A 115,343-nucleotide genomic window follows, 5' to 3' on the forward strand; every position below is an offset into this window, starting at 1 on the left:
TGCGACAGCAAGGACTAAGTTTAGTCATGCAAAAAGACCAAGCTTAAAACCAAAATTAAGGCCGTGATTAACGCACTGAAATGAGCAAGAGCAATGATCGAAAATAAAATAGCGAGCACATAAGCTCAGTGAATGACTTTGTTAATTTTGTTCTGATGGTTTTCTCTATATCCATTCAGCTATTCTGTTATAGCTTCCCTTGTTTACTCCGGCTTTTTATTGATGAATATCCATCAATCCATACTTTATTCTTATAAAGATAAAATATAAACCAGACAGCAGTCCTCACATGAGCGGCTTAGTAATATTTGTTTGTAAAGGATGGGTGATGTTGGGGTGTAGTGAACAAGATTGAGGAGATGGGTACTTTTGGTCAAGCATTAAAAAAGCCACGAGAAGTGGCTTTTGTGTCAAATGTATCAGGAGTCTGGCAAGCTCTTATGAATTTGGACCATCCACACGTTCGATGTTTACTTTTGCAGTACCTGCATTGGTAATACCAAGTTGTTTTGCAGCACCATAAGATAAGTCTAGAACACGGTTACCATGGAATGGACCACGGTCGTTCACTTTTACCACTACGCTCTTACCATTGTTTTTATTGGTTACGCGAATATAGCAGTTCAATGGCAGGCTACGGTGAGCTGCAGTTAAACCATTCATATCGAAAGTTTCACCACTTGCAGTTTTACGGCCATGGAACTGACGACCGTACCAAGAAGCTGCACCAGTTTGGCTAAATTTACGTACTGTATTCGATGCAACAGTATTTAGCTTTTCAATCACTGAAGGCTCGTCTGCAGGGATTTCAATTTTTGCAGCAATCGTTTGACGACGAATTTTATCACCAGAACGTTCAGCGATTGAAAGACTATTTAAATTTGAAAAGTGGGAATTAAAATTTTGAGCATCTTTATTTAATACACGCGTGGCCAAGCGGGAGTTGTCACTATCGGTATTAAATGATGACTGCACCAATTCTGCTTGAGACTGACTCAGGGCAAAGGTGGTGGTTAAGGCTAAAATATACTTTATCGAGGAATGCATTATTAAACTCCTAAAGACTGCTCTTTTATCTCAATTAAGCGATTGAAATAAAAGCGATCAAGTCTGTTAATTCTCTTTTGCAACTACATTTGACGAGATGGATAATATTCATGCCAAGCTAAAGCTGTCTACTTTTTAATTAAAATAATTACAAAAAGCACAGAAAAGCATCGTTTTTAGATTAAAATTTAATCAATATTGTAACATAATATTTAAAATGTTCATTTTATGAACAATTTGGTAAAAATAAATCTTGACTTTATTATTGTTTGGTAAAAATCAGTCTTAACGACTGATGATTTCGTTACCTAATTGCCATACCGCTGTAGCATACATGCGACTCTTATTGTAGGTCGTAATGACCTGAAAATTTGGATAGGTAATATAATAAATCGGGCCATAACTATCTTGAAGTTGAATAATATTTACCATATCCAGATCATCAATTTGTACAATCGGATTGATCGGGGTGATGCCTTGATTTTTTAAAGCGCCATATGGTGTTGGCTGTTCCAAATCTTTTGCAATAATTGAGTCTGGATTATTCCCTGTATAGCGGGCAGCAAAGCCGATGGGTTGATTGCGTTGCCATCCATGTTGTGCCAAGTAGTTGGCAATAGAACCAATAGCATCTACGGCAGAATTTCTTAAGTCAATATGTCCATTGCCATCATAGTCCACGCCCATTTTGCTAATGTTGCTCGGCATGAATTGAGGATAACCAATCGCTCCAGCATAAGAGCCAACGACTGAGCTGGCAGGTACTCCATCTTTATAGGTCCATGCAATCAGTGCCGCGAGCTCATCCTGGAAATACTGGGCACGTCGCTCATAGCCGAAGCCTAAGGTTGCCAGGGCATCACGGGTAATGAAATTACCCTTATTGGCACCAAAACCGGTTTCTACCCCTAAAATCCCTAAAATGATCGATTGCGGTACACCAAACTGCTGTTCAGCGCGGTTTAAAGTGTCGGCATATTGAGTTTTGAAACGTACCCCACGCTGAATGGTGCTTTCCGCCATAAAATTGGTTTTATATTCATACCAGGGTTTACTTTCACCAGGGAGGTTCATGATATTGATGATATTAGGCAGGTTTTTTGAGCCATTCATGGCCCAATCGACCTGTTCTGCACTCAAGCTATAAGTTTGCATGGTCTTTTGTTTAAAGCTGTTATATGCGGGGTGATTATAAAAATCGTTAGCTTGACAGAAACTGGTGATGGAAAGTGCACCGAGAAGTAAAGGAAGACGTTTAATGCTGTTATAAAAGTTGATACTTAACATATTACTCAAAGTTCCAAAAACATAATCAGTGTGTGTAAATTGACATCACGACGCTAAAAGACGGTATTACAAATATAGTGACCAAAAATCCATTTCATGAAAGATAACGGAATTTTTCAAGTGGTTAAGATAGCATTGACCAGGGCTCTATCTACAAGTCCATATACAAAAAAAGACAAAGAACGTTATTTGTTGCATAAATCCATGTATTTGATGCCAGTTCTTTGAACTGTACTGTGTATACTCAGCAGAAGAACTGCAAATTAAAGTTCAGTCTGCTTGAGCTGATCCAGCCCGGTTCTTTATATTGTTTGCAATGATACGTTTTATATAAGCCCAGAATATGAAATTTAGTAGTGATTTTGCATTATCAGGAAGTGTTTGTCTGAAAAAACATCAGAACATTGTATCTGGTTGGATGGATGCTTAATTGTAATAAATCATCTAATATTTACCGGTGAGGTAAAAATATGTTCTGTTATGGCTTCTTTGTATCAGATCGCTAAAAAAGTCTATTTGAAAACAAAATTTAGAAGAATTCCTGCTTTTTTATCTCTTATTCAAGCATGCGAAAATCTGCTTGCTAGACAACCATCTTACAAGTTCATAAATTGAAATTTTTCTTGATGATTGTTGCTATAAAAAACGTGAGAGAGATAAAAATTTAAGCCCTAAAATAGTATAAAAAGTGAATTAATCAGGGTTTGATTTTGATCAACACTTTATATTGAAATTATTTGTATAAATGATTGAGGCAGAGATCATAAAGCCTTTTCTGAAATTTATATAATACCCAGTACATCTATAAATTTGATCAAGACAAATACCCACAAAGACAATAGTGCTACACTTATTTCTACGAATAAAATTTTGCAATAAAAAAACCTGGCGATTACCAGGTTTTAGATCATGTTAAATCTGCTCAAGCATGAAATAAGGTATCGTGATATTCAGCCAGCACTAACAGCTCACCTTTGGTTAGATGCGGAATGATTTTTTCCACAGCAATATGTACGGCTTTAATCACTGCAGCAGAACCCAGATCGGCAGCTTTACGCTTGATCATGCCCAAATCTAGGGTCTTATTAAAGTCATTCATGAAATGACGCACGGTCGCTTCAGCAAACTGCTTATAAAGTTCAGTTAAGACTGCTTTATTTACCTCATTGCCTGCTTTAATTTCCGCATAACTATTTTTAAGATTAGTCACCAGACTGGCATCTAATGGTTCACCTACACGGAAATTGCCATCTGCATCTTTAAACAGGCTTTTTTGTGAAAACTCAATTGACTGTTTTACTACATCATTGGAGGATTTGCTCAACAACTGTTTCAATAAAACTGCAACGGTTGATTTGACATAACCGGCCAGTTTTTCAGCGGTATTACGTTTATCACTGGCTGGGAAACGACGCACAAGCTCGGTCAAAATAGCATCAATGATTTCTTCATTAATCAGCAATGCAGTCTTGTCACGTAAAGGGTATAGCGGTTCGCTGGAATTTTTCTTTTCCTGACCTGTTTGAATACTTGTTAATAATTCTGCAGAAGGAATAAAACCAAAAAATGGCATGTTAAACAACCTCAATATTCTTCATTTTATTGTCGCGCCAAACGAATGGGGCGAGGCATCCATGTCGCATCGGATACACGGCAAGGGTTGATGTCTAATCCACCACGACGTGTATAAGTTGCATATACCATCAGTTTTTCCGGCGCAAGGTTTTGCCAGATGTCGGCAAACATCTGTTCCACGCATTGTTCGTGGAAACCGTTATGCTGACGGTAAGAAATAATATAAGCTAAAATGCTGCGATAACAAGGTTTTTTGCCCTGATAACGTATAAAAACTGTGCCCCAGTCCGGTTGGCCGGTGACTGGACAGTTACTGCGTAATAAATGTGAATAAAGTTGTACTTCAACTGCTTCACTATTTTCTGTGTCTAATTTTAATAAACTCGCATCTGGATGGTTTTCCAGGCGTTCAGGGCTTAAATCATCAATACAGGTTCCTTCAGGTTTGGAAATATCAAGATCATCTACCTGAAATAAAGTCAGCGTGACCGGTGCACCTGCTGCAGCAGATAAATCTTCTTCGACCGTCGCAATAAATGCTTCTTTTGAATCAAATTGGGTAAAGTTCATACTATTAAAGTAGAGCTTGAGCGATTTTGATTCGATCAGGTTAGGTGAAGATGCCGGTAGAGTTATACGGCCAATCGCGACTTGAGGAATGCCTGCAGCATTGAGCCAGGAAATTTCAAAAACATGCCACCAGTCTTGACCTTGCTGAATACCTTCAACATGGGCGTATTTTTCACGTGCAGTGGCACGTGAAATTGGAAACAGAATATCGGGTTGATATTCTGTTGGATAATTGGTGTCTTTACCTAATAGAGAATGTTCTACACTCATTATTCACGCATTCCTGAACCACGAGAAAGTAAATAGTACGCTATGCCATATAGCACAGCACAACATAAGGTAATCACAGTCAATGAAATGGAAACATTAACATCACTATGACCTAAAATGCCGAAACGAAAGGCATTGACCATATATACGATCGGGTTAATTAAAGAGAGATTTTGCCAAAATGGACTTAAAGCACTAATGGCATAGAATACACCACCTAAATAAGTCAGTGGAGTCAGTACAAAAGTGGGGATAATCGAAATATCATCAAATGATTTTGCATAAACAGCATTAATAAAACCGCCTAATGAAAATAAAAATGACGTAATCAGCACGGTATATATAGTGACGAACCAGTTGGTGATATATAAGTCGGTAAAAAACAGGCTCATTGCGGTCACAATAATACCGACCAAGGCACCACGGCAAACACCACCAATTACATAGCCCCACAAAATCATGTGCAGAGGCACAGGACTCATAATCAGTTCTTCAATGCTTTTTTGAAATTTAGCACTAAAGAAACTGGAGGAGACATTGGCATAACTGTTGGTGATCACCGCCATCATAATCAGGCCGGGTACAATAAACTGCATGTAGCTAAAGCCACCCATTGTGCCAATCCGTGAACCGACCAGATTACCAAAAATCACGAAATACAAACTCATGGTAATGGCGGGCGGCAATAAGGTTTGCGGCCAGATGCGCATGAAGCGACGCACTTCTTTATGTACCAGGGTATACAGCGCAACACTGAGTTGATTGAAGTTCATTGCGCGGCTCCTTCAAGATTTTTTTCCACCATTTTTACAAAGATTTCTTCCAGACGGTTCGACTTGTTACGCATACTGCGTACTTGAATGCCTTGTGCTTCCAGCAGTTGGAACAGTTCATTCAAGGTATGTGCCTTGTCCATGGTCACTTCTAAGGTCACTGGATCAATTAAATTAAAACGAACGCCGATAATTTCAAGATGCAGCGGTTGAATCGGTTCGACCAGATCAAAAATAAAGGATTCTTCACTGAGCTGGTTTAAGAAAGATTTCATGCTGGTATCTTCCTTAATCACGCCGCGGTCGATAATGGCAATGCGACGGCATAGCATTTCAGCTTCTTCTAGATAATGCGTAGTCAGAATAATTGATGTACCTTTTTCGTTCATTTCGGTGAGAAAATCCCACATTGAACGGCGTAATTCAATATCTACACCGGCAGTCGGTTCATCTAAAATGAGCAGCCTAGGTTGATGCATCATGGCACGGGCGATCATCAAACGGCGTTTCATTCCGCCAGAGAGCATGCGTGCCTGTATACCACGTTTTTCCCATAAGCCTAATTTTTCTAAATATTCTTCAGCCCGGCTTTCTGCAATTTTTTTAGGAATACCGTAATAGCCGGCTTGAGTCACCAAAATATCAAAGGTTTTTTCAAACTGACCAAAGTTGAATTCTTGCGGTACGACACCCAGGCATTGTTTGGCTTCTGAAGGGTGGGTATCCAGATTATGACCAAAAATTTCCACTGTACCGGAGGTTTTTTTTGTCAGTGAGCTAATGATGCTGATGGTGGTTGATTTACCCGCACCATTTGGACCAAGGAGGGCATAAAACTCACCTTCAGGTACCGTTAGGTTGATTCCTTTTAGTGCTTGAAAACCGTTACGATAGGTTTTGGATACGTCCCTCAAGGTCAATGCATCAGTCATGAAATTCTCACTTGGTGAATAGTATGAGTATTGTGAGTGATCTTGCTGAATAAACCAAGTAAATAAGCAGGAATTGTCTGTTGCAATAATGGAACATTGCTCAAAGTATAAGCACAAAAATTGATGACTTATATATAGTTGCTTTACCTTACGGTTTTTTTTGTTATGATGTGCATCGCGCGCTCATAGCTCAACTGGATAGAGTACAGGTCTCCGAAGCCTGTGGCGTGGGTTCGAGTCCCGCTGGGCGCACCAAATTCTCGAATGTATAAAGAAGATCAGTAGCAAGTAATTAATTGATTTTCAAAGGGAAGGCTTATAAATCCCTTATTTAATGATCACATTAATGTACGAGTGAATGACTGATTAATTCCCAACTCATTCCCATGAAAATGAAAAGAATCGAGTGAAAAACATATAAAACCCCTCATTTATAGAAATTAAAAAATATTTAGGGGCTATCGTTTTTTTGAAGTAATAAAGTAATATTTTTATATAATCATATTTAATACAATAACTTATAGAGTTTTTAAAAAGTAATTTAGAGGTAATATTTAAGTAATTTATTACTGTGAAAAAAGGTGATATTTATAAATATTTCACTTCAATAAAATCAATAACTTAAAAAATATTACTTCAAAAATTACAAAAAATTACCTTTAAAAGTAATGTATTTAATTATTTAAATTCAATCACTTAAAAACATTTATTACTTTATTACTTCAATCGATGTCCACTATCTATAAAAATACATTTTTATGTCCTTATAGGTTTTGAAAGTATCCATTGATGTGCTCGAAATAAGGTCGGTGAAATATTTGTTTTGTCTTTTCTGAAAGATCATATTTCGTAGTGAAATGCAGTATTAAAAAATTAGCCTAAGCCTTGAAAGATAGTAGTAACGGCCTGCCTTGACTTTGATTTCAACTTTGCTTGGCTCCGCAGTAAATCAGACACATTTAGAGCGGGCAGGTGGGGTGGGGCAACTGCGCGGGGCTAGGGTACGGTCAGTACAGTTGGGAATACTTCTCATTTATGCTTAAGATAATAAAAAAGCCTGCAATCGCAGGCTTCTATGGATGGTACCTTCACAAATGAAGGCACCATATTGTTGATAATAACGAAATGCTTGATGGTTGCTTGCTTAACTAGGAATGAATCTTTCTTAGTTCGACATAATTACTGACATGATTTCACTTAATTATTATGTAAGACATTGATAAGAGTATGAAATGCTTTGACATTGTGCCTGACATTTTTATTTATGATTTGCTTGATTTGAACTTGCTTAGCTCCACACATAGAGCTCCACATATAAGGATATTCATATGTTTGAACTATCCGGAATTTCCGAATAGCTCATCTAATGATAATCTCTCTCATATCCATATATGGGATTATTTAGATTGAATTAATCCATACTCTTTGAACTTAATCACTTCATCTCCGGCCCATTCATTGAACTGCAGCAAGCGTGATTGAAGCGGAACAATTTCATTATGATAAAAAACTTCAGTCGCAGATTTAATATCACCGAATCCACCGGCATTGCTCGGTACAATTCCCATCAGCTGCGGTGGGATCCGTAGTGCAGCAAGTGTGTCATCACGGGTAATGGATTTAATATTGGTGAAGTCATCCTTAGCAGCAATTTCTGAAGTCGGAATAACCTGGATACCATCCTTTTTACCATTCGGACTGTAATAGAAAAGATTACGGAAGTTCCCCGGACCTTTACTTTCTTTTAGTGCAGTTCGTAGGGCAGTGATGTCATTGGGATCACTGGCTGGATCATTCACATATAAGATAAAACCAGCATGAGATCCGTTGTTGTAATACTTGCGACGGAATAGTGTCGCTGATTCATTTAGCCAGGCACTTTGTAAGGCCGAAATATATTCTGGTGTACCATAAATTTCCTGATCAATATCTGTCTCTCGGATCTGACAAATACGGTCTTGAGGGAACTCATATTCTGTATACCCACGATGACCTTGATCTAAATAAAAGTATTGTCCTTTATGTTCTCCAGCACGAGTGTACTTTGCCAATGCCGGTTTAAATTCAATTGTATTCCCAAGTCGTGAACGTACATCTTCAACGTAAGTATTTCCACACCAGATAAAATCCAATGCGACTTGTTCAAATGACTGCCGGCTCATGCGGGGATGGGGCTTAAACAAATTGGCCAGGAAGTTACGCTTAAAAATGATTCCACTACTCAAATATGGCGTGGACTTCCAGCTTTTGGATAATCCTTCTAGGCTCACTTGCGGTTCATACCAACGGCCATTGAACCAGCATTCCATATAATTTGATAAATCATGGCCATCTAGAACTGGAACAGCATCACCAAATGAAAATGCTTCAGTCTTTTGTGGAATGGCTTGCTGCAAAGGTTGAGGTAAAAAGTTTAAGGCTGTGTTCATTAAACTTTTAGCTGTTGAAAAAGGGTTCATGAATAAATCTCCAATACGGAAGTATTTGTTTCTGTTATACCGGCCAGTGGTTCGTTATAAATTGCATGCATCAGTGCCCATGCGAGATCCGCATGACCAATTTCTTCTGAACGTCCGGCAGTGAAAGTGATTTGTGTTTGACTAGCTGTCATTGTTTTTTTTATGCTCATTAATGACTGGGTCAGGTCTTTATCGCCTGCATCATATTCAAGTCGTCCATTGCGGATGACATCTAAGGTTTTATAGACGAGCTGGGCCTTAACTTCTGGTGAATACTTAAAGGCATGAACTGCAGGGAAGAATTGTCGAACCAGCTCTGCAACACCAACCCCCATGCCTGTCGTATCAATCCCGATATATGTGACGTTGTAACGTTTAGTGATGCTGCGAATATGTTCAGCCTGTTGAGCAAAGTCATCGCCTTTAAACTGATGACGTTCCAGGACTCGGAACTTACCACCGGCAACGGCTGGCGGAGCAAGTACGACTAGCCCGGCATTGTCCCCACTTAAAGCCGGATCATATCCAACCCAGACAGGCTTGTTTGCAAATGGACGTGTATGCCATATTTTGAAATCTGACCAAAGTTCCAAACTGTCGACCATGCAATGCATCAGCATATTGAGTGGGAACATAGATTGGCCATCATCCACAAACTCGCACATCAATAAGTTCTGGAAGTCTTCTGCAGAGTATTCAAAACGAAGGTCATCAATATTAAATAAATCACATCCGCCTTCTTCAGCATCCAGGATAGTGACAATCTGACGCCAGATTTTGTCTTCGCAGATCCGGCCTTTTTTTAATGAATCATGCGATACATCAATTTTGACTTGTTTATCCTTTGGTCGACCTTTATTAAATCTCGCACCAGTCCAGAAACTGTATGCTTCATGGGTAATTGTAGAAGGAGTAGAAAAGTAGGTTTTACGCCACTTTTTATGCAGAGCCATTGCTGATGCAACTTTTTCCAGTTCATTGAATCCATGAGTCCAGAAAAATTCATCGAAATAGAAATTACCGTGATGCCCCTGGGCGGTACGATAGTTTGTTCCCAGGAATAAAAGTTCAGCACCATTCGGAAGAACAATCGGATCCCCAGTCAGTTCAACACCGCAAACATCTGCTGCAAAGGCTTTAATGTAATGTTTGAAAATATGTGCCTGGGCTTTTGAAGCAGATAGGAAAATCTGATTTCGTCCAGTTTTTAAGGCATCAATCAGAGCTTCCCTGGCAAAGTAATAAGTAGCACCAATCTGCCGGCTTTTTAAAATTACACGTGAACGTTGATCAATGGCTCGGTACCAATTCCATTGGTACTCAAATAGACCTTCTTCAAAGGCAATGACTAGATTTTCAATGTCTTCTTCAGTAAATGAATTGGGAACTTTTTTACGTGGTGCTGTATTGCGCTTGCGGATCTCGGGGTTCAGATCAGCTTCGGTACCATCGTTGCGATATTTTTCAATTCGGGCAAATTCTTTATAAGCCCGCATCAACACATCAATTTCTTTAATGTCGCCAGATGTCTTTTTATTTTTAAGAATTAGCATCATTAAACGTAGAGACAGGGCATTTTCGACACGATTTTCGGGTTTCTCTTTTTCCCAATCTTCACGTGTTTTCCATGCCTGAACTGTACGTTCATTTTCATTGAGTACTTCTGCAATATCGACAATCTTCCACCCAAGCCAATACAAGAACTTGGCTTTAAGTTTATTGTCCATAATCAGATGCAAATTTGCTATAGGGGATAGGTCATTCATTGCCATTTGCTGTTTGCTTTAATGTGCAAACATTGGCAGTACAAGGCTTAATTATCAGTCTGACCAAGTTGTAAAAAGCCTTAATACAACAGCTTCCAATTGCCTGTATTACTCATCATTGCCCATTCTGCACCTATTCAAAATCGTGATTTTTATCCGTTCATAATTAACGAATAGGTTTGCAAATGAGCAAAGACAACAAAGACAAGAAATACAAATCGAAATGGTTTCGTATTGCTGTAGCGGGTGACACGACCGACGGTCGTGAAATTCAAGCCGATTGGATTATCCAAATGGCGCAAAACTATAATCCAGACACCTATGGTGCTCGTATCAATATTGAGCATTTCCGTAGCGTTTTTCCTGACGGTATTTTTGGTGCTTATGGTGATGTCCTGGCATTGAAAACTGAAAAAGTCACTATCGATGGTGAAGAAAAAGATGCACTGTTTGCACAGATCGAACCGACGCAAAGTCTGATCGAACTGAATAAGAAAAAACAAAAAGTCTATACATCAATCGAAGTTGATGAAAATTTTGCCAATAAAGGTTCAGCATATCTTATTGGTCTTGCCGTAACTGACAGCCCGGCATCATTGGGTACCGAAATGCTTCAGTTCGCAGCCGGTGCAAAAGTAAATCCATTGGCTGACAAAAAACAGCGTCCAGAAAACCTGTTTACTGCTGCTCAAGAAGTCACTCTCGAATTTGAAGAAGTGAAAGAGTCGCAATCCTATTCCGCAGGCTTACTCGACAAAGTCAAAAAATTATTCTCAAAACAAGAACAAACTGAGAAAAAGTCTGCGGAATCTTTTTCTGAACAAGAACAAGCCATTGTTGAAATCGCTCAAGAAACAGCAAATCAAGGTCAAGCCGTTTCAAAACTTGAGACTGATTTTAATAACTTGAATACAGCACATGAACAGCTGCAAAACGACTTCAACGAATTAAAAACCAAACTCGATAGCGAACCTGATTCAGATCCGCGTCCTAAGTCTGGCAATTCGAATTTCACTGAAGTTGTCGATTGCTAACCCATTCCAGAATTAAAAAGAGTAAACATCATGCGTATCGAAACACGTTTTAAATATAACGCAGCCATGAAACAACTGGCTAAACTGAACAACGTTGAAAAAGTTTCTCAAAAGTTCAATGTTGAGCCATCAGTCCAACAAAAACTGGAAGATAAAATTCAGTTATCTTCTGCCTTCTTACAAAAAATTAATATTTTCTTGGTAGAAGAACAGTCAGGTGCTGCAGTAGGCCTTGGCATTAGCCGTCCAATTGCTTCACGTACCAATACAGGTACCACTGACCGTCAAGCAACAGATCCGTCATCAATGGATGAGCGTTTCTATTTCTGCCGTAAAACAGATTTCGATACAGCCATCAAATATGCAAAATTGGACCAATGGGCGAAGTTCAAAGACTTCTATGCGCGTTTTTCTGGTCAAATCCAAAAACGTCAAGGTCTTGACCGTATCATGATCGGCTTCAACGGTACTTCTATTGCAACCACAACAGATATTGTGGCCAATCCTAAATTGCAGGACGTCAACAAAGGCTGGCTGCAAAAAATGCGTGAAGAAAATGCTGCGCGTGTCATGTCATCTGGTGCAACAGTAGGAAAAATTACCATTGGCGCAACTGGTGACTATCACAATGTCGATGCCTTGGTCATGGATATGGTCAGTGAACTGATTGATGAAGTTCACCAGGACAATCCAGATCTGGTTGTACTGTGTAACCGTAAAACAGTTTCAGACAAGTACTTCCCACTGGTCAACAAAGAACAGGACAATTCTGAAAAACTGGCAGCGGATATGATTATCAGCCAGAAACGTATGGGTAACCTGCCTGTTTATGCAGTGCCATTCTTCCCTGAAGGTGCCATCCTTGTAACGACTTTCGACAATTTATCGATTTATGTTCAGGAAGGTGCTCGTCGTCGTACTGTCATCGACAACCCGAAACGTGACCAGATCGAAAACTATGAATCTTCAAATGAAGATTACTACATTGAAGATCTAGGCCTTGCTGCATTAGCAGAAAACATCGAATCGGTGTAAGCCTATGTCATTAGCACGTCAACATTTCATGAAACATAGTGCTAAAGCAGCAGCCGAAACGGCTGCTGAATTCGGCACCATGCAAGAGCAGTCATTTTATGAATTGCAACTTGCCCAGCTCAACAATGACCGCCATCGCTTAAAGCAGATTCAATCTACTGAAGCGAAAATCCAGCTTAAAAAAGCATTGGTACCAACATATTTACCGTATATAGACGGAATTATTGAAGCCAATAAATCTGTTCAAGACGTCGTGTTTATGACCGTTCTGGTCTGGTGTATCGATGTTGAAAATTATGGCAAAGCTATAGAAATGGCTGAGTTTGCACTTGTGCATAACATGATCATGCCGGACCGCTTTGAACGTAAAACTGCAACTTTGGTGACGGAAGAAATCGCCAATGCATTTTTGAAACAGCTCAAGACCAATGCAGAAGTTGATCTCGCAGTACTTCAGCAGCTCGAAAAAATTGTTATTCGAACGGATATCGATGCCAAAGTTTTGGATATGCCAGACCAGGTCAAAGCAAAACTTTTTGTCGCGCTGGGTAAAGCCAAAATTAAATTGATCAAAACTAAAGATGAACCTAGTCAGTCCGATCTTACATTCGCTCAAGATGCCCAGGCTTATCTTGAACGGGCAATTGAACTAGATGAAAAATGTGGTGGTAAACAGGATTTAAAAACAGTGGAAACATTGTTGAAAAAGTTTGTACCGCAGCAAGTCGAACAAACTGAATCATCAGCGAATGCTGATAGTTCACAACCCGCAAATGATCAAAACGAAACGGATCAAAAAGCGGATTAACCGAGTGCCCACGCACCGCATGGGCGAACAATGGTGATGTCATTACATTGTAATACTCATTAAAACCATTGTTCCCACCCGTGCACTAAATATTCAATAAAAACAACGGCAGGGGACATCATGGGGTTTGTCGCAAATGGCAATAACACACCAAGCCAGGTCATCATCAAGAGTGACCCGTTTTATCCGGATGTTGTTCTGGATCACATCCGTGAAGTCGTCAGAATCGATGGGGCAGTCACAGATGCCAGGCTCCAGCAAGTCATCATTGAAGAAGTCATCGACGTCAATCGACTGCTCAAAAGTTTAAAAGACCAGGCAGCTCAACTATCCGATTTATCAACGACTCAAATTAACGATCAACCAGAAACCGATTATCTGTATCTGTCTGCAGTGGCCAATGGTGTCGCAGCCAAAGTGAACGAGAACTACCGTAATTATGACAGTTCAAATTCAGGAGCAAAAAAGGCCGAACAGGCGGAATGCACAGTCGACGATTACAGACGAAATAAGCAATGGGCCATTCAGCAATTACTGGGTGAAAACCATACCGTGGTGGAATTGATATGAAAATGAAAATTTCATCGGTCGAGACTCATAAGTGTACGCATACCTACAGATTTGAACAACGTGAATTAGAGCGACTTGCACTTGAAAAAGTAGCAACAGAACTAGGTCTTGATCTGACCCACAGTTGCTTAAAAGCGGAATCTAGAATCGTACCAAATTCACAAGGTATTAATCCGACATTATATGAGTGCGAAATCAGAATTGAAGAAAGCTTGGATTGTAAGGAATAGATGACTTATGGCCAAAACTATCAATGCCCTGCAATACGACACCGTCGATGCGATCTGCTGGAGAGAATATGGCAGAAGTTCCGGAGTGGTGGAAAAAGTACTTGAAGCCAATCCAGAACTTGCTGCGCTTGGACCTTTTCTTCCAATGGGCACTGAAGTCTTTCTGCCAGATATCGAAACATCACAACAAATTAAACAAACCATCCAGCTATGGGATTAATAAAAATATGGCAGAACCAACTACAACAGCAACAGTTGCTGGATTAAGTGTAATCGCATTCCTCCCTTTTATTAATGGGGACGCGATGCTTGGGGCGGTGCTCGGAGCAGCTTTCATTGCTACTTATGAAAAAGACTTAAATGGCTGGCAGCGTCTTCGTACCATGCTCTTATCAACCGGGATTGGATATCTGCTTGCACCAGAAATTACCAGCCGAACCATGATTACCAGTGATGCAACGGCTGCCTTAATTACATCAACATTTTCACTTTTTATCTTGGTTAAAGCCGTGGACTGGGTGAAGAAAACCAAGCTTTCTGAAATGTGGAAAGCATTTAGAAATGGGGGATCCTCATGATTGAACATCTATTCCAGTTTATTGCCCTGATTGCATATCTTTTCTGTGCATTTCGTATCATTTGCTATAACCGCAACGGATCAGACTTTCACCGTGGCTATGCATGGCTTGCTGCCATGCTCATTGCTGCATGTATGGGGCAAACCGTACATATCCTGTTTTTTAAAGATCCGGTCACCATCTGGGACGCATTCTTTGCTGCTCTGCTGGCTGTACTTATCTATAAAACCAAAGGCAATGTGGCCAAACTGATCTGGAGTCCGGCATGATTATTAAATTTGGTGCCCGTGGTGATGCTGTCGTCAGTATACAAAAGCAACTCATCAGCCTGGGGTTCAACGCCAAAGATGGCAAGGCCTTAAAGCCGGATGGCGACTTTGGTACCAATACTGAATATGCAGTACTGCAGTTTCAGAAAAGTGTCGGAATTCTGGCCGACGGCAAAGTCGGGGATAAAACACGGACAGCACTGGCTGGCCAAAACGTTTCTAAATTTTTAAAAGACAGTGACTACACAGCAGCTGCAAAACGCCTAAACGTTTCTGAATTGGCCATCCGGGTATTTGGTGCAACTGAAGGTCGTGGTGTCGGTTTCCTGAAAAATGGCAAGGCCAAAATCCTGTTTGAACGCCACCGCATGTATCACTATCTGGTTCAGTTAAAAAGCAAAACCTTTGCCAATGCCCAAATGAAGCAATTCCCGAATCTGGTGAATACTGCAACAGGTGGCTATAAAGGCAATGAAGCTGAATACACACGTTTAAGTCTGGCAAAGAATATCTGTCCGGAAGCAGCTTTAATGTCATGCAGCTGGGGTCAATTCCAGATCATGGGCGAAAACTGGAAAGAACTCGGTTATAGCTCGGTATTTGAATTTGTAGAACAGATGCAGGCCAATGAATCCCTGCAGCTGGAAGCCTTTATTCGTTTTATTGAATGGAAAACAGGTACCGTAAATGGTAAAAAAGTTGCACTTCTTGATGCGCTGCGTGCAGAAAACTGGGAAGCAGTATTCACCCTGTACAACGGACCAAGCTATAAAAAACTAGGCTATCAGGCGAAGTTCCAGAAAGAATGGGATCATCTGGAACCGATTTATGGGGAGCAAAAAGCAGCATGAATGCCTTAGTTATCCTCAAACCATTTGTAAAGCCGATCTTAGCTTTGCTCTGTTTTTTATGTCTGTATTTCGCATTTCAGCATTATATCCACCTGCAGCAAAAAGTTGGCCAGTTAGAAACTACGCTAACTGAAAAGCAGGATATTATTGATGCTCAAAATAGGAACATTGCCGATATCAGGGAGCAGATCACTAGCCAGGCTCAAGCTATTTCCGACCTGCAAGAATTTCAGGATGAACTGCAGCTGAATTCAGAACAACGAAAAATCACGATTAAAGAGATTTTAAACCATGACCAGGATGCTAAAACTTGGGCTAGTCAGCCTGTGCCCGATGCTATTCGTAGCTTGTTCAACAACACCGGTACAACAAACGTGGTCCACTCCGCTTTATCCGGTTCTGACCAGGTGCAATAAGCCTTTATTAAATATTCAAACCAATGAAGACTTAATTTTTGCATTAGAAACCACAGAACTGGCCAGGGCACTTTGCGCTGCAAAAGTTGACTCAGTCATCAAGATTCAGGAACAACAAAATGAAAAAGCCCGATAGCCTTCGTAGTCATATCCTTGCTGCAGTCAAAGAACTGCAGCGGGATCCAGAACGTATGCTGATTTTTACCGACAAAGGCAATGTCCGTTGCACCGGTGCGAGCGGTCTTTCTTTCGAATATGTCTATGACCTTAATTTCATTTTGACTGAATATGCCGGAGATTTGGATGCTGTCATGATTCCGCTACTGGACTGGGTACGTGTCAACCAGTCTGAACTGCTCATGAACCTGGACAAAAACAAAGAAGCTTTCAAATTTGAAACGGTAATTTTAAACAATGATACCGTAGATCTATCGCTGACTTTTCCTGTGACTGAACGCGTCATTGTAAAACGCCAGCCTGATGGAACATTAAATGTCAGTTTCCCGGCTGAACCTAAGTATGAAACACCTTTGGATTCACAGCCGATGCAGCTTATCGACAACGCGACTGGTGAAGTACTAGCATCCTGGACTTCAGCTTCACCTGGCCCATAAAATTGGTGAAGCTATGGCAGATTTAGAATTACTGACAGAACACCTGGGCGCAATGTTACATCAGCTCAGTGATGCTGAACGACGTAAGCTGGAAATGTATATTGGTCGTAAACTTCGGGCATCACAAAAGTCGCGTATTACCAAACAGAAAAATCCGGATGGCAGTACATATGTGCCACGGAAAAACCGCCTGCGTGACAAAAAAAACAAAATCAAAAATAAAATGTTCAATGTCATCAAAAGTGCCAAATACATGCGTATGGAAAGAACAGCTCAGGGCATAGCCATTGGCTTTGCCGGTCGGGTGGCCTTTATTGCCCGGGTTCACCAGTTCGGTTTAAGGGACAAGGTCGACCGTGATGGTCCAACCATAAAATATGACAGCCGGGAACTGCTAGGTTTTACCGATGAAGAAATAAAAATGATTGAAAACGATGTCTTAGATTACCTGTCAGTCAAGCCATAAAATGAGTTGTAAAAAGCCTAAATACAACAGCAACCACATGCAATAACGAAATGACTGCAACACGATTGCAGCATGAGCGCAGAACTACATCGACGCCTTGAAAACCTGATTCGCTTCGGAACAATCAAGGCCATTTATTCGGCTAAACCATTTACGACAGTCACCGTCACCATTGGCGAGATTACGACTGCAAAACTTCGTTTTCTTTCTTTAAGGGCAGGGAAAACCAAAACATGGGATCCACCAAGTATTGGTGAGGAAGTCATGGTGCTGAGTCCATCCGGTGTGCTGGAAATGGGTGTAGCCATTGCCGGATTTAATAATGCAGATAATCCGTCTCCTTCAGATGACCTGAATCAAACTATCCGTATTTTTGAAGATGGCTGCATTTTTACTTATGACGTTTCCAGTCATGAGTTGACCGCAATCTTACCTGCAGGCGGTAAAGCCATTCTTACTGCACCAGGTGGTGTAACGGTAAACGGAGATACCACTATCAATGGCAATGTCCAGGTCAATGGCAGTATTGCAATGACCGGAAACAATACCGTTGGTGGCAGTCAACTTGTCCAGGGCAGCAGTCATTCAACAGATCATTTCAGCACTGAAGCCAATGTCACCGCTGGATCTATCAGCCTAAAAGAACATACACATTCTGGCGTTGAACCAGGTCCAAGTTCGACCGGAGGACCGCAGTAATGATGTCACGTCATAGTGGGAATGAACTGAGCGAATTAGACCACATTCGTCAGTCACTAGAAGACCTTATCGGTACGCCAATTGGCTCACGACTCATGCGTCGTGAGTATGGAACACAAGTCGCAAATTTACTGGATCAACCTACCAGTGAAGCACTGTATCTCAAATGTTACAGCACTATTTATTCAGCAATTTTGCGCTGGGAACCACGTATCCAGATCAGCCAGCTTTATATCAGCGAAGTAAATCAAGGGCAAACGGTCCTCAATCTTGAAGGAACAATCGTCCAATCCGGTCAAAGCTTAAATATGAACATACCTTTACTCGTTGGAGCTTTAACATGAGCATTAACTCATCTACAGCCATCGACCTATCCTTACTTGCACCACCCGATGTGGTGAAACAGATCGATTTCGAAATTATTTTAAGAGAAGGTCTGGAAGATTTTTATCAGAAAATGCGTGAAGTCGATCCAGAGTTTCCCGACCTGCTTGAGTCGGATCCAGCAATGAAGCTGGCACAAGCCTTTGCCTATCGTGAAATGTTGGTCCGCCAAGATGCCAATAACCAGGCGCGTGCAGTTTTGCTTGCTTATGCTGAAGGTGCAGATCTCGACCACAAAGCAGCTGAACGCAATCTTTCACGACGGATTATCAGTCCAGCTACAGATACTACACCGGAAGTTAAAGAATCAAATGAGTCCTTGCGTAGACGTGTCCAGCTGGCACCGGAAGGCCAAACCACAGCCGGCAGTGAAGGTTCATATATTTTTCACGGTCTCAATGCAGATCCACGGGTCAAAGATATTTATCCCTATGCTCCATTGGATGAAACTGGTAATCCAACAGGTATCTGCAATGTTTATGTGCTTTCAACAGAAGGTGATGGTACAGCATCAGAAGACCTTTTAAATATCGTGACTGCAGCATTGAATGCCAAATCCATTCGGCCTTTGACTGACCGGCCAATCATCTATTCGGCATCTATTTTGAATTACAGCATTGAAGCAGAAATCTTTATCGATGAAGGTCCAGATGAAAATATCGTTCTAAACAGTTGTTATAAAGCAGCCGATGAATACAGCAAAAAATCTCATGCATTTAATGGTGGAGTTTCCCTTTCAGGAATTTACCAGGCACTGCATCAACCAGGTGTTAGCCGAGTCAATTTAATTTCCCCTGCAGGGAATATTGATACTTCAATTGGTCAGGTTGCCTATTGCACCGGTATCAACATTTCGAGGGTTAGTGTATGAGTCAACTGCTGCCACCGAATGCCACAAAATTTGAAATGAAGTTTGAGAATGCTTTTGCGCGTGTCTCAAATGTAGAACTGAATATCCGTAGCTTTAACGATCCACTAAATGCACCAGCAGAAGTACTGCCATGGTTAGCCTGGGAACGCTCGGTCGATATCTGGAACAAAAACTGGACTGAAGCACAGAAACGCCAGGTAATTAAGACCTCACTCTATAACCACAGCATCAAGGGAACTGTGGGGGCACTTGAAGTTGCTCTTAATTCGCTGGGTTTTCCTGTCATTGTTCAGGAATGGTTCCAGATGGTGCCAATGGGAAAACCATATACCTTTAAAATTTTTATTCAAACCAGCCAGGACAGCGTATCTGTCACCGATTACAAAGAATTATTAAAAGTCGTCCATGCTTATAAAAATTTACGTTCTCATCTAATCGACACCACAGTTGTTCTAGAAAGCCCATCAAATTTGCAACTCAATGCAGCAACTCACGCTGGTCATGACACTGAATTTACGAAATGTGCCGGTGGTCTTCATCTGGATGGCACTTGGAAATTAGACGGTACCAAAAAATTAAATGGAGTAGATATGTAATGGCAAATTTAGAAGTACAACCAGGCTGGCCAGCTGTACGTCAGCTTGAAAATGAAGAGTTGGCATGGGGCGGTGTTAATGGGAACATGAATGAGCAAGCCAAAGCATTAGCTGCACGAACAGAACTTTTAAAAAGTGAAAAAGCATCTAATAAGAAAGTAATACGTGATAATGAAACTATTTATGATTATGGTGCGATTGGCGACGGTATATTTCACACTGTAGAAGAGTGGTATACAGCAGCATCAAATTATTACAATCCTAAATACAATGGATTGGCAGATGTACAAGCTGATTATCCGTTTGTAACCGATAAAGACTTTTCGATTGATCAAGCAGCAATTTTAAAACTTGCCAATAAAAGAGCTTCAACGGGAGGTGGCTCGGTAGATTTATCAATTGGAGAGTTTGTTATTAAACCAGTTAATGATGGACCATGCTTAAAAATGCCAGGGAAAGTGACTTTAGCTGGACGTGGTGATGACACTATCCTTCATGAAATAACCCCAATTGATGACCAACCTACAACATCTGTATGGTGGGATCTTGTGCAATTTTCTGGCACTGAAACAGTCGGAGGCGGGGTTAAAGATTTAACAGTTAAACATACAGGCGGTCGACGCAACAACACAGCATCACTCGCTACACGTGGTGGGGCAACTCGTCAAAAATATCGCAATATTAATTTTGAAAGTACTATTGGTTCTTCTATTGTTATTGAAGGTTTAGTAAGCAGTCCAAAACCAACTTTTTGTAAAGTTCACGGCATTACATCAAAACCGACTAGTCGACATTCTGTATATATTTCAGGTGCAACTAACAATGATATTAGGGGTAATACTATTTATTTGAGTGCACTAGAGGGCATTGCACAGAGGGGTACCGCACAAAACAATATTGATGATAATGATTTTATTGGGGTTGAGGGTGTACGCATACATGCAGTTGTTTTAGCTCAACCTCCATCTGGATCAGCTTATAAGTATAGAGGATTAAGACTCAAGGGGAATCGAGGACATAATTTATTTGGAGCTGGATTCTATGGTCAAGGAAATGGCTGTGAATTATATGATTCTGATGTGTCTGGAAATGATTGGGATTTGGCTGTAACAGATCCTTTGGTAACAGATCATCATATGATGTTTTATAGAACATACCGTACCAAAATTTCAAATAATACTTGTCGTGGCGGTCGCAATCGAGGGATTATGTTTTATGGCTGTGCGAAAAATGATGTTCACTCAAACACCGTTTATAATGTTATAGGATCTGGAACTGCATCAGTTGGTGCGATAGGGCTTTTCAGTTATAAAGATATTGATAATGTTACATATTATAGTACTGATAACAAATTAATTGGAAATAATATTATTGATGATCGATCAACACCATTAATGAAAATCGGTGTACAGATGGGAGCTGGGTGCATAAGAAATTTAGTTTCAAAAACTGAGTTCGAAGGTATTCAAACTAAAATTGATAGTGCTGATGGCTTGTCTAATCAATATGTAGGAGAAACTCTAAATAAACTCCTATTTAGTTTGCCTAGTATGACTACAGGAACCAATACCTCTACTGATATGAGTTTTGCTGGTGGAAATCTGCTGTCTTACGTTAATAGAGAAGTGTTCATTAAATCATTTAGATTAGCAGTTCAACAATTAACAATTTCAGGAACTGCTACAGCAAGGTTATATAAAAATGGTAGTCTATTAATGGCCAATGTTTTTACAGCGGATAATCTTTCTAAAACTAGAATAATACATTATCAACCTGGACAATATTTGTTAAACCCTGGCGATACAATAAATTTGAAAATAGAGACAGAATCACTAACATCTGGACAATCCTCGTTATCTTTCGCAGTAGAAATTGAATTAGCTCAATAATAAAAAAAGGGTCTCAAAAGAGACCCTTTTTTTCTAAAGGATGTATTTAAGTTTTTTATTTAGATGAACCAAGAGGACTCCAGCTATAGTAGCCAATCCCAATACTATAAAAGAAATTACCGTTTCATTTAGAGTTAAGTAGTATGCAAGAGCAATTAAAATCATAGGGTGAATTAGATAAATAGCTGTTGATAAATTAGCTAGATCTTTAGTTTTACCTTGTAAGTTTTTACTCTTAAAGTATAGAAATAAGGCCGGAGAAGCTATTATAAGTGAAAATATTTGATCTAGGTTTTCGGTGGAGCTTACCAGAATCCTATTTATATTTGACTCTAAAACAACTAGTGCTAAAAGCATCAAAAGTACAGTTAGACTAATTTTGATTTTATTGAAAATTTCATACTTATTTATCAAATATCCTAACAAGAAAAATGGAAGGCAGAAAAATAAGAAGTTTCTATGAATGGCATTGAAATTAAGAACTTTATCTATAATTCCATTGAAAACATGTAAATTTCCAACAAGCTGAATGATACAGCCGAGCGCAAACGAAAATAGTATTAGCAAAATATGAACGTTTCTTGATAAATTTCTAATGAAGTAAACAATTATTCCACTGAATAGAGCACCTATTAAGTACCATAAAACATAGTAGCCATTAAACAATGTAAATAATGTTTTTGGTAAGTTATTTAAACTAAACCACAATGGTGAATAAATTATCATCCATATTAGATAAAGAGAACCTAGTCTAACTACCCACTTCTTTAGATCCTTAAAATCTTTAATATGAAAAAAATAAAAACCACTAATAATCAAAAAAGTCGGAACAGCTAATCTAAAGATACCTTCTACTGTTGAATAATATCCAATAATAGAAATATCTTTGAGGAAGTGGCAGTGTAAAAATACAACTGATACAGCAAGTATTATTTTTAAAATATCAAGTGATTGATTGCGAGATTTTCCCATAAACATAAATCATATTTTGATGTTGTGTTAAATTATTGCACAAAAAAACTTGATGTAACAATCATTTATGTGTTGTGAGTAAATTAAACACACTTCTAAAATAGCTAGATACTTGGTAGAAAATTATATTAGTATTATAAGGATTAAAAAAATATTTCAGTTAATTACAGTAAATTCTAAGAGTTAAGAAATGTATAAAACAATCTACACAGCCACTGGACTTGCTCTCGTCTCCCAGGCAGTCAGCCAGCAACGTACCATCGAAATCACCCACTTTGCCGTGGGTGATGGTGGTGGTAATAAAATGACACCAACGGAGTCTATGACTCAGTTAATACGTGAAAAATACCGAGCTACAGTCAACCGTATCTATCAGGATCCAGAAAACCAAAATAAATACACCGCTGAAATGATCATTCCGGTCTCGGTTGAAGGCTTTGTAGTTCGCGAAATTGCTTTGTTTGACCGCAACGGTAATATGATCATCGTTGGAAGCACGCCAGAAGTGTATAAACCAACACTGGCGCAAGGTGTAGTGCAGGATTCGGTTTATCGAATTCCATTTGTGATTTCTAACCCTGAAGTCCTTTCACTGAATTTTGACCCGAACGTGATCATTGCAACGCATCAATGGATCATGAATACATTGACCCCTGCGACCATGTTCCCAGGCGGTACCATAGGCCAGGTATTAAAGAAAAAATCTAATGAAGATGGCGATACATTCTGGGATGAAGCTGGAACGGCAGATGTTTTCGTCAATACCATTGAAGAAGAACAGTCACTGGTGGCAGATCAGCTCATTGTCGATCTCAGCACTACTACCACCCACGGTGCAGCGGTTTATATTAATGGCGAACGCATTACTAAAAAAGCCGGTGCAGATGGATGGTTGGCAACGTCAGACACACGCATCACATTAGGCAAAGCCTATCCAGATGCAAAAATCCTGATTGTTCAAAATGAACCGCTTGGTGCTGCGCCTTACCCATTGGCGCAAAAAAATAATTTGTCCGATGTACCAGATAAACCCTTAGCACGTCAAAACCTGGGTGTCATGAGTTTTGATGAAGCTAAATACAATAGCTGTCCCCCAGGTACGATTATTGGGCTTGCATCACCGAATATTCCTCCAGGCTATCGCTTGTTAAAATGTAATGGGGCTGCATATTCACGTGCTGTTTATGCAGATCTTTTTGCAGCCATTGGCACGATTTATGGTGCTGGGGATGGAGTAAGCACGTTCAACGTTCCAGAAGCACGTGGTGAGTTTCCGCGCTATGCAGACGATGGTCGCGGTATTGATCCTGGACGACAAGTAGGTTCAAAACAAGGTCAAGACATACAATCACACAATCATGCAATTGAAACAGCATTTGATGCGACAAACTACAATGGTTCTATGTATAGAGTCGCAGGAGGTGATGGTGCTTGGAATGGAATTATTCAAGATGCATACACTAAAAATAGTTATGGATCAGAAACACGGCCACGTAACATTGCTGAACTTGCCTGCATTCGCTACTAAGGAGTAAACCATGAATCAGATTACAGTGTATCAAACCAATTATTCTGGGCTGTTTGTCGGTGAAACAGTGGCAGACGAATCACCGCTTGAACCAGGTGTTTTTCCATTGCCGGCTGGCTGTGTCGAAACTGCACCGCCAACTGAATGGCCAGAAGATCAGTGGCCACGTTGGAATGGCTTCAAATGGGAACTCATCCAAAAGCCACAGGTTCATCAGGAAACGACACCAGAAGAAAAACTGGCAGAATTTTTGGCGCAAAATCCGGACGTGTTAAAGCTCATCAATAAAAACTGATATTGTTGTAAAAAGCCGAAATACAACAGTATCCCATCGCAATTAAAAAGCCATTTTGTAAGCCTGTCATCTGTATATAAAACAACAGATCACAGGCTAATTTTATGGCTACAGATTTATATTTCCACGGTGTCCGGGTTCTAGAACTCAATGAAGGCATCCGTCCCATCCGCACGGTCTCCACCGCAGTCATTGGCATGGTCGCAACTGCAGAAGATGCAGATCCCTTGGTATTTCCATTAGACACAGCAGTACTTTTAACTGACGTACAAGGCTCAGTTGAAAAAGCAGGGACTCAAGGTACCTTGGCACGTTCATTACAGGCCATTGCAGACCAGACCAATGCAGTAGTCGTTGTCGTGCGTGTGGCAAGCAAAGAAACGGAAGCAGAGCAAACCACCGCAGTCATTGGTGGGCAGGTCAACGGCAAATACACCGGCATGAAAGCTTTGCTGACGGCTGAACAAAACCTCAAAGTGAAACCACGTATTTTAGGTGCACCAGGGCTGGATACTGCAGCAGTTGCCGCAGCTTTTGGCGGTATTGCAGAAAAACTACGTTCCTTTGTTTACGTTTCGGCAAATGGCTGTGAAACCAAAGAAGAAGCAGCTGCTTATCGTGATGCAATTGGTTCCCGCGAAACCATGATCATCTGGCCAGACTTCCTGGGCTGGGACACTGTAACCTCATCTACCACGACCTTTGAAGCTACTGCTCGAGCATTGGGCCTACGTGCCAAAATCGACAATGACACCGGCTGGCATAAAACCCTTTCCAACGTTGCAGTCAATGGTGTTACCGGTATTTCAAAAGATGTGTTCTGGCAGCTGCAAAGCATGGAAACTGATGCCGGTTACCTCAACTCGAACGAAATCACCACCTTAATTCAGCGTGACGGCTTCCGCTTCTGGGGTTCCCGTACCTGTTCTGCCGATCCTTTATTTGCCTTTGAAAACTATACCCGTACTGCTCAGATTCTGGCAGACACCATGGCAGAAGGGCATATGTGGGCAGTCGATAAACCACTTCATCCAAGCCTGGCACGCGACATCGTCGAAGGCATCAATGCCAAATTCCGTGACCTGAAAGGCCAGGGCTACATCATCGATGCCCAATGCTGGTTCGATCCTTCTGCAAACTCAAAAGAGTCACTCAAATCAGGTCGATTACTGCTGGATTATGACTTTACGCCAGTACCGCCACTTGAAGATTTAACCCTACGTTCACGCATTACAGATCGTTACCTAGGTGACTTTGCTGCACGTATGACAGCATAGAAAACATAAGGAAAACAGCACATGGCTTTACCTAAAAAATTAAAACTGATGGACCTGTTTAACGAGGGTAATTCTTACCTTGGTCAGACAGGTGAAGTCACCATTCCAAAACTGGTCCGCAAGTTTGAAGACTGGCGTGGTGGTGGCATGAACGGAAACGTCAAAGTCGATTTAGGCCTGGGCGATGACATTACCGAGTTCAACTGGAAGCTTGGCGGTATCGATGCCTTGGTAATTGAACAGTTTGGTGCTGCAACGGTAGGCGAACACATGCTGCGTTTTGCCGGTTCATACCAGCGTGATGACACAGGCGAAACCTCTGCAGTCGAAATTATTGTTCGTGGTCGTCATGAAGAAATCGATTTCGGCAACCAGAAAGCCGGAGATGACACCGAAACTTCTATTAAAACCATCTGGTCAGCTTACAAGCTCAGTATCGATGGCGTCGTAAAAGTCGAAATTGATATTCCGAACATGATTGAAATCGTCAACGGTGTGGATCTGTTAGAGAAGCACCGCGCCAATATTGGCCACTAATTTTCCTGCCCTTCTGTGGTTTCGTACTGCAGAAGGTTTTTTTATTTGAAACTTTTTAAGGAACATCACATGCAAACTCCAGAACAAAATCAGGCTCAGCAACCTACTCCGGATCAAATTGAGAACCAGAAACTCATTACCCAAAACCCGGACATTCAGATTGTAGACCTGGATGAACCGATCAAAATTGGCAATACAGAATTTACTCAAATCGAAGTGCGTAAACCAAGCGTACCGGCACTGCGAAAAATCCGTATTTCCGAAATCCTGAATGGTGACGTGAACTCCATCTGTACCATCTTGCCACTATGTACCACACCAACACTTTCACAAAGCCTGCTGAATAGTGGTGCAGTTGAACCTGCAGATATCGTTCAGCTCGGTGCAGCGGTGATCTATTTTTTGCAACCGAAATCAGTGCGTGCGGAACTGTCACTCCAACAGTAGAAGACGCCATTGCCAATATTGCGGTGGCCTTCCGATGGCCACCGCAAACCTATGACGACATGTCTCTCACAGAACTGATGCAATGGCATCAAAAAGCCATTGAACGAAATGGATCAGATGCCGAATGAAAGCGTTAAAACTTGAAGTCATTTTTGGGGCAAAAAACAAGCTTAGCCCCGCTTTAAAGGTCATTGTCGGCAGCAGTAATGCTGCCAGCAAGGCTTTAAAAAAAACCAATGACCAGTTAAAAGACCTGGAACGCCAGCAAAATAAAATCGCAACCTTTAGAAAGCTCAAGGAGGATGTGAAACAGGCTACCCAGGAACTGGATAAAACCAATAAAAAAATTTCATCCCTAAAAGACCAGCTATCCCGCAATCCAAATTCGCAGTTATCGGCTGAACTTAAAAAAGCCGAGACTGAAGCACGTCGTTTAAACAAGGTCATCACTGAAGGGAAGCCCAAGCTGATGGCATTGCGCCAGGAGCTGAACCAGGCCGGTTTAAAGTCGACAGATTTGGCACAGCACCAGGAGAATCTGAAAAATAAAATTCAGGGCACCAATACTGAAATCGACAAGCAGAAAAAGAACCTGCAGAACTTAAACCGCATGCAGCAAAGTCATCAAAAAATTGCATCCAATGCCAGAACGGCTGCCGCTTATGGTGCCGGTGCAGCTGCCACCGGTGTCGGTGTCATGTACTCCATGCGCAAGCCGATTGATGAAACCAAGCGTATGGATATTACAGAAAATCGTATTGGTGCTTTAGGTTTAGGTAAGGATGCAACCAAAGAAGCGACTCAATATGCTCGTGCAATGAAAACATATGGTACATCTACATTAGATAACATGAGTTTAATGCTAGATGGAGTAACTGCATTTGCCGACGTACATCATGCCAAAATGGTGGCACCGACTTTAGCAAAAATGAAATTCGGTAATGAAGCCATGTTTGGTGCAGAACAGGGAGCAGAAAATGAACGTTTATTCATGGATATGCTCAAAGTTATTGAGCTTCGTAATGGTTTAAAAAGTGAAGCAGCCTTCAATAAACAGGCCAATATTATTCAACAAGTCGTTACTGCAACCGGTGGACGTGTTCAAGCACCTGAATGGTTAAATGCGATTAAAACAGGCGGCATTGCGGTTAAAGGTCTTACTGATGAAGCCTTTTATTACAAAATGGAACCTATTGTTCAGGAACTGGGGGGACATAGATTCGGTACAGCTGCGATGTCGGCATATCAAAATATTTATCAAGGTCGAACCACCAAACGTGCTGCAAATAACATGGAACGCCTTGGCTTAATCGCAGATCCAAGCAAGTTAAAGCATGACAAGGCTGGCCAGATCTCCTTCCTGGATGTTGGCGCAATTAAAGGGGCTGATCTTTTTAAGAAAGACCAGTTCGCATGGATGGAAAAAGTGCTACTGCCTGAATTGGCAAAAAAAGGTATTACTGAGAGAGGTCAAATACATGATGCTATTGGCAGTATTTTCACAAACCGTACAGCATCAAGCCTATTTTCAACAATGTACGATCAACGTGAGCAAATTCATAAAAATGCCAAGTTGAATGCCGGTGCAGAAAATATTGATCAGTTAAGCGAAAGGGCAAAAACTACCACTACTGGTAAGGAAATTGAGGCCAAAGCCAAACTGCATGATGCTTATCTCAAGTTTGGTACCACCATTTTGCCTATCTATACCAAGGCTATTGAAACTGCGACTGTTGCACTTCAAGGTTTTAATGGCTGGATGGAACGAAATCCAACACTGGCCAAAATGCTGGGTGTGGGTTTATTGGGTATTGCTGCCAGTCTGGTGGTGATTGGTGGTGCATTAGTTGTGTTTTCACCTCTGATATTGGGCATAGCCAGCCTGCGCTTTGGTCTGTCATCGCTGATTCTAAGCGGACGTATGTCTATGACCGTATTTAAAGCCTTACCGACCGTTTTTGGCATTGCCAAAGCCGCATTCCTGGGACTTGGACAAGCCTTCATGTTTGTAGCACGCCTGTTCCTGATGAATCCAATCGGTCTGACCATCACAGCCATCGCTGTGGCTGCTTTTCTGCTTTATAAGTACTGGGAACCGGTGAAGGGTTTCTTTATTGGTGTATGGAATACCATCAAAACTGCATTTAATGGCGGGATTAAAGGCGTATCAGCACTCATTATTAACTGGTCCCCAATCGGACTGTTTTATGCAGCATTTGCCAAAGTCATGAGCTGGTTTGGCATTGAGCTACCGTCTAAATTTACCGGCTTTGGCGGCATGATCATTGATGGCTTGGTCAATGGTATCAAATCACGTTTTAACAAACTCAAAACAATCTGGGCAGAAGTAACAAGCTATATCCCTTCTTATTTCAAAGCGGAACAAAAAATTAGAAGCCCATCCCGCGTCATGGCAGGGCTGGGCGGTCACATTATGAGTGGCTTGGGCGTAGGCCTGCAAAATGGTTACCCGGATCTTAAAACCAAGTTTGCCGACGTGCTTGGTATCTTCAACCCGAATATTTCAGGCTTGATGCAAAAAATTAACGTTGCACCGGCACTGGCCAAAATCAAAACTTCACATGCTCAACCTGCAGCAGCTGGCCGTGGTGAAGTCATTATCCAGGGCGACACCATCACCATGCACATTCATGCCCAGCCTGGACAGTCCGTACAGCAGATCGCACAGGTCGTCGCCAATATGCTGGATCAGCGTCAGCGTCAAAAAATGCAACGTGTACGCGACAGTTATCACGACTCGGAATAAGGAAAATACATAATGATGATGATCTTCGGCATGTTCGTATTTTCAATACCAACAGCTACATATCAAAGCCTGCAACGTAGTACCAGCTGGCGACATGCCAGCAATTCTCGCGTTGGACAAGCTCCAGCATATCAGTACCTTGGCCCGGGTGAAGACACCATCACCCTGGATGGATCCATTGTTCCAGAGTTTGGGTCTCAACTGTCCCTGACTGCATTGCGTTTAATGGGCAATACTGGCAAGTCCTTTCCGCTCATTGCCGGTAATGGAAAAATTTACGGACTATGGAAACTCGATTCAGTCGATGAAACCCAGACCTACTTTTTTAAAAATGGTAAACCCCGAAAAGTCGAATTCAGCCTGAAACTGAGTAAAAACAAGTCTGCAGGTTCACTCATTACCGGGGTATTGGGTGCAGTAGCGGAGAGCTTGTTCTAATGAATATTGTCTCTGCAATTACTGATAAACTGGATGACAGCTATCCGCATGCCATTTTCAAGCTAAAAACTTCAGGTCGTGATATTCGCCAGGAAGCCGTCGAACGGCTCAAGAGTATAGTCATTACAGATAACCGTGGTCTGGAAGCGGATTCACTTGAATTACAGTTTTCAGACCATGACGGCATCCTTTATCTTCCACGCAAAGGAGTGGTCATTGATGTATGGCTCGGCTGGAGTAATGAAGGTCTGGTTTATAAAGGCCAATATACCGTTAAAGAGGTGGAGCATAGCGGTGCACCGGATGTACTGACCATTCGCGCCACCAGTGCCGACCTGAAGTCTGGTCTCAAGCAGAAAAAAGAACGCAGTTTTAACAATGTCACACTTGCAGAAGTCCTTCAGATCATTGCCTTTGAACATGAACTGGACTTAAATGTGCATGAATCACTTGGCCAGCACAAAATTATTAACCTGGTGCAAAATGAGTCCAATGCCAATCTGCTCACCCGGCTGGCAGATGAGCATGATGCCATAGCATCGGTTAAAAATGGCAGCTTGTTATTTATGCCTAAAGGGGCTGCACAAACGGTATCCGGACAAAGCTTGCCGACTTTCCTCATTACCAGAAAGCAGGGGGATAACCATAGCTATCGTGATACCGACGGTGGGGAAGAAATTACCGCAGTTCGGGCCTGGTATTATGATGCTGAAAAGGCAAAAAAACTTGAAGTGGTTTATGGCGATGCCAGTAACCAGAATATTAAGGAACTCCGCCACATTCACCAGGACAAACAGTCCGCTACCTTGGCAGCAAAGGCCAAACTGGCAGAACTCAAACGTACTGCAGTCACATTCAATTATAGCCTTGCCCTGGCAAAGCCTGAGCTCATTCCGGAAATGACATTTTTGTTTGATGGCTTAAAAGAACAGATTGATGATATTTACTGGCTGGGTACCAGACTTGTTCATACGCTAGATGCAGATAATGGCTTTACGACAGCCATTGAGCTGGAAGTTTTCTTTCCGGATGCAGATGATGTGGCAGAACTGTTTGAAGATCAGTTTGAAACGGAAAAAGACAAAAAATGGACCGGAGTCGTGGTGTATTACCAGTCAGGGGATAAAGCCGTGGCACTGACCAAAGGCGACCAGTCCAATCCGAAGCATTTCACTTATTTGTACGTCAGTAAAGAAGCAGCTCAAGCCAGACTTGACCGTGAGTTTGCCTTGCTGGATCAGGAAACAGGTAAATTTTCTGCCCATAATGAGCTGGAAATCAAACCCTATACCGGGCTAAAAACGCAATATACCGTCGGCAAAGAAAAAAACCGTCACTGGTTGACCAAAGGTGATCAGTCCAATCCGAAAATTCTGAACCATGTCTATAAATCAAAACTGGCAGCTGAAAAAGCACTCAGCCGTGAAATGCCACGACTGAATGCCAAAAAGGATATGATTCAACAGGTCAAAAATGCCGACTAAAAATTGGTAATGATCAGCTCATTGCCATTGTGATTTGCATGCGCTGCTCTGCTATTGACAGACCAGCGTATTTTTCTATGCTGCAGCTGATAATCTTTAAACAGCTCCCGGACTTCAGGCTTATCGTTCAGGCTTAAAATAAACTTGCCTTGAATCTTGTCCAGGTGTGCTTTTAAGTTATAAAAATCCTCTTTAGACCAGATTCCATCTCCATAATCATTTTCACAGTCCCAATAGGGTGGATCCAGATAGAACAATGTGTCCGGGCCATCCATACGCTTAATCACATAATCATAACTGGCATTTTCAATCACGACATTTTGCAGACGTTCATGGATATATCTCAGGTGTTCCTTTAGTTCATCACCTAGCTTTAAACTGGTTTTACGGTCACGACTATATGAAAAGCTGCCATCCAGCTGGCAACTAAAAGCAGATCGCAATAAATAATAAAAATTGGCAGCACGCTGAATATCAGTCAGTCCACGTTCATTCTTTCTCATTTCATTAAAAAGGGTACGTGAGAATAATTGATGCTCAAATTCAGCCAGGAAGGCATCAAAGTGAAACTTTAAAATCCGGTACAGATTAATCAGGTCATCATTGACATCGTTAATGACCTTCAGCACGGGAAGGGGTCTTTTTAAAGAGGACCCATCCAGCACCGCCAAACACTTCAACATAAGTTTTATGTTCTGGCATCAGTTCGACAATGGTACGTGCAAGTTGCGATTTCCCGCCAAGCCAGCCACTGAAGCTATGGCCTTTAGGATTGTATTGTGGAGTTACAGAAGTGTTTTTCATCGATCTTACCTGTTTCGATGTGACGCTCTTGGCGTTCAGGTAAGGCACTCAGGGTGCTCTGGAATTCATTTATCGTTTTACAGCGGGGGCACTTTATTTCTATTTCATTAAACATCCCAACTTTTGCGAGAAGTTTAAAGCAACAGCGGCACTTTAAGTTTTGCATAGGTTCTTTCTAAAACTAAAGGTCAACTGAATGTTATAAAAATTAAAAATAAATAACAAATATTTAACCGAAATAAATATAATGAATAAATATATGTTCTTTGGACGTTTTTTATGGGAAGAAAAGCAAGTTATCAATGCCCCCATTGCAGTTGTGGTATGACAATAAGAAATAGCAGGTCTGTTCATGCCTTACTGCGGAATATTTTTTTGCAATGCAGCAATTATCAATGCAGTTTTTCGGCCGGGGGAATATTAGAAATTACTCATGAAATATCACCCAGTGCCAGACCAAACCCAGAAATAAGACTACAAACCATAAAGGAACTAACAGAACGAAAAGCAGCTAATGATGAAAATAATGAATAATAATCCTGAACAGCTATTTAAACTTTTCTATCAAAGTATTAATGAAAAGATGAATCCATATTTTATTGGAGGACATAATAGTGAAGGAGTGTATAGATTTTGGCATGAACGATTCATGAAGGCTTTTTATGGTATTCGAGAGTCTAGAGATTTAGAAAGCTGGGCAGAAGCACCTCAAATGTGGCTGGCAGGCTATAAGCAGGGATTGAAAGAAAATAATCAAGAATAAAAAAGGTCACATTGAGTGACCTTTTTAATAGTTAATATTCTTAAAAAAATTCAGTCAGTGATTAATCTTTTATACTGAACATTCTCAAATTCAGCAATGTAGTCCAAATAAATTGGAGATATAACATAAGTCATTCCATTGTTATATTGTTTAAATACAAAACCGTAATCGATTGTCATTCCCTTAGGGTCCGGCAAGCAAAAAACTCTAGGTTCACCTACAAAGTCACCTTCCCAACCTAGTTCATCCGCTAACTGTTGTGCATATTTCCATTTGGCAGTTGCTATAGATAGCATGTCTTGGAATTCATCAAAATTGGACTTTGGCGGATAAATATCGACTAAACTTTTAAAGAATTGATCGACAGTAGGAGCAAGCTCCCATAAGTGATCAATTACGAAAAACTGATAACCATGCAAAATCATAATTTTTATCAACTTATTAAAATGAAATATTAGAAGAAACTTTTAAACCAGTTTGAAACTTTATCGAAATTCACTACAAATGTGGCAAAACCACCAATTGAAAAAATGGTCAGAATATTTACAAGAAAGTTTTTCCCCACTTCACTAAACCACCAGCTTACACCTTGCTTATCATTGATATAGCTATCAATGGTAGTCAACTTTGTATTAACAACAGCTAATTCAGCTTTCACTTTAGAGTCGAGTAAGGCTAGATCTTCTAAGTTTGAAATTTCTTCACTCAGGGCTAGGTCTAATAATTGAGCAACAATAGTACTGGCATGGCTTCTAAATGTAGCTAATGAAGCATCGGATTCGCAGGTTGTATGAAAGGTTTCCCACTCAACTTTATTGGGTTCACGACCTTTCTTAATCTTGATGTCATCAATGAAATCAATTTTATGTTTTTTATAAATTGTATAGGCAACAATACTTTCCAGATTAAATTGCCCTTGATCATTTTCAGTTAATTTTTGAAAAACCCAGCTATATTTAGGGTCACGAGTCTCGCTCATAACCCTTGCATTGCCCTGTTAAATGCAGCATTAATCGCAGCCATATCTGGTTTAAAGTTACGTACAATTCTACGGCCTTCATCAGACAATGGGATATCTTCAGCTGTAATGCCCGGCTTATCACGCATTAGCTGATTTAAACGTCTCACTTTTTCAACAGTAAAAACAGGTCTGTTTTTTTTCATAAATGTACCTTTCTAAAACAAAAATAGCACACCACTATATTGCCATAACAGCACATTATCAGCAATCATGGATTAAGCTTCATCTAGTCCAATCGCTTTGACAAAATCATCTTCAGTAATAATTTTGATATTGTGACCCTGACTTTGCCATTTCTTTGCCTGCTCAAACTTACGACCATAGCTTACATGCGCCCAGGCCTTATTACCTTTGTTGCAGATCACCAGATAATTGACCGAAGTCGTCATATCATCAATAAACTGTGCACCATTATTTTCAACCAGATTCTTCCAGTCTTTCTTTTTAAAGCGGTCTGATGTACCAGTAAAGCAATAAAGAGCTTTATCTAAATTTAACTCACCCTTATAGAAATCAGGATTGTTGTTGCTATCTAGGTTTGTTTTTAAAGTACCATGCTGTTCAACATTCACATACTTTTGAATTTGTTTGAAAATGCTCGAAATGTCATGATCATTTAATTCTGGCTTAGTGCGGACAGGGCGCAGTGTGGTAAAAATTTCCTGAAAGAAAATATCATCTTCTAAATAATCATGATCTTTAAGCCACTGGTTCAGTGCCTTCAATTCAACATGGCTGAGGGTTTGATCGCAAACAGTACCGGCAAGCAACCCATGCAAACGTTGAATATCACTGGTATTTCTTTTATAGAATTTTTTTGAAAGAAATAATTGTAGAACTTGTAAAAAATTAGACTTATTTTCCGCAATCACATCGCCATTCGAGTTCAGCAGCTGTGTCATGCTTTTAACAATGAAATCGAATGGGTAGTTACAGTAAACTTCAGCATTACTTTCCATCCAGTGCTGTAAGCTGGCTATTTCCTCGTTATTGATACTGTCATCTAAAATCAGCCCCTCAATAAACCCAAGGAATACATTTACTTCCTTATCATTGATTGCCGTTTCCATATACTGTTCTAATAATTTATCACTCAGTTCCATCACCCAAAATCCGACTTAAAATAATAATTTATAAAAAATAAAGTGCCGTTATCTTGACATAACAGCACACTATAGACAATTGTTATCCAGGGGAGGAGGATGTTTTCTATTAATAATTTAAAAATAAATAAAAAAGCCACTGTTAAAGTGGCTTTTTAGCTAGGCAGTTAAACTTTTATAAAGATGGTCGACTTCAGCAAAAATTCGATTTAAACAAGCGCCCTTATTGCTGGCTACATTATCAATAGTTGCTCTAGTTGAATGTGCTCCACTCAATCCTTCACGTTTATTTAAGAGATAAACGTAATACTTAAGTAAAGTTTTTCCTCTAAGTAATTTAGGATAAGTCGTTTTTAATTCTTCAAGAATTGTATGATTTAAAGTTTCTCCTTCTTGAGGAGTAATTAAGTCATGTGTACATGGTGGATTAAAAAGATGTTCAGGTGACATATCTAAACGCTGTGTTGCCCGACCATTAATAATTCTATCAACCTCTAAGGCATACCATTTTAATAAAGTTGGTAGACTTGAAAGGTGTTCACCGTTACATCTTTTTATGAGTTCTGCTTCTAAGTTTCCATCAATAAAAACATCGTTCTCGAAAGAATAACCATGTGTACGAATGATATTTGGATGATCATATTGTGGATCGATACCAGTCAATACCCAGTGATCTTGGTCTACAATAAACACAGCCTTATTGATATGAGGTGTATCTTTGAGAGCTTTAAAAATTTCTAAAACATTATTGCGTCCACCAACTTCCAGAACAGACACAAGCGGTTCAGTTAAACCATAAATCTCTTCAAATTCATCATAAACCAACTTATCATCTTTACCTTCAATAATGATGTTAAACAAGTCACCATCTTTAATGTTTGCAATCAGCGCATCAACATCTACTTTATCTTCTTCTTGCTTATTCTTACTCATCTTTTATTCCTCTGAATCACCACGATCAGAAGTTGGATCTACGCAAATTTCATTTTTAGGATATTTACTATAGATAAAAGGAGATTGAGTCGTAATAATAAATTGATTCGTTGGATTTTGCTTCATTAGGATTCTGAATAAAATACGCTGCCAATCAGCATGTAAACTAATTTCAGGTTCATCAATAAAGAAGATGGTATTATCTATAAAAGAATTATAGCTAATAAGCGTTAAAATTTGTTTTTCACCAGCGGAGAGCAAACTAATATCAAATTGAGTAGGTAGATTTTCACTTGTATTAATTAAAATACCATTATCAAGTTTAAATGTTTCTTCATCTGGATATTCAGAAACTTTAGAAAACTTAACTTCATTACTAAAATGAAATTTATAGTCTTTTAAGAAAAAACGAATTGAGTCATGAAAACGTTTTAGAGGCTTTCGTATATTGTCACTTTCATCTTCAATATCATCAATACTTCTTTTTAATTGGACTGCTAGTTCTTTATCAGTGAAAGTGACTTCTAGTTGTCCATTTTTATCTGTTTTTAAAGTATATGATTTGAGAAACTTATCAGTGAGCTCTTTTCTTTTAGCTTGGTAAGGTTGTAAACGCGACATGATTTCAGCATATTTGCTGATTAAAAACTCATTAATATGAGAAGAGGAAACAGATGTAACAAATTGATGATCATGTTCAGACAATTTTTTAGAAATACTATTTAAATCCTTCTTTAAATCATGTGATTCAGATAATTCTTTGTTTTTTGTGATAAAAATACTCTTAAACATTTCATTTTTGAAACTGTATTTTTCAGTAGTAAATCCGCCTTCAATAATTCTAAATGTTGGAAAGAAAAATGAGCTGCCAATAAAACTAGTAAGGGTATATTTTAAATTCTCATTTATATCTTGAGGATTTATGTTAGCTATTTCAGGATTAATTAAGTTGGTATTTACATAATCAATTTTAGTAGAAAAAGGCGCACTAGTCTCATTATTTACATTGACTTCGAAAGAATATAAATCTGTTTTTAATATAGCTTTTTTAAAAGGAACTTCAATTAATGCTTTTTCTAAGTTCCCACTAATAAAATACCATAATAGTTTTAGAATGGTTGTTTTACCAGCACCATTTTTACCGGAAATAACATGTATGTTTTTATTGAAATCTATATTGATAGATTCACGGCACCCGAATAATCCTTCAACGTAAAATGATTCGATTTTCATATATTTAAAAAATAGCCTATAGCGAGAGTTTGATAGAAAGTGGATGATTTTTTTTTTAACTTTACCACTGCAGCATGACTATACCGTTTAAATCTGAACTTACTAGGCCTTACTATATCATAGCAATTCACTATTGACATAGCAGCACACTATCGGCAATATAAAAAAACGCAGCAAAATCTGCGTACAGGCGTGGAAACCTGTTTAAATACTCAAAGGGCAATAAACAACCGCTCTAAGCGGATTTTTTTGCTTAAAAAAAAGTCGTATCTGCTAGACTTCGTTATGGTAGATCGGCAGGGCAGTCGTAAGGCTGGCCGTTTCTTTGAGTGCGGTATTTCCACCCCTGTCGGTCTGCCACCATTCCGTGGAAAGAATGGTGGTAGGTTTTAAACCTACTCAAAGGAATTCTAGTCATGAAAAGACAGATTCAAGCCCGTGCCCGCGCACATTCAAATCCTGCTCAAGTCCTCGAGCACACTCCAATTTACGACCTGGATGCTTATTTTAAGCAACAGCAAAAACTAAAATTCGCCAGATTCCGTAAAAACCTTATCCAAACCCTGACTTTCTGCTGTGCAGTGTTATTTGTTTCCCCAATTCTGTTTATGGGGGGCTAAGCTATGCAAAACTTAGAACAAATCAACCAGAACATTATCCCTTATGTGCCTATTGCACCGCGTGTTCAGGCAACTAATCCTAAGAGTCAGCTCCTTTGTGAAAAGCTTTTCGAGTTAATCGACCGATGTGTACAAGCTCAATTATCTTTTAATCACGATACGGCAAAAGGACGCCTGTCCATTAGTCCAGACCAGATTAATGACCTGCTCAATGAAATGGCAAAAAGTGAACAGTCGGATAAAACGATCGATATCGAAGTGCTAAAAGCATCGCTTCCTGACCTGATTTATCCTATGTTTAAGGGGGAACATAGTGTTTCCAGTCCTATCTGGAACAATACGGAAATCCGTGTTTGGCAATTTCAATTAAATCAAATTGAGAAGGCTAACCACATGCAAACAATTGATAAAGAATTACTTTTAGACCAATCCTTGTCCACTCTACGTATCTGGAGACAATCTTTAGAAGCTGCGGGGAATGATAGAGAAGTGATTTATCTTAATAACGACCTTATTAATAAGCTGATGGATCTGGAGCAAAAATTAGAGCTCGTCCAAAGTGAAATAGAGGATTAACAAAAAAGCCCACTGAAAAGTGGGCTTTTTTTTGCTGTCATTTTTATTTTTCAGATTCTTTGGCCATGACTTTACTTAATCCAAGCAAGGCTTCCTGCGCTTCAGGGCTTAACTGACGATAAGCCTTTAACAACACACTTTCCTCGCTAGTTAGCCCAGAGAACTCAGGGTCAATCCCAAGTAATACATAGCGAATATCGATGCCTTGCTCATGCAGTTTAGCCAAGTACACCCACTGATCGGGAACTTTATTCCGCACGTAATTGCCCAGTGTATTTTCATGTGCCCCAATTTCACGGCTCAGTGATTTTGCTCGCAATTTATTTTTTTCTAGTTCCGATTTAAAGCGATCAGAAATGATGGCGGACAGCTCATCATAATTTTCGGACATAAATATCACCTTTAACTATTGAAAGGACAAAATAATGTGCTAAAGTGTGCCTTAGCATACCACTATGTCCTAGGATACTGTATGAGCACATCAAATTCACCTTTTAATACGACACGTTCAATCAAATTGGACGGTGGTCGTGTTCGTTGTGTGGTCTATCTTCCCAAAGAAGAGGCGGATCACATCAATACTTTGGCAAAAAAATCTCAGCAGAGCCAATCAAGTGTCATTGCGAAGTTTTACTTCCAAGGAAAAAACCAAACAGAAACAAATGAGGATTAAACCAATGAATTTAAGAAAGCAAAAACGAGATAACCGTTACAACGTCAACTTAACTGATGACGAATCTCAACTTTTTGAAATCGTGGCCAAGCTCACAGGGGTTACACCAGGTGTAATTCTTCGACAGCTACTCATGAAGCAAGCATTAGCAACCCTAATTGCTGAAGACATTCAGGAAGAATTTAATTTAGAGCACTATTTGAGAAAAGGCGCAGCAGACCACCTTTCTAGGAGCTGAACATGCCCACACAGGAAATTACGCTGTCAGACCAAGAGCTGCAAGTCGTAAAAGAAGTTCAACAAGCCTTAGGCTTAGAAACTATCGAAGAAACAATTGAATTTTTGGCAAGACAACGCATTCAGGAAATGCTTGCGAAGTTAGCAGGTCAAGAACTCAAAAGAAACTATCGGCATTTGTTATAAGGCAGTTAAATTAAATGATGTTTCCTGAAACTCAAACTTTAGTTGTCGAACGCTTAAAACAAGAGTTTGAATTTAAAGAACGTGGCGATAAGTTACGTTTAGGCAAATGCCCTTCATGTTCTCAAAAGGAAGCGTGGACCAGCCTTGAATCACCTTGGGTGATTCATTGCCCACGCAATAACAAATGTGGCGAAACAACATATATCCGCGACCTGTATCCGGATCTGTTTGAAAAATGGGAAAAACGCTTTACTCCAACCCCTGAAAATCCGACCAAAACTGTGGATGCATATCTAGTGGAAGGTCGTGGTTTACCGATTGACCAGCTAAAGGGTCTTTATTCTCAGGAATATTATAAAGACTTTGAACTTCAGGTCGGCTCAACGACTTTACGTTTTCCTATTACCGATGAAGAAGGCAACCATGGCTGGTGGCAACGTATCCTGGATGAACAGGGTGTATTGCCTAAAACCATGTTCAAGAAAGGCTGGAAGTCACAAGGTCATTCCTGGCTAACACCCAATACCAACTATATTGAATCTAAAGAAATCTGGATCACTGAAGGTATTTTTGACACCCTCGCTTTATGGCTATCCGGTATTACCAGTTTCAGCTGCTTATCTGCAGGTCCTGGTTATTACCCTTTCATATTTTTAAACCACATCAAACAGAAATGTGCAGAAGGTAATTTGCCTTTACCCAAGCTGGTCTGGGCATTTGACAATGACAAGGCAGGTCATGACGGTATTTTTCATAATATCGAAAAGGCCATTGCCGATGGTTTTGAGTGTGAAGCAGCGTTACCGCCAGCTGGCCGTAAAAAGAACGACTGGAATGACCTGTATAAACAGGATCGTCTCAAGTTCAGTGACCTTGAAACCTATAAATACTATGGTGCCTTGCTTATAGCAGAAAAACCTGTGGATAAAGCGTTACTTATCTACAAGCGTCACGGTACCAAAACGTTTCCTTTCGATTTTAATAATCAGGTGTTCTGGTTCAAGCTAGATAACGACAAGTACGACGAGTACATGAAAGATATCAACTTTGAAGATGCCAATGAAGACTGGTTAGAGGAAGAAAAGGAAAAAGCACAGGCAGATCGTCGTGATAAAGCTCTGCATGCTGCAGCCAATGTCACCAAAATCATTAACTGCAAGCCGACTGCATTGTATTACCAGTACAGCGACGAAACTGACGAAGCCTGGTATTACTTCAACATCGACTTTCCACGTAACCAGAAGTCAGTAAAAAATACCTTTACCGGTTCACAGCTTGCTGCAGCATCAGAGTTTAAAAAACGTTTGCTGGCAGTTGCACCTGGTGTGGTTTATACCGGAAATGGTACCCAGCTCGACCGTTTACTTGAACGCTGGATCGAGGACATTAAACGGGTTCAGCTCATCAACTATGTGGGCTATCACAGTGAACTGAAAACTTATGTGCTGGGTGAATTGGCCTATCAAACCGGGAAACAGTTCAAAATTAACAATGAAGACTATTTTGAACTGCCTAAAAACATCAACCTGAAAAGCCGTGCACCATTCACGCTGGATATCAATGCAAATCAGGCTGAATACCAGAATGCATGGAGCACAGATTTAATTGATGCCTACGGTGTCAAAGGTTTAATCGCGCTCACCGCATTTTTCGGCAGCCTGTATGCCCAGCAGATCCGCCAGGTACACAAGTCATTTCCATTTATTGAAATTGTCGGGGAACCGGGTACCGGTAAATCAACCTTGCTGCAGTTTTTATGGAAACTTTTTGGCCGTATCAACTATGAAGGGGTAGACCCGACCAAAACATCTAAGGCAGGTTTGACTCGTACATTCAGACAGGTTTCCAACTTGCCGGTGATTTTAATTGAATCAGATCGTCAGGGCGAAAGCGCATCGAAACAGTTCAACTGGGATATGTGCAAAACCTTGTATGACGGTGGTTCACTGGGGGCGCAAGGGGTAAAAAATGGCGGTAATGAAACGTATGAACCGCCTTTTATGGGGACATTGATCATTAGCCAGAATGCACCGGTTCTGGCATCAGAAGCCATCATGGGACGTATTGTTCATGTTGGATTTGTAAAGGATCAGCTCACTAAAGACAGCCTGTATGCATCACGCAGACTTTCAAAGTATGAACATGAGCATGTGAGCCAGTTTATTTTGCAGTGTTTAAACAAAGAAAAAGCTGTACTGGAGAGCTATAACCTCAATCTGCAAAAGCATGATGCGTTTTTACACCAGGAACAATTCAACATCCAAAGTTCACGTGTGGTGCATAACCATGCACAGCTTATGGCTTTATTCGATGCCATGTGTCAGCACATTGTTGCAGTACCGGTACAGGTTCAAAAACAGGTTCATACAGAATTGCTGGCCATGGCTCAAACCCGCGACAAGATACTGAAATCAGATTCAGTCATTGTTCAGAATTTCTGGAACACGGTTGAAGAAATGGAGGATTCAATTCGCAATCCTGAACACCATGACAGCGTGGTCAATCACTCGGCCAAATCAGACTTGTTTGCCATCAATTTTGCACATTTATACAAGGTCGCAGCGGATTATCGATATTCATTGCCGGACGTCAATGAACTGCAAAATGCATTACGTCACAGCCTGCATTACCGCTTTGTCGAAGCCAATAAGGCCATTCAAAGCAAAATCACCAGTACAACAAAACGCTGCTGGATTTTTGAAAAACCATCAGCTTCACGGGATTAATTTTTTACCAGCGCACAGCTAAGAGCTGCAACTCAAAGCTGTGCTTTACATCAAGTCGTTGGAGAACGAAACAATGCAACACGATTCTAACCCACAAAACGTTCAGTCTGAAACTTCTGTTTCAAATGCTGTACTTACACCGGATCAGATCCACCCTAATTTTTTCAAAATGAAAAAAACACATCCGCATGCTCAGTTTAAACGTCCATCGAATTTTAAGCATTCGATACCGCTTTCAAATTATGACGTTGAACACCGTAAATGTTGGTCTATTCGTCAGCTGGCTATATTGGCAAACATTCCAAGTAATGCAGTTTTAGGAGCGTGAACTTATGAACTTTAACTTTAAAAATGCCTTGTTCCTGAACATGGTCTTTTCTTGCCTGATGTTTTCCCTAATTTTGATGCTTGGTGAAAACGCATGAGTGATTTTCGAACCAGTCAACAAGTTGTTTATATTGATGATTTTATGCCTGATACAGTTGAAACCATCACTTCTATAGTTGATGGATGGGTATCTTTTAATAAGGGTTCTCGTAGTTGTATCGCTGTAATGATTCGTCCTGCAACTCAAGATGAAATTAAAATGAATAAACGTTTAATGATAGCTCAAAGACCAGAGCAGGATATTTTCCATAAACCTGAAAAACTTCCATTTATTTAAGCGCACCTCTAATGCACCTCCCTCCGGAGGTGCATTTCTTTAAAATATCTTTCAATATCTTAAAATACTTAAATGTAGGATGAACTATGTCTGCAGGACTTGAAATCCGTGGTAACAGCATGCGGATCTGGATGAAACCCATCTCTACTGAACCACCAATCAAAGAAACATTGAACTGGTCCTTTACGCCTGAAAATGTAGAAAAAGCTAAAAAACTGGCTGGTCTGATCAAACTTGAAATTGAACTGGATCAATTTAACCTGTCTAAACATTTCCCGCATTCAAAGCATTTGAAAAAGAACCAAATGTCATATTACATCACTCAATATAAAGAGATGATCCGCTGGGAAGTCGCTCCAAGTACTTATGACGGCTATAACAGCCATATTAAAAAGCATGTATACCCACGTTGGGCCAAAACCCATCCAAAAGAGATTGATACAGCTGCAGTTAAAAAATGGGTCAATGAACTGCATGAATACCTGGGACCAAAAACTATTCGTGAATTGGTCACACGTTTGGCTTCTATTCATGATTTATGGCGACAGGAAAATAAAGTCCCATATAACCCTTTTGAAACCATCGTGGTGAAGCAGCTGGATAACCTGGAACCAGATCCGTTTACCAAAACAGAGATTTCTTTAATTTTAGGTACTGTATCCAGCTCAGATATTCAAAATTTACTGCCATGCGTGTTCTGGACAGGGCTTTCAATTTCAGAACAGATCGCCATTGCCTGGGAAGATATAGATCTCGAAAAAGGTACCATTCAGATCAACAGGAACTTTGTCAAAGGAGTGTATAAAGTCACCAAAAACAGACGTAGAAAGCGTGAAATCAAGCTGCTGCAGCCAGCAATTCAGGCTCTTCGGAGACAATATGCCGTCACTGGTAACCGTTACAGCCAGGTGGTCAGTGTATTGCAACGTGATAACCGAACCCACAAACAGGAAAAATTGCATTTTGTCTGGATTAACCAGGAATACGATGAGCCATTCAATTACTATGAACTGCGCTATATCTGGAGAAGGCATTTAAAAAAAGCTAGTGTTCGGTACCGTGGAGTTAACCAGGGCCGACATACCTTTGCTAGCCAGTTATTATCGTCTGGCCAGGTACCTCCGGAATGGATCGCTGACCAGCTTGGCCATAGTGATACATCAATGATCTATAAGCATTACGGGAAGCTTATCGCTGAAGATATTCCGGACTACTTGACCAAGATCAATAATTACATTAACCAGTAATTTTCATTACTTTATTATTACTCCATTTATTACATCGTTATTCTGATTTAAGTGCTTAATTGTTTAAGCACTTTTTTTTGTGCCTTACTTTATTACTCCATTCAATTACATAGCCCAGAACAATAGAAATGACCTTAAAACCCCACCGTTGAAGCAGATAGCCAGAATATGCATAAAAACGAGATTTTATGCATTTCATTCCCATATCAAGCACATTTCAGAACACGCATTTCTCTAAATCATTAAATTATATGAGTAAAACTTGAAAATTGTCTTGGGTTCGAGTCCCGCTGAGCGCACCATTTCCTTGTTTGATCACATCCGACTTAATACTAATATTATTAAAAATTAATAACTTATATATATCTATTGTCCGATAATGTCCGAAGGCGTTTTAGGATACCGTAAGTTTTTACGGTATTTTTTACGGTACATCCTGTTTCTTGAAAAAATATACCGTAAAAAAGATGCCTAAATTAGTTGTCAGTCTTACAGACTCAAAAATTAAATCACTAATATCAATGCAAAAGAAATCATTTGAAAAAAATATTAAGCTTTCAGATGGTGGTGGCCTTTATTTGTTATTAGATAAAAAAGGTGGTGCATATTGGCGCTTTGATTATGTACGCCCAGCTACTAAGAAAAGAGCAACTATCGCGATTGGTATTTATCCTACAGTGAGTCTGGCTGCTGCCCGTGTAAAACGTGTTGAATATAGAGAGTTGCTTGCACAAAGTATTGATCCTGGAATTCAAAAGCAACGAGAACACGAACAGGAGTGCTTCATACGGAACAATACATTTCATTATGTTGCTGATGAGTATCGTAAAACTGAAGAGTTAGAGCCGAGTACACAAAGAAGAAATGAATTTGTTTGGGATAAGTTATATGCGGCAATTGGGGATCATCCAATAAACGATATTACACCATCACAAATATTAGAAGTGTGTCGTCTATATGAGAGACAAGGTAAAACAGATTCAGCAAAGCGAATGAGAAGCAAAGCATCTCAAGTCTTTCGTTATGCAATTTCTTTAGGTTTGTGTCAATTCAATGTCGCTGATCAAATTAGTGGTATTTTGAAGGTAGGCAAAACTAAGCACAGAGCTGCTATCACGGACGAACAACAGTTAGGGCAGCTACTCAACAATATAAATGAAAATGTAGGGCGTGGTGATATTGCTATTGATTACGCTGTGAAAATATTACCCCATGTGTTTGTGCGTCCTGGAGAATTGCGAGCAGCAAAATGGGCTGATATCGATTTTGAAAATAAAACATGGAGCTATACACCCCCAAAAACAAAGAATCAGACCGCTTTACAACATATCGTTCCTTTGTCTGATCAAGTGTTAAAGATGTTTCAAGAACTATATTGCATTACCGGACGTGCAGAATATTGTTTTGTATCTATGCGCGATAAGACTAAAACTATCAGTGAATCGACTATTAATAAGCGATTGAAACAATATGGCTTTGAAAATGGAGAGACGACTGGGCACGGATTCCGAGCAACTGCCAGAACCTTATTGGATGAAGTTTTAAAGTTTCCTATCGAACGTATCGAGCAGCAGTTAGCTCATCAGGTGCGTGATATGCATGGTCGAGCATACAACCGTACAAAATATTTGGAAGAGCGGACGGTAATGATGCAAGCATGGTCTGATTATTTGGATCAATTAACGCATAAAAATGCAGAGTAATTAATTTAATACATATTAGTGAGTTGTAGTTTCAGTTAAGTTGCCGCCACCTCCACCAAAATTCAATTCAGAGCTGTTCGACTGAATGTAAAAAAGCCTTTAAACTCAATGTTTAAAGGCTTTTTTATTGCCTTGTTTGTCCGATTCTGTCCAAAGCTGTTTGACCCTATTTTTGCTTTTTGGGGGTCAAAATTGGGACAATTTGACCCAGAAAATAACACTTAATATTCTGGTTAAAGTTATGGCACTCACAGATACTGAATGTAAAAAGTCTCAACCACGAGACAAACAATATCGTCTTTCAGATAGCAATGGACTTTCGTTAAGAATTGATCCGAATGGAAACAAATATTGGAATATTCGAATTTCAGTTCAAGGGCAGCGTAAATCTGAATCGCTAGGAAAGTACCCTGAAGTAAGTCTAAAGAAAGCCCGTGAGTTGGCTTATGAACTTAAATATAAATATTCTAAAGCTGAAAAATTGGATGAGCTTAAACCCTTATTTCGTGAAGCAGGTGAAGATTGGTTTAATAACCAAAAGGATACGTGGTCGCATAAACATATTTTGAATGTTCGAGCATCTCTGGATGAGCTTTATGTATGTTTAGGAGATAAAAGAATCAATCACATTACAGCCCCTGAAATATTAAAAATCATCAAAAAAATCGAAGCACGTGGTTCTTTAGAGGTAGCGAAACGAACATTGTCACGTTGTGGCATGGTGATGAAATATTCGATTGCACATGGCTATCGCTATGACAATCCAGCAGGGGATTTAGTGTACGCGTTGAAGTCGAAAAAGGTCACTAATTTAGCTTCTTTACCTGCGTCAGAAATGCCTGAGTTTCTCAGAAAGATTCGTGGGTATCCATGTGATGCTCAAACTCAGCATGCGATTATGATGACAGGCGTACGTGTCAGTGAGTTATTACAAGCACAATGGGATGAATTCGACTTAGAAGGCCGTAAATGGGATATCCCTGAAGAACGTATGAAGAATCGTCTTCCGCACCGTGTACCGTTGACGGACATGATGATTGAAGAACTGCAAGCTTTAAGACTTACCCATAATCAGGAATTGCTTTTCCCTCATCGTCTAAATAATAAAGAACCTATGCGGAGTGAAACTATTCTACAGGTGATAAAACGTTGTGGTTATGCCGGTCGGATGACGACGCATGGTTTTCGCGCTTTATTTAGTACTGTGCTAAATGAATCTAACTTATTTAGTGTCGATGCTATTGAGAGGCAACTTGCTCATGTACCCCAAAATCGTATTTGTTCAGCTTATAACCGTGCGCAATATTGGGATGAGCGTGTGCGAATGATGGAGTGGTATGGGGAGCAGGTGAAAGGATGGCTTTAAAAAAGCCAATCTAGAAATAAAAAGCCGGGCAGAAAGTGCCCGGCTTTTTTGTGCGTAAGAAATATTAAATGAGTTAAAACTCCGAAATTTTTTAAAAATATAGAAGGTTAGAGTGTGTTTTATATTTAAATTTTGATAGTGTGAAGATAGGGTCTTAAATTAAAAATAAGCATGTTTCTATAGTATTTAAACAATGTCATTAAATGAGGGATATAGGGTGGTGTTGGAGCAAATTAGTTATAAACAAAGGGGGAAGGAAATTTCAGGAATAATTCTCTTTTGGATGAGACTTGTTCAGTTTAATTATTATTTTGATCATGCTGGAGGAGTACGGCAACAACCGAATAAAGCACAAAAAATCGGGTTAGATTTTCTTTCTAAGCTGTATGAGTTTAACCTATCTAAAGCATATGGAGAAGACAATTCTGATTTTTTTAGAGATCAAATCTTGGCATCTTTCCATCGCGTTCTAGAAGATAAAAAAAAGCAATATCATCATCTTTCAGCGTCTCTAATCTCTGTAAAGCTTAAACAAGCTTCAGCATTCCCATTTTACACTGAAATGCGCTTGATTGATGCTCAAATCGAATATCCCGCATTATTTGCTAAGGCTGTCGATCAGCATACGATTCCCTTCATCAAAATCGATTTTCCGAAAGGTAATATCGATCTAAAGACATTAAGTTTTTTTGATCAGCAACTCACCATTCCTGATCAATTCATCGATGAGATGGATCGTCGAATTATTCCATTTCAAGCAAAACTCGATACTTGCTTCAAGCACAGCCAATCCATTAAATTTATCAGCCTAAAATTGTTGTATATCGATCCCATATACAATGTATCGGCTGACTCCAATAATCTAAATCATGCTAAAGAACGCTGTCAAAAGCACCTGCAATTTTTTAGAGCGGAAATACGCGATATTGAAGGATTGCTGACACATTTTGATAAAATTGAATTTGGTATCAATTACTGTTTTAATATTTTTGCTGTTTTCTGTTTTAAAAATACACGTTCAGAAACGATCGCATCAATCGAAGAAAAAATTCGGCGGGTCTGGGAAAGTACGTTTTATGATTTGACGGAATTTGAACGTTGTACTTTGGTTCCTGGTTTAGAATTGCAAACCAAGCCTTATTGCGTGAGGGTGCAAAATTATCAGTGGGATGATTTTGAGACGGATGGAATCCTAAAAAAAGACTCGGTAAAATATAAAAAGTTTGTTCGAACAACGCTGAATTATTTTGCCAACCAAACCGAGCTTTTTACTGTAAATATCGCAGGCCACACATTAGAGGCTGGATACTATTCAGAATTCGAAACAGCCAAAGATCAGCCAGTACTTGCTAAAACAGCAGTGAAGCAAAAACGAAATACCGTTCATAAACCTTATTCTGCTCATCAAAAAATATATGCAGATTTACTCAAAAAAAGTAAACTTTCCAGATCTGTTGCTGGGCAACTTGCAGAAATTCAACATTGCTATAATTTTTTAATACGAAAATTCGAAATAGCTTATCCCTTCAATCTTTATACAGATTTTCAATGGCTAGTTAAAATTGAAATGTTTGTCTACTTGGCTGGAGAGTGGAAGCAATCATTGTATCAACCTTTGATGGTTAATCGTCCTATTTGGGCAACGGATCTCAACCAAATTTATGAGCATTTCTTTGCTGGAGTGAGCTTTAGAGATATTTATACATCGCTGAAAAGATTGCTTGAGGAGTATGGCTGTATTTTTAGCACAAGAGTTCTGGTTGGTTTTTTGGCATTGCAGCTGATAGAAGAAAAGCAGGCTAAGTTCCATATGCAGGTGATGCGTCCAAATGAAATTAAGCACATATTTGTTGAAAATATCCGTTCTTTATTAGCAGGAACATTGGATGAATTATATGATTATGGGAAAGCCTTAGATCAGATCGGTGTATCAGTCTTAAGCAGATTCAGCTATATCAACCATACACTTAAAAAGAAAGCGCTGAGCACAGTAAGGGAAAATGAGCAACACCAAGGACAGTCTGTAGTGCAATGGTTAAATTCACAAAGTAGACAAAGTAAAAAAGAATATAGAACTTATTTAAACTACTGGGATGAAATGCAGGCTTATCAGGGAACACATGTATTGGTAACCTTGCTGATCGGCTGCGACAATTTTATTGAACATTTTACGATAATTGATTCTACAATTCGAAAGGCAATAGATCGATTACAAAAAGTGGGTCAACCAGAAATCTATGCATATCTTGGTCATTGGACCATCATTCAGTGTCAATCAGCTCAACCCACTTATAAATTAACCCTGTTGTTTTCGATCGATAGTAATTATACCGATTATGATGAGCAGACTGGCGAGTTGGGAAGGTGTTTTAAAGCATTGTTTCTCGCTAAATTAAGAATGTTATTTGATAAATACAATGATGAGAAAACTAATGGCGCGGATCACCTGTCGATTGATATTTCACAATCTAGGTTGGATGACGTTGCCTTTCAAACACTGGAAGAAGATCAAAAAAAACTTAAAGAAATATTACAGTCATGGTTTTATGAAGTCAGTCGTTATTTTCAGTATTTTGTTTTAACCCCAATTGCGGATAAAAAAAACATTAAGGGGATCCGAAAAAGTAAACGCAGGGTAAAAAATAGGAATAAAAACTGATTTTCTGACCTAACTATCGTAACGCTAAAATATATAAAAAGCCTAGCTTAGCCGAAGGTTTGGAAATCGTACTGCTCGGCTGGGCTATTATTATTGTTCTTGGATTAAGACGGTAATATATATTATTACTATAGATACTAAGATAGATAATAGAACTATAAATACTAAATATATCAATACAATCACTTATGCATATAACAAGAACCACGAGATATGTCCTACAGATCTGAATAGATATCCCAATATGGATGATGCTATTGATCATAGGCCGTGCAGGATGAGGGTACTATTCGGTATATGTGGATAGTGGATGACTGGTCCTTACTCTAGATAAGGACGCCATTTAAAAAAATAAGTCGATTGCTTAACTATGACGTTAATCATAGTTAAGGAAGTTCAACGTGTTCCCATTGGATTTAGATCATCAGGCAGGGGTGATGTATGCCATTCATACCTTTGTGGATGTATGTCTTAATTTTGATATGCCAAATGAAGCGTTCATTTTCAACCTAGAACACTTATGGTGTGCATTTGAAGCGTTTAAACAAGAAGGGATTGAGTACGCAGCATCGATTAGGGCGTTTATTGCAGTCACTGAGCACGTCAATAGCCAGCGTGGCATGCTTAGCTTTGGTGAATATCTATCAGGGTTGTCTATAGGCGAAATTAAGGTATTAAGACGAATCCTACATGCGCATCGAGGGCTGATACGTGAGGAGATCAAAAGCTTTACAAGACAGAAAGAATTGAATCGAGTGGCGTTACTTGAGGAGTTCGAAAGTGTAATTAAAGCCTATCATGAAGTATTGGTGATCAGGGTAGATTTATACTATTCCAAAGATCGTCTGATCGAAATTACCATACATGACTTCTATCAGCATATCGGAAAACTACGTGATTTGATTACTGATAAGAATGGATATTTTGATGCACTTTTGACCTATGCGATTTCGCTGGAGCATGGAATAACCAAAGGCTTTCATGTGCATCTGGCATTCGTTATTAATGAGTCCAAATATCGCAACGATTATAATATTGCTAAATGGGTGATTGAAAAATGGCAGGAGATCACGCTTGGAAAAGGGTATGGATGGAATAACAATACGACAGAAAACAAAAAGAATTATTGCGATCAAGGTACTTTAGGGATTGGGATGATTCGTCGTACAGAGCCTGATCAAGGCAATAATGCTTTAAAAACCGTTGCATATCTTAGTGACCCTGAAAAATACAGGCAGACGTTATTGGTTAAACCACGAGGACGTAGAACCTTTTATAAAGGGGATTATCAGCATCATGGTCGCCCTATACCTGACACTGAGGAAAATAGAAGAATTAAAGAATGGGATGCGCAGACTGCTTTAGCAGAACTGGAAGAGGAGGTTTGGTTTAAAAAAATATGAATGTGCCAGTTCTATGAAATCAATTCATTCATAGGACAACACATGAGTAATTTAGCATTAGAGTTTACAGCTGTACGCTTAGAACAAAACATGATTGAGCATTACAAAAGACTCAAATTTGAGCGGGTTCCAGAAGGTGTCGAGTTCAAAGATTATCAAAGTGCTTTAAATCAGGAGTTAAAACAAGCATTGATGAGCTACTTGGACGATTGGCGTATTCTGATGGTGGCTTATGGAGGGCAGTACGGGTTTTCATTTTGGGTGGATGCTTTTTATCGTGCTTATAGCAGTGTGTTACTGGAATCAGGTGCTCCCTATTTTACAATGGAGGGTGCTACCACAGCTTCTCATTACAATGATCAAGCATCTGCACATATTGATAAAATTTTGAAGCGACTGAATATGTTATTTAAAAGTGCAAGCTTTTTAGAACAACTTCAGCAGCATAATCAGCATTACGTGAAGCAGATCGACAAAATTCGTGAATCTTATTGTACGGTGAGTGAAATATATCCCAATGCCGTTGATTTGAAATTTGAACTGAGTCTAGAAGGATTGCACAATCAATGGGTTGATATCTCTGCGTGGAGTAAGTTGCTATATCACTTTCAAAAGCAGCTCAAACAACTCTCTTGGTATAACGCCCAAGTCGTATTTACGTTTTATCAGATTGTTCGGGTTGATCAACGCTATGTTGTGAAATTCTTTCTGACCCTTGATCCCTTATTGTGTGCTGAACCTTCAGCGTATAGTCGAGAAATAGATATTTGGTGGAAAAGAGTAACTCAAAATAGGGGGATTTCGTTTTGTCCACTGTTAGATTTTCAGCAGTATCAACATGAAGATGAGTATCAACTGATTATCCAGAGGAATGCTCAGGATCAAGCTTTAGATCCTTTAAGTGCCCTAGACGAGATGCCTGATCGAGAAACCAGTATCGAAGGTTTAGCCAATAGAATCTGTGTTTATCCTCAAGGATTTAGATGGTTTCGCGGTGCACCCGTAAGACGTTAAAAATTCATATTACATTCCTGTACTTGCTTGACGCTCTATAACGTGCAGATTATCCTTAGCCTGCTGACCTACATCGTCAGCGGGTTTTAGCAGACCCATTAACAAAGACAATATGTGAAATCTCATTTTGCATGTTGTGGACCCGTTCGTCCCCCTTTCTTTGCGGTAGGGCGGAGGGGGGACGCGCTTGCGCGTGCTGGTTTCTTTGTTACCAGTCTGCTAACCCTCCTTCGTTCTGCCACCATCATATTAGCAGTGATTTGGCAGGATTCTTTTAAAACAAAGGAGTACGCCATGCGCTTACATCAAGACCGTCTTTTATATTTCTCTTTTTACATGTTTATGCCGATTGCTGATTAGACCTGATGCTGTGCAGTCAATGCATAGCCGTGTCGATGACTTTCTAAGAATAAAACTTTTTTAAGTACATATTACCGATATGAAGATGAATCTCTCATGCTGTTTTGAGGGTCATAGATCCGTGTGCTTTATCGTCTATAACACGTCAAAAAAACATAGATATTCATTCCAACATTCATGCATGGGGAGCACTGCGTCTGATTAAGACCAAGACCAGTGATGCCTATAAAAAGAGAAAATGATTATGTTTAAAACCTTCCTAAAAACTGCCCTTATTTCATCACTGCTTACAGGCGCATCATTGACGCAGGCAGGCTGGTTTGCGCAAGCCAGTGAAGCCTATTTTGTTAAGGCCCGCAATTTGGGTGGCGGGGTCTATCAGTGCATGTATAAAACCAATCCGGGTAACCGTGGTTGGCGTAATTTTACGGTGAACTTTCAGGGTGGTTGTCCACGCTTCGTTCACTTTAATGCTCAGAACGGTCAAGTCACTGTACCCAACTAAAGACGGGGAGCATTTGAGATGAACCAAAAAACTATATTGGGCTTGGCTGCGATTTTAGCCCTGACCCTGATCAGCATTGCAGGCTTCTATTTCTTTAGCCCTAAACATGCAACTGAAAAAACTGTTCAAGCGGCTAGTACTTCTGAGGCCAGCTCTGCACAGCCTTTGGAATCCGTCAGTTCAGAAGCAGCCTCAACCGAGATTGCAGCGGCAGAAGTGGATGGAATCGATGTCAAAGAATTGACCACGGGAAGCAAGAGTCTGAGTCCATCAGACCATGAACCTGAGCTGCTGAGTTTTGAGTTTGATAAAAACCTAAAGTCTGTTGATACCTTACTATCGATGCTGCCTTATGACGAACTGCCTCAGTTTGAGCAGAACAATATAGACAAGTATCAACGCTATGTCTTCGCCAAAGCCGCAAAAGATACAGGCAAATCAGTGAAAGACTTCAGTTTGCAGGAACACGGAGCACTGGAATCGGAGCAGGCGGGTAATCGTTACTACGTCTATAAATTTGATAATGGCACAGACTGTGAAATCCATCTGGTTAGTATTGATTTAAACACGGGCGATTATGGCGTGAGCTATAACTACTGCTAGGGATGAATTTTATGAAGCAATTTTTTAAACCGATCCTACTCGCAGTAACTGTAACGACAGGAATGTTATTAAGTGGATGCAGTTCTGGCCTTGATCCAAATACATTTACGGTAGAACTAGATGTGAAAGATACCAGTAACTGGTATGCGCAAAATCAATCCGCTACGGTATTGACCATCCGTTCCAACAGTGCAGATCCGATTGATGTCACCAATGTGCTGATCAACAACGGTGAATGCAGTTATGAAGGCTATCGTCGATCTTTGGAATATCCACAGCATTTTAAAATGGGTCTGCGTTTAAGACTAAAATTAACAGGCTGTGGCTATGACAACGTAGTGCGTGTTGATGTGGAGACGGAGAAGGGTACTGCAAGCTATAGCTTCCAATAATGGCCTTCGACTCTCCACGACAAAGCAAAAACTAAATCAAACCGTGTCCGCAATGGGCGCGGTTTTTTTATGCCCTCAATTCAGCTCTTCGTACTGAATTCATTTAACAAGGAATATCAATGTCCTTTATTCAATGCCCCTACTGTCAGTCTACCCATGTCAGACAGACCGATTCAGGCAACGCCCACGCCAACTATTTCGAACAGTTACAACGCTGTATCTCACCGACACAGATGGCGATGTTTGGCATGCAGGTCGCACGAAAGTCAGGCTTTTCACCGCTCTTCGGTGCAGCCGTCGGGGTGGTGATCGGAGGCGTACTGGTGGTGGTGAGTCAGTACTACTTTGAAAAGTATTACAGCAACGCCGAGCAGTATGTCTGCTTGGATTGCCAACAACCCTTTGCATGGGTGAAGCAATAGTTACATCACTATCTACATTTACATGAACCCATTCTTCATTGTTTAAAACCTTACACCACATCTTTACATTTTCATTTTAGGAATATTCACAATGGCACATCAAATTGAACAAATGGCTTATGTCGGTCAAACCCCTTGGCATGGTTTAGGCAACCCACTCACACCCAATCAACCGATTGAAGTCTGGGCCAAACAGGCAGGCATGGACTGGCAGATTGAAAGTTCCAATGTCAGCTATATGGCACAGAATGAACGAGGGCAAAGCATCATCATGCCTTATGAAGAACAACGGGTGTTATACCGTTCCGATACCCATGCACCGTTGTCTGTGGTCAGCCAACGCTATCAGGAAGTGCAACCTAAAGAGATTCTACATTTCTACAAAGATTTGACTGAACAATCGGGCTTTGAACTGGAAACCGCAGGGGTACTAAAAGGTGGTAAGAAATTCTGGGCTTTAGCCAAAACAGGGCAGACTTCTGCTTTAAAAGGCAAAGATGTCAGCAATGGTTATATTCTCTTGGCTACGGCGTGTGACGGTACACTGGCAACTACAGCGCAATTCACCAGTATTCGCGTGGTGTGTAACAATACTCTAGCCATTGCCCTCAAAGGTCAGAGCGCGAGTGCAGGTGTGGTCAAAGTGCCACACAGTACCAAGTTCGATGCCCAGAAGATCAAACAGCAATTGGGTATTTCAGTGCGAGCATGGAACGAGCACATGTATGAAATGAAACAGCTCAGTCAGCGTAAAGTTACACAGACTGAAGCTGCGGCTTATTTTGATGCGGTGTTTAACAATACCAGTCTGAGTCCAACCGAGCAGGATGACAGTATTATTCAGTTCTATCGCAATGTGGCAACGCAAGGGAGTCAATCCAATAAAGCTGACAACAAGACTGAACCGAATGGACGTGCCATGTCTAAAGTCATGAGCATGTTTAATGGACATGGTCGTGGAGCAGGACTCAGTTCAGCCAAAGATACTGCTTATGGCTTGTTATGCAGTATCACTGAGTTTGCAGACCATGAACGTCGAGCGATGAGTCAAGATCATCGTCTGGATTCTGCTTGGTTCGGTGCAGGAGCAGGCTTAAAACAACGTGGACTGGAACAAGCTTTACGCTTGATTATTTAAGTTTAGATTTAGATTTCGGATTTAAGATAATCACATCAGATCAACATGATCCTGTAAATCTCCTTGAACTCAAATACCTCTTTGCCACATCTCCAGATGTGGCTTTTTTTATGTCTAAAATTTAATAATCAGAGGACATCTATATGAACTCAGCTTTAATTCAACCTCATCCTACTCGAGCAAATATCCATGCGCACCGCCCTAAACTCAGCCATCCAAAACGCTTTGTAGAGACCAAAAACCTAAGTCAAGCCGAATGGCTAGAAGTGCGTCGCCAAGGCATTGGCAGTAGTGACTGTGCCGCTGCCTGCGGGCTGAATCCTTATATGTCGATGCTCGAGCTATGGATGATCAAGACCGGACGGATTCAACAAAATATTGAAGAGGAAAGTGAAGGCCATGCACCCTTGTACTGGGGCAAACGACTTGAACCCTTAGTTGCTGAATACTACAGCATGCATACCAACTACAAAGTACGTCGGGTCAATGCCGTATTACAACACCCTGATCCAGATAAGCATTTTATGTTGGCTAACTTGGATTATTCGGTGGTTGGGGATGCAGATGTACAAATACTGGAGTGTAAAACCGCAGGGGAGTATGGGGCCAAGCTGTGGCGAGATGGTGTACCGTTATACGTACTCTGTCAGGTGCAACATCAATTGGCAGTGACGGGCAAAAAGGCAGCCCATATCTGTGTCTTAATTTGTGGGCACGAAACCCGCATTTTTAAAGTGACTCGTTCAGAATCAGTGATTCAGCACATCATCAATGCGGAGCGTTACTTCTGGGAATGTGTGGAAAAGGATACCCCACCTGAAGCGGATGCCAGTGAATCGGCAGCCAAAGCCTTGCAGTTACTTTATCCAGAACATGTGCCTCTCAGTACCACGGATCTATCTGAGGATAAGCAGGCCAATCAACAGTTTGAGCAACTGCTTCAAGCTCGGAGTCAAATTGACAAGCATCAGGAGCAGTTCGATCTGCTGAAGCATCAACTTCAAGCCAAAATGCAGGAGGCTGAACGTGCCACCTTTAAAGTAGGCTCAGTGACGTGGAAAAAGTCGAAGGATTCGATCAGCTTAGATAGCAAGGCTTTACTCAAATCACATCCTGAATATCTCAATCAATTCCCACAAACTAAGCAAGGTTCACGACGTTTCAATATATACAGCAAGGATGATTGAAGTCGCTTTAGCCTAAGTGCAATTCACAAGTAGCACCTCAAGCTCTACTCAAAAATCCCATGCCTCAGCGCATGGGATTTTTTATGCCCATTTCATTTTTAACCAAGCATATCTACACATTTAAGCAGAAGAGGAAAACACCATGATTAAAGGTTTAGCCATTACACCGCCAATTCTTGGGCGGATCAGTATCGGTAAGGTGGTGGAAAAGAATGGCAAGCGCATCCCTGAAAAGGATGACCAATTCACCATTACCAGCCAAATCCAAAATAAGGATAGTGGTTGGGTGAAACATCCATTGGATGAGCAACTACGTTCTAAAGCACCGAATCAAAAACTCCGTTCTATTCCAGTACGGATGATCTTTAATGATCCTGAACTGAATCTAAGAGCGGAATACAGTTTATTTGATCGTCAGACAGGACGTCCCGTTTGTGTGGGTAATGGTGAAACCTGCCAACGACTGACTAATCAAGGTGTAGAACAACATCCATGCCCATCCCCTGATTTATGTCCATTGGCACAAGGAGGTCACTGTAAACCTTATGGGCGTTTGCATGTCAATTTAGATGAATCTGATGAACTCGGGACATTCATCTTTAGAACCACGGGCTTTAATAGTATTCGGACTTTGGCAGCACGCTTAAGTTATTACTATGCAGCATCGAATGGCTTGCTCTCATGTCTTCCATTACAGCTAACACTTAGAGGCAAGTCCACTACACAAAGCTATCGTACTCCTGTGTATTACGTGGATTTGACTTTACGTGATGGTGTTCATTTACAAGAGGCGATTCAAACAGCCAAGGAGATTGACCAGAAAAGTCAGTTGTGTGGTTTTAACCAAGCTGCTTTGGATCAAACAGCCTTGCAGGGTTTCGCCAATGCCAGATTTGAAGTGGATGGAGAGGAGGGAGTTGAGATTATTGATGAATTTTATACTGAAAGCTCACAACGACAGGATCGGAAACAAGTTCATGACTTAACGCAAGCTCGGGATATTCAGCAGGGCTTACAGCAGAGTGTCAGGGCAGTAGGAAAAGCCTGACTCTCCATGCTGACATAAAAAAATAAGGAGTGTGCCTATGATCTGAGCGAATTGCCGCTCGCATCAATGATTAGGAGCAAAACATCATGAATGCGTTTACAGGTCAGACTTTTCAGATGAATCAATTATTGAATATTAAGCAAGTTGTACTGTTTGTTGGGGTCTGTCGTTCAACGATCTATGAAATGATGGATGAAAACTCACCGTATTATGACCCTACATTTCCAAAGAAAGTTAAAATTACACAAAATCGAATTGGCTGGTCAGCTTGGGAAATCAATCAGTGGATTGAAGACAAGTTAGCGAGTCGAGAATAAGTAGGGAACTTCGGTTCCCTTATTTTTTTGTTTTTTAGTAGACTAGACTGCATTCAAAGTAGAATGAAAGCAGCAAATGAATAAAACGCTTAATTATTACAATCAAAATGCTACTGAATTTTTTAATACGACATTTAATGTTGATATGGAAAGCTTATATCAAGCCTTTATACAGTATTTACCTCAGGATGCACTCATACTCGATCTGGGCTGTGGCTCAGGTCGAGATACTTTAGCATTCAAGCGAAAAGGGTATCGGGTAGAAGCACTAGATTATTCGAAAGAATTAGTCGTACTTGCAAGCCAACAGACGGGCCAGCACGTGCGATTAGAGAGTTTCTATGATTTGTATGATCAGTCCAAGTTTGATGGTATTTGGGCATGCGCATCATTATTACATTGTGAGCGGCATCGATTAGATGAAGTCATTGGAAAATTAATATCCGCGTTGAAGCCGAATGGTGTGCTGTATATGTCATTTAAGTATGGCGACAGTGATCGAGAAAAGGACGGACGTCAATTTACTGATTTAGATGAGGTACAGGCACAGGCTCTGTTTGGACAGTTTGACCATGTTCAGCAGATTCAACAATGGATTACAGTAGATCAGCGACCTGAACGACAAGAAAAATGGCTCAATCTGATTTGGAAAAAACATGCCTGATTTGATTCCTACTGCTCAAAAACAGCTTAAATTCCTTAAAAATATTCAACTGATTTTACAGTCAGGTAGTTTTAGCAGTACTTATAAATTTGCGTTACTGATTAGTCTTAGCAGATTGGCTATTGAGAAAGGACAGGACTCAGGCGAAAGTTTAGCACTTGAATACATAGATATCGCTGAGAAGTTCATAGAACTATATTGGAAACAAGCTGTGCCATATACCTTTAATGATCAAGGACAGCTGATCTTAAATCAAAACAATGGCAAGCAGGCAGCCATTGTGAATCGAATTATTGAGCTTCGGAAAATATATTCATCCCTTGGGTTATTAAGACGAGATTCACTGGTATGGTTGAAGTTGCTCAAAGATGTTGCAAGAACAGTAAAAGAGATGCCAGTTCGATATTTGCAAAACCTCAATGGTCAAAATTTTGAGTTTTTGTATCAGCTTGATCAATGCGGAAAGCAACTCACTCTTCTTCCTCAAGTTATGTTTTGCTTGCGACAGTTCAGTGAGATTATTGAAGAACTTTGTCAAAAACATTGGATTGACTATATCCGTAAGAACAGTACTAATGCACCAATTCTGAATAAGTTACCGAATCTTGAACAATTCATGTTTGAACCGAGTCGTAACCAACTGAATGCTGTAGCCTGTGTGTTGGTAGAACTACAAGAGTGTAAATGCTTCTACTGCAATAAGCCGATACGTAAAGGCAATTATGCAGTCGATCATTTTATCCCTTGGTCCATGTATCCATCAGACACAGGTCACAACTTCGTGTTGGCAGATTCAAACTGTAATTCTAAAAAGAGTAACTTACTTGCTTCAGATGAGTTTTTACATAAGTGGCGAAAGCGGAATAAAGAGCAGGATTTGATTATTGTAGATCGGATAGCTGTGTTGGGTTTTTTAACGGATAAAGAGCGGTCGCATAAGGTGGCTGAGTGGGCTTATGCACAAGCTAATGAAAATAATTACATAAAGTGGAATGGATAGCCAAGCAGGTTAAAAAATATGGCACGTTATCAATATGCAAAAGATGAGCAAGGCAATACGGTAAAAGCGACTGATCTCATTGGAGTGCAAATATCAAGTGAATATATTTGTCTTGGTTGTGAAAATCCATTGGTTGCAAAGGTCAATGGCAAATAAAGAAACCGCATTTTGCTCATAAAGTAATTCAAGAGTGCAACGGTGAAACGTATTTGCATCGATTAGGAAAAGAGGTGTTTTATGAGACTTATCAAAAGTGCCTAACAGAAAATGAACCTTTTTACATTACATTCAACGCGCCAAAAAAATGTCAAAAATATAAAGGAACTATTCGTAAGCATTGTGATTTAGGATATGTACAGAAAAGCTTTGATTTGACAGCCTACTATTCACACATTGAAGTAGAAAAAAGACATGATAGTTTTATTCCAGATCTGTTATTGACTCGACAGACAAATCCTGAAGATAGTATTTACATTGAAATAGCAGTCACGCATTTTTTGAGTGAAAAGAAAGAAAATTCAGGTAAGAGAATTATAGAAATTCCTCTAAATTCAGAAGAGGATGTGGAAAAAATTTATAAAGCAGATTTACAGCAGAGTGATGCCTTATTTCTCGGTTTTAATCAGGAAAGTGAACCAATTGTAGATGCTGAATGTAAATGCCAAAGGAAGAAATACTTCGCTTTTCATGTATGGGATTCTGGTAAGTCTTGGCTAGGTTTGGAATATTTAGCAGATATACAGACTAAAATGAAAAAATATCAGGACAAAATTTTATATACCAACATCATTGAAACAGATCTTGAATTTGAAAATTCTTCATCCTTAATGGGTTATGCTCATGGAGATATATTTATAGCTCAATTGAAACTAGCGGTAGAAAATAAAGTTCCCGTGAAAAGCTGTTTCTTGTGTAAATATAGCGGTGACAACTATAACTATGTAGAGAATCAGCCAATTTACTGTAAAGCTAAAAAAATGGCATGTAACTCAAATCAAGCAGCTGAATGTGATTGGTATAGACTTGCTTAGGAAAAATTAAAATAAAACGAAGTGTGTTTAATTTTCAACCCAAATTGTTTTGTTTCCGGCAAAATCGAAGAAACAACTTCTCCATAATTGATGTATCAGCTCGATATGAAGCTGAATCTATATGAATGAAGGAGAGAATATAATGAGTAAAGCTGGCTGGCCGAGTACCACAGGAAACCCTTCAGGTGGTGGTCGTGATAATAATCCACCACGTAAGTAAGGAGTACTACGTATGCATTTAAGGTTGCAGGTTTCAGGCCCAAAAGGTGTAGGGCTTTTTTCTCCAGAAACAATTGATGAATTGGAATCAATGTTAGGACATAAAGTTGTTGTATTAAAAGAACCACATTCGAAGTTGGGACTTGGTGGTATTGTGAATGTCTTTAAGACGGCACAGTCGCTGAATATGCATTTAGATATTGGCGATAAGGATGATTCATGGGACTTTCTATTATTACCCTATAAGTCTTTTGATAGGTCAATATTAAAAATTTATAAAAATGAAGCACTTTGGAGAATCAGACGTAGTTATGAAACTTTCCCTAGATGGTCTCAAATCGATTATGAGGATGCTGTAGAGTTCTTTAATGAAATTTCAAAAGTAGCAGGTTGGCCGAGTACCACAGGGAATCCTTCAGGCAGTGGTCGTGATAATAATCCACCTAAGAAATGAGAGATCAACATGAAAATTAAATTATTGGTCTCTGAAGTAAATGGCAAATATTTGTACGAGCCTAAAACTGTATCTGAAGCTGAACATATCTTGGGAGCAGCGGTTGTTCTTTTGAAAGAGCCAATTTATTCATTGGGGCTGGGTTGCGTTATCAATGTGTTTAGAACAGTTCAAGCTTTAAATATTGGGCTTGAGATTGGTACAGAAAAGGATGATTGGAGTTTTATCATTCGTCCTGAACAGAAATTTAACCCAAGTACTGGTCGTGCGTTTGAAGATAATGCTTGGCGACAGATTAGAAAGTCGCATGTGGACTATCCTCTGTGGTCGAAGATCGATTATGAAGATGCGGTAGATTTCTTTGAGGAGATCCGCTTTGGAGGTGGTTGGCCGAGTAAAACAGGCAACCCCTCAGGTTCAGGTCGTTACAATAATGTTTAAGTGATCTTAGCTACATCATTAAACTGGGCAGGCCACTGAAAGGTGGCCTTTTGTTCATTGGGTACATAGAACATTTTCCATAAATCCATAAACTCACGAGTAGAGCTGAGTCCTTGTAAAACCTCAGGAGGATTCATTTTCTGTCCTTCGTAGACAAGGAATTGGAAGTAGTAAATGAGCCACAGTGCATTCATCTCATTGAAGACAACGAAATCATCATCGTTGATGGTTCGTGAAAGTAGAAAACGAGCATTAGATTCAGTGATTTTTTCATATAGATCATCAAAAATCAGTTTAACTTGATCAAATGGTGTCGTAAAAAACTGGTCTATATCGGTTAAGTAGCAAAAGCGATCTTCAGCTCTCATTTTTTTCAGTAGTTGACGCATTGTTTTGATACGTGGGTGATCTACATCGTCGTTATTATCAAATTCATTACCAAGTAATTCCGTATTTAGATATTTATCAAATGAACTAATCGAGGGGAGGCTTTTTAATGGTTCCTTATTTGCATGTGAGGCCAATAAATAGATGATTAAATCGGAAAAGCTACTTGATGGACCATAGGGCTTCTTTTTCTTCAATCTAAATTTAAATAACTGATTAAAGCACAGTGGTTCCATTTTACTGTCTAAGGTAAGGATCGTATCAAGATGAATTAAGAGCAGCATAATGAGATGAATTGGTTGTTTCATTTTCTCAAGAGATAGATATGTATGGTTATGTCCTGTGGTGACAATGCTCTGAATAAATTGATGCAACTCAGTGATACTTGCTTCTGAAAAACTAGTCAATTCAGCCTGGTCGAATAGTTCAACATGCTTATTCCAATTTTTATAGAGCTCGTTTTTCAATGGGTAGAGTGATAAGCATTTGAGGATATAGGCAAAACTGAGTTTGAATTCTTCAGTTTGATCTGCAATTTGATTGGTGTAAGTATCTAATACATTAAGCCCTAATGCTTCAGACAGCATGCTCTTTAATTCGATAGGTGAAAGTTCTTCAATCTGACTCGCTTTTTTAACCACCTGTTCTAAATCATTACCAAGTTTTCGATCAAATTTCGTCAAAATTGAAAAATTAAATTGTGTTAAATCCATGAAATACCTTTGAATTAAGCAGTAATCTAAGCGACAAGCTTTGGCGTATTATCCTTAAGTCATCCATATATACACTGCCACAAGACTTTAAAATAGTGTTAAATACGGACATTAAAATTTAATGCTTTATTTGGGTTCTTATGGATCATTCAGTACATAACAAATTGGTTTCATTTATCTGGTCTATCGCTGATGACTGTCTTCGAGATGTCTATGTACGTGGTAAATATCGTGATGTGATTTTGCCAATGGTGGTATTACGCCGTTTGGACACTTTATTAGAGCCTACTAAAGATGCAGTACTCGAAGAAGTACGCTACCAACAAGTCGAAATGGAACTTACCGAGTTCGATGATGAACCACTGAAAGAAGCATCAGGCTATGTGTTCTACAACACCTCTAAATGGACATTACGTTCGCTGTATACCGCAGCATCGAATAACCCTGAAATTTTATTGGCTAACTTTGAAGAATATCTAGAAGGCTTTAGCGACAACGTTAAAGAAATTATTCAATGTTTTAACCTTTATACTCAAATTCGCCACATGTCACATAAAAACGTGCTGTTAGATGTGGTCGAGAAGTTCTTATCACCATACATCAACTTAACCCCTGAAGATGCAGTAGACCCAGATGGCTACCGTTTGCCTGCATTGACCAACTTAGGCATGGGTTATGTCTTTGAAGAGTTAATTCGTAAATTTAACGAAGAAAATAACGAAGAGGCTGGTGAGCACTTTACCCCACGTGAAGTGATTGAGTTAATGACGCATTTTGTCTTTGACCCAATCCAAGAAAAGTTACCTTTAACCATTACGGTATACGATCCTGCATGCGGTTCGGGCGGGATGCTGACCGAAGCACAAAACTTTATTGAAGAGCGTTACGCCGTGGAAAATGGCAACCGTGACGTGATTTTGTATGGTAAAGAGATCAATGACGAGACTTATGCAATCTGTAAGTCAGACATGATGATTAAGGGCAATAACCCTGAAAATATTCGTGTTGGTTCAACACTGACCACAGATGAATTTGTCGGCACTAAGTTCGACTTTATGCTGTCAAACCCGCCGTATGGTAAGAGCTGGGCATCTGAGCAAAAGTACATTAAAGACGGTTCAGATGTGGTTGATCCGCGTTTTGTGGTAAAGCTAAAAGACTATTGGGGCAATGAAGAAAGTTGCGATGCAACACCACGTTCAAGCGATGGTCAGCTTCTATTCCTAATGGAAATGGTCAATAAGATGAAATCGCCTGAGCATAATGGCATTGGTGGTCGTATTGCCTCAGTTCATAACGGTTCAAGCTTATTTACAGGTGATGCAGGTGGCGGTGAAAGTAACATTCGTCGTTATATCATCGAAAATGACTTACTGAATGCGATTGTGCAGTTGCCAAACAATTTGTTCTATAACACTGGTATCACCACGTATATTTGGTTGTTATCCAACAACAAACCTGAACAGCGCAAAGGCAAAGTGCAACTGATTGATGCAAGTTTAATGTTCCGAAAGTTACGCAAAAACTTAGGCAATAAAAACTGTGAGTTTGCCCCTGAACATATTGCTGAAATTATGCAGACTTATCTTGTAGGTCAAGACGTAGAACGTCAGCTTGACGGGCAAAATGATCCTGTCGGCATGGCAAGTAAGGTCTTTGATAACCAAGATTTTGGTTATTACAAAGTCAATATTGAGCGTCCAGACCGCCGTAGAGCACAGTTTAGTTCAGAGCGTTTGCAAGGCTTACGTTTTGATAAGTCTTTGTCTGAGCCGATGGAATATATGTATAGCACCTATGGCGATGATATCTATACCGAAGCGAAGCTCGATGCTGTGAAAAAAGAAGTATTGGTATGGTGTGAAGCGCAAGAGATTACCCTGAACAATAAAGCTCAAGCCAAGCTGTTTGATGTGAAGCATTGGCATACTTTAAAAACTGCTTTGGACAATGCTTTAAGCATTATGAAGCAGGTCAGCACAGATGAGTTTTCTGATTTTAATCTATTCAAGAAAAAAGTAGATGAAGCAATCAAAGCGTTAAAGATTAAGCTGTCGAATTCTGAAAAGAACAATATTTTAAATGCTGTGAGTTGGTATGACGAAACAGCAGAAAAAGTTGTGAAAAAAGTTGTGAAGTTCAATGAAGATGAGCTTGCTGAATTGCTTACACACTTAGGTTGTACTGAAACTGATTTAGCTGACTTTGGCTATTATGCTACGGCGAAGAAAGGTGAGTTTACGACTTATGAAAGTAACAGCGATCTACGTGATAGTGAATCTGTACCGTTAAAACAGCAGATTCATCAGTATTTCTTAGATGAAGTGAAACCGCATGTGGCTGAAGCGTGGATTAACCTTGATTCTGTGAAAATTGGTTATGAGATTAGCTTTAATAAGTACTTCTACCAGCATAAGCCGTTACGTTCTTTAGAAGATGTTGCTCAGGATATTTTAAGTCTTGAGAAGCAAGCGGATGGTTTGATTTCTCAGATTTTGGGTCTTTAAGGGGAAGCATGATGTTTGAAAAATATGATGCTTATAAAGATTCGGATGTGGAGTGGTTAGGTGAAATCCCTAATCATTGGAGTATTGTTAAATTAAAGCGAGTAGTTAAAGAGCATTCCGGTAATGGCTTTCCTATTGAATTACAAGGAAGTGAAGATGGAAGCATTCCATTCTTAAAAGTAAGTGACATTAGTGGGGAGTTTAAATCAATTATTAAGTCTTCGAACTATGTTACAGATAAAATTAGAAGAAGAAACAAATGGAATTTAGTTCCCAAAAACTCAATTGTCACAGGAAAGATTGGAGAGGCTCTTCGGAAAAATCATAGAAAAATTTTGTTAGAGGACTCCATTATCGATAATAATTGTATTGGCATAGAAGCGGTAAAAATCAACTATAACTTTAGTTACTATTTACATAAAGTTATCGATTTTGAATGGTTTGTTAATCCTGGAACTGTCCCAAGTATTTCTGTGAGCAAATACAAAAGCTTTAAAGTATGTTTGCCATCAGAAAATGAGCAGGAAATAATTGTAAATTTTCTAGATCAAAAAACATCTCAAATCGACCAAGCGATTGCGATTAAAGAACAGCAAATTGTTTTACTCAATGAGCGTAAGCAAATCGTCATTCAAAAAGCGGTTACTCAAGGTTTAGATCCAAATGTACCAATGAAAGACTCAGGTGTGGAATGGATTGGGCAAATTCCTGAGCATTGGGAAATAATTAGAAGTAAGTTTCTATTTACTCAGCGCAAGGAGAATTCTAAAAAAGACGATGTTCAGCTATCTGCTACTCAAGCATATGGTGTAATTCCTCAGGAAGAATATGAAAAGAGAACTGGAAAGTCGGTAGTTAAGATTTCATTACATCTTGATAAAAGAAAGAGAGTTCATCTTAATGACTTTGTTATTAGTATGAGAAGCTTTCAGGGTGGTCTAGAACGAGCATGGGCAGAGGGATGTATCCGATCGTCATATGTTGTTTTGAAGCCTCTAAAGCCTATTGATCCAGACTATTATGGGTATCTTTTTAAGACACCAATGTATATCAAAGCTTTGCAAAATACTTCTAATTTTATCCGTGATGGACAGGATCTAAATTTTGGAAATTTCTCGCAGGTTGATTTATTTATTGTTCCGTTATCTGAGCAAAAACAGATTGTGGAATACATTAAAAGTCAGCTAGGTGATTTTGAAAAGCATCTAGAGTTATTAAATCAACAAATCGAAAAACTTAAAGAATATAAGACCACACTCATTAATGATGCTGTCACAGGCAAAATTAAAGTGGCATAAAAAATAAAACCTAGCGAACTTCGGTTGGCTAGGTTTTTTAATATTTCGGGGGGAATATGAGTTTATATACAGTAGACACAACGAATAAAATATTAGAGCCATTAGGTATTACACCACTTAAAGAGCAGAACCTTAGAGAACGAGATGACTTGCAAGAATGGCTCGTCAGCCATCCTGAAGCACTAGGTGAAAAACTGCTGATTATCCAAAAAGAATTTGATGGCTTTGATGGAACAGGTGAACGCCTAGACCTTTTGGCTTTAGATACCCAAGGGCAGCTTGTACTCATTGAAAACAAACGAGATGACAGTGGACGTGATGCCGTATGGCAAGCACTGAAATATGCGTCTTATGTAGCGCCGTTTACTTCAGAAGATATTATTAATGTCTATATAAGTTACCTGAGTAAGTATCGACCAAGTGATCCTGATCTGGATGACGATGCTTATGAACCCGATCATATAGAAAGTACAGCAAGTTCATTGATTGAACGTTTCTTAGGTGGAAATTCAGATATGGACTGGATGACCATGCTGAATCCTAAAGCAACTCAACGCATCATTTTAGTTGCAGGAGAGTTCAGGAAAGAAGTGACCAATACAGCGCTTTGGCTGCTTGAACGTAATATACAAGTAAAGTGCGTCAAAGTTACGCCGTACGTACTACATGGGCAATTACTAGTAGACATACAACAGATTATTCCTGTGCCTGAGGCATCGGAGTATATGGTTCGTTTAAGCAGAAAAGATGCTGAAGTGAAAACACTCAAAGAAAGAGAGAGTTCACTTGCTCAAATGAGAGTAGCTTATTGGACACAGTTGTTAGAAGATTTTCAAAATAGAAATTTCGACCTTTTTCGCAATGTAAATCCTGCGGGAGCAGGCTGGCGTAGTGCAGGGGCAACGATTGCACAATGTAACTACAACTTGATTTTTGCCCAAAAAGAACTCCGTGTAGAACTTGAGTTTGCAACAAGCAGTACGGAACATAATAAAAAGCTCTTTGATTTCTTCTATGCACGTAAAGCAGAAATTGAGCAAAGTTGCGGTCTACATTTGCATTGGTTGAAGTTGGAAAATCAAAAGCTCTCTAAGATTGTAATCAGTACGGCTGTTGATGGATACAACAAAGAAAAATGGCCAGAGTATATTCAATGGCATTTTGAACATGTGCAAAAGTTTGAACAGGTGTTTAAGCCGTATATGAAAGATGCGTATCAAGTGATTAAGTAAGACATAAAGATTTAAAAAGTTGGGGTATTGGGTGAATACAGCAAATTTATTGGCACAGATTAGCCAGCTTTTAGAGGATAAGCCGGATTTATCTGAAATTGCAGATAATCGATTAGGGCAACTTATTTCTTATTTAGAGCAAAAAGAAAATTCATTGGAATTGAAATCCATCAGTGAATTACAGAATGCTTATTTTTTCGTAGATAGTTATCAGCGAGGCTATAAATGGAAAGAACAACAGGTTACGGAACTGCTGGATGATATTGATGAGTTTGAGCCAAAGCAGAAAACCGATTTTTATTGCTTGCAACCTGTGGTCGTCAAAAGAAAGACTGTAGGTGCTCAATACTATTGGGAGCTCATTGACGGTCAGCAACGGATGACCACAATTTTTATTATTTTGACCTACTTAACAAATGAACACTATTTCTCTCTTCGTTATGACACCAGAGAATCTAGTACAGAATATCTAAATCAGTTAGCTGAATTAACGAAAGATAGTTTGCCGACGATTGATGCACATTATTTCTATACAGCTTACCAAGCTGTAAAAAAATGGTTTGAGGAAAAGGGAACAGAATTTAACAGACAACATTGGAAAAATAAGCTTCTGCATCATACAAAAGTCATTTGGTACGCTGTACGTGTGGATCGGCAGCAAGATTCTAAAAAGCAATCCATTGAAATCTTTAGTCGACTGAATCAGGGCAAGATTCCATTAACAGATGCAGAGTTGATCAAGGCATTATTCTTACAAAAAATTGCGAAAGCTTATGGGCATAATCATCTTGCAGTTCAGAAGCAAACTGAAATGGCGAACCAATGGGATGCTATAGAGCAAGCGCTACAAAATGAGGAGTTTTGGGCATTTTTGAGTCCAACGCAACAGACCAATAAACACACGCGTATTGAACTGGTTTTTGATCTAATTGCAGATAAGTCGACTGATAAAAAAGCATTAAAACTGAAAGAAGATCACCAAACTTTTATACATTACGCAAATAAGTTTAAATCAGCCCAAGATGTGAAAAATTTAATCGAAACAGAGTGGCTAAAGGTTTTAACAGGATTTCAGTATTTAAATGAGTGGTATGAAAATGATCGTTTATATCATCTGATTGGATATCTAATCGGTCAGAAATATAAAACAATCCAAGAGATTTGGTTAGCAGCTCAGGGCTGTAAACGAGATGAATTTGAGGCTAAGTTAATAAACTTTATCCAACTCGAATTAAGTAATCTTTTTAAGAAAGATAAGAATGCCAAAGAATTAGATTTTGATCATGTCTTCTATGATGTAGATGACACTTCATGTCGACCAAAAATTAAATCTATTCTCGTATTATTTAATATTTTTAGATATGAGCGACACAACACACGTTTTTCTTTTAAACGTTATAACCAAGTAAAGTGGGATATTGAGCATATCCATGCCCAGCAAAGTGAGGAACTGTCCAACAAGGATGATCAAATCAAGGTTTGGGTATCTGAGCAAAAGGCATTGTTAGGGGAAATAACAGACAGTATTTCTAAAGAAAAGCTTGGAGAAATATTAACTCAATATGAGAGAGTCTCAGATCCTACGCAAAGAGAGCATTTGTATAATCAATATAATGAAATTTTAGAGACACTGATCGGTAGTTTCTCAGAAAATATTCAGACACTTGATAATTTGTGTCTTTTACCAGAAAGAGACAACCGCTCTATAGGAAATGATCCGTTTTTTATAAAAAGACAGAAGGTTCTTCAAGCAGAAAAAGAGCTGTATGAACAAGGTAAAACTAACAAGGCGAACTTTATTCCTTTGGCATCGCAGCAGGTATTCTCTAAATATTTTAGTGACGATGTAAATCACATGCTGAAGTGGGATACAGCAGACAGGAAAAACTATAAAAAAGCATTGTTAGACTGCTTTAAACAATATGGTATTGAATTTCACGATGAAAATGAAGGGTGATTAAAAATGGCTAAATTGACATTGTGGAAAGCATTGGAACAATATCATATTGTAATTCCAACAATTCAGCGTGATTACGCACAGGGTCGAAAGAATGATCCAAAGATTGCGCAAATTAGAAAAACATTTTTGCAGGCTTTAGTACAAAGTTTGACTGAACATCATGAGCTTGAACTTGATTTTGTCTATGGGTCTTTAAATCAAAAAAACCTTGAATTGTTGGATGGGCAGCAACGTCTAACGACTTTGTTTCTTTTACATTGTTATCTAGTAAATAAAAATAAGGTGAATATAAAAGAGATTGATTTAATTAAAGAAAGGTTGCAGAAATTCAGTTATCAAACGCGCACAAGCTCTAAGATGTTCATTTCTCAATTGGTTGAGAAGTTAGTCGACATGGAATGGGGCGATAAGCCTTCCGTATCGATTGAAAATGAAGCATGGTTTTTAGCTGTATGGAGTAAAGACCCAACCATTATTTCAATATTAACGATGTTGGATGAATTAGAGACATTGCTTGGATCTAAACATACGGATGAGTTTGATGAATTATGGGTGAGGTTGAGTAGCCATTCGATTTTGAATTTTTATCTGTTACCAATGAATGAATTTTCATTAACAGATGAGCTATATATCAAAATGAATGCCAGAGGCGTTCAACTCACTGAGTTTGAAAACTTTAAAGCATGGCTCCAGGGTTTTCTTGAAAATAAAATTGATACAAGCAAATCCATCCCTTTTTTTCAAAGTATTGACACAAAGTGGACCGATTTAATTTGGACTGCTAGTAAAGACTGGAATAAATCTTTTGATGCGAGTTTTATTCATTTCTTTAAAATTTGTTTGCTATGTGAGCATCAAAAATATTTATCCAAAAATCAAAAATCTGATTATACGGACGAAAAAGATATTGAAAGTTTAGTCAGTCGTTTGAGACTCAACTTATTTATTTCTCAAACTGAATATATGGATTTATTCTCAAATGATGCCAATAATACGATTGATAACTTAACAGAGCTGTTAGATTTTGCTGTAGAGCATCAAAGCCAACACAATATCTTCAACATATTAAGTACTGATAAGCCTTCCTATGAAGAGCAAGCAAGTTTCGCAACGGCTTACTATTTTATTAAGTACATCAAAAATATTGACCAATTAGAGGATTGGAAAAGAATTAGTGGTTGGTTGGTGAAAAATGCTAAGGGTTATTATAACTCTGAAAAGTTGATGCTTTCAGTACTCGAAGCACTTGAACAATTAGCGATGTATATTGGTCATGAAAGCATCCTGTATAAAATTAGTACTTTGCACCAACAGCAAAACATTATAGAACTTTGTAGTAAAACTGCTTTTGAAAAATCACATATTGAGCATGAAATTGAAAAAGCCAAACTCATTCTTCAAGATCAAGCGTGGAAAGAATTATTAAAGAAATACGAAGAGCATAACTATTTCTATGGGCGAGTTGATTTCTTACTTGATTATGCAAAGGCAGATGATCAGAGCATTTGCATGGAAAAGTTTGCTTATTATGCTGAAATTGCGGCAAAGCTATTTACAGATGAATTTATCAAAGATAAAGAATATCGATTACATCGGTCTTTCTTAAGCTTAGGGAACTATTTCGTTAAACACGGAAGAAATCTAAGCTTTTGTTCAAGTACCTACAATTCTTATCGTGATAGAGCTGAAAATTGGCGATTAGTATTCGATAACAATAGAGTATCTGAACAAAATAAAACACCTCAACTTAAAGCATTATTAGATTTATTAGCTGATGATGTCAGCTTTGCGAAGCTTGAATTGATTAGAAATAACAAGTTGACTCAAATCTATGGTTGGGAAAGATATTTTATCCTTGATGCTAGAATATTTAGCTATTGTTCATATGCTCAGATTAGAAAGGAAAGTGATGATCTGATCTATTTGCTAAAAAAATTAAAGCTTAATGGAACACATGCTGAATTAAGAAGTTATATTTTATATTTCACTTTGATGTCACCTGCATACGGTTTAGCAAAAACAGACCTGCATTATTCACCTGTTTCTAATGGGGATACGATGCCAAGTTTAAGAGTTAAAAATCGACTGCAAATAACGTTCAAAAGTGGGGAATTTGTTAATGAAATTATTGATCAAAATTTAGAAACTGGTGAATCTTCTAGATTGGCTACAAATGAAGAAATGCAAGAGTTTAAAAATATCATCAAAGCACAACAGCAAGTACTAGATGAAATTAAACATCAAGAAATAACAGAGGTTGCCTAATGGTCAGTTTAACCAACGAACGTGCTTTAGAAATGGCAATTGAAAAAGCACTGACTGGAACATGCCTTGAGAATATCAAATCAGGTTTAACCGACATTGCTCAACCTCATCATGGGTTTGTATCGGGTTCACCCTCAAATTTTGACATGCTGTATGCCCTAGATACTCAATATTTCTGGCAGTTTTTAGAGCAAACACAAGCCGATGAACTCGCAAAGATTCAGAAATTTAACCCACACGATTGGCAAAGAAAAATCTACGAACGCTTTGATCGAATGATCCGTAAGCATGGGGTGGTTCATTTACTTAAAAAAGGTCTCGCCGTAGATCAAGCACATTTTCAGTTGATGTACCCAACGCCGTTGGCAAGTAGTTCTCAGAAGATTAAAGACCGATTCAAACAGAATATTTTCAGTGTGACTCGCCAATTACGCTATTCAAAACCCAACCCACTACAAGAAATTGACATGGTGGTGTTTGTAAATGGTATTCCAATCATTACTTTTGAATTAAAGAATGAATGGACAGGGCAGAATGCTCGTCATCATGGGCAAAAGCAATATAAACAAGATCGAGATATCACTCAGCCATTACTCAACTTTGCACGCTGTATCGTGCATATGGCTGTAGATACCGATGAAGTCTATATGACCACGAAGCTAGCAGGTGCGAATACCTTCTTCTTGCCATTTAATAAGGGGCATAATGCAGGTGCAGGAAATCCGCCAAATGCAGAGGGACATAAAACTGCATATGTATGGCAAGAGCTACTTTCAAAAGAAAGTCTGGCAAATATCATTCAGCACTTTGTGCGACTTGATGGTGACGAAAAAACTTTACTAGATAAAAGGAATCTCTATTTCCCACGCTATCATCAACTCAGTGTGGTACGCCGTCTTATTCATGATGTATCAATCAATGGTGTAGGACAGACTTATCTTATTCAGCATTCCGCAGGTTCAGGTAAGTCGAATTCGATTACTTGGGCAGCATTTCAGTTGATAGAGGCTTACCCTGAAAAGGAATCAGTTGCTGGAAGTAGAGGACTTGAACATCCATTATTTGATTCAGTGATTGTGGTGACAGATCGCCGTATTCTCGACAAACAGCTTAAAGAAAATATCAAGGAGTTTTCTGAGGTCAAGAATATTATGGCACATGCCCATAAATCCTCAGGGCTGAAATCTGCTTTAGAAAATGGCAAAAAAATTATCATTACCACGATTCAAAAATTCCCATTCATTATTGATGGTATTGCAGATTTAAGTGATAAACGTTTTGCCGTCATCATTGATGAGGCGCATAGTTCTCAATCAGGTGTTGCACATGACAAAATGAATGAAGTTATGGGTAAGGCCAACGAAGATAGTGACAGTGTCGATGCTCAAGACAAAATCTTAAATGCCATGCTGGCACGTAAAATGAAAGGGAATGCATCCTATTTTGCGTTTACAGCAACGCCAAAAAACACGACTTTAGAAAAGTTTGGTGAAAAACAAATAGATGGCTCTTTTAAGCCTTTTGATCTGTATTCGATGAAACAGGCGATTGAAGAAGGGTTTATTTTAGATGTGTTGTCGAACTATACGACTTATAAGAGCTTTTATGAAATTGAAAAATCGATTCTAGATAATCCGTTGTTTGACACGAAAAAAGCCCAGAAAACATTAAGAAGTTATGTAGAGAAAACCCAGCAGACCATTGATATCAAAGCTGAAGTAATGTTGGATCATTTCATTCAGCATGTTGTAAACACTAAGAAATTAAAAGGCAAAGCTAAAGGAATGATAGTGACTCAAAATATTGAGTCCGCGATCCGATATTACAAAGCGATTGATCGACTCTTAGAGCAAGCAGGCTATCCATTTAAAGCAATCATTGCATTCTCTGGTGAGAAGAAAGTGGATGGTATTGAGTATACAGAAGCTATTCTCAATGGGTTCTCTGACAATGACACCAAAGACATGTTCGATCGAGGCTATGTTGGTGATAAAAAGCCTGCAGGGGTGAATGAAGATCAGTATCGATTGCTCATTGTTGCCAATAAATATTTAACAGGCTTCGATCAACCGAAGCTTTGCACGATGTATGTCGATAAGAAACTTGCTGACGTGTTGTGTGTGCAAGCACTCTCTCGTTTAAACCGTTCTGCACCAAAATTAGGCAAGCGAACTGAAGATCTATTTGTTCTAGATTTTTTTAATGAAATAGAAGACATCAAGCAATCTTTTGATCGTTTCTATACCTCGACCACATTATCACAAGCGACTGATATTAATGTACTCAACGAACTAAAAGATGAATTAGATGGTGTTGGGGTATATGAATCATCGGAAGTGGAAGACTTTGCCACAAAATACTTTGATTCAGTCGATGCAGAAAAACTGAGTCCGATTATTGATATCGCCGTTTCACGTTTTGACTCAGAATTAGAATTGAGTGCTGAGGACAAAGCAGATTTCAAAATCAAAGCAAAACAGTTTGTGAAGATTTATGGTCAGATGGCATCAATTTTACCGTATGAAGTTCCGGCTTGGGAAAAGTTGTATTGGTTCTTAAAATTCTTAATTCCGAAACTTAAAATCGAAGATCCTGAAGCAGATGCCTTGGATGAGTTACTCAACTCAGTCGATTTAAATTCGTATGGACTACAACGTAAAAAACTCAATGAACAGATTGAATTAGATGCTGAAGAAACAGTTCTAGATCCGACAAATCCGAATCCACGTGGGGCTCATGGAGGTGAAACGGAAGAAGATCCATTAGATGAAATCATTAAAACATTTAATGAGCGCTGGTTTGGCGGTTGGGCTGCAACACCTGAAGAGCAAAAAGTGAAGTTTGTTAATATCTTAAAACAGATCAAGGAACATGCTGATTTTGAAAGCAAGTATCTGAATAATCCTGATCCGCATACCAAAGACCTAGCTTTTGACAAGATTATGAATGAAATCATGCTTCGTCAAAGAAAAATCGATATGGATATGTATAAGCACTATTCAAAAGATACGGCTTTTAGAATGTCATGGAAATATAGCTTGCAACAGGGTGTCATGAGATAAGGAAAATTTACGATGTGGAATTGGATACAAGGAGAGTTCTATACATTCTTGATGGTGCTCGGGCGTTATCCTAAAGTTTGGATTCTTCCTTGTGTCTTTTTTCTATTTTGTATAGCTGTTATGGCATGGCTTAATAGTCAACTCGGTCATTATTTTGAGACACGAAGCGTGACGCAGATGACGCCTTTTATGGATCAATTCATTGTGAATTTTTACGATAAAATTCGTGGGAAAATGGTGAGTCGGTATTTGATATTAGGGACATTAGGTTTATTTGTTATTGGATATTTGAGAGCAAGACAAAAGATTTTATTTAAGTTTTATTAAGCCAAATCTCAAAATTTAGAAGTTGAGTATAAGTTTCTATTAAATATACCTTTTTTGTGTTTTATATATGAAGTCGGAGGCTTTTTTATAATTTTCTTATCACTTTTAATCAAAGGTAGTTGTTTACACGACAAGACTTGTCGTGCTTAAAGTTAGACTCACTTCTTAATATTCTATATTAAAGTTAAAATATTGGAATATAAGTAAAAATGAGATAAAGACATAATGTCACACCCATTTGATGATGCTGAATTTGCAACCGTTTTAAAGGAGAAGGTTTCTAATACTTCCTTGAAGGTGTTGCTGTTTGTGAATAAGTTTTACACCAAAATTTATTTAAATAACGAAAATAATGATTGGATTGAGTTGGGGTATGGGGAGTTAGGAAAAGAAACTCGTGCTTTTCTAAAATCACTGATAAAGACTAAAAGAGTATTAATACTTGAGTCTACTTCTAAAGATCTGACATTAGATAATCCTAAGTTTGAAGAAGCTAAAATTCTCTCAACTCTAAACATACTTGATGAATGGATCAAGGTTTCAATTAATTTGACTTCAGGTGGGAGAAAGGGAGAAGTATCGTCTCAAACGAAAAATAAAGTTATGTATGATGCAGCTTGGAGATGTCAATTCTCAGGTTGTGGAATTGATTTAAGAGAACATTTAACTTCTAGTATGAGTGGGAACTATAGCTATTATGCTCATATCGTTGCATCTTCTGAGGATGGACCAAGAGGTAATAGTGATTCTGAAAAATTCGCTGATGAACCAACTAATATCATGCTTTTATGCGATAAATGTCATCGTTTAATAGATAAAATTGAGCCTCATAACTACAGTGTTGAAATTCTGCGTGAAATGAGGGAAAAAAGTGTAAATGAAGTAAAGAGATTATTAGATTGTTTGAAATTTCCAGAAGCGGAAATGATAGTTATTGGTGGAAAAATTGAGGGGCAACCTTTTATTTTTAATAGTCAAAATGCTGAGGAGGCTATGTGGCGAGAAGAAATGAAAAGCTTTTCTCAGCCGCACCGAATTTTAAAGAACCCAGATTATTTTAGTGCATCCAATAACCCAAATTATTGGGTGAATATATTTGAGTTATTTAAAACGGAAGATTTTCCAATTTTAAAAAAAATCTTGCATAAAGCTGCAAATGATTATAGACCAAAGATACTAGCAATCTTTCCATTACATGGAATGTCGGTTTTAATTTTGAGTGGGAGAATTATAGGCGATGCTTCAAGTATTGCTTTATTTCAGTTTCATAGACAAAAAGTCTTTGGTAAGGGCAAACAATGGGCATGGCCTGAAGTAGCTGAGCCACAAGAAAATAAGTTCAATGTACTAACACAGAAAGAGAAACTTGATGGGGAAAGCGAAGCTCTTTTATTGGTTAATATAACTGCCAAAATCCCTGGATCTGAATTGCCCGAACATTTATTCAATAACGAATTTATCTTGCCAACTATAGAAATAACACTTGATGAGTGTTCTTTTAATGCTATCACTCACCCTAAAGATTTAGAGCATTTAGGTGAAGCGATTGATAGTGCTTATAAAAAGATTCAAGATGAATGGAGACTTCAGAAAGTTCACTTAATTATGGTTGCACCAACGACTGCATGTGTACGATTAGGTCAAAAAATGCAGGCTCGCCATCATGCTGATTTTATCTTGTATGAACGAAAACCTGGTACTGGCAACAAAGGTCCATTTGAATCTACTATCCAAATTGGTGCAGAAAAAGTTAGCTTGGTTGCGACTGGTCAGGAAATAAATATTTCCTAAATTTTAATTAATATGCATTTTTTGAACTATTAATATGACAGCTAAGAAAAAAGAAGTATTTATCTCAGTGGATATAGAAACATCGGGTCCTATACCTGGTGACTATGATCTATTGTCAATTGGTATGTGTTTGGTTGATAAACCATCAGTCAATTTTTATTGTGAGTTAAAGCCAACCTCAAACAAGTATGACCCTGAGGCATTATCAGTGACAGGGTTTAACTTAGATACTCTTTTAAGTACAGGTCTATTGGCTAATGTGGCTATGACAGAATGCTCTAAGTGGATTGATCAAAATATTAAAGCGAATGAAATACCTATATTTGTAGGGTTTAACGTTGGATTTGACTGGTCGTTTATAAATTATTACTTCCATAAATATCTAGGAAGTAATCCTTTCGGCTATACCTCCATAGATATTAAATCTATGTATTTTGGCTGTTTTGATGTCAATTGGACTGATACTAAATCTAGTAAAATAGTTGAACGGCTGAAGGCGAAACTAACTAGTAATCACAATGCTTTGCAGGATTCTATATTTCAAGCAGAGCTTTTTAATTTAATTTTAAAAGAAAAAAATGGGGATAAGATATGAATTTGTTAACACAAGCGCAGCATCCAACACAAATAGATAGTTGGGAAGTGGTTTTAATGAATATTGTTCAAAAAATTTCATTAACCCATGCTCAATACGATTTAATAACAGATAGATATAGTAATCTACAAGCAATTTTAAATGTAGCTGACGATGAAATATTAAAAGATGCTCATATTTTTGTGCAAGGTTCGATTGGATTAAAGACAACAATCAAGCCATCTCCTGAAGCAGAAGGGGATATGGCCAATGTTGATGCTGATGCTATTGTCTTACTTCCTAACGCACAAAATGTAGATTCAAAAGAAGTATTAGATGTACTAACAAGGCGTTTCGAAGAAGGGACTAGAACTAGTACCCCCATTAAACCTTTGCGTAGAGGCATTAGAATTGTTTATGCAGATGAAAATCCAGGGTTCCACATAGATGTTACACCTGCACGAAATGCACAAGGTAATGATCAATCAGCCGGTTATGGAAATTTAGAGGTCCCAGATAGAGAGACTGGTTGGAAGTGCAGTACACCTCGTGATTATTCACTGTGGCTAGAAAATTTGGCTAAGCTGGAAATCCAAATTATTCGAAAAATGGCTGGCGACAAAGTTCTTATGGATAGTGCAACTCAAGATCCTTTGCCTTTATATGAAGACTACGCTGAACATAATCCATTAAGAGCAACTATTAAATTACTAAAAAGACATCGTGATCAGTGGGCATTAAATGCAGAAAATCCTGAGTATCGACCGATTTCTGCAGTGATAACAACTCTAGCTGCCAAAGCATATGAGAAAGTTTATAAACAATCACAGGCTCAGGCTCTAAGGCCAATTGAGGCAATTGTAAAAATCATTGCATATATGCCACAGTTTATAACCCAAGTTGATGAAGGCTTTGCTGTATTGAACCCTAAAGATTCAGGTGAAAACTTTGCTGAAAAATGGAATCGTCCAAATGGTGAGGGTGAATCTTATCGAGAAGCGTTTTTTGCATGGCATTCACAAGCTTTAGAAAGTGTATTAATAGGACTTAATGACTTAGGTAATTCAGCATCATTTGAAAATAAGCTTATTGAAAGTTTTGGAGTCCAAAGAGCATTCATCCAAGAGCAAATTATAAATGTTCCTGATAAATCATGGACATTACCTGGTAGAAGCTCTCAAATAACGCTTAATGCTCTAGCATTAAATGCCTTAACCGGATCCTCTTCATCTACAGCATCAATTCATACTTCAAATGAACCAGTAGGTCGACTTGGTTAAGATGGAAAAAGTCACTCCAGAAATAAGACAAGGCATAGCATTTTTACACCAATATTTAGGTGAAGATGCTATGTCTTTGCTTAAAGAAACAGATCCTAAAGAAAAGGAGGTACTGGCATATGAATTTCCTTTACCTGAGGACTTTTTAGGTGTTTCACGAATACTCAGGATTAGCTTTTGTGAAGGCTTTCCAACAGTTGGCTTGCGCCTACAAATAAGCCCTTCACCTTGGCTTTTATGGCCTCATGCAATGCCACAATCTTTATGTTTGTATGGGTTTGGGGAGCATCCAGCCGCAAACTCTGCTGCAAGTGTAGTAAATGATGCATTGAAGAGGTTATCAAAGATATTAGAGCTTGTATTACCTTCTTCTATTGAAAGTAATAGAAATGAGGAATTTTATAGAGAGTTAGCTTCTTATTGGGGACTACAATTAAAAATTAATAACCACCAGCTTGTTGTATTGGAACATCCCTCAACTAATGGCGAACTTTTTGGACTCACTGATCAAAGGGGAGGAATAAAACGTCATCAAGTTGTATGGTTAGCATCACAGCAACCAACGATAGAAAAGCATCTTTCTAAAATATTAAACAGAGTAGAGAAGGTATCAGTTTTAGCATCTGTAGCATATTTTATTCGTTTAAATTCTTATCCAACTGTTCAAACTCCTAATTCTCATCAAGTTTTTGAATGGATTGAAGATCATATATCTTCCGAGGATTATTGGAAGTTAATAGAATGGGATAAAAGAAACCATAGCTATCCTATTAGATGGTTGTTATTAGAGCTTCCGAATACTGATCCACCAATTATTAAAGCGATAACTCTTAAACACAGAGGGATTAAAAGTTATAGCAGACAAATTTATGGTAAAAGGGCTGGACGTCGATTAAGAGTTCAACAGGATAGCAATGTAAAATTAACAAATTTGGAGCTTAGTTCAGTACATTTGTTGGCAAATAATGTAATCCACTCAAGAAATATAGAGCTAGCAAATAATGATATATTTGGTAAAAAAGTAGCAGTGATTGGTGCAGGTTCTTTAGGTAGTTCGGTCGTTATGCATCTAGTGAGGGCAGGTATTACTGACATCACCATTGTTGATCCTGATAGGTTTGAAAGTGCAAATTTAGGAAGACATATTTTAGGCGTAGATGACTTAGGTAAATATAAGACCCAAGCATTAAAAGAGCGAATCCAAAAAGATTTGTCCCATATTACCATCACATCAATTCCCGAATATATTCAGTATGAATGTATTAATAATATTGGCCTGCTTGATGAAATGGATATAGTGGTAATTACAACCGCTGATTGGAATTCAGAAGAGTTTATATGGTTATTACATGAAGTTAGGCAACCTAAGTGGGCTTTAATTCAAGCTTGGGCTGAGCCTCATGCAATCATAGGGCATGTGTTGATAACTAGACCAAATAGTATGACTGATGGACGTTACTTATTTGATGAGCATGGAAGCTTTTTACACCGACATTCAGAATGGAAGGATAATGGGGTCATCCCACTTCCAGGTTGTGGAGAGGCTTTTATACCTGGTGGCCCTATTGGAATTAATACAATAGCGACAATAACAGCTCAATCGGTATTTGATGTACTTACTGGAAAAATAGAATCTGAGACATGGGTTACTAGTATAGGTGACATTAAAAAGATACGTGAATTGAACGGTACATACGTAGGACCGAATGTACCTGAAGGTTACAAGCAAATTGTCATTTCCAGAGAGTGGCCAGAGGAGTAGTGTACTATGAGCTATGATCTAGCTTGGGAATGGCGATGGGAATCGCTTGGTGTAGAATTAAAAGTGTCCACACAGGTGGTAGACATATTCTTTACTCATCAACAAAAATCAAAAGAAGATGAGAAAGGCGGGCAGTTATTTATTGATACAAGTATGTCGGATGGTTTATGGCTTGTAGTAGCTACACCTCCACATAATGCTGATCGTTCTGGTCCAACATGGTTGGAACTAGATGTCAATAGGTGTAAGCAGGAAGTTCTGGAGCATCAAAATCAAGGGTTAGTTTTGGTAGGATATTGGCATACCCACTCAGAGTTAATACCCAATCTGTCTCTACAAGATAGTAAAAGCTTTCTTGAGTTTTCTGGGAAGAATATTGAATTATTACCATGTCCTTTAGCAATAATAGTTGGCAATGGTGGTAATAATGACACGATAAGAGCTTGGTCTTTTCAAAAAAATGGGATGATATTGGCTTCTTTAAAATAGAGCTATGTCCGATCGAGTCTGAACTAATACAAGCACTGCTATACGTGGATGAATCTCATTCACCTGATTAGGAAAGCACCTTTAATTTATAGCCTAATAGTTTGATGCAGTTAGGCGGACGCCATCACAAATTAATTGAAAAATTTTTAAACTAATTTAAGTCTTAAATATACGAACTAAAGATTACAGTAGTAATCTTTAGTTAAAAGTCATTTTAACTTTTCCATGTAGCTAAGAAAATGCTAGACAAATATGTTGACATTGTAGAAGTTCTAGTTTGTATGGGGATTGAATAGCCACCAAAATTCTAGACACACATAACCATCTTTTGATGGGCCTTTTCATAATCTAATGGAGAACGCTGACCATTGGAACCATGTCTGCGTTTTGAATTGTAGAACATCTCAATATATTCAAAAATATCCGATCTGGCTTCAGTTCTTGATGCATAGATTTTCTTCTTAATTCGTTCCCGCTTTAATAGCTGAAAGAAGCTTTCTGCAACAGCATTGTCATGGCAATTCCCTCTACGACTCATACTACTTTCAAGATTATGATGCTTGAGAAATGTCTGCCATTCATGGCTGGTGTATTGGCTGCCTTGGTCAGAATGGATTAGGACTTTGTTCTTTGGGTTTCTTCGCCATAAAGCCATCAATAATGCATCTAAAACCAGGTCTGTCGTGATTCTGGATTTCATCGACCAGCCAACAACAAGACGTGAAAACAGGTCAATCACAACTGCGAGATATAGCCACCCTTCATGAGTACGGATATAGGTAATATCTGTCACCCATATTTGGTTGGGATAAGTTGGATTAAATTGGCGGTCTAAAGTGTTTGCGGCAACGATAGCTGGATTACCAGCGTGAGCTCTAGGTTTACGATAGCCACGCTGTGATTTGAGACCATTCGCCTTCATGAGCCGATGTACTCGATTAATCCCGCAACTTTCACCAACATCTTTTAAATCACAGTGAATCTTGCGATAGCCGTAGATACCACCAGATTCCAGCCAGAACTGTTTAATCAATCCTGAAAGCTGTTGCCGTTTCCTCGCAGTTTTACTGGTGGGTTGCTTTAACCATGCGTAATAACCACTGTGATGAACATCCAGAGCTGAACATAAACGACGGACAGGCCATATGTGCTGATTGTCCTGAATAAAGGCGTACCTCATTTGGACTGGCTTGCGAAGTACACCGCGGCCTTTTTTAATATGTCTCTTTCTTCAGTGACCCTTTGCAGCTCTTTTTTTAACTTTGCCAATTCTGCACTTGGATCAGTAGATTCTGTTGTCTTGGGTTGCTGTGGATCATAACGTTTAATCCAGGCATATAAACTATGTGTGGTGGTTCCTAAACGTGCAGCAACTTCGGTCACACTATGACCTTTCTCAGTGACTTGTTTTACTGCTTCAATTTTGAATTCTTCAGGATATCGTTTACTGCTCATAAGCACCTCGTTAATTAGCCATTTTATCTAACTAAAAGGTGTCTACAAAATCGGTGGCTATTCAGATATGCCTATCAGATTTAAGAGCTTATAAGCAAAACTGTTTATATGTACTAGCTCAAACCTGATCTGACAGTTACCCATTTTTTATTGTGCCTGTCAGGTTAAATTTGAGCTAATACAGTTAAACAAAGGCTGACATATAGGTTTTTTTTCATCGGGTTTATTCCTTTAAATATTCAATGTTCCAACTCTTTAGAACATAAGGAATATTGCAAGGGTCATACCACTTATATAAAGCAATTAAAAACAAAAACTTATATTTCAATGGCTTTTAAAAAAATCATTATTTAAGTAAAGACGAAGATTAAAAATTTTTTTTCAAGAAATGAGTAAAATTTTAAAGATGGTTTTCGGTTTCATCGGGACATTTTCTTAGGAAAAATGGTCTCGGAAAAATCAGGTGTAGTTCAGTTATTAATTGCTGTTCATAGGTATATCTACCTATACAAATAGGTATTTTTATAGATTCTGTCGGTATTTTCCTTATTGCATTACACGATTTTGACTATCAGTCCTTAGCTTTTTCCTGATAAAAGCACAGATTCGTCCTTATATTTCCCTGCCATGTTTCAGGTCTAGATTAAGTCATGTGCTTGAGGCTTCGAAAGCTCTGCAAATAAAGACTTAGAGAATTAGGGGAAAGCTGTAAATGCTAAGCAAATATCTGAAATCAGTGGCATTGACCACAAGCCTGATCAGCTGTGCACCATTCGCATTTGCAGCTGAAAATGGCGGTAGTGCCTATCCGGACGGTACTGAAAGTTTCCTGGGTGGTGCGATGCCACCACCAGGCACTTATCTGGTGAGCTACAACCAGTTTTATTCAGCAGACAAATTCAAAAATGATCATCCGGTATTTGATGATTTCAAACTCGATACCTTTGCCACAGTCGCGCGTGGTGTGTATGTCAGTGACAAAACCTTTCTAGGTGCAACCTGGGGCATGCATGCGTTTTTAGTGTATGCCAATGCCGACATCACTTTGGGCGGTGGACAGGATGAAAAAACTGCACTGGGTGATGTGATTCTCGATCCATTCCTGCTGGGCTGGCACAAAGGTGACTGGCATGTGGCAACGGGTGTCGATTTCTATATCCCAGTTGGTTCCTACAATAAAAACCGCCTAGCCAATATCGGCCGTAACTACTACACCATTCAACCGATTGTTTCTGCAACTTATCTGAACCAGCAAGGCATCGAAGTCAGCACCAAGTGGATGTATGACATCAACTTTGAAAACAAAGATACCAATTATGAGTCGGGTAATGCCTTACATGTAGATTACCTCGTCGCCAAGCACATGGGACCTGTGGCAGTCGGTCTAGGCGGTTATGTGCATCGCCAACTTGAAGGTGACTCCGGTGAAGGAGCCGTGCTAGGCGATTTCAAGGCAAAGGCAGCCAGCATTGGTCCACAAGTACGTTATCAATTTCCAAAAGGTGTCGCTGTCGCCGCCAAATACCAGAAAGAATTTGATGTGGAAAACCGACCTGAAGGTCAGAAATTCGCACTTGATATCACCATTCCATTTTAAGACCAAGACATTGAATTAGGGGAACGCATATGAAACTCGATAACCAGGATTTTGCAGCAGGCAGTGCCAATGCAGTGGACTATTTAATTGTGAATGAATATTCAGGCGGGATAGTCGGTCCTAGCCAACGCATGCTAGGCCCACTAAAAAATGGCGGAACTTTAAAAACCGGTACACCTCCAGGCTGTTGGGGTCCGATGATTACGCCTGCATTCCAGGGCGGTCATGAAGTGACATTGCCTGTGTTTATTGAAGGTGCAGAAGTGGGTGATGCGGTTGCACTTAAAATCAAGAAAATGAAAGTGACTTCGATTGCGACGTCTTCAGGTGTCATGAGCTTTGTTGAAGGACGCTACCATGGCGACCCGTTTGTGGCGAAATATTGTAGTGCATGTGGTACAGAACAACCGGCAAGCTATGTTGAAGGCATTGGTGAAGATGCCATCCGTTGCAAAAACTGTGATGCAGAAGTCAGTGCTTTTGAGTTTTCACATGGCTATGTGATCGTGCTGGATGAAGAAAACAAAGTGAGTCTGACTGTAAACCAGGAAATTGCTAATAAGCTGGCTGGCAATGCGAATGAATTATCTGCACTGCCTGAACATGCAGCACAACATTCGATCCTGTCACTGGCACGTGCTGACATGCCGGGTGTAGCAGCACATATGCGTCCGTTCCTAGGCAATATTGGTACAACACCTTCACGTGACTTACCAGACTCACATAACTGTCATGACTTTGGTCAGTACCTTATTAATGCACCGCATAAATTTGGCATGACAGAAGATGAGCTTGTTGCAGCAAAAACCGATGGTCATATGGACACTAACTCAATCCGTCCGGGTTGTATCTTGATCTGTCCGGTTAAGGTGCCAGGAGCCGGTGTGTACATGGGCGACATGCATGCACAGCAAGGCAATGGCGAAATTGCCGGTCATGCCACAGATGTATCTGGTGAAACAGAACTGCAAGTCGAAGTGATTAAAGGTCTGACCATTGATGGTCCAATCCTGCTACAGGCACCAGATGATCTTCCACCGATGGCCCGTCCATTTACCAAAGAAGAAAAAGAGAAAGTGAAAGCACTCGGCGAACGCTGGGGCCAGACCGAAATCGAAGAAAGCGGTCCAATCACCTTTATGGGTACCGGTAAAAACCTGAATGATGCGACTGAAAATGCACTGAATCGCGCGGCTAAAACTACGGGTTTGAGCTATGACGAAGTCATGAACCGCTGCACCATTACCGGTTCGATTGAAATCAGCCGTCTGCCGGGTATGGTACGAGCCACGTTCCTGTGTCCAATGCCAATTCTGGAAAAACTCGGCATCGCAGATCTGGTGCGCGAACACTATCAACTTTAATCAAAACTGTATTTAACAACAGCTGCAGTGGTGCCACGCCACTGCCTATTAAAAGTAAAGAACTTAGAAACTTGAACAGGAATGTTATATGAACAGTAATTCTAAACTCCGTTGGGGCGAACTTTATCCTGAACTCGGTATTGAGCCTATTCCAACCGAGCCATGTATTTCACCGGAAATCTATCAGGAAGAAATCGACAAGGTATTTTCTAAAGTCTGGCTGAAAGTCGGTCGTGTTGAAGAAATTCCAAAGAAAGGTGATTACAAGGTCAAACGTCTGGATTTTGCTAAAACTTCCGTGATTCTTATGCATGGCAAAGACGGCGAGATCCGTGGCTTTCACAACATCTGTTCGCATCGAGGCAACAAGGTTGTGGTGGAAACTGACAACGAAACTTTCGGTTCAAACAAAGCTGCGGTTGTGACCTGCCGTTTCCACGGCTGGGTCTATGATGCCAAAGGTGATCTGGTCAGCGTACCAGAAGAGGAAAAGTTCACTTCCTGCTTTGACAAAGGCCATAACGGTCTGGCACCAGTCCGTACTGAAGTCTGGGAAGGCTTTATTTTCGTAAACCTGGATAATGAAGGTACTCAAAGTGTAGAAGAATTCCTGGGCGGTATGGGGGAGCACCTGGGCGGTTATCCCTTCCATGAAATGGAAGAATGTTTTGCCTATAACACGGTGCTGAACTGTAACTGGAAAGTCGCGCATGATGCTTTTGCGGAGGCTTATCACGTAGCCACCATCCATGCTGGTTCATTCCCGAATGTCTTTGCATCTGGCCTGCAAGAAGTACAACTGTTTGGCGATCATCGTACCTGTGCGGTCTGCCTCACCAAAAATGCCAATCCGAAACCAGCTGCGGCGCTTTCCGGAGAAATTACCGGAGCATCACTGGTCAATCACTACGAACGTACGCAGTTACCGAAGTCAGTGAATCCAAATGACCGTGATGATTTTTCATTCGAGCTTTCCGTCATTTTCCCGAACATTCTGGTGCATGTGACAGAAGGCGTATGGTTTACCCACCAGTTCTGGCCAGTCGGTCATAACAAAACCCGTTGGGAAGGCCGTTATTACCTGCCTAAAGCGAAAACCTATTCAGAGCGCTGGGCACAAGAATTTGCTCAGGTACTGCAGCGTAATGCCTGGTTAGAAGATACCGCAACCATGGAAGATACCCAAGAAGCCCTGGAATCTAAAGCCAAGAAAGTCATGCATTTACAGGATGAAGAAATCCTGATCCGTCACGGTTACCACGTTCTTGAACAATACCTGAATCGCGCATAAGGAGAATGCACATGTCAAACATCATTTCACAACTGCCGGCTGACTTTGCTGCTCTGGAACCTTTTGTAGCGAAGTGGGCACTGGAAACAGCTAAACAGCGTCATATGACCCGTCTGAACTCAACCAAGGAAGAGCTGCAGGCATTCTATGATGCGATTCTTCCGGAAATGCGTAACCTGCTGGCGGCATTAGACCAATATCCATTGGGCTCATTGCCGGAAGAGCTGCATAAGCTGTACTGGCTCAGCCTGAGCTTTGCAGAAATTGCACCGCATATCGAACTGTATAAAGGTTCAGTCGGTGTGCCATATGCCTTTGAAGAAACCCGCTTTGTCTATGAAAGCGGTGACGTGGTCAACGTTTAAAAGGAAATGAAGATGAACCAGCACAATCTGGAAGCGCGTTTGCATTATCTGGAAAGCTGCGAAGCCATTCGCAGCCTAGTCGGCCGTTACGCAACCGCAGCGGACCAGCGCAACAATCCAGTCATTATGCAGCATCTGTTTCATGAAGATGCGGTCTGGTGTGCCAAAGGTTTTGGCGAATATCAGGGCCGGCAAAACATTCTGGATGCGCTGTCTGGGATTGCCGAAGCTCAGGTGCTATGGAGCCTGCACATTATGGCCATGCCAGATATCGAAGTGCTGGATCATCAGCATGCCAATGTCAGCTGGATGCTTTGGGAAGTCTGCAACCTTGCCGAGAAAGGCATGCAAGCCACCACCAGCTGTCTGGGAGGATTTTATACTTCCAGTGTCCGTCAAGACGAAGACGGGCTCTGGAAATTTGACCGCGTGGAACTGAACCTGACGTTTAATCAGCCGTATCCGACAACTTGAGCGCACACATAAAAACAGCTGCTGCATCAGACACGGCGCAAAGAGGAATTCAAGAGATGAGAAAAATCGCAATTATTGGTGGTGGGCAGGCAGGTTTATTACTGGCATTCTCATTACTCGAACACAAATATGACGTCACTTTATATGTCGACCGTCCAGCAGATGAACTGCTACATGGCCGTATGGTCAGCACCACCATGTTCTTCGCCAATACCCTGGAAGTGGAACGCAAACTGGGCCTGAATTTCTGGGATGGTAAGGCACATCATGGAGAGGCGATTCATGTCGACTTCCGTGCGCCAGACGGTACGGTTGCACTGCCTTTGACTGGTTTTCTGCATGAAAATAAAGGCATTGCCATGGACCAGCGCACCAAATACCACCGCTGGCTAGAAGAATATCCACGTCGTGGCGGCAAGCTGGTAATCCAGAATGTGTCACCAGAGGATCTGGAAATGATTTCTGCCGAAAATGATCTGACGATTCTGGCTGCCGGCAAGGGCAATATCACCAGCCTGTTCAAGCGCAATGAATCCCGCTCAGTACATCAGGCTCCGCCACGTAAACTGGCTGCTGCTTTGGTGGTGGGTGATGACCTTTGCGGTCCAGACAGCTGGCAGGGGCAGCCGTCGCAAACCTTGCACTTTAACTTTATTGCCGGCGCGGGTGAATATTTCAGCATGCCGTTTTACAGCCATACCCATGGTCCATGCCGTAGCTTCCTGTTCGAATGCGTACCAAATGGCCCGATGGATATCTTTGATGACGTGACCAGCGGTGACGAAATGCTGCAACGCATGAAAGAAGCAGTAGCCAAAGTGACTCCAGACCAGAGCTTCCGCATGGTGGACAATATCGAACTGAGTGATCCGAATGCCTGGCTGAAAGGGGCATTCCGTCCGGAAGTCCGTTATCCAGTCGCAACTTTGGAAAATGGCGCTGCAATTTGGGGCATCGGCGACACAGTGATGGTCAATGACCCAATTGCCGGACAGGGAGCAAATAATGCCACTCGTATGGTGGAGCATTATTTACAGGCCATTCTGGCGCATGGTGAAGAAGCCTTTACTGCTGAATGGATGACACAAGTCTTTGATGACTTCTGGGAATATTCAGGCCGCTATACCACTGAATTTACCAACCTGTTGCTGAATCCACCAAGCGAAAGCCTGCTTCAGGTTCTGGGTGCAGCAGCACAAAACAGTGTCATTGCTGATGACTTTATGGGGCACTTCAACCATCCACGTGGTTTCTGGCCAGCGGTTGATGGTGCAGAAGGAGCAAAAGAATACCTGTCACGCAAGGAGTTTAATCATGCAGCTGCCTGAAGTGTTATGGCAGGATGTTGATCTTGCTGAAGCGAAATCGCTTCGGCAGGCATTCGGGGGCTTTGCCACAGGTGTCGCCATCGTGACCTGTTTGGATAAGCAGCAACAGCCTGTAGGGTTAACCATTAATTCATTTAGTTCAGTGTCTTTAGATCCAGCACTGGTATTGTGGAGTCTGGTGAATCACTCCCCAAGTCGCACTATTTTTGAAACAGCAGAATATTTTGCCATCAATATTCTGGGAGTAGATCAGCAAGAGATTGGTCTAAACTTTGCCAAGCCGATTGCCGATAAATTTCAGCATGGCGTGTGGAATATTGAACAGTCTAAAGCACCAGTACTAGAAGGTTGTGTAGTGCAGTTCGTTTGCAAAAATGAAAAGCAGATTGAAGCAGGGGATCATCAAATTTTCCTCGGAAAAATTGAGCAATGCCGTCACAGCAACCAACGTCCATTGCTGTTCTGTAAAGGACAATTCAATGAGTGGCCGCAGTACAAGGAGGTTTCATGACTGATCTCAAGAATAAAGTGGTGCTGGTCACGGGGGGAGCGACTCACATTGGCCAGGCTGTAGTCAAAGAATTAAAGAGCTTAGGTGCCGAAGTCATCATTGCTGATATTAATGAAACCTTGGGGCAGCAAGTTGCGACTAACACCAATGCGACGTATGAATATCTGGATCTGGCAAACGATGACAGCATTCAGACATTAAGTGAAAAACTTACACAACTGGATATTTTGGTGAATCTGGCCTGTCTGTATGAAGATCATGGATCTCAGTCGACACGTCAAGATTGGCAAAATACCTTTAATGTGACCGTGTTTGGTCATGCAGCATTGGTACAGGCATGTAGACCAATGCTGCAGGCCAGCAATGATGGGGCTGTAATCAATATTAGTAGTGTCAGCGCCCGCATTGCTCAAAAAGAGCGTTGGGTTTATCCGGCATCTAAAGCCACTTTAGAACAGCTGACCAAAAGTATGGCGTTAGATCTCGCCAGTGATGGCATTCGTGTCCATGCCTTGTCTTTGGGCTGGACCTGGTCTGTCCCGATGCAGATGATTTCAGGCGATGACCGCCCTAAAACCGATCGTGTTGCCGGCCGTTTCCATGTACTGGGTCGTATTGCCGATGCAGAAGAAGTGGCAGAAGCTTTAAGCCTACTCTGCAGTCCAAAAGCCAAATTACTCACTGGTAGCACCATCCATGCCGATGGGGGCTATCACACTCTGGGGCCTGAAGCGACAGATTCACCGATTGAGGAGTTGAGTGCATGAATATTCAAGTGAACAATATTGCTGAAAAATTTCTTTGCCTCACTTCGGATATTGAAGAAGGCGAAGGTTTACAGGTGATTATTGAGGGTTATCCACCACTGGCGGTTTTTCATCTGGAAGATGGTGAATTTTATGTCACCGATGATACCTGTACCCATGGCGATGCATCTTTGGCTGATGGTGAAGTTGATGGCTGCGAAGTGGAATGTCCGTTCCATGCTGGCGCTTTCGATATTAAAACCGGTGAGCCGTGTGGTGCACCTTGCAGTATTCCGCTTAAAACCTACACCTCATTTGTACGTGATGGTCAGGTGTATTTGGTGGAGTAACGCGCTATGTATAAAATCCAGATTGAAGGACAGGGGCAATTTCAATGCGCAGCAGACGATGTTCTGCTGCGCGGCGGTTTGCGTGAAGGTTTAGGCTTGCCTTATGAATGCAATGCCGGTGGCTGCGGAACCTGTAAAATTGAAGTGTTGTCAGGTGAGGTGGAAAATCTGTGGGAAGACGCACCCGGATTGTCTGATCGCGATAAACGTAAGCGACGTGTATTGGCTTGCCAGTGCCGGCCTAAATCGGACTGTGTGATCAAGGTTCGTTTAGACGAACAATGCACGCCTAAAATTTTGCCAAAACAGCAAGCCGTCAAGCTCAAGCATGTCCAGCCGATTACCCATGATATTTTAGAAATTCATTTGCAGTCGGATGAACCAGCCCAATTTATTCCAGGGCAATATGCATTGCTCTGGGTGAATCAGGAATTACTGCGTGCCTATTCAATGTCGAACTTGCCGAATGATGAAGGACTGTGGGTCTTCCAGATTCGCCGTGTGCCGGATGGCAAGATGACCAATTTACTGTTTGATGAGCAACAACGACAACATGCTGTGATTCAGATTGACGGACCTTATGGTCTGGCGCATTTGCAGGAACAGCCACGTCCGATTGTTTGCGTGGCTGGTGGCTCGGGTCTTGCACCCATGTTGGCCATTGCCCGTGGGGTTGCAGTCAATCCGCATCTGCAACATCACAAGGTCTGGTTCTTCCACGGTGGACGTGAACAACGCGATTTGTTGACCGAAAATCAGCTCAGGGACTGGACCGAATTGGGTGAACGTCTCAATTACGTGCCTGCCACGTCTTCAGAACTGATAGACGGCATCCGTTCCGGTTTCATTCATGATGTAATCAATGATGTGCTGGGCGAGCAATTACTTGAACATGAGATTTACTGTGCAGGGCCACCGCCGATGGTGAAATCCATTGAACAGATGGCGCATCAGGCAGGTATTCCACAACAACAGATTCACTTTGACCGCTTTTTCTAACTTAATTTGAATGAAACTATACAGGCGATGGTTAACCCATCGCCTGTATAGTTTTGTCCCGGCACATCAGCACCATATTCACAATCTGTGCGATCGACTCAGTGCCCAGTTTCTGACGGATATGGGTGCGATGAATCTCGACAGTTTTATGGCTAATATTCAGCATCTGTGCGATATGTTTGCTGGACAGACCATCCACCAGCAAATTGATAATTTCGTTTTCCCGTGGTGACAAGGATTGCAGTTTCAACAATTGCTGTTTGCGATTTTCAGCTGCGACAAAGTCCTGTTCTGCCTGTTGCAGGCAGGCCTGAATCTGGTTCAGCATATGCTGCGGATTAAAGGGTTTTTCCAGAAAATCAAAAGCACCGGCTTTCATGGCATTTACCGACATTGGAATGTCCCCATGACCAGTCATGAAAATGATCGGAATGTAGGCTTTCTGCTGATTAAGCTGTTGCTGTAACTGCAGACCACTCATGCCACGCATGCGGATATCCAGAATTAAACAGGTTGGGGTATTTGGCCGCGGGTAATTTAAAAATTCGGTCGCATTGCTAAATGCTTTGGTTTCTAGCTGAACAGAGTCTAACAACCAGGTCAATGAATTCCGGATATCCTGATCATCATCAATCACATAGACAATGGGCTCGGGAACATGAGAATTATTTAAATACATTTAGCACGCTCCTGTGCAGACAATGAAATATTAAAAATCGCGCCGGATTCACCTTGGCAGACCCATAAATAACCCTGATGGTTTTCAATGATGCTACGCGATAAAGTCAGTCCGATACCCATGCTGTCTTTCTTGCTCGAATAAAAAGACTCGAACAGCTGTTCCGGATTTTGTCCTTGCAGTCCCGGACCATTGTCAGCAATCGCAATCCGGGCATGCTGGTTATGCTGCCAGGTCCGGATATAGATATCACGCTGACCTTCAGGATTACGTTGCAACGCATCTACCGCATTAAAGACCAGATTAATGATGACCTGGCTAAACAGGGTTTCATCAGCAGAGATAGAAACTGGTGTCACACTCAGTTCATAATGAATGGTACAGCCACCCTGATCAGCTTTCAGTCCAACCAGGGGATGTAGATCCTGAATCAGTTTATTTAGCGAATAAACCTGAAAATTGGCTTCGCCTTTGCGCAAAAAGCTGCGCATACTGTGAATAATCTGGTTGACCCGTTTGGTTTGATCCAGTGCGGCATTCATGGCATCCAGCGTTTCAGTGGTATTGGCCAGACCATTTTGAATACGGATAATGCTGCCACCTACATAATTATTGAGTGCAGCGAGAGGCTGGTTCAGTTCATGCGCCAGTGCTGTCGCAAGTTCGCCCATGGTTTTACAGCGTGACATATGGCCCAGCTGGCGTTCCCGCGCCCGCGCCATTTCTTCCGCTTCAAGCCGTTCTGTAATGTCGCGGTAATTGATCAGAATTCCCTGAATATCCGGATGGTCGAGCAGGTTGCGATAGGTTGCTTCATGGTGCCGCCATTTACCATTATGGTGCAAAATTTTATAATGCAGCACTCCAATGGACTGTTCATCTGGTTTTTTAAATAACAGTTGCCGGACTTTGATACGGTCATCCGGATGAATGACACTCAAGACATTTTTATTTAAAACAAAGCGGTCACGATAACCCAAAATATGTTGCAGAGAAGGGCTGGCATACAGCAGTTTGCCTTGCAGATCCAGAATCGCGATGCCATCACCCGAGTTTTCCAGCAGCATCTTGAAATACTGATCTTTAGACTGCAGCTGATACTGATATTTCTTGATTTCGCTAATATTACGAACCAAAGCCAACAGTTTGGGCTGATGTTCAATTTCAACGGTTTTCAGGCAAACTTCAACAGGAATCTGCTGTTGATTCTGCGCTTGAATCATCCATTCGAACGTAATCGCTTCATGGCTGGCGGCTTGTTGAACCTTTTTTAAGGCATGGTTAAAATTAAAACCGTGGCTATGCGCACTGATTTTTTCCACACTCATTTTTGTTAATTCGGATTTGCTGTAACCGGTGAGGTTTTCAGCTGCTTCATTGACGTCCATGAACTCAACACTGCCGATATCATGCACAAAAATAGCATCACCCGCCTTATCAAAGATGGTTTGATAATAATTTAAGCTGGTCATTCTGTTCCTTACCCTGGATGGCGTCCGGCTATCTGGTAGAGGTGTGTCCGATCTTCACTGATAAACACTTGTAGTTATTGCATTTCATATTGCAGTAAACTGCTGGGTAATGCAATTAGACTTGAGGTTTAATTACATACTTTAAACAGATAGAAATGCGAACTTGGGTGCCTATCTTCACCGCATTTATCAAGCAATTATGGTGCCAAATTAACATAAAAAATCGACAATTGGGTTCAATTAATTTTTATCATTTCAGGTAGAAAGGAAAACTTTAAGCTATTAAAAGGCATTCCTTTTTTAATTAGTCATTTAACTATCACTGGCATAAAATTAATTGACTTTTAATGCACTGGCGCAAAATTCATGGCAATCAGCTGGATTTTCTTTACCTTGATGGCTGCATTTATGCAGGCCTGGCGTAATGCCTTTCAAAAGCAGCTGAGTACCACGGTAGATGTCTGGGGAGTCACTCTGGCCCGGTTTATTTTTGGATTGCCATTTGCTGCTCTTTACCTCAGCAGTCTGTATTATTTCAAGCCGATTAAAAGTATCGTCCACTTCACGCCAAAGTTCTGGGTCTACATTGTGATTGCAGCTTCCAGCCAGATTTTAGCCACTGCATTGATGGTACAGCTGTTTAAGCAAAAAAATTACGCGATTGGGGTAGGGCTGGCTAAAAGTGAAGCGATACTGGCCGCGATTATTGGCGTAACTTTTCTGGCTGACCATTTGTCCTTTCTGGCCTGGATTGGGGTGGCACTGGGTGGTTATGCGGTATTTTTGCTGAGTAAAGGCCAGCAGATGGCCGGGTTCTCAGCCAAAACACTGGCTATTGGCATCGGAAGCGGTTTAAGTTTTGCCATTACTTCGCTACTGGTACGAGAAGCCAGTCTGGAACTCACCAACTTACCGAACTTGCACCGTGCAGCATGGGTATTACTGCTGGTGATCAGTTTCCAGTGTATCAGTATGCTGCTTTATCTGGGGCTGTTTAGTCGCCATACTTTAATTGCCATGTGGCAACGTTTGGGCCTAACCTTTAAGGTAAGTGTGTGCAGCTTTATGGCATCGCTCGGCTGGTTCACTGCCATGAGCATGATGAGTGTACCGGTGGTCAAAACCTTAGGCCAAATCGAGATTCTGTTTAGTATGCTGATTTCCGCTTATTTCTTTAAAGAAAAACTGGCCCGTGCGGAGCATTGGGGATTGGTGCTGGTAGTAATTGCGGCAATTTTAGTGATCTGGGCCTGATGCGAGAAAAAGATGGAAAAGATAAAAAGCCACTTCGAAAAGTGGCTTTTTTACTCTTGCTCTGTGCTTTTTTAAGCTGCAATAAATTTTTGCACCGCCTGATTAAAGGCTTCAGGTTGCTCTACATTGGAAATATGCGAGGCATTGATTTCAAACAGCTGACTATGGGCAATACGTTCTTGCATGAACTGACCATCAGCCACTGTAGTTACCGGATCTTGCTGACCTGCTATTACCAGTACCGGCACAGGAATATCTTTCAGCTGTTCACGTAAATCCGCTTTAGCCAAAGCTTCACAACAGCTTGCATAACCTTCGCTGCTGCCAGCTTCCAAGTCGTTTTGAAGATTTTCAACTACTGTTGGGTTGCTTTGGATAAAGGGTTCGGTAAACCAGCGTGATGCTGCGGTAGAAGCGATTGGTTGAAGGCCTTGTTCACGTACCAATGCGGCACGCTCATTCCAGGCCTGTTCCTGACCAATTTTGGCTGCGGTGTTGCAGACAATCACGTGGCTAAAGCGTTGTGGATAATGAATAGCGAGCCATTGACCGGTTAAACCACCCATTGAAATACCGCAGAATGCAGCTTTTTCAATTTTTAAATGATCAAGCAGATTCACCACATCTTGACCCAGTTGATCAAGGCTATAAGGACCTTGTGGCGCAGATGAAGCCCCATGACCACGGGTGTCATAGCAAATCACAAAATAATCCTGTTTGAAGTGATTAAATTGTTTTTGCCACATCCCATAATTGGTGCCGAGTGAATTAGAAAAAATCAAGGCTGGCTTAGATGCATCACCAAAGGTTTGATAATTAATCTGTGCATCATTCGATGTAAAAGTTGGCATTAAAATCCCTCCCGACCTCCCTTTCTTGCATTTGATTCAAAGCAGTACTTTGAATCTACATTCAGGGAGGAGGTTTATATTTTTAATAGTCTGTTAGACACGTTCAATAATCAAAGCGATGCCTTGACCGACACCAATACACATTGAACACAGACCGTATTTACCGCCAGTCTGTTCAAGCTGGTTGAGTGCAGTCGTTACAAGACGCGCGCCAGATGCACCAAGTGGATGACCTAAAGCAATTGCACCACCATTTGGATTGACTTTCTCTGAACCATCTTCAATGCCTAAGTCACGAGTACATGCTAAAGCTTGTGCTGCAAAGGCTTCGTTCAGTTCAATCACGTCCATCTGTTCAATGGTCAAACCTGTTTGTGCCAATAATTTCTTGATGGCAGGTGCCGGACCAAAGCCCATAATGCGTGGCTCAACGCCGACTACTGTTGAACCGATAATTTTGGCACGCGGTTTTAAGCCATGTTGAGCAACTGCTTCGTCAGATGCAATCAACAGTGCTGCTGCACCATCATTAATACCGGATGCATTACCTGCAGTTACGGTACCCTCTGCTTTTACGACTGGTTTCAGTTTTGCCAAAGCTTCTGGTGTTGTTGCACGTGGGTGTTCGTCTTTATCCACTACAACAGCATCGCCTTTACGCTGCGGGATCACCACAGGAATAATTTCTTTATCAAAGAAACCACGTGCTTGTGCTGCCGCTGTACGTTGCTGGCTGGTTAAAGCAAACAAATCTTGATCTGCACGGTTGATGTTGAACTGTTCCGCCAGGTTTTCAGCTGTTTGCGGCATGGTTTCTACGCCGTACATTTCTTTCAGTTTCGGGTTAATGAAACGCCAGTCCATGGTGGTGTCTTCAATTTTTTGCCTACGACCATAGGCAGATTCAGATTTACCCATCACAAATGGCGCACGGCTCATTGACTCGACACCACCAGCAATAATCAGTTCAGCTTCTCCTGCTTTGATGGTACGTGCTGCAATGGCAATAGCATCCAGTGATGAACCACAAAGACGGTTAATTGTCGTTGCTGGAACTTGGTAAGGCAGGCCTGCAAGCAGGGATGACATACGCCCCACGTTACGGTTATCTTCACCGGCCTGGTTGGCACAGCCATAAATCACGTCATCAACCTGTTCCCAATTGACTGATGGATTGCGTTCCATTAAGGCTTTGATTGGAAGTGCACCAAGATCATCGGTACGAACAGGAGCAAGGCCACCGGCATAACGGCCAAATGGGGTACGGATGGCATCTACGATATATGCATTTTTCATTGTGTATTTCTCACATATTTAAAAGAAGAAAACTCCTCCCTTTTTTAAAGGGTGAGAAGCATTGCTTCGCAAGGGAGGGATTTAATGAAGTAGTTTTATTCCTCAAATCCTCCCTAAATCCCTCCTTTAATAAAGAAGGGACTTCCCCTTAATTTGATTGAGTTGCATCAATCAGTTTGGCACCGGTCATTGACTGCAATTCTTCAAATGACAGACCTTCAACTTTTTCAATCACTTTCATGCCTTCAGGTGTCACGTCAATCACACACAGGTCTGTATAGATTCGGTCAACACATTTCAGGCCAGTCGCAGGATAAGATAGCTCAGCCACGATTTTTGGCTCGCCTTTCTTGGTCACGTGATCGGTGGTAATGAATACTTTTTTCGCACCAACGGCTAAGTCCATTGCACCTCCAACCGCAGGAATCGCATCCGGTGCACCAGTATGCCAGTTAGCCAAGTCACCATTTTCAGCGACCTGGAACGCACCCAATACCGCGATGTCCAGGTGACCACCACGCATCATGGCGAATGAATCACCGTGGTGGAAGAAGGCACCACCTTCAAGTAAGGTCACAAATTCTTTACCGGCATTGATCAGCTCAGGATCACGGTCTTCTTCAGCAGGAGGAGGACCGAAAGCCAACAGGCCATTTTCAGAGTGCAAGAATACGTCTTTGTCTGAAGGCAGGTAGCTGGAAATTTTGGTGGGTAAGCCAATGCCGAGGTTAACATAGGCGCCATCAGGAATATCTTGTGCCACACGTTCAGCGATCTGGTCACGGGTCAGTTTGCTATAGCTCATTGTTTCTCTCCGATACCGATTATTGTGCAGGTTTAACTTGAACAACGTGTTGAACAAAAATTCCCGGGGTGATGATGTGTTCAGGATCCAGTGCACCCAGTTCAACCACTTCAGATACCTGAGCAATGGTCACGTCTGCTGCCATCGCCATAATCGGACCGAAGTTACGCGCAGATTTACGGTACACCAGGTTGCCCCAACGGTCGCCTTTATGCGCCTTGATTAAGGCAAAATCCGCCTTGATCGGGTTTTCTAAAACGAAGTCTTTACCTTCATAGTTTAGGGTCGGTTTGCCTTCAGCCAGAAATGTTCCAAAACCTGTAGGTGTGTAGATTGGACCCAAACCCATACCAGCAGCCTGAATCCGGCAAGCCAGGTTACCTTGAGGAACCAGTTCCAGTTCGATTTTGCCGGCACGATATAGTTCATCAAACACCCAAGAGTCAGACTGACGCGGGAAAGAACAGATGATCTTGCGCACAGCACCCGTCTTTAAAAGTTTGGCCAGACCGTAATCGCCATTACCAGCGTTGTTATTCACAATAACCAGATCCTTGATGCCAAGCTCAATCAGGCCATCAATCAGCTCTGCCGGCTGACCCGCTGTACCAAAACCGCCAATCATGATGGTCGAACCATCCTTAATCTGGGAAAGTGCTTCAATCAGTGAAGTAGAACTTTTATCGATCATGAGGGTGCCTGAATAATAGATATATAATTAAAAATAAAGTTGTTATTGATCAATGTGTTGTAAAATTATAATCCATAACAACTTTATTCATTTTACAGTTAATAGAGAATGGATAGGTTCGTCCTATCCATTCTCTAGAATGTATTAAGCGCTTGCGCGGCGACGTTCAATTTCAGTAGAAGGAGCAGTCTTTGTTTCTTTCACAAGCTCAACGTTGAACTGAATGTGTTTGAATGGTTTATTTACACCACGACGGGCAATTTCAGCTTCATCAGTTATATCAACTGCAGTTGCTACGAGACCTTCACGGGTCGCGAATGCAAAGTCATCCCAGAGGTATTTGTCACCTTCAATATTGAACTGAGTGGTTAGCTTACGGTAGCCTGGTGCAGACACAAAGTAATGCACGTGTGAAGGACGATTCCCATGACGGCCTAACTTGTCTAGAACGAACTGAGTTGTACCTTCCGGTGGGCAACCATAACCCACTGGCATCGTGGTTTGAGCCACATAACGGCCATCTTGATCAGAGAAAATGGTACGACGCAGGTTAAAGTCAGACTGTGACTTGTCGAAAAATGAATAGTTGCCCAGGCTGTTGGCATGCCAAACTTCAACTTTTGCGCCTTCGATGATGTTGCCATCAGTATCTGTCACGATACCTTCAATAAACAGGGTATCGACTTTGTCTGATTCAGAACCGTCATCCATACGGGCAAAGCCGACTGATTCAGGTGCACCTGCTACGTATAGTGGACCTTCGATGGTACGTGGTGTACCACCTGAAATGCCTGCCTGTGCATCTTTTTCATCTGCACGTAAATCCAGAAAGTGTTCCAGACCCAGACCAGCAGCTAACAAGCCTAATTCGTTGGCTTGACCTGCATCTGTGAGGTATTCCAGACCTTTCCATACTTCAGATTGAGACAGATCAAGGTCTTCAATCGCCTGGAACAGGTCAGCGACCAAACGTACTACCACTTGTTGAACGCGTTCATCCACTGGACCAGATGCAGTGTCCACGTTCATTTTTTTTACTAAAGCGTCGATTGCTTGACGGTTCATACTAATGCTCCTTAAGTATGCTTATTTATTTGGTGGCTGGTGTTTCACTCATCATGATTGAAACCTGGCTGCCACTATCCTTGTTAATTACCCTCTGAATATCCTGATTGGATGTGTTCAGACTTGGCCGACCCGGAGATTTCCAGGTCTAGCCTGAATTTGCTTAACGGTCATCTTCACGAATTGAAGATGGGTGACGGTTTAAAGCCATCACTTCGATGTTCATATAGGGAAAAAGCGGCAAGCCTTGCAAAATCATGTGCAGCTCTTCATTGCTTTCCACATCAAAAATGCTGATGTTTGAATACTGGCCCGTGATCCGCCAGATATGGCGCCATTTGCCTCGCTGCTGTAATTCCTGTGAATAAGCTTTTTCAATAGCCTTAATCTCATTGGCTTTTTCAGCTGGCATATCCAGCGGAATATTCACATCCATTCGTACATGAAACAGCATGTTCCACTCCTTGATCCGTTATGGTGTCGCTTATTTGCGGCGAAGGTTATCGATTTTATCTTCATCCATTTCAATGCAGAGTCCTGCACCTTGAGGCAGGTGCAGTGCAAAGTTCTGGTATTGCAATGGTGTTTTCAGAATTTCTTCAGTGAGCAGCAGAGGACCAAAAAGTTCGGTACCAAATGCCAAATTTTCAAAGGTCGAGAACAGGTGAGCAGAGGCGATTGTTCCTACAGAACCTTCCAGCATGGTGCCACCATACAGGTCGATCCCTGCAAGATTGGCAATAGTTGCCACATCACGACCTTCTAGCAAACCGCCGGATTGAGCTACTTTAACTGCAAATACTGATGCTGCATTGGTACGAGCCAGCTTGTAGGCACTGCTTGGACCCATCAGTGATTCATCTGCCATGATGGCAATATCAAAACGTCGGGTCAGGCGCTGCATGGCATCAATATTATCGATGGCACATGGTTGTTCAATCAGATCCACACCACCTTCTTGCAGTAGGGTAATACCTTTAATGGCTTCCAGTTCTGACCAGGCACGGTTGACATCAACACGGATCGAAACTTCATTGCCGAGTGCTTTCTTGATTGCCAGCACATGCTCCACATCAGCTTCGACGGCACGTGAACCAATTTTCAGCTTGAAGAAATTATGGCGTTTTGCTGCCAGCATTTTCTGAGCTTCAGCAATGTCTTTTTCAGTATCACCAGAAGCCAGTACCCACAGCACTGGTACGCTGTCACGCAGGCGACCACCCAACAGTTCGGAAAGCGGTAAGCCTAGACGTTGTGCTTGAATGTCCAATAGAGCAGTCTGGATTGCGCATTTAGCAAAGCGGTTGCCATTGATATTTTTTTTCAGAACTTGCATGGTCTGCGCAACGTTTTGTAGATTGAGTGACTTCAACAATGGGCTGAAGTAGGTATCAATATTGATTTTGATGCTTTCTGGGCTTTCTTCACCATAGCCCAGTCCACCAATTGTGGTTGCCTCACCCCAGCCAGTAAATCCGTCCTGGGTCTCAATTTTGATCAGTACCAATGTCTGGGTCTGCATTGTCGCGACCGCCATCTTGTGAGGGCGGATAGTTGGGATTTCGACAAGTAACGTTTCTATTGATCTGTACATATCGCTGTATAATCTATTATTGAATATAGAATACCTTATTTGAATTTTTTTTGCGAAAATAGGGTATAAATAGTATTTTAATATACTTAAAAGGTATTTAATGGGGCGATTCAATGGAATTAAAAACTTTAAAGTATTTTGTAACAGTAGTAGAAGAAAAAAGCATAACTAAGGCTGCTTCGAAATTGTGTATGGCACAACCCCCTTTAACACGACAAATTAAAAATTTAGAGTCTCAACTGGGGGTAACTTTATTTGAGCGAGGTACACGTCCCGTAAAAACAACAGAAGTAGGACAATATTTTTATCAATATGCTGTTCAGATATTGACCTTGTCTGCACATGCCAAATCAATGGTAAATAGATATAAAGTAACAGATACTACAGTACGAATAGGTTATGTAAGCTCATTATTTTACTGGAAATTACCAGAGTTAATTGATTATCTGAGAAGAAATATTAATGGTATTAAAGTTGAGTTGGTTGAGTGTGGGACTAGAGAGCAAGTTGAAGCTTTAAAACTTGGAAAAATTGATATTGGGTTTGGACGACTAGGAATTAGTGATCCTTCAATAAAAAGAACAATTCTAGAACATGAGAGACTTTTACTTGCCGTACATAATGATCATGCATTAGGCTATTATCATAATGAAGGGATTTATTTATCACAAATATTAAGTGAAATCATATATATATATCCAAATACCCCGAAGCCAAATTTTTCAACTTTTATTCAAAATATTTTCTCTGAATTAGATCTAATACCTCAAAGTTTAACTGAAGTAAGGGAAATTCATATGGCACTTGGACTAGTTTCATCCAGTGAGGGTGTATGTATAATTCCAAAAAGTGCAAGCGCTATTGGTATAAAAAATTTAAAGTTTCTTCCTATCCTAGATGAGGAAGCGTATAGCCCAATTACATTGGCTTATCGAAGTATAGATAATAATGAATATATTCAGCAGATTTTAGAATACATGAGTGATTTTTAGAAATCTTTAAAATTGTATTTCTCCTATTTAATAAACTCTATGAAGGAGCTGCTGATATCTCATAACGGTAACTAGATAAATATGCAGCCTAATTTGAGAATGAAACATCAACCTTGCTCTTAAGGAATATGTTTATTAATAACTTTAGTAATAACCGCGAATCGCGGATAAGAAATTAACTTGAAAAACAGAAGAGCATGAATCTGGTCTGTGATGATTACAGTGGTTATAAAGCACGCTTTAAATCAGGCCAGATCATTGAAGTGGGCTGCATGGCACAATGCACGTCGTAAATTCCATGAACTGCATGTGACCAGGAAAAGTCAGGTCGCTGGACAGGCATTACTGCTGATTCAGAAACTGTATGCTAAGGTTGCTGTCGACTAGATCCATCCTAAAACTAGTCATTTAGAACTTCCTGTTCTTTTGTGCTTTAATTATATCAATATGAAAATTTTTTTAAATTTCATATTTCTCAAAATTTTGTGATATATATCACACAAAATGATAATAAATTGATAATATTAAGTTTAATTAAGACGCTACTAAAGATACATATTTTATGCAATCAAAATCTATTGCACTATACGGATTATTCACATTGTGTACAGCAACAATGGTTACATCTACTAATGCAGGTTTTTTAAATAAACTTGTAGATAAATGGAATTCTATCGGATAAATCAGTGAAAAAGATTACGCCGCTTATCCGACAGCTCAAGAATATTTCGAACATAGATTTGACAAAAAACGAACTATAACAATGAACAATGTTTCATATGGTGCAGGCACCATTATGTGGGATAGAGCAAAACAATACTGTGACAGAGAAAAGGGTGAATTCATTCAGCTAAAAAAACATCCTATGCCACTTGTTCCATATAGAGGTGCTGAAGTTTTAAGCTCTCCAAATTTACAAAGTTATTATGGGCTGTTTCAGTGTAAGAAGCCCTCTAACTCATGGAAAGTATATTTCGACCATGAAAATGAACGTATTTTCCAATACCCATCACCAAATACAGCTTCTGATGTAAGTTACAACTTTGAGTAATCAGTATGAATAAATTACTTTATACAGTTTTCTGAAGTAACGCTGTACTTCTTACTGGATGCCAAGTAACAGGAGAAAAAACAGGTCTTTATCAAAAAATACTAGGCGGTTCATTTGCAACAGGTGTAGATACTAAAAGCTATTCTTTTGTTTCCAATGATAATGTGTTTTCAATTATTGTGCCTGAATCTGAATATAATGCCTATAAGCCAACAAAAGGATTAGTCGGAAGTAATGATTTTTATCAAATGACTGATACAAATTGGCATATTAAACATTATTTCTATAGTACATTTAGAAATCTTCATAGCTCACTTGGTAAATTAAATTTATGCCATTTAATGAGTTCTGATAATAGATATCCTGGTAAAAACAGTAGTCGTTCATGTAGTGATGTATCATTAAACTACTCAACCAAATCTACACAATCTGGATTTACAGTAACTTTTAAAGCATCAGAATTATTGATTTCAACAGATAATTATGCATTTTTTATGAAAAATAATGCACCTAATTTATTACTAGATGATGGTCGCATCAATACCGCTATCTTAGCTTCACAATTTGCTTATCGTGATCAATTTACGCAACTGTTAAATATGTCTGGACTGCTCCCAGTATCCTAGACACGAGACAGCCTCATTTTGAAGCTGCCTCAAATGCTTCTGGGCTCATTCCGTCGAGATACGAATGGCGCCTAATCCGATTGTAAAACATCTTGATGTAATCAAATACATCTGCTCGTGCCATTTCTCGTGTTTTATAGATCCTCTTTTTAATTCTTTCCTTCTTTAAGCTGCTAAAAAAAAGATTCATAACAACATGTAACTTACAGCCATAGAACCAGCCCATTGAGCTTTTACCACGGGATGCAATTTTGGCTAATGATTTATGACGTTGAATACGTTGATTTTTACAGACTGGTAGAGTCGTTGAATCAATCCATAAATATTGTTTATATTGACCTTTCATTACAGCTACATGTAAAGCATGTAGTGCATATTGATCAGGTGAATCATCCTTTGGTAACAGGGTAAGCTTTTAAATAAATGACTTTTATCCTGCTTCAACCATGAGAAGAATGCTTTGAAATTAATGAAGTGGGAGCAGTTATACCAAATGGCAATAAAGCAAATTTCAGAAAGTTTAAGTTGTGCAGTTCTGACTCTTAACGAATGACGGCTTTGTTTGAGAAATTTCCAATAAGTTGCTTCAAATTTCAGAAAGAAATCATCAATTACGCAGAATAATTCGGTACTATTGAACATCAGGACTAGGGCTTTAGGTTTTGTGTGGTAACTCAACTGATGGCTCTAGTCCTCTTATTTTTCAAGTCATTTTCTTATCTGCGATTCAGGTTAGCTAAAAAATGGATATTACTCCAATATCCATTTTTTAATTTAGATGAAGATCGATATGATATGAATTTGCATTTTACGATTCGATCTTCAATTTTTAGATAAGGCGAAAAAAAAGTCCATCAAAACTTAACTTTAAAGAGTCAAATACAGTGCTAAGAAACCTATAAAGTTAAATATGAGTTGCTTGCTTGATAAAACCTATTAATTGATTTGTCTCAGCTAAGCTTGCCTTTTGTAAAGGTTTTCTAGGGTCACCGACATTGAACCCAAGTTCATTCAGGCCCGCTTTCACTGTTTTCGGTAAACCACATTGCACGATGAAACGTAATAAAGGGAGTTGCTTATAAAAAAGGTTTTGTGCCTGAGCTAAATCACCATCTTTTACTGCTCGGTATAGTTGGTTCGGCAGTTTACCCAAGAGGTTTGGAGCAACGGTACACCAACCACTTGCGCCAGCACAAAATGCCTCAAGTGCTAGAGGATTACAGCCATTATAAAAAGGCAATTTCCCTTGTGTGAGCTCATGGAATTTATGCATACGTTGAATATCACCTGTACTGTCTTTTACCATAGAAATGTTTTCAATCTCTTCAAACATTTTGACAATTAGCTCAGGTGACATATCTAAACCACTCGTTGCAGGGTTGTTATAGACCATAATAGGGAGTTTAGTCGCTGCTGCAATTTGCTGGTAATATTCATAAACCTCCTGATCCGTCAGTTTCCAGTAGGAGACGGGAATGACCATAACCACATCAGCACCTAACTCTTCAGCCTTTTTAGCTTTTTGAATTGCCATTGAGGTCGTGAGTTCAGAAATACCTAGAATGACAGGTACACGATGATTAACAACTTCAATACTTTTTTGAGCGACTTGTTGCCATTCTTGCCAAGATAGATATGCACTTTCTCCAGCACTGCCAAGTGGTGCAATTGCATCACATTGATGCTCGAGTAGAGCATTTAACGTAATCGTCAATGCATCAAAATCAACTTCCTGTGTTTCAGCTTTAAAAGGAGTAATTGGGTAAGCAATAATGCCTTCTAATTTCATGGTTATTCTCCTTCAATGCAATCAGAGTGATTTTTCAAAGCTTTACGAGCGTAATAAGCGAAATTGATTTTGTTGCGTTTATCTGTAGACACCCAGTCGTGTGCTTCTTTGGCTAATTCGTGTGGAATCTGTTGAATTTGACCTGCTGCCATGGCCAAAAGTTGTAAGCGTGCCGTACGTTCAATCAATATAGCGAGATTGCAAGCTTCCTCGATGGTTTTTCCTGTGACCAACTGTCCATGGTGAGACAATAAAACAGCACGATTTTTACCCAATGCTGAAGAAATAAAGATCCCTTCTTCATTGCCAACAGGAACACCAGGCCAATCTCCTACGAAAGAACAATCTTCGTACAAAGCACAGGTATCCATATGTGAGATAACGAGAGGCACACGGAGCATAGACAACGCAGCGACATGCGTTGGATGGGTGTGAATAATACAATTCACTTCGGGATGCTCTTTATAAATCCAAGTATGGAAACGGTTGGCTGGATTTGCCATGCCTTCGCCATTTAAAGGATTAAGGTCTTGATCAACTTCTAATAAGTTGGCCGCAGTGATTTCATCAAAGCCTAAACCAAAACGTTGAGTAATAAAGGTATTACCTTTTTCCGTTCGGCTGGTGATTTGTCCAGCAAGTCCAGCATCATGACCATGATCAAATAAGATACGGCAAGTTAAGGCCAGTTTTTGTTGATCGGTGTAGTCTTCATCTTGAAAATGTTGTTGCATACTTTGTTGAGCGTTGTGCATGATCTGCTGTTTATCAAGTAGTGCAGTTTCCATAAGACCTCCTATTCGGTTGATTTGTCATTTGGACATGGGCAGAATAAGAAACTTGTGGATGGTAGAAAATATCCAGTTTTTAAAACTTATATGGTCCAGATAATCATGCAACAATCGTGGGAAATGCGACTACATCTTGCTGAACGTAAAGAAAAAACCATTTTTCTCAAACTCACAAACCAGATTATTCAGGAAATCTTGTCTGGGCGATTAAAGCAGGGCACACGTTTGCAAGGTTCGCGGACCTTAGCGGATGAGTTGGGGATTAATCGGAAAACAGTACAATCCGTTTATGAAGATTTAGAAGCTCAGGGCTGGTTAGTCTCAAAGCCAAGACAAGGGACGTTTATTTCTGAACACTTACCCGATCTCAAACTTGACTCAACATTAGCTCTAATGACATCAGCTCAAACTTCTACTGAATTATCTACTCCACAGGAAGCGGCGATTAGAAATGATGGGATTCCTGATACTCGATTGATTCCATATGAGTTATTTTCGCGTGCTTATCGTCATGCCTTGATTAAGGTGACGAGGCAGCAAATTATGGGGTATGGTGACCCGCAAGGGGTGCTGGAATTACGTCAAGCTTTATTAAATATGTTGTCAATGGAGCGATTTATTCAGACCACAATACAGCATATTTGTGTGGTTCGCGGAAGCCAAATGGGGATATTCCTTGCAGCTCGAGTGCTTGCCAAGCTACAAGTACAAGGTCAGGTCATTGTAGTGGAGCAGTGGTCTTATCCACCAGCAGTGGAAACTTTCTTATCCAACCATTTTCAAATTGTGCGGGTCAGATTAGATCAACATGGTCTAGATACCGAACACTTAACAGAAATACTAAAAAATCATTTGGTTGCAGCAGTCTATACTACGCCACATCATCAATATCCAACGACTGTTTCCATGTCGATGGATCGGCGACTAAAGCTTTTGGAACTATCTAAAACTTTTGATTTTTATATTATTGAAGATGATTATGATCACGAATTTCACTATGACAGTCGTCCTATCCCTCCTTTAATCAGTTTACCTGCTGCTGAAAAAGTGATTCATATCGGTTCATTGTCCAAAGTATTTTCACCAAGTTTAAGGGTGGGTTATGTGGTTGCTGATTTGGAAATTATCCAAGCCATGAAACAGGATATTTTACTCATTGATAAGCAGGGCAATGCCATTACAGAACTGGCGATTGCAGAGTTGATGCAACAAGGTGAAATCAAGCGGCATACACGGAAGATGCGCAAAATTTATCAAAACCGTCGAGATTTTGCCGTGATGACTTTTCAGCAATTTTTTCAGGACAACGTTGAGATTACTGCACCAGCAGGGGGAATGGCATTATGGGTGCGGTTTAATCTAGATTATCAAACTCACTATACTGAAGCTTTAAGTCATTTGCAGATTGATTCTGAATATTGCTTTGGTTCTCGTGTAGAAAATACCAGCTTAGAATATTTTCACATACGTTTTGGCTTTGCTTCACTGAATGAAACTGAAATAACCAAGATTATTCAAACATTACATCAAATTTTCATGACTGAATTGTAAGTTAATAAATATAAAAGCCAAAATCTTGTGGACTTTGGCTTTGATACATAACCTAATTATAAAGGCATACGATACTCAATAATTCCAGGTTTTTCAGCGATCCAGTCATAAAGTTTCTGTGCAGTCAGATTTGTCTCTTGAGTATGCCAATATAAACGATCACATTTTTGAGTATGCGCTTGCTTTTGGACATATTCTATTAAATGTTTCCCGATGTGTTGTCCACGTGCTTCAGGCGATACATATAAGTCCTCTAAATAACAATAGTTTGCTTCTGCCCAAGTTGAGCGGTGAATGACATAATGGACAAAGCCTAAAACTTTGTCGCCTTGTTTGGCAACAGCACAGTACACAGGCTCAGCGTCATCAAAAAAGCGGTGCCATGTGGTTTGTGTGACTTCATTCGATAAATTAACTTTATAAAATTCCTGATAGGCAAGCCAATATGGTAGCCAGTGTTGGTAGTCTTGACACTGTGCTGGTGTTACTTGAATATTTTGCTTTTGCATAGTGATGTTCCCATCATTTTTGGTGATTAAAAATTGATGGGTAAAGCATAATCTTGATATGGTACTGTTTTAAGATACGGTTTTCGTATTTTTTACAGTACCAGTTGAAGATTTTTATACGCGACACCGTGAAAAAAATACTTCCAACAGAATATTGAAGATTTCTAATCATTCGCCGTTTTTTATAACATCATCCGAAAACAAATCGTTTAAATTTGCCATTCAAGACAAAATAAGCGATTAAGCCTAAAATCAATCCCCAAAATGCTCCGCCAATCCCAAATAATGTAATATTGGCAGCACTGGCAAGAAAGGTAATTAAAGCTGCTTCACGGCTTTCACCATCACTCATAGCATTGGTTAGACTTCCAGTAATAGTGCCTAACAAGGCAAGACCTGCCAGCGTACTAATAAAAGTTATTGGAAATGCTGTAAATATTGCAGCAAGTGTGACGCCAAAAATCCCAACCAAAATATAAAATATCCCCGCGGCAATTCCTGCTATCCAGCGTTTAGATGGATCTTCATGAGATTCCTTACCTGTACAGATTGCAGCAGTAATTGCTGCAAGATTAAATGCGTGAGCACCAAAGGGTGCCATGATGAAAGAACCTAAACCTGTGACAATAAGAATGGGTTTGGCATTGGTTTTAAATCCATCATTTTTTAATACCAGTAAACCTGGCATATATTGCCCTGTCAATGTGATTAAAAATAAAGGTACGGCAATACTTAATGAGGAATTGATGGAAAAATCAGGAGCAGTAAGAATCGGTGAGGCTAATTTCAATTCAAATCCTGCAAAATCAATTCGAGACTGAAAGATTAAAAAAATAAAACCAAAAACTAAAACACTGACGATGGCATATCGTGCAGAAAAACGTTTGATAACCAGATAAATCAGAAATAATGACAGGGTCAGAAGTGGGTCGATTATCGTGTTGGTAAAGGCAGTAATACCAAATTGTAATAAAATCCCTGCCAACAAACCTGACGCAATGCTTACTGGAATCAGGCGAATCAGTTTTTCAAAATAACCAGTAATTCCTAAAATTACGAAGGCTAAGGCAGAAAGTAAATATGCTCCAATCGCTTCAGCATAGGGAATAGTCGCAAGAGCAGTAATGAGAAATGCTGCAGCAGGGGTAGACCATGCCGTAATGATGGGTTCTCGAGTGTACCAACTTAATAATATTCCAGTGATACCAACACCAATAGAAATCGACCATACCCATGAAGCTGTAAGCTCTGGGCTAAGTCCTGCCATTTGTGCTGCTTGGAAGATTAAAATGAATGTACTCCCATAATTGACAATTACCGAAATTAATCCTGCCAAAATAGGAGGGAGTAAATCCTTGGAATAACGGTGAAAAACTGCGAGTCGAACCGACATAACGCCAACCTCTGAAAACTTTAACCATGAAAGCGTTGAGTGTATTTTTAATCATGGTATTGTCATAAGATACAGTTTTGGTGTTTTTAGAAGTACCAGTTCACTATGACAACGTCATCTTCTGCTTATTTTCCACATTTAATTTTGCCTAAAGGGCAACCCATAAAAGATGGTTTATATTGTGTTTTACGAGATGCAATTTTAGAAGGCCGTCTATCTGGGGGGACAAAACTGCCCTCAAGTCGCAATTTGGCAGAGATGATGTCCATTTCCCGTAATTCTGTATTGGCGGGATTAGAACGTTTGCTCGATGAAGGTTATTTAGTCACTAAACCAAGTTCAGGAACTTATGTTGCTGCTGTCATTCCAGACCAATTAATTCAAATTCAAAATAATATAACCCAGACAAAATCTCAACCTACGCAAAGCATCAACATTAATCCACATTTCACCAATTTGTTGCGTCATTGGAATAAGCAGACATTATCAAGTCAAGAAAAGAAAATATTTCATGTGGGTGTAGGCTGTGTCGACTTATTTCCACATGAACTTTGGGGTAAATTATTAGGGCGTGCATGGCGACAATCTTATTATCAATTAGGCCAATTTCATGATCCCCGAGGCTATCTGCCTTTACGTCAGGCAATTTGTCATTATGTTAAGTCAACACGAGGATTAAACTGTAAGGAAGAGCAAATTCTGATTGTGAATGGAACACAACAGGCGATTCATTTGGCTGCGTATGCGCTGTTACAGCCAAATGACCAAGTGTGTTTAGATGAGCCTGGTTATGACGCAGCCTTAAATATATTCCGTAGTTTTGCTGCCATAGTAAATCCTATTACTAGTGATGAGGAGGGGATGAGAGTTGAAGAAATTATTCATGACCATGCTGCAAGCAAACTCATTTACACAGCTCCCTCACATCAATTTCCACTTGGTGACACCCTGAGCCTTGCTCGACGATTTGCTTTATTGGACTGGGCTACCCAACATCAAAAATGGATCTTTGAAGACGACTACAACAGCGAATTTCGTTATGGAACACACCCAATACAAGCATTACAAGGTTTAGATGAACAGCAACGCGTGATTTATGCAGGCACATTTTCTAAGATGATGTTTCCTGAATTCCGACTTGGGTTTATGGTCGTTCCTGAAGCCTTAATTGAGGTTTTTAGTCTGGCAAAATATTATACCGACACGCGTAGTTCCTATCTGGAACAAGTGGCACTGGCTGCATTTATTAAAGATGGTCATTATGCACGGCATGTGCGTAAATTGCGTAAAGCCTGTTACGAACGTCAACAGGCTTTAATTGTAGCAATTGAAACCTATCTTTCAGATGTACTAATTGTACAGCCTACCGATTCAGGAATTCATTTGGTATGTTGGCTTAAGAACGGTTGGACTGAAAAAGAATTTCTTATTGAATGTGAAAAAGTGGGTTTAGCTGTACAGCCTTTATCAAGATATTGTCAAATTGCATCCCAAAGACCAGCCGTACTGTTTGGTTATGCAGCGCATACTCCTGATGAAATACAAGCAAATATTAAAAAACTTGCGCAATCTCTGTATTAGTTTTTCGGTAATTAAAATAACCCTATTAGTTTCTAAAATATACAAATACTAATTTTTCTATTGTCGCAAATAAATAGACTATAGATGCTTCTTGAATCTCTTGGCTGACTATTGAATGAAACATTCAGACCAATATTGAAGAGCCAATAAGTGTATAAGTCGGGTTGTTTTCCCCAAATAGACACGATGTTCTTTATCTGCTTTCAACCGTTCTTGGGGAATAATCCAGACCTTATTTTTAAAATCCATTTCTAACGATCTAGCTAAAAAAATTTACTGGGCCGACGTGCAGTTAAAACTGCAAAATCTAATAGTTTAGGTGAAATGGGCTTTGTTGCACAAACACTCAAAAGCTGAGGTTTGCCCAAACCATCAACACTTAAGATAAATCGGGTGTAAGGTCTACCTAATTAATTGAATTTATTCAGGAAGGATAATCAAGGCAAGGTTATAAGAAGACCAATTCGTTGTACGATAGATTTTAGGTGTAGGGTTATTCATCTAAGAACTATATTGCTAGATAAACCTTTAGAGATAAAAGCATCATCAAATGCAATTCGCTTAACATCTGTAGAAGAGTTTGAATAGCCACCGATTTTGTAGACACCTTTTAGTTAGATAAAATGGCTAATTAACGAGGTGCTTATGAGCAGTAAACGATATCCTGAAGAATTCAAAATTGAAGCAGTAAAACAAGTCACTGAGAAAGGTCATAGTGTGACCGAAGTTGCTGCACGTTTAGGAACCACCACACATAGTTTATATGCCTGGATTAAACGTTATGATCCACAGCAACCCAAGACAACAGAATCTACTGATCCAAGTGCAGAATTGGCAAAGTTAAAAAAAGAGCTGCAAAGGGTCACTGAAGAAAGAGACATATTAAAAAAGGCCGCGGTGTACTTCGCAAGCCAGTCCAAATGAGGTACGCCTTTATTCAGGACAATCAGCACATATGGCCTGTCCGTCGTTTATGTTCAGCTCTGGATGTTCATCACAGTGGTTATTACGCATGGTTAAAGCAACCCACCAGTAAAACTGCGAGGAAACGGCAACAGCTTTCAGGATTGATTAAACAGTTCTGGCTGGAATCTGGTGGTATCTACGGCTATCGCAAGATTCACTGTGATTTAAAAGATGTTGGTGAAAGTTGCGGGATTAATCGAGTACATCGGCTCATGAAGGCGAATGGTCTCAAATCACAGCGTGGCTATCGTAAACCTAGAGCTCACGCTGGTAATCCAGCTATCGTTGCCGCAAACACTTTAGACCGCCAATTTAATCCAACTTATCCCAACCAAATATGGGTGACAGATATTACCTATATCCGTACTCATGAAGGGTGGCTATATCTCGCAGTTGTGATTGACCTGTTTTCACGTCTTGTTGTTGGCTGGTCGATGAAATCCAGAATCACGACAGACCTGGTTTTAGATGCATTATTGATGGCTTTATGGCGAAGAAACCCAAAGAACAAAGTCCTAATCCATTCTGACCAAGGCAGCCAATACACCAGCCATGAATGGCAGACATTTCTCAAGCATCATAATCTTGAAAGTAGTATGAGTCGTAGAGGGAATTGCCATGACAATGCTGTTGCAGAAAGCTTCTTTCAGCTATTAAAGCGGGAACGAATTAAGAAGAAAATCTATGCATCAAGAACTGAAGCCAGATCGGATATTTTTGAATATATTGAGATGTTCTACAATTCAAAACGCAGACATGGTTCCAATGGTCAGCGTTCTCCATTAGATTATGAAAAGGCCCATCAAAAGATGGTTATGTGTGTCTAGAATTTTGGTGGCTATTCAGTTTACCATTCACGATGGAACCTGTACTTCAGTCTATCCACAAGAGTATTGAACAGTTAAACAAACACATTAAGGGTATCGACCAGCAAATTGATGATCACATTGATCAGAATCCTGATTTAAAAAATGATAAAGAACTGCTTAGCAGTATTCCAGCCATTGCAGATCGAACCAGTTTATTAATGCTCAGTTTCTTGCGTAGCCATACTTTTGAAAGGGCTAGTCAAGCGGCCGCATTTGTTGGCTTGGTCCCCACTCAAAAGCAATCAGGTAGCACCATTCATGGCAGAAGCCGTTTATCCAAAGCGGGCTCTTCCAAAATACGTGCCGGTTTATATATGGCAGCCATTGTCGCCATTCGGCATAATCATCATATTAAAGGGATGAATGAAAGATTATTGGCGAATGGTAAAACTAAAATGATAGCGATTGGAGCTGCAATGAGGAAGTTGGTTCATCTTTATTATAGTGTACTCAAACACCAACAACCTTATCAAGCAGATTATTGAGCATGAATTTTCAATAATTTTCTTGACGTTTCAGACGGTATCTCTTTAATAAACCAAAACATACAACTTTTGGGTAATTATCTGTACCGAAAATCTTGCAGGATTTATACATTATCTATAGATGATATATATGGATATAAAAATTTTTCTGACCCTCAGTTCAAGCGATACACGGTTATCTCCTGGTTAGCTTTTTATTTAATACTTGATCAATTACAGAAGCCTACCCCGTCTGAAGGCAGATCACCCAAGTGAAGCTTAGACCATCAGATTCTTCTCTATCTTTGCTGAACGTTATCGAAATAAAGGGAAAATACTCAGTTTTAGATTTAATTTAATCGCTGGAATTTACAACATGAAACTGAGTAAAAAATGATCCATTAAAGAAGTCTATTTTTTCTTTTTACCCTTTATATAAAAATATGAAATTCTAAGAATAAATACTACATAACATTTTAAT

118 protein-coding genes, 1 tRNA gene and 7 pseudogenes (1 of these 126 cut by a window edge) are annotated in these 115,343 nt (G+C 40.0%); 89 read left to right on the forward strand and 37 right to left on the reverse strand.

What is annotated here, in order from left to right:
- The 7 genes and pseudogenes from ABJ384_RS04765 to ABJ384_RS04795 all read right to left on the reverse strand — a co-directional run.
- Window positions 1-179: pseudogene (locus ABJ384_RS04765) on the reverse strand (Mpo1-like protein); it reaches 219 nt to the left of the window's first position.
- A 259-nt stretch (window positions 180-438) separates the two neighbouring features.
- On the reverse strand, window positions 439-1,047 hold the full coding sequence (locus ABJ384_RS04770) for a septal ring lytic transglycosylase RlpA family protein (protein ID WP_086195000.1): 609 nt from the start codon (window positions 1,045-1,047) through the stop codon (window positions 439-441).
- A gap of 285 nt (window positions 1,048-1,332) precedes the next feature.
- On the reverse strand, window positions 1,333-2,334 hold the full coding sequence (mltB, locus tag ABJ384_RS04775; RefSeq protein WP_349929151.1) for a lytic murein transglycosylase B: 1,002 nt from the start codon (window positions 2,332-2,334) through the stop codon (window positions 1,333-1,335).
- 922 nt (window positions 2,335-3,256) lie between these two features.
- Window positions 3,257-3,907, reverse strand: coding sequence for a hypothetical protein (locus tag ABJ384_RS04780; RefSeq protein ID WP_349929153.1), 651 nt, complete (start codon window positions 3,905-3,907; stop codon window positions 3,257-3,259).
- 26 nt (window positions 3,908-3,933) lie between these two features.
- On the reverse strand, window positions 3,934-4,749 hold the full coding sequence (gene queF, locus ABJ384_RS04785) for an NADPH-dependent 7-cyano-7-deazaguanine reductase QueF (RefSeq protein ID WP_349929155.1): 816 nt from the start codon (window positions 4,747-4,749) through the stop codon (window positions 3,934-3,936).
- Window positions 4,749-5,522, reverse strand: a complete 774-nt coding sequence (locus ABJ384_RS04790; RefSeq protein ID WP_086195004.1) for an ABC transporter permease — start codon at window positions 5,520-5,522, stop codon at window positions 4,749-4,751. Before ABJ384_RS04790 ends, queF begins: the two co-directional genes overlap by 1 nt.
- Window positions 5,519-6,454 (reverse strand): ABC transporter ATP-binding protein, encoded by a 936-nt coding sequence (locus tag ABJ384_RS04795; protein ID WP_349929157.1) that lies wholly within the window; start codon window positions 6,452-6,454, stop codon window positions 5,519-5,521. Before ABJ384_RS04795 ends, ABJ384_RS04790 begins: the two co-directional genes overlap by 4 nt.
- A gap of 179 nt (window positions 6,455-6,633) precedes the next feature.
- Between ABJ384_RS04795 and ABJ384_RS04800 the strand changes: the two genes are divergently transcribed.
- A tRNA-Arg gene (locus tag ABJ384_RS04800) sits at window positions 6,634-6,709 on the forward strand.
- Between the two features lie 1,142 nt (window positions 6,710-7,851).
- On the opposite strand, the gene ABJ384_RS04805 is transcribed toward ABJ384_RS04800, so the two are convergent.
- On the reverse strand, window positions 7,852-8,913 hold the full coding sequence (locus ABJ384_RS04805) for a phage portal protein (protein ID WP_068911215.1): 1,062 nt from the start codon (window positions 8,911-8,913) through the stop codon (window positions 7,852-7,854).
- A complete protein-coding gene (locus tag ABJ384_RS04810) occupies window positions 8,910-10,679 on the reverse strand; it encodes a terminase family protein (RefSeq protein ID WP_349929159.1) in 1,770 nt (589 codons plus the stop codon). The genes ABJ384_RS04805 and ABJ384_RS04810 overlap by 4 nt, the downstream gene beginning before the upstream one ends.
- A 185-nt stretch (window positions 10,680-10,864) precedes the next feature.
- Between ABJ384_RS04810 and ABJ384_RS04815 the strand changes: the two genes are divergently transcribed.
- The 18 genes from ABJ384_RS04815 to ABJ384_RS04900 all read left to right on the forward strand — a co-directional run bounded on the left by ABJ384_RS04815 (window position 10,865) and on the right by ABJ384_RS04900 (window position 21,989).
- Window positions 10,865-11,713: a GPO family capsid scaffolding protein gene (locus ABJ384_RS04815; RefSeq protein ID WP_349929161.1), complete on the forward strand. Its 849-nt coding sequence runs from the start codon at window positions 10,865-10,867 to the stop codon at window positions 11,711-11,713.
- 30 nt (window positions 11,714-11,743) lie between these two features.
- Window positions 11,744-12,748, forward strand: a complete 1,005-nt coding sequence (locus ABJ384_RS04820) for a phage major capsid protein, P2 family (protein WP_349929162.1) — start codon at window positions 11,744-11,746, stop codon at window positions 12,746-12,748.
- Window positions 12,749-12,752: 4 nt separating this feature from the next.
- The gene (gene gpM, locus ABJ384_RS04825; protein WP_349929164.1) at window positions 12,753-13,556 is read left to right on the forward strand and encodes a phage terminase small subunit; all 804 of its coding nucleotides are present in this window, start codon (window positions 12,753-12,755) and stop codon (window positions 13,554-13,556) included.
- A 120-nt stretch (window positions 13,557-13,676) separates the two neighbouring features.
- Entirely contained in the window at window positions 13,677-14,126 is a 450-nt protein-coding gene (locus ABJ384_RS04830) for a head completion/stabilization protein (RefSeq protein ID WP_349929165.1), read from the forward strand.
- Window positions 14,123-14,356: a hypothetical protein gene (locus ABJ384_RS04835; protein ID WP_349929167.1), complete on the forward strand. Its 234-nt coding sequence runs from the start codon at window positions 14,123-14,125 to the stop codon at window positions 14,354-14,356. The genes ABJ384_RS04830 and ABJ384_RS04835 overlap by 4 nt, the downstream gene beginning before the upstream one ends.
- 7 nt (window positions 14,357-14,363) lie before the next feature.
- Window positions 14,364-14,576 carry a tail protein X gene (locus tag ABJ384_RS04840; RefSeq protein ID WP_086374273.1) on the forward strand — a complete coding sequence of 71 codons (213 nt, stop codon included), beginning with the start codon at window positions 14,364-14,366 and terminating at the stop codon, window positions 14,574-14,576.
- A 7-nt stretch (window positions 14,577-14,583) separates the two neighbouring features.
- The gene (locus ABJ384_RS04845) at window positions 14,584-14,934 is read left to right on the forward strand and encodes a putative holin (protein ID WP_349929169.1); all 351 of its coding nucleotides are present in this window, start codon (window positions 14,584-14,586) and stop codon (window positions 14,932-14,934) included.
- Window positions 14,931-15,203 (forward strand): phage holin family protein, encoded by a 273-nt coding sequence (locus tag ABJ384_RS04850; RefSeq protein ID WP_068911220.1) that lies wholly within the window; start codon window positions 14,931-14,933, stop codon window positions 15,201-15,203. Before ABJ384_RS04845 ends, ABJ384_RS04850 begins: the two co-directional genes overlap by 4 nt.
- Window positions 15,200-16,054 carry an N-acetylmuramidase family protein gene (locus tag ABJ384_RS04855; RefSeq protein ID WP_349929171.1) on the forward strand — a complete coding sequence of 285 codons (855 nt, stop codon included), beginning with the start codon at window positions 15,200-15,202 and terminating at the stop codon, window positions 16,052-16,054. Before ABJ384_RS04850 ends, ABJ384_RS04855 begins: the two co-directional genes overlap by 4 nt.
- Window positions 16,051-16,470, forward strand: a complete 420-nt coding sequence (locus ABJ384_RS04860; protein ID WP_349929173.1) for a hypothetical protein — start codon at window positions 16,051-16,053, stop codon at window positions 16,468-16,470. Before ABJ384_RS04855 ends, ABJ384_RS04860 begins: the two co-directional genes overlap by 4 nt.
- Window positions 16,388-16,606 (forward strand): Rz1-like lysis system protein LysC, encoded by a 219-nt coding sequence (lysC, locus tag ABJ384_RS04865; protein ID WP_213072369.1) that lies wholly within the window; start codon window positions 16,388-16,390, stop codon window positions 16,604-16,606. Before ABJ384_RS04860 ends, lysC begins: the two co-directional genes overlap by 83 nt.
- On the forward strand, window positions 16,590-17,084 hold the full coding sequence (locus ABJ384_RS04870) for a phage tail protein (protein WP_349929175.1): 495 nt from the start codon (window positions 16,590-16,592) through the stop codon (window positions 17,082-17,084). Before lysC ends, ABJ384_RS04870 begins: the two co-directional genes overlap by 17 nt.
- Before the next feature lie 13 nt (window positions 17,085-17,097).
- Entirely contained in the window at window positions 17,098-17,550 is a 453-nt protein-coding gene (locus ABJ384_RS04875; RefSeq protein WP_349929177.1) for a phage virion morphogenesis protein, read from the forward strand.
- A 72-nt stretch (window positions 17,551-17,622) separates the two neighbouring features.
- On the forward strand, window positions 17,623-18,249 hold the full coding sequence (locus ABJ384_RS04880) for a phage baseplate assembly protein V (RefSeq protein WP_349929179.1): 627 nt from the start codon (window positions 17,623-17,625) through the stop codon (window positions 18,247-18,249).
- Window positions 18,249-18,593, forward strand: a complete 345-nt coding sequence (locus tag ABJ384_RS04885; RefSeq protein WP_349929181.1) for a GPW/gp25 family protein — start codon at window positions 18,249-18,251, stop codon at window positions 18,591-18,593. The genes ABJ384_RS04880 and ABJ384_RS04885 overlap by 1 nt, the downstream gene beginning before the upstream one ends.
- The gene (locus tag ABJ384_RS04890) at window positions 18,590-19,504 is read left to right on the forward strand and encodes a baseplate J/gp47 family protein (RefSeq protein WP_349929183.1); all 915 of its coding nucleotides are present in this window, start codon (window positions 18,590-18,592) and stop codon (window positions 19,502-19,504) included. Before ABJ384_RS04885 ends, ABJ384_RS04890 begins: the two co-directional genes overlap by 4 nt.
- Window positions 19,501-20,100 (forward strand): phage tail protein I, encoded by a 600-nt coding sequence (locus ABJ384_RS04895; RefSeq protein WP_349929185.1) that lies wholly within the window; start codon window positions 19,501-19,503, stop codon window positions 20,098-20,100. The genes ABJ384_RS04890 and ABJ384_RS04895 overlap by 4 nt, the downstream gene beginning before the upstream one ends.
- Window positions 20,100-21,989 carry a hypothetical protein gene (locus tag ABJ384_RS04900; RefSeq protein WP_349929187.1) on the forward strand — a complete coding sequence of 630 codons (1,890 nt, stop codon included), beginning with the start codon at window positions 20,100-20,102 and terminating at the stop codon, window positions 21,987-21,989. Before ABJ384_RS04895 ends, ABJ384_RS04900 begins: the two co-directional genes overlap by 1 nt.
- Before the next feature lie 33 nt (window positions 21,990-22,022).
- Here the strand turns inward: ABJ384_RS04900 and ABJ384_RS04905 are convergent, their stop codons facing one another.
- Window positions 22,023-22,961 carry an acyltransferase family protein gene (locus ABJ384_RS04905; protein ID WP_349929189.1) on the reverse strand — a complete coding sequence of 313 codons (939 nt, stop codon included), beginning with the start codon at window positions 22,959-22,961 and terminating at the stop codon, window positions 22,023-22,025.
- Window positions 22,962-23,151: 190 nt separating this feature from the next.
- On the opposite strand from ABJ384_RS04905, the gene ABJ384_RS04910 reads away from it, so the two are divergent.
- The 9 genes from ABJ384_RS04910 (at window position 23,152) to ABJ384_RS04950 (ending at window position 31,734) form a co-directional block, all read left to right on the forward strand.
- Window positions 23,152-24,489 carry a phage tail protein gene (locus ABJ384_RS04910; RefSeq protein ID WP_349929191.1) on the forward strand — a complete coding sequence of 446 codons (1,338 nt, stop codon included), beginning with the start codon at window positions 23,152-23,154 and terminating at the stop codon, window positions 24,487-24,489.
- Between the two features lie 10 nt (window positions 24,490-24,499).
- Complete coding sequence (locus tag ABJ384_RS04915) at window positions 24,500-24,784, forward strand: phage tail protein (protein WP_349929193.1); 285 nt, start codon at window positions 24,500-24,502, stop codon at window positions 24,782-24,784.
- Window positions 24,785-24,888: 104 nt separating this feature from the next.
- Entirely contained in the window at window positions 24,889-26,061 is a 1,173-nt protein-coding gene (locus ABJ384_RS04920; protein ID WP_349929195.1) for a phage tail sheath protein, read from the forward strand.
- 21 nt (window positions 26,062-26,082) lie between these two features.
- Window positions 26,083-26,598 carry a phage major tail tube protein gene (locus ABJ384_RS04925; protein WP_349929197.1) on the forward strand — a complete coding sequence of 172 codons (516 nt, stop codon included), beginning with the start codon at window positions 26,083-26,085 and terminating at the stop codon, window positions 26,596-26,598.
- A gap of 69 nt (window positions 26,599-26,667) precedes the next feature.
- The gene (locus ABJ384_RS04930; RefSeq protein WP_349929199.1) at window positions 26,668-27,045 is read left to right on the forward strand and encodes a phage tail assembly protein; all 378 of its coding nucleotides are present in this window, start codon (window positions 26,668-26,670) and stop codon (window positions 27,043-27,045) included.
- 17 nt (window positions 27,046-27,062) lie between these two features.
- On the forward strand, window positions 27,063-27,173 hold the full coding sequence (locus tag ABJ384_RS04935) for a GpE family phage tail protein (protein WP_349929710.1): 111 nt from the start codon (window positions 27,063-27,065) through the stop codon (window positions 27,171-27,173).
- A complete protein-coding gene (locus ABJ384_RS04940; RefSeq protein WP_349929201.1) occupies window positions 27,170-29,812 on the forward strand; it encodes a phage tail tape measure protein in 2,643 nt (880 codons plus the stop codon). Before ABJ384_RS04935 ends, ABJ384_RS04940 begins: the two co-directional genes overlap by 4 nt.
- Window positions 29,813-29,824: 12 nt before the next feature.
- Window positions 29,825-30,250, forward strand: coding sequence for a phage tail protein (locus ABJ384_RS04945; RefSeq protein WP_349929203.1), 426 nt, complete (start codon window positions 29,825-29,827; stop codon window positions 30,248-30,250).
- Complete coding sequence (locus ABJ384_RS04950) at window positions 30,250-31,734, forward strand: DNA primase (protein WP_349929205.1); 1,485 nt, start codon at window positions 30,250-30,252, stop codon at window positions 31,732-31,734. The genes ABJ384_RS04945 and ABJ384_RS04950 overlap by 1 nt, the downstream gene beginning before the upstream one ends.
- On the opposite strand, the pseudogene ABJ384_RS04955 reads toward ABJ384_RS04950, so the two are convergent.
- Window positions 31,731-32,538 (reverse strand): annotated as a pseudogene (locus ABJ384_RS04955) (DNA adenine methylase). The gene ABJ384_RS04950 and the pseudogene ABJ384_RS04955 sit on opposite strands and share 4 nt — an antisense overlap.
- The gene (locus tag ABJ384_RS04960; protein ID WP_349929207.1) at window positions 32,501-32,704 is read right to left on the reverse strand and encodes a Com family DNA-binding transcriptional regulator; all 204 of its coding nucleotides are present in this window, start codon (window positions 32,702-32,704) and stop codon (window positions 32,501-32,503) included. Before ABJ384_RS04960 ends, ABJ384_RS04955 begins: the two are co-directional and overlap by 38 nt.
- Before the next feature lie 113 nt (window positions 32,705-32,817).
- Here ABJ384_RS04960 and ABJ384_RS04965 point away from each other — a divergent pair, with 113 nt between their 5' ends.
- Window positions 32,818-33,072 carry an ogr/Delta-like zinc finger family protein gene (locus ABJ384_RS04965; RefSeq protein WP_349929209.1) on the forward strand — a complete coding sequence of 85 codons (255 nt, stop codon included), beginning with the start codon at window positions 32,818-32,820 and terminating at the stop codon, window positions 33,070-33,072.
- On the forward strand, window positions 33,065-33,301 hold the full coding sequence (locus ABJ384_RS04970; RefSeq protein WP_349929211.1) for a hypothetical protein: 237 nt from the start codon (window positions 33,065-33,067) through the stop codon (window positions 33,299-33,301). Before ABJ384_RS04965 ends, ABJ384_RS04970 begins: the two co-directional genes overlap by 8 nt.
- Before the next feature lie 50 nt (window positions 33,302-33,351).
- Here the strand turns inward: ABJ384_RS04970 and ABJ384_RS04975 are convergent, their stop codons facing one another.
- The 6 genes from ABJ384_RS04975 to ABJ384_RS05000 all read right to left on the reverse strand — a co-directional run bounded on the left by ABJ384_RS04975 (window position 33,352) and on the right by ABJ384_RS05000 (window position 37,591).
- Window positions 33,352-33,726: a hypothetical protein gene (locus tag ABJ384_RS04975; RefSeq protein ID WP_349929213.1), complete on the reverse strand. Its 375-nt coding sequence runs from the start codon at window positions 33,724-33,726 to the stop codon at window positions 33,352-33,354.
- A 29-nt stretch (window positions 33,727-33,755) separates the two neighbouring features.
- Window positions 33,756-34,280, reverse strand: a complete 525-nt coding sequence (locus ABJ384_RS04980; protein ID WP_349929215.1) for a hypothetical protein — start codon at window positions 34,278-34,280, stop codon at window positions 33,756-33,758.
- Entirely contained in the window at window positions 34,277-34,465 is a 189-nt protein-coding gene (locus ABJ384_RS04985; RefSeq protein ID WP_349929217.1) for a hypothetical protein, read from the reverse strand. The genes ABJ384_RS04980 and ABJ384_RS04985 overlap by 4 nt, the downstream gene beginning before the upstream one ends.
- 72 nt (window positions 34,466-34,537) lie before the next feature.
- Window positions 34,538-35,425 carry a BRCT domain-containing protein gene (locus ABJ384_RS04990; RefSeq protein WP_349929218.1) on the reverse strand — a complete coding sequence of 296 codons (888 nt, stop codon included), beginning with the start codon at window positions 35,423-35,425 and terminating at the stop codon, window positions 34,538-34,540.
- A gap of 159 nt (window positions 35,426-35,584) precedes the next feature.
- Entirely contained in the window at window positions 35,585-36,358 is a 774-nt protein-coding gene (locus ABJ384_RS04995) for a DUF4435 domain-containing protein (RefSeq protein ID WP_349929220.1), read from the reverse strand.
- Between the two features lie 3 nt (window positions 36,359-36,361).
- Window positions 36,362-37,591, reverse strand: coding sequence for an AAA family ATPase (locus ABJ384_RS05000; RefSeq protein ID WP_349929222.1), 1,230 nt, complete (start codon window positions 37,589-37,591; stop codon window positions 36,362-36,364).
- A gap of 416 nt (window positions 37,592-38,007) precedes the next feature.
- Here ABJ384_RS05000 and ABJ384_RS05005 point away from each other — a divergent pair, with 416 nt between their 5' ends.
- Window positions 38,008-38,211, forward strand: coding sequence for a hypothetical protein (locus ABJ384_RS05005; RefSeq protein ID WP_349929224.1), 204 nt, complete (start codon window positions 38,008-38,010; stop codon window positions 38,209-38,211).
- 3 nt (window positions 38,212-38,214) lie between these two features.
- Entirely contained in the window at window positions 38,215-38,787 is a 573-nt protein-coding gene (locus tag ABJ384_RS05010) for a hypothetical protein (RefSeq protein WP_349929227.1), read from the forward strand.
- A 43-nt stretch (window positions 38,788-38,830) separates the two neighbouring features.
- Here ABJ384_RS05010 and ABJ384_RS05015 read toward each other — a convergent pair whose 3' ends face one another.
- Window positions 38,831-39,178, reverse strand: a complete 348-nt coding sequence (locus ABJ384_RS05015; protein WP_349929229.1) for a hypothetical protein — start codon at window positions 39,176-39,178, stop codon at window positions 38,831-38,833.
- 81 nt (window positions 39,179-39,259) lie between these two features.
- On the opposite strand from ABJ384_RS05015, the gene ABJ384_RS05020 reads away from it, so the two are divergent.
- The 26 genes from ABJ384_RS05020 to ABJ384_RS05145 all read left to right on the forward strand — a co-directional run bounded on the left by ABJ384_RS05020 (window position 39,260) and on the right by ABJ384_RS05145 (window position 62,446).
- Window positions 39,260-39,460 (forward strand): hypothetical protein, encoded by a 201-nt coding sequence (locus ABJ384_RS05020; protein WP_349929231.1) that lies wholly within the window; start codon window positions 39,260-39,262, stop codon window positions 39,458-39,460.
- Window positions 39,461-39,464: 4 nt separating this feature from the next.
- Window positions 39,465-39,698 (forward strand): hypothetical protein, encoded by a 234-nt coding sequence (locus ABJ384_RS05025; protein ID WP_349929233.1) that lies wholly within the window; start codon window positions 39,465-39,467, stop codon window positions 39,696-39,698.
- A 2-nt stretch (window positions 39,699-39,700) separates the two neighbouring features.
- The gene (locus ABJ384_RS05030) at window positions 39,701-39,883 is read left to right on the forward strand and encodes a hypothetical protein (RefSeq protein WP_349929235.1); all 183 of its coding nucleotides are present in this window, start codon (window positions 39,701-39,703) and stop codon (window positions 39,881-39,883) included.
- A 14-nt stretch (window positions 39,884-39,897) separates the two neighbouring features.
- Window positions 39,898-42,609 carry a toprim domain-containing protein gene (locus ABJ384_RS05035; RefSeq protein WP_349929237.1) on the forward strand — a complete coding sequence of 904 codons (2,712 nt, stop codon included), beginning with the start codon at window positions 39,898-39,900 and terminating at the stop codon, window positions 42,607-42,609.
- A gap of 73 nt (window positions 42,610-42,682) precedes the next feature.
- Complete coding sequence (locus ABJ384_RS05040) at window positions 42,683-42,937, forward strand: hypothetical protein (RefSeq protein ID WP_349929239.1); 255 nt, start codon at window positions 42,683-42,685, stop codon at window positions 42,935-42,937.
- A 93-nt stretch (window positions 42,938-43,030) separates the two neighbouring features.
- Window positions 43,031-43,273, forward strand: a complete 243-nt coding sequence (locus ABJ384_RS05045) for a hypothetical protein (RefSeq protein ID WP_349929241.1) — start codon at window positions 43,031-43,033, stop codon at window positions 43,271-43,273.
- Between the two features lie 86 nt (window positions 43,274-43,359).
- Complete coding sequence (locus tag ABJ384_RS05050) at window positions 43,360-44,520, forward strand: tyrosine-type recombinase/integrase (protein ID WP_349929243.1); 1,161 nt, start codon at window positions 43,360-43,362, stop codon at window positions 44,518-44,520.
- Between the two features lie 467 nt (window positions 44,521-44,987).
- A complete protein-coding gene (locus ABJ384_RS05055) occupies window positions 44,988-46,223 on the forward strand; it encodes an integrase arm-type DNA-binding domain-containing protein (RefSeq protein ID WP_349929711.1) in 1,236 nt (411 codons plus the stop codon).
- Window positions 46,224-46,464: 241 nt separating this feature from the next.
- On the forward strand, window positions 46,465-47,589 hold the full coding sequence (locus tag ABJ384_RS05060) for a tyrosine-type recombinase/integrase (RefSeq protein WP_349929245.1): 1,125 nt from the start codon (window positions 46,465-46,467) through the stop codon (window positions 47,587-47,589).
- A gap of 220 nt (window positions 47,590-47,809) precedes the next feature.
- Window positions 47,810-50,248, forward strand: coding sequence for a hypothetical protein (locus tag ABJ384_RS05065; protein ID WP_349929247.1), 2,439 nt, complete (start codon window positions 47,810-47,812; stop codon window positions 50,246-50,248).
- A gap of 401 nt (window positions 50,249-50,649) precedes the next feature.
- On the forward strand, window positions 50,650-51,651 hold the full coding sequence (locus tag ABJ384_RS05070; protein ID WP_349929249.1) for an inovirus-type Gp2 protein: 1,002 nt from the start codon (window positions 50,650-50,652) through the stop codon (window positions 51,649-51,651).
- 42 nt (window positions 51,652-51,693) lie between these two features.
- Window positions 51,694-52,665, forward strand: a complete 972-nt coding sequence (locus tag ABJ384_RS05075; protein WP_349929251.1) for a hypothetical protein — start codon at window positions 51,694-51,696, stop codon at window positions 52,663-52,665.
- Between the two features lie 604 nt (window positions 52,666-53,269).
- On the forward strand, window positions 53,270-53,530 hold the full coding sequence (locus tag ABJ384_RS05080) for a hypothetical protein (protein WP_087540846.1): 261 nt from the start codon (window positions 53,270-53,272) through the stop codon (window positions 53,528-53,530).
- Between the two features lie 18 nt (window positions 53,531-53,548).
- Window positions 53,549-54,133, forward strand: a complete 585-nt coding sequence (locus ABJ384_RS05085; RefSeq protein ID WP_349929253.1) for a hypothetical protein — start codon at window positions 53,549-53,551, stop codon at window positions 54,131-54,133.
- An 11-nt stretch (window positions 54,134-54,144) separates the two neighbouring features.
- A complete protein-coding gene (locus ABJ384_RS05090; protein ID WP_349929255.1) occupies window positions 54,145-54,525 on the forward strand; it encodes a hypothetical protein in 381 nt (126 codons plus the stop codon).
- Between the two features lie 119 nt (window positions 54,526-54,644).
- Entirely contained in the window at window positions 54,645-54,947 is a 303-nt protein-coding gene (locus tag ABJ384_RS05095; protein ID WP_108563915.1) for a hypothetical protein, read from the forward strand.
- A gap of 91 nt (window positions 54,948-55,038) precedes the next feature.
- The gene (locus tag ABJ384_RS05100; protein ID WP_349929257.1) at window positions 55,039-56,085 is read left to right on the forward strand and encodes a DUF932 domain-containing protein; all 1,047 of its coding nucleotides are present in this window, start codon (window positions 55,039-55,041) and stop codon (window positions 56,083-56,085) included.
- Window positions 56,086-56,228: 143 nt separating this feature from the next.
- The gene (locus ABJ384_RS05105) at window positions 56,229-57,272 is read left to right on the forward strand and encodes a lambda-exonuclease family protein (protein ID WP_349929258.1); all 1,044 of its coding nucleotides are present in this window, start codon (window positions 56,229-56,231) and stop codon (window positions 57,270-57,272) included.
- 142 nt (window positions 57,273-57,414) lie between these two features.
- Window positions 57,415-58,320, forward strand: a complete 906-nt coding sequence (locus ABJ384_RS05110) for a hydrolase or metal-binding protein (RefSeq protein ID WP_349929260.1) — start codon at window positions 57,415-57,417, stop codon at window positions 58,318-58,320.
- 86 nt (window positions 58,321-58,406) lie between these two features.
- Window positions 58,407-58,637: an AlpA family phage regulatory protein gene (locus ABJ384_RS05115; RefSeq protein WP_161932447.1), complete on the forward strand. Its 231-nt coding sequence runs from the start codon at window positions 58,407-58,409 to the stop codon at window positions 58,635-58,637.
- 76 nt (window positions 58,638-58,713) lie between these two features.
- Window positions 58,714-59,301, forward strand: coding sequence for a class I SAM-dependent methyltransferase (locus ABJ384_RS05120; RefSeq protein WP_349929263.1), 588 nt, complete (start codon window positions 58,714-58,716; stop codon window positions 59,299-59,301).
- Complete coding sequence (locus ABJ384_RS05125; RefSeq protein ID WP_349929265.1) at window positions 59,294-60,301, forward strand: HNH endonuclease domain-containing protein; 1,008 nt, start codon at window positions 59,294-59,296, stop codon at window positions 60,299-60,301. The genes ABJ384_RS05120 and ABJ384_RS05125 overlap by 8 nt, the downstream gene beginning before the upstream one ends.
- Window positions 60,302-60,319: 18 nt before the next feature.
- Window positions 60,320-60,457: a hypothetical protein gene (locus tag ABJ384_RS05130; RefSeq protein WP_349929267.1), complete on the forward strand. Its 138-nt coding sequence runs from the start codon at window positions 60,320-60,322 to the stop codon at window positions 60,455-60,457.
- Window positions 60,458-60,531: 74 nt separating this feature from the next.
- Window positions 60,532-61,332: a hypothetical protein gene (locus ABJ384_RS05135; protein ID WP_349929269.1), complete on the forward strand. Its 801-nt coding sequence runs from the start codon at window positions 60,532-60,534 to the stop codon at window positions 61,330-61,332.
- 232 nt (window positions 61,333-61,564) lie between these two features.
- Window positions 61,565-62,005, forward strand: a complete 441-nt coding sequence (locus ABJ384_RS05140; protein ID WP_349929271.1) for a hypothetical protein — start codon at window positions 61,565-61,567, stop codon at window positions 62,003-62,005.
- Window positions 62,006-62,014: 9 nt separating this feature from the next.
- A complete protein-coding gene (locus ABJ384_RS05145) occupies window positions 62,015-62,446 on the forward strand; it encodes a hypothetical protein (protein WP_349929274.1) in 432 nt (143 codons plus the stop codon).
- Here the strand turns inward: ABJ384_RS05145 and ABJ384_RS05150 are convergent.
- Window positions 62,443-63,546, reverse strand: coding sequence for a hypothetical protein (locus tag ABJ384_RS05150; RefSeq protein WP_349929276.1), 1,104 nt, complete (start codon window positions 63,544-63,546; stop codon window positions 62,443-62,445). The two genes, ABJ384_RS05145 and ABJ384_RS05150, sit on opposite strands and share 4 nt — an antisense overlap.
- Window positions 63,547-63,686: 140 nt before the next feature.
- Between ABJ384_RS05150 and ABJ384_RS05155 the strand changes: the two genes are divergently transcribed.
- The 11 genes from ABJ384_RS05155 to ABJ384_RS05205 all read left to right on the forward strand — a co-directional run bounded on the left by ABJ384_RS05155 (window position 63,687) and on the right by ABJ384_RS05205 (window position 82,093).
- Window positions 63,687-66,053 (forward strand): class I SAM-dependent DNA methyltransferase, encoded by a 2,367-nt coding sequence (locus ABJ384_RS05155; RefSeq protein WP_349929277.1) that lies wholly within the window; start codon window positions 63,687-63,689, stop codon window positions 66,051-66,053.
- An 8-nt stretch (window positions 66,054-66,061) separates the two neighbouring features.
- Window positions 66,062-67,351, forward strand: coding sequence for a restriction endonuclease subunit S (locus ABJ384_RS05160; protein WP_349929279.1), 1,290 nt, complete (start codon window positions 66,062-66,064; stop codon window positions 67,349-67,351).
- Between the two features lie 56 nt (window positions 67,352-67,407).
- Window positions 67,408-68,583, forward strand: a complete 1,176-nt coding sequence (locus ABJ384_RS05165) for a DUF4268 domain-containing protein (protein WP_349929281.1) — start codon at window positions 67,408-67,410, stop codon at window positions 68,581-68,583.
- Window positions 68,584-68,614: 31 nt separating this feature from the next.
- Window positions 68,615-70,540 (forward strand): DUF262 domain-containing protein, encoded by a 1,926-nt coding sequence (locus tag ABJ384_RS05170; RefSeq protein ID WP_349929283.1) that lies wholly within the window; start codon window positions 68,615-68,617, stop codon window positions 70,538-70,540.
- 6 nt (window positions 70,541-70,546) lie between these two features.
- Entirely contained in the window at window positions 70,547-72,808 is a 2,262-nt protein-coding gene (locus ABJ384_RS05175) for a DUF262 domain-containing protein (protein ID WP_349929284.1), read from the forward strand.
- Complete coding sequence (locus tag ABJ384_RS05180; RefSeq protein ID WP_349929286.1) at window positions 72,808-75,870, forward strand: type I restriction endonuclease subunit R; 3,063 nt, start codon at window positions 72,808-72,810, stop codon at window positions 75,868-75,870. Before ABJ384_RS05175 ends, ABJ384_RS05180 begins: the two co-directional genes overlap by 1 nt.
- Before the next feature lie 552 nt (window positions 75,871-76,422).
- Window positions 76,423-77,988 (forward strand): SAVED domain-containing protein, encoded by a 1,566-nt coding sequence (locus ABJ384_RS05185; RefSeq protein WP_349929288.1) that lies wholly within the window; start codon window positions 76,423-76,425, stop codon window positions 77,986-77,988.
- Window positions 77,989-78,022: 34 nt separating this feature from the next.
- The gene (locus ABJ384_RS05190) at window positions 78,023-78,583 is read left to right on the forward strand and encodes a 3'-5' exonuclease (protein ID WP_349929290.1); all 561 of its coding nucleotides are present in this window, start codon (window positions 78,023-78,025) and stop codon (window positions 78,581-78,583) included.
- Window positions 78,580-79,842 carry a nucleotidyltransferase gene (locus ABJ384_RS05195; RefSeq protein WP_349929292.1) on the forward strand — a complete coding sequence of 421 codons (1,263 nt, stop codon included), beginning with the start codon at window positions 78,580-78,582 and terminating at the stop codon, window positions 79,840-79,842. The genes ABJ384_RS05190 and ABJ384_RS05195 overlap by 4 nt, the downstream gene beginning before the upstream one ends.
- Window position 79,843: 1 nt before the next feature.
- The gene (locus ABJ384_RS05200; RefSeq protein WP_349929294.1) at window positions 79,844-81,604 is read left to right on the forward strand and encodes a ThiF family adenylyltransferase; all 1,761 of its coding nucleotides are present in this window, start codon (window positions 79,844-79,846) and stop codon (window positions 81,602-81,604) included.
- A gap of 6 nt (window positions 81,605-81,610) precedes the next feature.
- Window positions 81,611-82,093: a Mov34/MPN/PAD-1 family protein gene (locus ABJ384_RS05205; RefSeq protein ID WP_349929296.1), complete on the forward strand. Its 483-nt coding sequence runs from the start codon at window positions 81,611-81,613 to the stop codon at window positions 82,091-82,093.
- A 307-nt stretch (window positions 82,094-82,400) separates the two neighbouring features.
- Here the strand turns inward: ABJ384_RS05205 and ABJ384_RS05210 are convergent.
- Window positions 82,401-83,548 (reverse strand): IS3 family transposase gene (locus tag ABJ384_RS05210; protein ID WP_349927412.1). Its coding sequence is split into 2 segments (ribosomal slippage): window positions 82,401-83,302 and window positions 83,302-83,548, totalling 1,149 coding nucleotides; the frame shifts between segments, so codons are not numbered across the junction.
- Window positions 83,549-84,260: 712 nt separating this feature from the next.
- On the opposite strand from ABJ384_RS05210, the gene ABJ384_RS05215 reads away from it, so the two are divergent.
- The 10 genes from ABJ384_RS05215 (at window position 84,261) to ABJ384_RS05260 (ending at window position 92,573) form a co-directional block, all read left to right on the forward strand.
- Window positions 84,261-85,145, forward strand: a complete 885-nt coding sequence (locus tag ABJ384_RS05215; protein ID WP_349929298.1) for a transporter — start codon at window positions 84,261-84,263, stop codon at window positions 85,143-85,145.
- Window positions 85,146-85,174: 29 nt separating this feature from the next.
- On the forward strand, window positions 85,175-86,509 hold the full coding sequence (locus ABJ384_RS05220) for an acetamidase/formamidase family protein (RefSeq protein ID WP_349929300.1): 1,335 nt from the start codon (window positions 85,175-85,177) through the stop codon (window positions 86,507-86,509).
- Between the two features lie 88 nt (window positions 86,510-86,597).
- Window positions 86,598-87,800, forward strand: a complete 1,203-nt coding sequence (locus tag ABJ384_RS05225; RefSeq protein WP_349929302.1) for an aromatic ring-hydroxylating dioxygenase subunit alpha — start codon at window positions 86,598-86,600, stop codon at window positions 87,798-87,800.
- 11 nt (window positions 87,801-87,811) lie between these two features.
- Complete coding sequence (locus tag ABJ384_RS05230) at window positions 87,812-88,165, forward strand: hypothetical protein (protein ID WP_349929304.1); 354 nt, start codon at window positions 87,812-87,814, stop codon at window positions 88,163-88,165.
- A 12-nt stretch (window positions 88,166-88,177) separates the two neighbouring features.
- On the forward strand, window positions 88,178-88,639 hold the full coding sequence (locus tag ABJ384_RS05235; RefSeq protein WP_349929306.1) for a nuclear transport factor 2 family protein: 462 nt from the start codon (window positions 88,178-88,180) through the stop codon (window positions 88,637-88,639).
- Between the two features lie 56 nt (window positions 88,640-88,695).
- On the forward strand, window positions 88,696-89,967 hold the full coding sequence (locus tag ABJ384_RS05240) for a styrene monooxygenase/indole monooxygenase family protein (RefSeq protein WP_349929308.1): 1,272 nt from the start codon (window positions 88,696-88,698) through the stop codon (window positions 89,965-89,967).
- On the forward strand, window positions 89,954-90,478 hold the full coding sequence (locus tag ABJ384_RS05245; RefSeq protein WP_349929309.1) for a flavin reductase family protein: 525 nt from the start codon (window positions 89,954-89,956) through the stop codon (window positions 90,476-90,478). Before ABJ384_RS05240 ends, ABJ384_RS05245 begins: the two co-directional genes overlap by 14 nt.
- Window positions 90,475-91,245, forward strand: a complete 771-nt coding sequence (locus tag ABJ384_RS05250) for an SDR family oxidoreductase (RefSeq protein ID WP_349929311.1) — start codon at window positions 90,475-90,477, stop codon at window positions 91,243-91,245. Before ABJ384_RS05245 ends, ABJ384_RS05250 begins: the two co-directional genes overlap by 4 nt.
- Complete coding sequence (locus ABJ384_RS05255) at window positions 91,242-91,574, forward strand: non-heme iron oxygenase ferredoxin subunit (protein WP_349929313.1); 333 nt, start codon at window positions 91,242-91,244, stop codon at window positions 91,572-91,574. The genes ABJ384_RS05250 and ABJ384_RS05255 overlap by 4 nt, the downstream gene beginning before the upstream one ends.
- Before the next feature lie 6 nt (window positions 91,575-91,580).
- Window positions 91,581-92,573, forward strand: coding sequence for a 2Fe-2S iron-sulfur cluster-binding protein (locus ABJ384_RS05260; protein ID WP_349929315.1), 993 nt, complete (start codon window positions 91,581-91,583; stop codon window positions 92,571-92,573).
- A gap of 31 nt (window positions 92,574-92,604) precedes the next feature.
- Here ABJ384_RS05260 and ABJ384_RS05265 read toward each other — a convergent pair whose 3' ends face one another.
- The gene (locus ABJ384_RS05265) at window positions 92,605-93,252 is read right to left on the reverse strand and encodes a response regulator (protein ID WP_349929316.1); all 648 of its coding nucleotides are present in this window, start codon (window positions 93,250-93,252) and stop codon (window positions 92,605-92,607) included.
- Window positions 93,243-94,724, reverse strand: coding sequence for a PAS domain S-box protein (locus ABJ384_RS05270; RefSeq protein ID WP_349929318.1), 1,482 nt, complete (start codon window positions 94,722-94,724; stop codon window positions 93,243-93,245). The genes ABJ384_RS05265 and ABJ384_RS05270 overlap by 10 nt, the downstream gene beginning before the upstream one ends.
- A gap of 366 nt (window positions 94,725-95,090) precedes the next feature.
- On the opposite strand from ABJ384_RS05270, the gene ABJ384_RS05275 reads away from it, so the two are divergent.
- Window positions 95,091-95,978 (forward strand): DMT family transporter, encoded by an 888-nt coding sequence (locus tag ABJ384_RS05275; protein ID WP_349929320.1) that lies wholly within the window; start codon window positions 95,091-95,093, stop codon window positions 95,976-95,978.
- Between the two features lie 71 nt (window positions 95,979-96,049).
- On the opposite strand, the gene pcaD is transcribed toward ABJ384_RS05275, so the two are convergent.
- The 7 genes from pcaD to ABJ384_RS05310 form a co-directional block, all read right to left on the reverse strand.
- Complete coding sequence (gene pcaD, locus ABJ384_RS05280) at window positions 96,050-96,829, reverse strand: 3-oxoadipate enol-lactonase (RefSeq protein WP_349929322.1); 780 nt, start codon at window positions 96,827-96,829, stop codon at window positions 96,050-96,052.
- A 93-nt stretch (window positions 96,830-96,922) separates the two neighbouring features.
- Complete coding sequence (pcaF, locus tag ABJ384_RS05285) at window positions 96,923-98,125, reverse strand: 3-oxoadipyl-CoA thiolase (protein WP_349929324.1); 1,203 nt, start codon at window positions 98,123-98,125, stop codon at window positions 96,923-96,925.
- 148 nt (window positions 98,126-98,273) lie between these two features.
- Window positions 98,274-98,930: a 3-oxoacid CoA-transferase subunit B gene (locus tag ABJ384_RS05290; protein ID WP_349929325.1), complete on the reverse strand. Its 657-nt coding sequence runs from the start codon at window positions 98,928-98,930 to the stop codon at window positions 98,274-98,276.
- Between the two features lie 19 nt (window positions 98,931-98,949).
- On the reverse strand, window positions 98,950-99,621 hold the full coding sequence (locus ABJ384_RS05295) for a 3-oxoacid CoA-transferase subunit A (protein ID WP_349929327.1): 672 nt from the start codon (window positions 99,619-99,621) through the stop codon (window positions 98,950-98,952).
- Window positions 99,622-99,765: 144 nt separating this feature from the next.
- A complete protein-coding gene (gene catA, locus ABJ384_RS05300) occupies window positions 99,766-100,686 on the reverse strand; it encodes a catechol 1,2-dioxygenase (protein WP_349929328.1) in 921 nt (306 codons plus the stop codon).
- A 163-nt stretch (window positions 100,687-100,849) separates the two neighbouring features.
- Window positions 100,850-101,140, reverse strand: coding sequence for a muconolactone Delta-isomerase (gene catC, locus ABJ384_RS05305; protein ID WP_349929330.1), 291 nt, complete (start codon window positions 101,138-101,140; stop codon window positions 100,850-100,852).
- Between the two features lie 30 nt (window positions 101,141-101,170).
- On the reverse strand, window positions 101,171-102,280 hold the full coding sequence (locus ABJ384_RS05310; RefSeq protein WP_349929332.1) for a muconate/chloromuconate family cycloisomerase: 1,110 nt from the start codon (window positions 102,278-102,280) through the stop codon (window positions 101,171-101,173).
- Between the two features lie 113 nt (window positions 102,281-102,393).
- Between ABJ384_RS05310 and ABJ384_RS05315 the strand changes: the two genes are divergently transcribed.
- From ABJ384_RS05315 to ABJ384_RS05330, 4 genes and pseudogenes are all read left to right on the forward strand, one after another.
- Window positions 102,394-103,272, forward strand: a complete 879-nt coding sequence (locus tag ABJ384_RS05315) for a LysR family transcriptional regulator (protein WP_349929334.1) — start codon at window positions 102,394-102,396, stop codon at window positions 103,270-103,272.
- Between the two features lie 203 nt (window positions 103,273-103,475).
- Window positions 103,476-103,641 (forward strand): annotated as a pseudogene (locus tag ABJ384_RS05320) (transposase); the annotation flags it as partial.
- Window positions 103,642-104,035: 394 nt separating this feature from the next.
- A complete protein-coding gene (locus tag ABJ384_RS05325; RefSeq protein ID WP_349929336.1) occupies window positions 104,036-104,323 on the forward strand; it encodes a hypothetical protein in 288 nt (95 codons plus the stop codon).
- A 179-nt stretch (window positions 104,324-104,502) separates the two neighbouring features.
- Entirely contained in the window at window positions 104,503-104,949 is a 447-nt protein-coding gene (locus ABJ384_RS05330; RefSeq protein ID WP_349929337.1) for a hypothetical protein, read from the forward strand.
- Window positions 104,950-104,962: 13 nt separating this feature from the next.
- On the opposite strand, the pseudogene ABJ384_RS05335 reads toward ABJ384_RS05330, so the two are convergent.
- The 4 genes and pseudogenes from ABJ384_RS05335 to ABJ384_RS05350 all read right to left on the reverse strand — a co-directional run.
- A pseudogene (locus ABJ384_RS05335) lies at window positions 104,963-105,130 on the reverse strand (IS3 family transposase); the annotation flags it as partial.
- Between the two features lie 3 nt (window positions 105,131-105,133).
- Window positions 105,134-105,591: pseudogene (locus ABJ384_RS05340) on the reverse strand (transposase); the annotation flags it as partial.
- 262 nt (window positions 105,592-105,853) lie between these two features.
- Entirely contained in the window at window positions 105,854-106,738 is an 885-nt protein-coding gene (locus ABJ384_RS05345; protein WP_349929339.1) for a dihydrodipicolinate synthase family protein, read from the reverse strand.
- Window positions 106,739-106,740: 2 nt separating this feature from the next.
- Entirely contained in the window at window positions 106,741-107,526 is a 786-nt protein-coding gene (locus ABJ384_RS05350; protein WP_349929341.1) for an aldolase, read from the reverse strand.
- Window positions 107,527-107,616: 90 nt separating this feature from the next.
- Here ABJ384_RS05350 and ABJ384_RS05355 point away from each other — a divergent pair, with 90 nt between their 5' ends.
- Window positions 107,617-109,080, forward strand: coding sequence for a PLP-dependent aminotransferase family protein (locus ABJ384_RS05355; RefSeq protein ID WP_349929343.1), 1,464 nt, complete (start codon window positions 107,617-107,619; stop codon window positions 109,078-109,080).
- A 56-nt stretch (window positions 109,081-109,136) separates the two neighbouring features.
- On the opposite strand, the gene ABJ384_RS05360 is transcribed toward ABJ384_RS05355, so the two are convergent.
- Complete coding sequence (locus tag ABJ384_RS05360) at window positions 109,137-109,589, reverse strand: GNAT family N-acetyltransferase (RefSeq protein ID WP_349929344.1); 453 nt, start codon at window positions 109,587-109,589, stop codon at window positions 109,137-109,139.
- A 190-nt stretch (window positions 109,590-109,779) separates the two neighbouring features.
- Complete coding sequence (locus ABJ384_RS05365; protein WP_349929346.1) at window positions 109,780-110,982, reverse strand: benzoate/H(+) symporter BenE family transporter; 1,203 nt, start codon at window positions 110,980-110,982, stop codon at window positions 109,780-109,782.
- 105 nt (window positions 110,983-111,087) lie between these two features.
- On the opposite strand from ABJ384_RS05365, the gene ABJ384_RS05370 reads away from it, so the two are divergent.
- Entirely contained in the window at window positions 111,088-112,563 is a 1,476-nt protein-coding gene (locus tag ABJ384_RS05370) for a PLP-dependent aminotransferase family protein (RefSeq protein ID WP_349929348.1), read from the forward strand.
- 174 nt (window positions 112,564-112,737) lie between these two features.
- Here the strand turns inward: ABJ384_RS05370 and ABJ384_RS05375 are convergent.
- Window positions 112,738-112,895, reverse strand: a pseudogene (locus tag ABJ384_RS05375) (integrase); the annotation flags it as partial.
- A gap of 313 nt (window positions 112,896-113,208) precedes the next feature.
- Here ABJ384_RS05375 and ABJ384_RS05380 point away from each other — a divergent pair.
- From ABJ384_RS05380 to ABJ384_RS05390, 3 genes and pseudogenes are all read left to right on the forward strand, one after another.
- Window positions 113,209-114,356 (forward strand): IS3 family transposase gene (locus ABJ384_RS05380; protein WP_349927412.1). Its coding sequence is split into 2 segments (ribosomal slippage): window positions 113,209-113,455 and window positions 113,455-114,356, totalling 1,149 coding nucleotides; the frame shifts between segments, so codons are not numbered across the junction.
- A complete protein-coding gene (locus ABJ384_RS05385) occupies window positions 114,347-114,883 on the forward strand; it encodes a transposase (RefSeq protein WP_349929350.1) in 537 nt (178 codons plus the stop codon). Before ABJ384_RS05380 ends, ABJ384_RS05385 begins: the two co-directional genes overlap by 10 nt.
- A gap of 265 nt (window positions 114,884-115,148) precedes the next feature.
- Window positions 115,149-115,259: pseudogene (locus tag ABJ384_RS05390) on the forward strand (IS5/IS1182 family transposase); the annotation flags it as partial.
- Window positions 115,260-115,343 lie beyond the last annotated feature (84 nt).

Origin of the sequence: Acinetobacter sp. A1-4-2 (assembly GCF_040233925.1) — a bacterium.
In the GTDB taxonomy this organism is placed as follows: Bacteria; Pseudomonadota; Gammaproteobacteria; order Pseudomonadales; family Moraxellaceae; genus Acinetobacter.

Bases quoted from the DNA above. Each gene is read 5' to 3' on its own strand.
- ABJ384_RS05050 (WP_349929243.1), top strand. From the start codon at position 43,360: ATGTCTGCAGGACTTGAAATCCGTGGTAACAGCATGCGGATCTGGATG.
- ABJ384_RS05310 (WP_349929332.1), bottom strand. From the start codon at position 102,280: ATGTACAGATCAATAGAAACGTTACTTGTCGAAATCCCAACTATCCGC.
- ABJ384_RS04780 (WP_349929153.1), bottom strand. From the start codon at position 3,907: ATGCCATTTTTTGGTTTTATTCCTTCTGCAGAATTATTAACAAGTATT.
- ABJ384_RS05105 (WP_349929258.1), top strand. From the start codon at position 56,229: ATGAACTCAGCTTTAATTCAACCTCATCCTACTCGAGCAAATATCCAT.
- ABJ384_RS05130 (WP_349929267.1), top strand. From the start codon at position 60,320: ATGGCACGTTATCAATATGCAAAAGATGAGCAAGGCAATACGGTAAAA.
- ABJ384_RS05000 (WP_349929222.1), bottom strand. From the start codon at position 37,591: ATGAAAATCGAATCATTTTACGTTGAAGGATTATTCGGGTGCCGTGAA.
- ABJ384_RS04830 (WP_349929165.1), top strand. From the start codon at position 13,677: ATGGGGTTTGTCGCAAATGGCAATAACACACCAAGCCAGGTCATCATC.
- ABJ384_RS05180 (WP_349929286.1), top strand. From the start codon at position 72,808: ATGGTCAGTTTAACCAACGAACGTGCTTTAGAAATGGCAATTGAAAAA.
- ABJ384_RS05275 (WP_349929320.1), top strand. From the start codon at position 95,091: ATGGCAATCAGCTGGATTTTCTTTACCTTGATGGCTGCATTTATGCAG.
- ABJ384_RS04805 (WP_068911215.1), bottom strand. From the start codon at position 8,913: ATGAACCCTTTTTCAACAGCTAAAAGTTTAATGAACACAGCCTTAAAC.
- ABJ384_RS05175 (WP_349929284.1), top strand. From the start codon at position 70,547: ATGGCTAAATTGACATTGTGGAAAGCATTGGAACAATATCATATTGTA.
- ABJ384_RS04995 (WP_349929220.1), bottom strand. From the start codon at position 36,358: ATGAGTAAGAATAAGCAAGAAGAAGATAAAGTAGATGTTGATGCGCTG.
- ABJ384_RS05060 (WP_349929245.1), top strand. From the start codon at position 46,465: ATGGCACTCACAGATACTGAATGTAAAAAGTCTCAACCACGAGACAAA.
- ABJ384_RS05085 (WP_349929253.1), top strand. From the start codon at position 53,549: ATGAACCAAAAAACTATATTGGGCTTGGCTGCGATTTTAGCCCTGACC.
- ABJ384_RS05080 (WP_087540846.1), top strand. From the start codon at position 53,270: ATGTTTAAAACCTTCCTAAAAACTGCCCTTATTTCATCACTGCTTACA.
- ABJ384_RS05245 (WP_349929309.1), top strand. From the start codon at position 89,954: ATGCAGCTGCCTGAAGTGTTATGGCAGGATGTTGATCTTGCTGAAGCG.
- ABJ384_RS04815 (WP_349929161.1), top strand. From the start codon at position 10,865: ATGAGCAAAGACAACAAAGACAAGAAATACAAATCGAAATGGTTTCGT.
- ABJ384_RS04790 (WP_086195004.1), bottom strand. From the start codon at position 5,522: ATGAACTTCAATCAACTCAGTGTTGCGCTGTATACCCTGGTACATAAA.
- ABJ384_RS05325 (WP_349929336.1), top strand. From the start codon at position 104,036: ATGAACAATGTTTCATATGGTGCAGGCACCATTATGTGGGATAGAGCA.
- ABJ384_RS04810 (WP_349929159.1), bottom strand. From the start codon at position 10,679: ATGAATGACCTATCCCCTATAGCAAATTTGCATCTGATTATGGACAAT.
- ABJ384_RS05195 (WP_349929292.1), top strand. From the start codon at position 78,580: ATGAATTTGTTAACACAAGCGCAGCATCCAACACAAATAGATAGTTGG.
- ABJ384_RS05200 (WP_349929294.1), top strand. From the start codon at position 79,844: ATGGAAAAAGTCACTCCAGAAATAAGACAAGGCATAGCATTTTTACAC.
- ABJ384_RS04960 (WP_349929207.1), bottom strand. From the start codon at position 32,704: ATGCAAAACTTAAAGTGCCGCTGTTGCTTTAAACTTCTCGCAAAAGTT.
- ABJ384_RS05155 (WP_349929277.1), top strand. From the start codon at position 63,687: ATGGATCATTCAGTACATAACAAATTGGTTTCATTTATCTGGTCTATC.
- ABJ384_RS05140 (WP_349929271.1), top strand. From the start codon at position 61,565: ATGCATTTAAGGTTGCAGGTTTCAGGCCCAAAAGGTGTAGGGCTTTTT.
- gpM (WP_349929164.1), top strand. From the start codon at position 12,753: ATGTCATTAGCACGTCAACATTTCATGAAACATAGTGCTAAAGCAGCA.
- ABJ384_RS05100 (WP_349929257.1), top strand. From the start codon at position 55,039: ATGGCACATCAAATTGAACAAATGGCTTATGTCGGTCAAACCCCTTGG.
- ABJ384_RS04835 (WP_349929167.1), top strand. From the start codon at position 14,123: ATGAAAATGAAAATTTCATCGGTCGAGACTCATAAGTGTACGCATACC.
- ABJ384_RS05345 (WP_349929339.1), bottom strand. From the start codon at position 106,738: ATGAAATTAGAAGGCATTATTGCTTACCCAATTACTCCTTTTAAAGCT.
- ABJ384_RS05120 (WP_349929263.1), top strand. From the start codon at position 58,714: ATGAATAAAACGCTTAATTATTACAATCAAAATGCTACTGAATTTTTT.
- ABJ384_RS04940 (WP_349929201.1), top strand. From the start codon at position 27,170: ATGAAAGCGTTAAAACTTGAAGTCATTTTTGGGGCAAAAAACAAGCTT.
- ABJ384_RS04845 (WP_349929169.1), top strand. From the start codon at position 14,584: ATGGCAGAACCAACTACAACAGCAACAGTTGCTGGATTAAGTGTAATC.
- ABJ384_RS05360 (WP_349929344.1), bottom strand. From the start codon at position 109,589: ATGCAAAAGCAAAATATTCAAGTAACACCAGCACAGTGTCAAGACTAC.
- ABJ384_RS05045 (WP_349929241.1), top strand. From the start codon at position 43,031: ATGAGTGATTTTCGAACCAGTCAACAAGTTGTTTATATTGATGATTTT.
- ABJ384_RS04890 (WP_349929183.1), top strand. From the start codon at position 18,590: ATGAGCATTAACTCATCTACAGCCATCGACCTATCCTTACTTGCACCA.
- ABJ384_RS05225 (WP_349929302.1), top strand. From the start codon at position 86,598: ATGAACAGTAATTCTAAACTCCGTTGGGGCGAACTTTATCCTGAACTC.
- ABJ384_RS05160 (WP_349929279.1), top strand. From the start codon at position 66,062: ATGATGTTTGAAAAATATGATGCTTATAAAGATTCGGATGTGGAGTGG.
- ABJ384_RS05075 (WP_349929251.1), top strand. From the start codon at position 51,694: ATGAGTAATTTAGCATTAGAGTTTACAGCTGTACGCTTAGAACAAAAC.
- ABJ384_RS05145 (WP_349929274.1), top strand. From the start codon at position 62,015: ATGAAAATTAAATTATTGGTCTCTGAAGTAAATGGCAAATATTTGTAC.
- ABJ384_RS05255 (WP_349929313.1), top strand. From the start codon at position 91,242: ATGAATATTCAAGTGAACAATATTGCTGAAAAATTTCTTTGCCTCACT.
- lysC (WP_213072369.1), top strand. From the start codon at position 16,388: ATGCTATTCGTAGCTTGTTCAACAACACCGGTACAACAAACGTGGTCC.
- ABJ384_RS04975 (WP_349929213.1), bottom strand. From the start codon at position 33,726: ATGATTTTGCATGGTTATCAGTTTTTCGTAATTGATCACTTATGGGAG.
- ABJ384_RS05270 (WP_349929318.1), bottom strand. From the start codon at position 94,724: ATGACCAGCTTAAATTATTATCAAACCATCTTTGATAAGGCGGGTGAT.
- ABJ384_RS04905 (WP_349929189.1), bottom strand. From the start codon at position 22,961: ATGGGAAAATCTCGCAATCAATCACTTGATATTTTAAAAATAATACTT.
- ABJ384_RS05040 (WP_349929239.1), top strand. From the start codon at position 42,683: ATGCAACACGATTCTAACCCACAAAACGTTCAGTCTGAAACTTCTGTT.
- queF (WP_349929155.1), bottom strand. From the start codon at position 4,749: ATGAGTGTAGAACATTCTCTATTAGGTAAAGACACCAATTATCCAACA.
- ABJ384_RS04885 (WP_349929181.1), top strand. From the start codon at position 18,249: ATGATGTCACGTCATAGTGGGAATGAACTGAGCGAATTAGACCACATT.
- ABJ384_RS04990 (WP_349929218.1), bottom strand. From the start codon at position 35,425: ATGGAACTGAGTGATAAATTATTAGAACAGTATATGGAAACGGCAATC.
- ABJ384_RS05005 (WP_349929224.1), top strand. From the start codon at position 38,008: ATGAAAAGACAGATTCAAGCCCGTGCCCGCGCACATTCAAATCCTGCT.
- ABJ384_RS05025 (WP_349929233.1), top strand. From the start codon at position 39,465: ATGAATTTAAGAAAGCAAAAACGAGATAACCGTTACAACGTCAACTTA.
- ABJ384_RS05355 (WP_349929343.1), top strand. From the start codon at position 107,617: ATGGTCCAGATAATCATGCAACAATCGTGGGAAATGCGACTACATCTT.
- ABJ384_RS05090 (WP_349929255.1), top strand. From the start codon at position 54,145: ATGAAGCAATTTTTTAAACCGATCCTACTCGCAGTAACTGTAACGACA.
- pcaD (WP_349929322.1), bottom strand. From the start codon at position 96,829: ATGCCAACTTTTACATCGAATGATGCACAGATTAATTATCAAACCTTT.
- pcaF (WP_349929324.1), bottom strand. From the start codon at position 98,125: ATGAAAAATGCATATATCGTAGATGCCATCCGTACCCCATTTGGCCGT.
- ABJ384_RS05055 (WP_349929711.1), top strand. From the start codon at position 44,988: ATGCCTAAATTAGTTGTCAGTCTTACAGACTCAAAAATTAAATCACTA.
- ABJ384_RS05125 (WP_349929265.1), top strand. From the start codon at position 59,294: ATGCCTGATTTGATTCCTACTGCTCAAAAACAGCTTAAATTCCTTAAA.
- ABJ384_RS04820 (WP_349929162.1), top strand. From the start codon at position 11,744: ATGCGTATCGAAACACGTTTTAAATATAACGCAGCCATGAAACAACTG.
- ABJ384_RS04840 (WP_086374273.1), top strand. From the start codon at position 14,364: ATGGCCAAAACTATCAATGCCCTGCAATACGACACCGTCGATGCGATC.
- ABJ384_RS05030 (WP_349929235.1), top strand. From the start codon at position 39,701: ATGCCCACACAGGAAATTACGCTGTCAGACCAAGAGCTGCAAGTCGTA.
- ABJ384_RS04855 (WP_349929171.1), top strand. From the start codon at position 15,200: ATGATTATTAAATTTGGTGCCCGTGGTGATGCTGTCGTCAGTATACAA.
- ABJ384_RS05110 (WP_349929260.1), top strand. From the start codon at position 57,415: ATGATTAAAGGTTTAGCCATTACACCGCCAATTCTTGGGCGGATCAGT.
- ABJ384_RS05240 (WP_349929308.1), top strand. From the start codon at position 88,696: ATGAGAAAAATCGCAATTATTGGTGGTGGGCAGGCAGGTTTATTACTG.
- ABJ384_RS04895 (WP_349929185.1), top strand. From the start codon at position 19,501: ATGAGTCAACTGCTGCCACCGAATGCCACAAAATTTGAAATGAAGTTT.
- ABJ384_RS05265 (WP_349929316.1), bottom strand. From the start codon at position 93,252: ATGTATTTAAATAATTCTCATGTTCCCGAGCCCATTGTCTATGTGATT.
- ABJ384_RS05015 (WP_349929229.1), bottom strand. From the start codon at position 39,178: ATGTCCGAAAATTATGATGAGCTGTCCGCCATCATTTCTGATCGCTTT.
- ABJ384_RS05260 (WP_349929315.1), top strand. From the start codon at position 91,581: ATGTATAAAATCCAGATTGAAGGACAGGGGCAATTTCAATGCGCAGCA.
- ABJ384_RS04795 (WP_349929157.1), bottom strand. From the start codon at position 6,454: ATGACTGATGCATTGACCTTGAGGGACGTATCCAAAACCTATCGTAAC.
- catA (WP_349929328.1), bottom strand. From the start codon at position 100,686: ATGAACCGTCAAGCAATCGACGCTTTAGTAAAAAAAATGAACGTGGAC.
- ABJ384_RS04850 (WP_068911220.1), top strand. From the start codon at position 14,931: ATGATTGAACATCTATTCCAGTTTATTGCCCTGATTGCATATCTTTTC.
- catC (WP_349929330.1), bottom strand. From the start codon at position 101,140: ATGCTGTTTCATGTACGAATGGATGTGAATATTCCGCTGGATATGCCA.
- ABJ384_RS05365 (WP_349929346.1), bottom strand. From the start codon at position 110,982: ATGTCGGTTCGACTCGCAGTTTTTCACCGTTATTCCAAGGATTTACTC.
- ABJ384_RS05350 (WP_349929341.1), bottom strand. From the start codon at position 107,526: ATGGAAACTGCACTACTTGATAAACAGCAGATCATGCACAACGCTCAA.
- ABJ384_RS05010 (WP_349929227.1), top strand. From the start codon at position 38,215: ATGCAAAACTTAGAACAAATCAACCAGAACATTATCCCTTATGTGCCT.
- ABJ384_RS05095 (WP_108563915.1), top strand. From the start codon at position 54,645: ATGTCCTTTATTCAATGCCCCTACTGTCAGTCTACCCATGTCAGACAG.
- ABJ384_RS05165 (WP_349929281.1), top strand. From the start codon at position 67,408: ATGAGTTTATATACAGTAGACACAACGAATAAAATATTAGAGCCATTA.
- ABJ384_RS04945 (WP_349929203.1), top strand. From the start codon at position 29,825: ATGATGATGATCTTCGGCATGTTCGTATTTTCAATACCAACAGCTACA.
- ABJ384_RS05220 (WP_349929300.1), top strand. From the start codon at position 85,175: ATGAAACTCGATAACCAGGATTTTGCAGCAGGCAGTGCCAATGCAGTG.
- ABJ384_RS05290 (WP_349929325.1), bottom strand. From the start codon at position 98,930: ATGAGCTATAGCAAACTGACCCGTGACCAGATCGCTGAACGTGTGGCA.
- ABJ384_RS05205 (WP_349929296.1), top strand. From the start codon at position 81,611: ATGAGCTATGATCTAGCTTGGGAATGGCGATGGGAATCGCTTGGTGTA.
- ABJ384_RS04925 (WP_349929197.1), top strand. From the start codon at position 26,083: ATGGCTTTACCTAAAAAATTAAAACTGATGGACCTGTTTAACGAGGGT.
- mltB (WP_349929151.1), bottom strand. From the start codon at position 2,334: ATGTTAAGTATCAACTTTTATAACAGCATTAAACGTCTTCCTTTACTT.
- ABJ384_RS04930 (WP_349929199.1), top strand. From the start codon at position 26,668: ATGCAAACTCCAGAACAAAATCAGGCTCAGCAACCTACTCCGGATCAA.
- ABJ384_RS04880 (WP_349929179.1), top strand. From the start codon at position 17,623: ATGAGCGCAGAACTACATCGACGCCTTGAAAACCTGATTCGCTTCGGA.
- ABJ384_RS04965 (WP_349929209.1), top strand. From the start codon at position 32,818: ATGGGAAGAAAAGCAAGTTATCAATGCCCCCATTGCAGTTGTGGTATG.
- ABJ384_RS04770 (WP_086195000.1), bottom strand. From the start codon at position 1,047: ATGCATTCCTCGATAAAGTATATTTTAGCCTTAACCACCACCTTTGCC.
- ABJ384_RS05115 (WP_161932447.1), top strand. From the start codon at position 58,407: ATGAATGCGTTTACAGGTCAGACTTTTCAGATGAATCAATTATTGAAT.
- ABJ384_RS05230 (WP_349929304.1), top strand. From the start codon at position 87,812: ATGTCAAACATCATTTCACAACTGCCGGCTGACTTTGCTGCTCTGGAA.
- ABJ384_RS04915 (WP_349929193.1), top strand. From the start codon at position 24,500: ATGAATCAGATTACAGTGTATCAAACCAATTATTCTGGGCTGTTTGTC.
- ABJ384_RS04920 (WP_349929195.1), top strand. From the start codon at position 24,889: ATGGCTACAGATTTATATTTCCACGGTGTCCGGGTTCTAGAACTCAAT.
- ABJ384_RS05190 (WP_349929290.1), top strand. From the start codon at position 78,023: ATGACAGCTAAGAAAAAAGAAGTATTTATCTCAGTGGATATAGAAACA.
- ABJ384_RS05150 (WP_349929276.1), bottom strand. From the start codon at position 63,546: ATGGATTTAACACAATTTAATTTTTCAATTTTGACGAAATTTGATCGA.
- ABJ384_RS05295 (WP_349929327.1), bottom strand. From the start codon at position 99,621: ATGATCGATAAAAGTTCTACTTCACTGATTGAAGCACTTTCCCAGATT.
- ABJ384_RS05185 (WP_349929288.1), top strand. From the start codon at position 76,423: ATGTCACACCCATTTGATGATGCTGAATTTGCAACCGTTTTAAAGGAG.
- ABJ384_RS04875 (WP_349929177.1), top strand. From the start codon at position 17,098: ATGGCAGATTTAGAATTACTGACAGAACACCTGGGCGCAATGTTACAT.
- ABJ384_RS05020 (WP_349929231.1), top strand. From the start codon at position 39,260: ATGAGCACATCAAATTCACCTTTTAATACGACACGTTCAATCAAATTG.
- ABJ384_RS04870 (WP_349929175.1), top strand. From the start codon at position 16,590: ATGAAAAAGCCCGATAGCCTTCGTAGTCATATCCTTGCTGCAGTCAAA.
- ABJ384_RS05035 (WP_349929237.1), top strand. From the start codon at position 39,898: ATGATGTTTCCTGAAACTCAAACTTTAGTTGTCGAACGCTTAAAACAA.
- ABJ384_RS04910 (WP_349929191.1), top strand. From the start codon at position 23,152: ATGTATAAAACAATCTACACAGCCACTGGACTTGCTCTCGTCTCCCAG.
- ABJ384_RS05315 (WP_349929334.1), top strand. From the start codon at position 102,394: ATGGAATTAAAAACTTTAAAGTATTTTGTAACAGTAGTAGAAGAAAAA.
- ABJ384_RS04860 (WP_349929173.1), top strand. From the start codon at position 16,051: ATGAATGCCTTAGTTATCCTCAAACCATTTGTAAAGCCGATCTTAGCT.
- ABJ384_RS04980 (WP_349929215.1), bottom strand. From the start codon at position 34,280: ATGAGCGAGACTCGTGACCCTAAATATAGCTGGGTTTTTCAAAAATTA.
- ABJ384_RS04985 (WP_349929217.1), bottom strand. From the start codon at position 34,465: ATGAAAAAAAACAGACCTGTTTTTACTGTTGAAAAAGTGAGACGTTTA.
- ABJ384_RS04970 (WP_349929211.1), top strand. From the start codon at position 33,065: ATGAATAATAATCCTGAACAGCTATTTAAACTTTTCTATCAAAGTATT.
- ABJ384_RS04950 (WP_349929205.1), top strand. From the start codon at position 30,250: ATGAATATTGTCTCTGCAATTACTGATAAACTGGATGACAGCTATCCG.
- ABJ384_RS04900 (WP_349929187.1), top strand. From the start codon at position 20,100: ATGGCAAATTTAGAAGTACAACCAGGCTGGCCAGCTGTACGTCAGCTT.
- ABJ384_RS05250 (WP_349929311.1), top strand. From the start codon at position 90,475: ATGACTGATCTCAAGAATAAAGTGGTGCTGGTCACGGGGGGAGCGACT.
- ABJ384_RS05235 (WP_349929306.1), top strand. From the start codon at position 88,178: ATGAACCAGCACAATCTGGAAGCGCGTTTGCATTATCTGGAAAGCTGC.
- ABJ384_RS05215 (WP_349929298.1), top strand. From the start codon at position 84,261: ATGCTAAGCAAATATCTGAAATCAGTGGCATTGACCACAAGCCTGATC.
- ABJ384_RS05370 (WP_349929348.1), top strand. From the start codon at position 111,088: ATGACAACGTCATCTTCTGCTTATTTTCCACATTTAATTTTGCCTAAA.